The organism is Massilia rubra (assembly GCF_011682065.1).
GTDB lineage: Bacteria > Pseudomonadota > Gammaproteobacteria > Burkholderiales > Burkholderiaceae_D > Telluria_A > Telluria_A rubra.
On sequence record NZ_VUYU01000015.1, the window covers coordinates 57,672 to 169,494 of the forward strand.

105 protein-coding genes and 1 pseudogene (1 of these 106 running past the window's edge) are annotated in these 111,823 nt (G+C 63.9%); 47 read left to right on the forward strand and 59 right to left on the reverse strand.

What is annotated here, in order from left to right; genetic code table 11:
• Positions 1 to 187 carry the end of an aldehyde dehydrogenase family protein gene (locus F0185_RS20950; protein WP_167227746.1) on the forward strand. Its footprint begins 1,244 nt before the window's first position, so 187 of the gene's 1,431 nt are visible here — the last part of the coding sequence; its start codon lies beyond the left edge, outside the window; the stop codon is at positions 185 to 187.
• Between the two features lie 13 nt (positions 188 to 200).
• Here the strand turns inward: F0185_RS20950 and F0185_RS20955 are convergent, their stop codons facing one another.
• From F0185_RS20955 to ahpC, 3 genes are all read right to left on the reverse strand, one after another.
• Positions 201 to 566 (reverse strand): PEP-CTERM sorting domain-containing protein, encoded by a 366-nt coding sequence (locus F0185_RS20955; protein WP_167227747.1) that lies wholly within the window; start codon positions 564 to 566, stop codon positions 201 to 203.
• Positions 567 to 745: 179 nt separating this feature from the next.
• A complete protein-coding gene (ahpF, locus tag F0185_RS20960; RefSeq protein WP_167227749.1) occupies positions 746 to 2,347 on the reverse strand; it encodes an alkyl hydroperoxide reductase subunit F in 1,602 nt (533 codons plus the stop codon).
• A gap of 119 nt (positions 2,348 to 2,466) precedes the next feature.
• Positions 2,467 to 3,030, reverse strand: a complete 564-nt coding sequence (ahpC, locus tag F0185_RS20965) for an alkyl hydroperoxide reductase subunit C (protein WP_166897425.1) — start codon at positions 3,028 to 3,030, stop codon at positions 2,467 to 2,469.
• 230 nt (positions 3,031 to 3,260) lie between these two features.
• Here ahpC and F0185_RS35490 point away from each other — a divergent pair.
• The 5 genes and pseudogenes from F0185_RS35490 to F0185_RS20985 form a co-directional block, all read left to right on the forward strand.
• Positions 3,261 to 3,401 (forward strand): annotated as a pseudogene (locus tag F0185_RS35490) (nucleotidyltransferase); the annotation flags it as partial.
• Between the two features lie 49 nt (positions 3,402 to 3,450).
• Positions 3,451 to 3,702 carry a hypothetical protein gene (locus F0185_RS34920; protein ID WP_229477116.1) on the forward strand — a complete coding sequence of 84 codons (252 nt, stop codon included), beginning with the start codon at positions 3,451 to 3,453 and terminating at the stop codon, positions 3,700 to 3,702.
• A 3-nt stretch (positions 3,703 to 3,705) separates the two neighbouring features.
• Positions 3,706 to 4,146 carry a type II toxin-antitoxin system YafO family toxin gene (locus F0185_RS20975; protein WP_167227752.1) on the forward strand — a complete coding sequence of 147 codons (441 nt, stop codon included), beginning with the start codon at positions 3,706 to 3,708 and terminating at the stop codon, positions 4,144 to 4,146.
• Positions 4,147 to 4,452: 306 nt separating this feature from the next.
• Positions 4,453 to 7,131, forward strand: a complete 2,679-nt coding sequence (mutS, locus tag F0185_RS20980) for a DNA mismatch repair protein MutS (protein WP_167227753.1) — start codon at positions 4,453 to 4,455, stop codon at positions 7,129 to 7,131.
• The gene (locus tag F0185_RS20985; RefSeq protein ID WP_166897438.1) at positions 7,128 to 8,084 is read left to right on the forward strand and encodes a hypothetical protein; all 957 of its coding nucleotides are present in this window, start codon (positions 7,128 to 7,130) and stop codon (positions 8,082 to 8,084) included. The genes mutS and F0185_RS20985 overlap by 4 nt, the downstream gene beginning before the upstream one ends.
• Positions 8,085 to 8,193: 109 nt before the next feature.
• On the opposite strand, the gene F0185_RS20990 is transcribed toward F0185_RS20985, so the two are convergent.
• Positions 8,194 to 8,739, reverse strand: coding sequence for an FKBP-type peptidyl-prolyl cis-trans isomerase (locus tag F0185_RS20990; RefSeq protein ID WP_166897441.1), 546 nt, complete (start codon positions 8,737 to 8,739; stop codon positions 8,194 to 8,196).
• A 79-nt stretch (positions 8,740 to 8,818) separates the two neighbouring features.
• Here F0185_RS20990 and F0185_RS20995 point away from each other — a divergent pair, with 79 nt between their 5' ends.
• Positions 8,819 to 9,940 (forward strand): cupin domain-containing protein, encoded by a 1,122-nt coding sequence (locus tag F0185_RS20995; RefSeq protein WP_167227755.1) that lies wholly within the window; start codon positions 8,819 to 8,821, stop codon positions 9,938 to 9,940.
• Positions 9,941 to 9,971: 31 nt separating this feature from the next.
• Positions 9,972 to 10,451, forward strand: coding sequence for a DUF7931 domain-containing protein (locus F0185_RS21000; protein WP_167227756.1), 480 nt, complete (start codon positions 9,972 to 9,974; stop codon positions 10,449 to 10,451).
• Between the two features lie 483 nt (positions 10,452 to 10,934).
• Here F0185_RS21000 and F0185_RS21005 read toward each other — a convergent pair whose 3' ends face one another.
• The 10 genes from F0185_RS21005 to F0185_RS21050 form a co-directional block, all read right to left on the reverse strand.
• Complete coding sequence (locus F0185_RS21005; RefSeq protein WP_167227758.1) at positions 10,935 to 11,186, reverse strand: hypothetical protein; 252 nt, start codon at positions 11,184 to 11,186, stop codon at positions 10,935 to 10,937.
• 14 nt (positions 11,187 to 11,200) lie between these two features.
• Entirely contained in the window at positions 11,201 to 12,370 is a 1,170-nt protein-coding gene (gene bamC / locus F0185_RS21010) for an NlpB/DapX family lipoprotein (protein WP_229477117.1), read from the reverse strand.
• Positions 12,371 to 12,431: 61 nt separating this feature from the next.
• Complete coding sequence (dapA, locus tag F0185_RS21015) at positions 12,432 to 13,316, reverse strand: 4-hydroxy-tetrahydrodipicolinate synthase (RefSeq protein WP_167227760.1); 885 nt, start codon at positions 13,314 to 13,316, stop codon at positions 12,432 to 12,434.
• 71 nt (positions 13,317 to 13,387) lie between these two features.
• Entirely contained in the window at positions 13,388 to 13,975 is a 588-nt protein-coding gene (locus F0185_RS21020; protein WP_167227762.1) for a class I SAM-dependent methyltransferase, read from the reverse strand.
• Positions 13,976 to 14,014: 39 nt separating this feature from the next.
• Positions 14,015 to 14,791, reverse strand: coding sequence for a site-2 protease family protein (locus F0185_RS21025; RefSeq protein WP_187362603.1), 777 nt, complete (start codon positions 14,789 to 14,791; stop codon positions 14,015 to 14,017).
• Positions 14,792 to 14,849: 58 nt separating this feature from the next.
• Positions 14,850 to 15,485 carry an L-threonylcarbamoyladenylate synthase gene (locus F0185_RS21030; RefSeq protein WP_167227765.1) on the reverse strand — a complete coding sequence of 212 codons (636 nt, stop codon included), beginning with the start codon at positions 15,483 to 15,485 and terminating at the stop codon, positions 14,850 to 14,852.
• Positions 15,482 to 16,366 (reverse strand): protease HtpX, encoded by an 885-nt coding sequence (htpX, locus tag F0185_RS21035; RefSeq protein WP_167227767.1) that lies wholly within the window; start codon positions 16,364 to 16,366, stop codon positions 15,482 to 15,484. Before htpX ends, F0185_RS21030 begins: the two co-directional genes overlap by 4 nt.
• Before the next feature lie 251 nt (positions 16,367 to 16,617).
• Positions 16,618 to 17,451, reverse strand: coding sequence for a 3',5'-nucleoside bisphosphate phosphatase (locus F0185_RS21040; RefSeq protein WP_167227769.1), 834 nt, complete (start codon positions 17,449 to 17,451; stop codon positions 16,618 to 16,620).
• A 96-nt stretch (positions 17,452 to 17,547) separates the two neighbouring features.
• Entirely contained in the window at positions 17,548 to 18,423 is an 876-nt protein-coding gene (locus tag F0185_RS21045; protein WP_167227771.1) for an alpha/beta fold hydrolase, read from the reverse strand.
• 313 nt (positions 18,424 to 18,736) lie between these two features.
• Positions 18,737 to 18,988 carry an AbrB/MazE/SpoVT family DNA-binding domain-containing protein gene (locus F0185_RS21050; RefSeq protein WP_167227773.1) on the reverse strand — a complete coding sequence of 84 codons (252 nt, stop codon included), beginning with the start codon at positions 18,986 to 18,988 and terminating at the stop codon, positions 18,737 to 18,739.
• A 95-nt stretch (positions 18,989 to 19,083) separates the two neighbouring features.
• On the opposite strand from F0185_RS21050, the gene F0185_RS21055 reads away from it, so the two are divergent.
• Complete coding sequence (locus F0185_RS21055; protein WP_167227775.1) at positions 19,084 to 19,266, forward strand: hypothetical protein; 183 nt, start codon at positions 19,084 to 19,086, stop codon at positions 19,264 to 19,266.
• Here the strand turns inward: F0185_RS21055 and F0185_RS21060 are convergent.
• Positions 19,263 to 20,396, reverse strand: a complete 1,134-nt coding sequence (locus F0185_RS21060) for a hypothetical protein (RefSeq protein ID WP_167227777.1) — start codon at positions 20,394 to 20,396, stop codon at positions 19,263 to 19,265. The two genes, F0185_RS21055 and F0185_RS21060, sit on opposite strands and share 4 nt — an antisense overlap.
• 192 nt (positions 20,397 to 20,588) lie before the next feature.
• On the opposite strand from F0185_RS21060, the gene F0185_RS21065 reads away from it, so the two are divergent.
• Genes F0185_RS21065 through F0185_RS21080 form a run of 4 tightly spaced genes read left to right on the forward strand, consistent with a single transcriptional unit; the run spans position 20,589 to position 23,048 of the window.
• Positions 20,589 to 21,113, forward strand: coding sequence for a gamma carbonic anhydrase family protein (locus tag F0185_RS21065; RefSeq protein ID WP_167227779.1), 525 nt, complete (start codon positions 20,589 to 20,591; stop codon positions 21,111 to 21,113).
• 3 nt (positions 21,114 to 21,116) lie between these two features.
• A complete protein-coding gene (gene hslO / locus F0185_RS21070; RefSeq protein ID WP_167227781.1) occupies positions 21,117 to 22,073 on the forward strand; it encodes an Hsp33 family molecular chaperone HslO in 957 nt (318 codons plus the stop codon).
• A gap of 1 nt (position 22,074) precedes the next feature.
• Positions 22,075 to 22,518 (forward strand): acyl-CoA thioesterase, encoded by a 444-nt coding sequence (locus tag F0185_RS21075; protein ID WP_223164549.1) that lies wholly within the window; start codon positions 22,075 to 22,077, stop codon positions 22,516 to 22,518.
• Positions 22,515 to 23,048, forward strand: a complete 534-nt coding sequence (locus tag F0185_RS21080) for a GNAT family N-acetyltransferase (protein WP_229477118.1) — start codon at positions 22,515 to 22,517, stop codon at positions 23,046 to 23,048. Before F0185_RS21075 ends, F0185_RS21080 begins: the two co-directional genes overlap by 4 nt.
• 53 nt (positions 23,049 to 23,101) lie before the next feature.
• Here F0185_RS21080 and F0185_RS21085 read toward each other — a convergent pair whose 3' ends face one another.
• The gene (locus F0185_RS21085; RefSeq protein WP_167227783.1) at positions 23,102 to 24,100 is read right to left on the reverse strand and encodes an aldo/keto reductase; all 999 of its coding nucleotides are present in this window, start codon (positions 24,098 to 24,100) and stop codon (positions 23,102 to 23,104) included.
• 108 nt (positions 24,101 to 24,208) lie between these two features.
• Between F0185_RS21085 and F0185_RS21090 the strand changes: the two genes are divergently transcribed.
• Positions 24,209 to 25,087, forward strand: a complete 879-nt coding sequence (locus tag F0185_RS21090) for a LysR family transcriptional regulator (RefSeq protein ID WP_167227785.1) — start codon at positions 24,209 to 24,211, stop codon at positions 25,085 to 25,087.
• On the opposite strand, the gene F0185_RS21095 is transcribed toward F0185_RS21090, so the two are convergent.
• The gene (locus tag F0185_RS21095; RefSeq protein ID WP_167227787.1) at positions 25,084 to 25,560 is read right to left on the reverse strand and encodes a DUF3224 domain-containing protein; all 477 of its coding nucleotides are present in this window, start codon (positions 25,558 to 25,560) and stop codon (positions 25,084 to 25,086) included. The two genes, F0185_RS21090 and F0185_RS21095, sit on opposite strands and share 4 nt — an antisense overlap.
• Positions 25,561 to 25,653: 93 nt before the next feature.
• Here F0185_RS21095 and F0185_RS21100 point away from each other — a divergent pair, with 93 nt between their 5' ends.
• The gene (locus tag F0185_RS21100) at positions 25,654 to 26,499 is read left to right on the forward strand and encodes a helix-turn-helix domain-containing protein (protein ID WP_229477119.1); all 846 of its coding nucleotides are present in this window, start codon (positions 25,654 to 25,656) and stop codon (positions 26,497 to 26,499) included.
• Here F0185_RS21100 and F0185_RS21105 read toward each other — a convergent pair.
• From F0185_RS21105 to F0185_RS21115, 3 genes are all read right to left on the reverse strand, one after another.
• Entirely contained in the window at positions 26,411 to 27,049 is a 639-nt protein-coding gene (locus F0185_RS21105) for an RQC-minor-1 family DNA-binding protein (protein WP_167227789.1), read from the reverse strand. The genes F0185_RS21100 and F0185_RS21105 overlap by 89 nt on opposite strands.
• 81 nt (positions 27,050 to 27,130) lie before the next feature.
• The gene (locus F0185_RS21110) at positions 27,131 to 27,661 is read right to left on the reverse strand and encodes a MepB family protein (RefSeq protein WP_167227791.1); all 531 of its coding nucleotides are present in this window, start codon (positions 27,659 to 27,661) and stop codon (positions 27,131 to 27,133) included.
• Between the two features lie 62 nt (positions 27,662 to 27,723).
• Positions 27,724 to 28,152, reverse strand: a complete 429-nt coding sequence (locus tag F0185_RS21115; protein WP_167227793.1) for an RcnB family protein — start codon at positions 28,150 to 28,152, stop codon at positions 27,724 to 27,726.
• A 282-nt stretch (positions 28,153 to 28,434) separates the two neighbouring features.
• Between F0185_RS21115 and F0185_RS21120 the strand changes: the two genes are divergently transcribed.
• The 3 genes from F0185_RS21120 (at position 28,435) to F0185_RS21130 (ending at position 31,327) form a co-directional block, all read left to right on the forward strand.
• Complete coding sequence (locus F0185_RS21120; RefSeq protein ID WP_167227795.1) at positions 28,435 to 29,442, forward strand: formylglycine-generating enzyme family protein; 1,008 nt, start codon at positions 28,435 to 28,437, stop codon at positions 29,440 to 29,442.
• A gap of 83 nt (positions 29,443 to 29,525) precedes the next feature.
• Positions 29,526 to 30,620 (forward strand): sensor histidine kinase, encoded by a 1,095-nt coding sequence (locus tag F0185_RS21125; RefSeq protein WP_167227797.1) that lies wholly within the window; start codon positions 29,526 to 29,528, stop codon positions 30,618 to 30,620.
• Positions 30,617 to 31,327 carry a LytR/AlgR family response regulator transcription factor gene (locus F0185_RS21130; RefSeq protein ID WP_167227798.1) on the forward strand — a complete coding sequence of 237 codons (711 nt, stop codon included), beginning with the start codon at positions 30,617 to 30,619 and terminating at the stop codon, positions 31,325 to 31,327. The genes F0185_RS21125 and F0185_RS21130 overlap by 4 nt, the downstream gene beginning before the upstream one ends.
• Positions 31,328 to 31,488: 161 nt before the next feature.
• Here F0185_RS21130 and F0185_RS21135 read toward each other — a convergent pair whose 3' ends face one another.
• The 9 genes from F0185_RS21135 to pyrG all read right to left on the reverse strand — a co-directional run bounded on the left by F0185_RS21135 (position 31,489) and on the right by pyrG (position 39,854).
• Positions 31,489 to 32,934: a TIGR01777 family oxidoreductase gene (locus F0185_RS21135; protein ID WP_167227800.1), complete on the reverse strand. Its 1,446-nt coding sequence runs from the start codon at positions 32,932 to 32,934 to the stop codon at positions 31,489 to 31,491.
• Complete coding sequence (locus F0185_RS21140) at positions 32,931 to 33,548, reverse strand: DUF4166 domain-containing protein (protein WP_167227802.1); 618 nt, start codon at positions 33,546 to 33,548, stop codon at positions 32,931 to 32,933. The genes F0185_RS21135 and F0185_RS21140 overlap by 4 nt, the downstream gene beginning before the upstream one ends.
• A complete protein-coding gene (locus tag F0185_RS34930) occupies positions 33,545 to 33,997 on the reverse strand; it encodes a cell division protein (RefSeq protein ID WP_229477120.1) in 453 nt (150 codons plus the stop codon). Before F0185_RS34930 ends, F0185_RS21140 begins: the two co-directional genes overlap by 4 nt.
• Before the next feature lie 8 nt (positions 33,998 to 34,005).
• The gene (locus tag F0185_RS34935) at positions 34,006 to 34,425 is read right to left on the reverse strand and encodes a thiol-disulfide oxidoreductase DCC family protein (protein ID WP_229477121.1); all 420 of its coding nucleotides are present in this window, start codon (positions 34,423 to 34,425) and stop codon (positions 34,006 to 34,008) included.
• A complete protein-coding gene (locus F0185_RS21150) occupies positions 34,422 to 34,964 on the reverse strand; it encodes a GbsR/MarR family transcriptional regulator (protein ID WP_167227804.1) in 543 nt (180 codons plus the stop codon). Before F0185_RS21150 ends, F0185_RS34935 begins: the two co-directional genes overlap by 4 nt.
• Positions 34,965 to 35,549: 585 nt before the next feature.
• Positions 35,550 to 35,888, reverse strand: coding sequence for a cell division protein FtsB (ftsB, locus tag F0185_RS21155; RefSeq protein ID WP_166895064.1), 339 nt, complete (start codon positions 35,886 to 35,888; stop codon positions 35,550 to 35,552).
• Between the two features lie 48 nt (positions 35,889 to 35,936).
• Complete coding sequence (gene eno / locus F0185_RS21160) at positions 35,937 to 37,220, reverse strand: phosphopyruvate hydratase (protein WP_166895066.1); 1,284 nt, start codon at positions 37,218 to 37,220, stop codon at positions 35,937 to 35,939.
• Positions 37,221 to 37,323: 103 nt separating this feature from the next.
• A complete protein-coding gene (kdsA, locus tag F0185_RS21165) occupies positions 37,324 to 38,178 on the reverse strand; it encodes a 3-deoxy-8-phosphooctulonate synthase (protein WP_166895067.1) in 855 nt (284 codons plus the stop codon).
• Complete coding sequence (pyrG, locus tag F0185_RS21170) at positions 38,175 to 39,854, reverse strand: CTP synthase (protein ID WP_167227805.1); 1,680 nt, start codon at positions 39,852 to 39,854, stop codon at positions 38,175 to 38,177. The genes kdsA and pyrG overlap by 4 nt, the downstream gene beginning before the upstream one ends.
• Before the next feature lie 230 nt (positions 39,855 to 40,084).
• Between pyrG and F0185_RS21175 the strand changes: the two genes are divergently transcribed.
• Positions 40,085 to 40,486: a PRC-barrel domain-containing protein gene (locus F0185_RS21175; protein WP_167227807.1), complete on the forward strand. Its 402-nt coding sequence runs from the start codon at positions 40,085 to 40,087 to the stop codon at positions 40,484 to 40,486.
• A 286-nt stretch (positions 40,487 to 40,772) separates the two neighbouring features.
• Here F0185_RS21175 and F0185_RS21180 read toward each other — a convergent pair whose 3' ends face one another.
• Entirely contained in the window at positions 40,773 to 43,937 is a 3,165-nt protein-coding gene (locus tag F0185_RS21180; protein ID WP_167227808.1) for an error-prone DNA polymerase, read from the reverse strand.
• A gap of 91 nt (positions 43,938 to 44,028) precedes the next feature.
• Here F0185_RS21180 and F0185_RS21185 point away from each other — a divergent pair, with 91 nt between their 5' ends.
• From F0185_RS21185 to F0185_RS21195, 3 genes are all read left to right on the forward strand, one after another.
• Positions 44,029 to 44,841: a PhzF family phenazine biosynthesis protein gene (locus tag F0185_RS21185; RefSeq protein ID WP_167227809.1), complete on the forward strand. Its 813-nt coding sequence runs from the start codon at positions 44,029 to 44,031 to the stop codon at positions 44,839 to 44,841.
• Positions 44,842 to 44,934: 93 nt separating this feature from the next.
• Positions 44,935 to 47,319, forward strand: a complete 2,385-nt coding sequence (locus F0185_RS21190; RefSeq protein ID WP_167227811.1) for a TonB-dependent receptor plug domain-containing protein — start codon at positions 44,935 to 44,937, stop codon at positions 47,317 to 47,319.
• Between the two features lie 123 nt (positions 47,320 to 47,442).
• On the forward strand, positions 47,443 to 47,994 hold the full coding sequence (locus F0185_RS21195; RefSeq protein WP_167227812.1) for a hypothetical protein: 552 nt from the start codon (positions 47,443 to 47,445) through the stop codon (positions 47,992 to 47,994).
• A gap of 169 nt (positions 47,995 to 48,163) precedes the next feature.
• On the opposite strand, the gene F0185_RS21200 is transcribed toward F0185_RS21195, so the two are convergent.
• The 6 genes from F0185_RS21200 to F0185_RS21225 form a co-directional block, all read right to left on the reverse strand.
• Positions 48,164 to 49,504 carry an ATP-binding protein gene (locus F0185_RS21200; protein WP_167227814.1) on the reverse strand — a complete coding sequence of 447 codons (1,341 nt, stop codon included), beginning with the start codon at positions 49,502 to 49,504 and terminating at the stop codon, positions 48,164 to 48,166.
• A complete protein-coding gene (locus F0185_RS21205; protein ID WP_167227912.1) occupies positions 49,501 to 50,163 on the reverse strand; it encodes a response regulator in 663 nt (220 codons plus the stop codon). The genes F0185_RS21200 and F0185_RS21205 overlap by 4 nt, the downstream gene beginning before the upstream one ends.
• 41 nt (positions 50,164 to 50,204) lie before the next feature.
• On the reverse strand, positions 50,205 to 51,770 hold the full coding sequence (locus tag F0185_RS21210; RefSeq protein ID WP_167227815.1) for a DegQ family serine endoprotease: 1,566 nt from the start codon (positions 51,768 to 51,770) through the stop codon (positions 50,205 to 50,207).
• A gap of 291 nt (positions 51,771 to 52,061) precedes the next feature.
• Positions 52,062 to 52,517: an Hsp20 family protein gene (locus F0185_RS21215; RefSeq protein WP_166895085.1), complete on the reverse strand. Its 456-nt coding sequence runs from the start codon at positions 52,515 to 52,517 to the stop codon at positions 52,062 to 52,064.
• A 13-nt stretch (positions 52,518 to 52,530) separates the two neighbouring features.
• Positions 52,531 to 52,962 (reverse strand): hypothetical protein, encoded by a 432-nt coding sequence (locus F0185_RS21220; protein WP_167227817.1) that lies wholly within the window; start codon positions 52,960 to 52,962, stop codon positions 52,531 to 52,533.
• Positions 52,943 to 53,581 (reverse strand): hypothetical protein, encoded by a 639-nt coding sequence (locus F0185_RS21225; protein WP_223164550.1) that lies wholly within the window; start codon positions 53,579 to 53,581, stop codon positions 52,943 to 52,945. The genes F0185_RS21220 and F0185_RS21225 overlap by 20 nt, the downstream gene beginning before the upstream one ends.
• 411 nt (positions 53,582 to 53,992) lie before the next feature.
• On the opposite strand from F0185_RS21225, the gene F0185_RS21230 reads away from it, so the two are divergent.
• Complete coding sequence (locus F0185_RS21230; RefSeq protein WP_167227820.1) at positions 53,993 to 55,915, forward strand: M61 family metallopeptidase; 1,923 nt, start codon at positions 53,993 to 53,995, stop codon at positions 55,913 to 55,915.
• Positions 55,916 to 56,020: 105 nt separating this feature from the next.
• The gene (locus F0185_RS21235) at positions 56,021 to 56,371 is read left to right on the forward strand and encodes a hypothetical protein (RefSeq protein ID WP_166882241.1); all 351 of its coding nucleotides are present in this window, start codon (positions 56,021 to 56,023) and stop codon (positions 56,369 to 56,371) included.
• Between the two features lie 91 nt (positions 56,372 to 56,462).
• On the opposite strand, the gene F0185_RS21240 is transcribed toward F0185_RS21235, so the two are convergent.
• The 6 genes from F0185_RS21240 to F0185_RS35205 all read right to left on the reverse strand — a co-directional run bounded on the left by F0185_RS21240 (position 56,463) and on the right by F0185_RS35205 (position 61,284).
• A complete protein-coding gene (locus F0185_RS21240) occupies positions 56,463 to 57,224 on the reverse strand; it encodes an alpha/beta hydrolase family protein (protein ID WP_166895091.1) in 762 nt (253 codons plus the stop codon).
• A gap of 90 nt (positions 57,225 to 57,314) precedes the next feature.
• Entirely contained in the window at positions 57,315 to 58,778 is a 1,464-nt protein-coding gene (locus tag F0185_RS21245) for a Y-family DNA polymerase (protein ID WP_167227822.1), read from the reverse strand.
• Positions 58,708 to 59,415, reverse strand: coding sequence for a translesion DNA synthesis-associated protein ImuA (gene imuA, locus F0185_RS21250; RefSeq protein ID WP_167227824.1), 708 nt, complete (start codon positions 59,413 to 59,415; stop codon positions 58,708 to 58,710). Before imuA ends, F0185_RS21245 begins: the two co-directional genes overlap by 71 nt.
• A 120-nt stretch (positions 59,416 to 59,535) precedes the next feature.
• The gene (locus F0185_RS21255; RefSeq protein WP_167227826.1) at positions 59,536 to 59,958 is read right to left on the reverse strand and encodes a hypothetical protein; all 423 of its coding nucleotides are present in this window, start codon (positions 59,956 to 59,958) and stop codon (positions 59,536 to 59,538) included.
• 58 nt (positions 59,959 to 60,016) lie between these two features.
• Positions 60,017 to 61,159, reverse strand: coding sequence for an extracellular catalytic domain type 1 short-chain-length polyhydroxyalkanoate depolymerase (locus F0185_RS21260; protein WP_167227828.1), 1,143 nt, complete (start codon positions 61,157 to 61,159; stop codon positions 60,017 to 60,019).
• A complete protein-coding gene (locus F0185_RS35205; protein WP_267876018.1) occupies positions 61,153 to 61,284 on the reverse strand; it encodes a hypothetical protein in 132 nt (43 codons plus the stop codon). Before F0185_RS35205 ends, F0185_RS21260 begins: the two co-directional genes overlap by 7 nt.
• 223 nt (positions 61,285 to 61,507) lie before the next feature.
• Between F0185_RS35205 and F0185_RS21265 the strand changes: the two genes are divergently transcribed.
• Positions 61,508 to 62,056 carry a PRC-barrel domain-containing protein gene (locus F0185_RS21265; protein ID WP_167227830.1) on the forward strand — a complete coding sequence of 183 codons (549 nt, stop codon included), beginning with the start codon at positions 61,508 to 61,510 and terminating at the stop codon, positions 62,054 to 62,056.
• A gap of 160 nt (positions 62,057 to 62,216) precedes the next feature.
• On the opposite strand, the gene hrpA is transcribed toward F0185_RS21265, so the two are convergent.
• On the reverse strand, positions 62,217 to 66,524 hold the full coding sequence (gene hrpA / locus F0185_RS21270; RefSeq protein ID WP_167227832.1) for an ATP-dependent RNA helicase HrpA: 4,308 nt from the start codon (positions 66,522 to 66,524) through the stop codon (positions 62,217 to 62,219).
• A gap of 53 nt (positions 66,525 to 66,577) precedes the next feature.
• On the opposite strand from hrpA, the gene argA reads away from it, so the two are divergent.
• Together argA and F0185_RS21280 are read left to right on the forward strand one after the other, a co-directional pair.
• Entirely contained in the window at positions 66,578 to 67,888 is a 1,311-nt protein-coding gene (argA, locus tag F0185_RS21275; protein WP_166895112.1) for an amino-acid N-acetyltransferase, read from the forward strand.
• Between the two features lie 35 nt (positions 67,889 to 67,923).
• Complete coding sequence (locus F0185_RS21280; RefSeq protein ID WP_126074017.1) at positions 67,924 to 68,196, forward strand: oxidative damage protection protein; 273 nt, start codon at positions 67,924 to 67,926, stop codon at positions 68,194 to 68,196.
• A 114-nt stretch (positions 68,197 to 68,310) separates the two neighbouring features.
• Here F0185_RS21280 and F0185_RS21285 read toward each other — a convergent pair whose 3' ends face one another.
• Positions 68,311 to 68,652, reverse strand: a complete 342-nt coding sequence (locus F0185_RS21285) for a hypothetical protein (protein ID WP_167227834.1) — start codon at positions 68,650 to 68,652, stop codon at positions 68,311 to 68,313.
• Between the two features lie 72 nt (positions 68,653 to 68,724).
• Entirely contained in the window at positions 68,725 to 69,402 is a 678-nt protein-coding gene (rpiA, locus tag F0185_RS21290) for a ribose-5-phosphate isomerase RpiA (protein ID WP_166895114.1), read from the reverse strand.
• Between the two features lie 198 nt (positions 69,403 to 69,600).
• Between rpiA and F0185_RS21295 the strand changes: the two genes are divergently transcribed.
• From F0185_RS21295 to F0185_RS21305, 3 genes are read left to right on the forward strand one after another with little or no spacing between them, the layout of a single operon-like run.
• Positions 69,601 to 69,966, forward strand: coding sequence for a response regulator (locus F0185_RS21295; protein ID WP_167227836.1), 366 nt, complete (start codon positions 69,601 to 69,603; stop codon positions 69,964 to 69,966).
• 2 nt (positions 69,967 to 69,968) lie between these two features.
• On the forward strand, positions 69,969 to 70,589 hold the full coding sequence (locus tag F0185_RS21300; protein WP_167227838.1) for a chemotaxis protein CheC: 621 nt from the start codon (positions 69,969 to 69,971) through the stop codon (positions 70,587 to 70,589).
• A 1-nt stretch (position 70,590) separates the two neighbouring features.
• Positions 70,591 to 71,556 carry a sensor domain-containing diguanylate cyclase gene (locus F0185_RS21305; RefSeq protein ID WP_229477122.1) on the forward strand — a complete coding sequence of 322 codons (966 nt, stop codon included), beginning with the start codon at positions 70,591 to 70,593 and terminating at the stop codon, positions 71,554 to 71,556.
• A 202-nt stretch (positions 71,557 to 71,758) separates the two neighbouring features.
• On the opposite strand, the gene F0185_RS21310 is transcribed toward F0185_RS21305, so the two are convergent.
• Entirely contained in the window at positions 71,759 to 72,226 is a 468-nt protein-coding gene (locus tag F0185_RS21310; protein WP_167227840.1) for an Lrp/AsnC family transcriptional regulator, read from the reverse strand.
• Between the two features lie 128 nt (positions 72,227 to 72,354).
• Between F0185_RS21310 and F0185_RS21315 the strand changes: the two genes are divergently transcribed.
• Genes F0185_RS21315 through F0185_RS21335 form a run of 5 tightly spaced genes read left to right on the forward strand, consistent with a single transcriptional unit; the run spans position 72,355 to position 76,634 of the window.
• A complete protein-coding gene (locus tag F0185_RS21315) occupies positions 72,355 to 72,627 on the forward strand; it encodes a hypothetical protein (RefSeq protein ID WP_167227842.1) in 273 nt (90 codons plus the stop codon).
• Between the two features lie 58 nt (positions 72,628 to 72,685).
• On the forward strand, positions 72,686 to 73,894 hold the full coding sequence (locus tag F0185_RS21320; RefSeq protein WP_167227844.1) for an efflux RND transporter periplasmic adaptor subunit: 1,209 nt from the start codon (positions 72,686 to 72,688) through the stop codon (positions 73,892 to 73,894).
• Complete coding sequence (locus F0185_RS21325; protein WP_229477123.1) at positions 73,894 to 74,664, forward strand: ABC transporter ATP-binding protein; 771 nt, start codon at positions 73,894 to 73,896, stop codon at positions 74,662 to 74,664. The genes F0185_RS21320 and F0185_RS21325 overlap by 1 nt, the downstream gene beginning before the upstream one ends.
• A complete protein-coding gene (locus F0185_RS21330) occupies positions 74,661 to 75,884 on the forward strand; it encodes an ABC transporter permease (RefSeq protein WP_229477124.1) in 1,224 nt (407 codons plus the stop codon). The genes F0185_RS21325 and F0185_RS21330 overlap by 4 nt, the downstream gene beginning before the upstream one ends.
• Before the next feature lie 6 nt (positions 75,885 to 75,890).
• Positions 75,891 to 76,634: a hypothetical protein gene (locus F0185_RS21335; protein ID WP_167227846.1), complete on the forward strand. Its 744-nt coding sequence runs from the start codon at positions 75,891 to 75,893 to the stop codon at positions 76,632 to 76,634.
• A 73-nt stretch (positions 76,635 to 76,707) separates the two neighbouring features.
• Here the strand turns inward: F0185_RS21335 and F0185_RS21340 are convergent, their stop codons facing one another.
• The 8 genes from F0185_RS21340 to edd all read right to left on the reverse strand — a co-directional run bounded on the left by F0185_RS21340 (position 76,708) and on the right by edd (position 86,418).
• On the reverse strand, positions 76,708 to 77,088 hold the full coding sequence (locus F0185_RS21340) for a hypothetical protein (RefSeq protein WP_167227848.1): 381 nt from the start codon (positions 77,086 to 77,088) through the stop codon (positions 76,708 to 76,710).
• Positions 77,085 to 78,884 (reverse strand): hypothetical protein, encoded by a 1,800-nt coding sequence (locus tag F0185_RS21345; protein WP_167227850.1) that lies wholly within the window; start codon positions 78,882 to 78,884, stop codon positions 77,085 to 77,087. The genes F0185_RS21340 and F0185_RS21345 overlap by 4 nt, the downstream gene beginning before the upstream one ends.
• Positions 78,850 to 80,064 (reverse strand): DUF2169 family type VI secretion system accessory protein, encoded by a 1,215-nt coding sequence (locus F0185_RS21350; RefSeq protein WP_167227852.1) that lies wholly within the window; start codon positions 80,062 to 80,064, stop codon positions 78,850 to 78,852. The genes F0185_RS21345 and F0185_RS21350 overlap by 35 nt, the downstream gene beginning before the upstream one ends.
• Positions 80,061 to 82,361, reverse strand: a complete 2,301-nt coding sequence (locus tag F0185_RS21355) for a type VI secretion system Vgr family protein (protein ID WP_229477125.1) — start codon at positions 82,359 to 82,361, stop codon at positions 80,061 to 80,063. Before F0185_RS21355 ends, F0185_RS21350 begins: the two co-directional genes overlap by 4 nt.
• A gap of 216 nt (positions 82,362 to 82,577) precedes the next feature.
• A complete protein-coding gene (locus F0185_RS21360) occupies positions 82,578 to 83,078 on the reverse strand; it encodes a hypothetical protein (RefSeq protein WP_167227854.1) in 501 nt (166 codons plus the stop codon).
• 248 nt (positions 83,079 to 83,326) lie between these two features.
• Positions 83,327 to 83,833: a Rhs element Vgr protein gene (locus F0185_RS21365; protein ID WP_229477126.1), complete on the reverse strand. Its 507-nt coding sequence runs from the start codon at positions 83,831 to 83,833 to the stop codon at positions 83,327 to 83,329.
• Positions 83,834 to 83,881: 48 nt separating this feature from the next.
• The gene (gene eda, locus F0185_RS21370) at positions 83,882 to 84,505 is read right to left on the reverse strand and encodes a bifunctional 4-hydroxy-2-oxoglutarate aldolase/2-dehydro-3-deoxy-phosphogluconate aldolase (RefSeq protein WP_166895141.1); all 624 of its coding nucleotides are present in this window, start codon (positions 84,503 to 84,505) and stop codon (positions 83,882 to 83,884) included.
• Positions 84,502 to 86,418, reverse strand: coding sequence for a phosphogluconate dehydratase (edd, locus tag F0185_RS21375; protein WP_167227856.1), 1,917 nt, complete (start codon positions 86,416 to 86,418; stop codon positions 84,502 to 84,504). The genes eda and edd overlap by 4 nt, the downstream gene beginning before the upstream one ends.
• A gap of 276 nt (positions 86,419 to 86,694) precedes the next feature.
• Here edd and pgi point away from each other — a divergent pair, with 276 nt between their 5' ends.
• Together pgi and F0185_RS21385 are read left to right on the forward strand one after the other, a co-directional pair.
• Entirely contained in the window at positions 86,695 to 88,338 is a 1,644-nt protein-coding gene (gene pgi, locus F0185_RS21380) for a glucose-6-phosphate isomerase (protein ID WP_167227858.1), read from the forward strand.
• Entirely contained in the window at positions 88,338 to 89,246 is a 909-nt protein-coding gene (locus tag F0185_RS21385) for an SMP-30/gluconolactonase/LRE family protein (RefSeq protein WP_229477127.1), read from the forward strand. The genes pgi and F0185_RS21385 overlap by 1 nt, the downstream gene beginning before the upstream one ends.
• Before the next feature lie 91 nt (positions 89,247 to 89,337).
• On the opposite strand, the gene F0185_RS21390 is transcribed toward F0185_RS21385, so the two are convergent.
• A complete protein-coding gene (locus tag F0185_RS21390) occupies positions 89,338 to 90,081 on the reverse strand; it encodes a hypothetical protein (protein ID WP_167227860.1) in 744 nt (247 codons plus the stop codon).
• A gap of 192 nt (positions 90,082 to 90,273) precedes the next feature.
• Between F0185_RS21390 and F0185_RS21395 the strand changes: the two genes are divergently transcribed.
• Both F0185_RS21395 and F0185_RS21400 read left to right on the forward strand, forming a co-directional pair.
• Positions 90,274 to 91,830 carry an ATPase domain-containing protein gene (locus tag F0185_RS21395; RefSeq protein WP_167227862.1) on the forward strand — a complete coding sequence of 519 codons (1,557 nt, stop codon included), beginning with the start codon at positions 90,274 to 90,276 and terminating at the stop codon, positions 91,828 to 91,830.
• A complete protein-coding gene (locus F0185_RS21400; protein ID WP_167227879.1) occupies positions 91,827 to 93,050 on the forward strand; it encodes a sensor histidine kinase in 1,224 nt (407 codons plus the stop codon). Before F0185_RS21395 ends, F0185_RS21400 begins: the two co-directional genes overlap by 4 nt.
• 30 nt (positions 93,051 to 93,080) lie before the next feature.
• Here F0185_RS21400 and F0185_RS21405 read toward each other — a convergent pair whose 3' ends face one another.
• On the reverse strand, positions 93,081 to 93,341 hold the full coding sequence (locus F0185_RS21405) for a hypothetical protein (protein WP_167227881.1): 261 nt from the start codon (positions 93,339 to 93,341) through the stop codon (positions 93,081 to 93,083).
• 359 nt (positions 93,342 to 93,700) lie between these two features.
• Here F0185_RS21405 and zwf point away from each other — a divergent pair, with 359 nt between their 5' ends.
• Genes zwf through tal form a run of 3 tightly spaced genes read left to right on the forward strand, consistent with a single transcriptional unit; the run spans position 93,701 to position 97,027 of the window.
• A complete protein-coding gene (gene zwf, locus F0185_RS21410) occupies positions 93,701 to 95,167 on the forward strand; it encodes a glucose-6-phosphate dehydrogenase (protein WP_167227883.1) in 1,467 nt (488 codons plus the stop codon).
• 15 nt (positions 95,168 to 95,182) lie between these two features.
• Positions 95,183 to 96,037: an SIS domain-containing protein gene (locus F0185_RS21415; protein WP_099875690.1), complete on the forward strand. Its 855-nt coding sequence runs from the start codon at positions 95,183 to 95,185 to the stop codon at positions 96,035 to 96,037.
• Positions 96,038 to 96,094: 57 nt separating this feature from the next.
• On the forward strand, positions 96,095 to 97,027 hold the full coding sequence (gene tal / locus F0185_RS21420; RefSeq protein WP_166895157.1) for a transaldolase: 933 nt from the start codon (positions 96,095 to 96,097) through the stop codon (positions 97,025 to 97,027).
• 165 nt (positions 97,028 to 97,192) lie between these two features.
• Here the strand turns inward: tal and F0185_RS21425 are convergent, their stop codons facing one another.
• A complete protein-coding gene (locus tag F0185_RS21425) occupies positions 97,193 to 97,804 on the reverse strand; it encodes a TetR family transcriptional regulator (RefSeq protein WP_167227885.1) in 612 nt (203 codons plus the stop codon).
• A gap of 149 nt (positions 97,805 to 97,953) precedes the next feature.
• On the opposite strand from F0185_RS21425, the gene F0185_RS21430 reads away from it, so the two are divergent.
• From F0185_RS21430 to F0185_RS21450, 5 genes are all read left to right on the forward strand, one after another.
• Positions 97,954 to 99,237 carry an efflux RND transporter periplasmic adaptor subunit gene (locus tag F0185_RS21430; protein WP_167227887.1) on the forward strand — a complete coding sequence of 428 codons (1,284 nt, stop codon included), beginning with the start codon at positions 97,954 to 97,956 and terminating at the stop codon, positions 99,235 to 99,237.
• A gap of 20 nt (positions 99,238 to 99,257) precedes the next feature.
• Positions 99,258 to 102,419 (forward strand): efflux RND transporter permease subunit, encoded by a 3,162-nt coding sequence (locus F0185_RS21435; protein WP_167227889.1) that lies wholly within the window; start codon positions 99,258 to 99,260, stop codon positions 102,417 to 102,419.
• Positions 102,420 to 102,423: 4 nt separating this feature from the next.
• Positions 102,424 to 103,803, forward strand: coding sequence for an efflux transporter outer membrane subunit (locus F0185_RS21440; RefSeq protein ID WP_167227891.1), 1,380 nt, complete (start codon positions 102,424 to 102,426; stop codon positions 103,801 to 103,803).
• A gap of 170 nt (positions 103,804 to 103,973) precedes the next feature.
• Entirely contained in the window at positions 103,974 to 104,924 is a 951-nt protein-coding gene (locus F0185_RS21445; RefSeq protein WP_167227893.1) for a M28 family peptidase, read from the forward strand.
• A 103-nt stretch (positions 104,925 to 105,027) separates the two neighbouring features.
• Positions 105,028 to 105,822, forward strand: coding sequence for a type 2 periplasmic-binding domain-containing protein (locus F0185_RS21450; protein ID WP_167227895.1), 795 nt, complete (start codon positions 105,028 to 105,030; stop codon positions 105,820 to 105,822).
• Here F0185_RS21450 and F0185_RS21455 read toward each other — a convergent pair.
• Together F0185_RS21455 and F0185_RS21460 are read right to left on the reverse strand one after the other, a co-directional pair.
• Positions 105,812 to 108,364, reverse strand: coding sequence for a GGDEF/EAL domain-containing response regulator (locus F0185_RS21455; RefSeq protein ID WP_167227897.1), 2,553 nt, complete (start codon positions 108,362 to 108,364; stop codon positions 105,812 to 105,814). The genes F0185_RS21450 and F0185_RS21455 overlap by 11 nt on opposite strands.
• Entirely contained in the window at positions 108,361 to 111,462 is a 3,102-nt protein-coding gene (locus F0185_RS21460) for a response regulator (RefSeq protein WP_167227899.1), read from the reverse strand. Before F0185_RS21460 ends, F0185_RS21455 begins: the two co-directional genes overlap by 4 nt.
• Between the last annotated feature and the right edge of the window lie 361 nt (positions 111,463 to 111,823).

A 111,823-nucleotide genomic window follows, 5' to 3' on the forward strand; every position in this document is an offset into this window, starting at 1 on the left:
CAAGTATGCGACCCACTTCAAGCGCCACGCCGAAGCGGGCATGGTGATGGTCAATGTGCCGACGGCCGGGGTCGATTACCACGTGCCGTTCGGCGGGCGCAAAGGGTCGAGCTACGGATCGCGTGAACAGGGCACGTATGCGGCCGAGTTCTTTACGACCGTCAAGACTGCCTACTGCGGGGTGTAAGCAGTCCGCGTACTCAGTTATTGAAAGGAAGTTTGGCGCCGCCATGCCGTTCGCTGGAGGACACGGTGCGGTTGGCGCCCACGCTGACCGCACGGCGCGCGGCGGCGGCGACCATGCCAAGGCCGACCAGCATCAGCGCATACGTGTCGGGCTCAGGCACCGGACTGGGCGTGTCGATCCGCTCGGCATGACATTGCTGCCCGCATCGGTCCGGCGCGACCGGCAACCAGTCATCGACCATGACAGGCTCGCTGGCGGCCGTGGCATCGATGACGAGTTGAACTTCCGGCACGTCGCTGTTTGCTGCGGCCATGGCAAGTGCCGGCATGGTCAACGCGGCGACCAGGATGCGTCTGAACCAGTTCGTGGAAATGAACATGCCGGAGACTCTTTGCGGACAGGAATCGGTGCTGCGCGAGCAGTCCAGATCCCAGAGTATGCCACTCACCGCGCGCGGGTCTGCGCAATGTCAGGGAGCGCGGTCACAGCGGCGATTCTGTCTCGCCCAAAAAAATGCCCGGCATGATCCGGGCATTTTTGTTGGTCAACAGACTTGCATCAGGCAGCTTCCGCCACTTCCTCTTCCCTGGCGACATCACTGACCACTGGCTGGCGAATCAGGTAATCGAACGCGGACAATGCCGCTTTCGATCCTTCGCCGGCAGCAACGACGATCTGCTTGTACGGCACCGTGGTCACGTCGCCGGCGGCAAATACGCCAGGCAGGCTGGTGTGGCATTTGGCATCGACAACGATCTCGCCGTACTTGCTCAGCTCCAAAGTCCCTTTCAGGAATTCGGTATTCGGCACCAGGCCGATTTGCACGAACACGCCTTCCAGCGCCACGAAGTGATCGGCGCCGCTGGCGCGGTCCTTGTAGCCGAGGCCATTGACCTTTTGGCCGTCACCGGTGATCTCGGTCGTTTGCGCGTTGACGTGGATGGTCACGTTGGAGAGGCTCTTCAACTTGTTGACCAGCACCGCGTCGGCTTTCAGCGCATCGGCGAACTCAACCAAGGTGACGTGCTGGACGATGCCGGCCAGGTCGATCGCCGCTTCCACACCGGAGTTGCCGCCGCCAATCACGGCGACGCGCTTGCCTTTGAATAATGGGCCGTCGCAGTGCGGGCAATACGCCACGCCCTTGTTCTTGTACTCGGCTTCGCCGGGTACGTTGACGTTGCGCCAGCGCGCGCCGGTCGAGACGATCACGCTGCGCGCCTTAAGCACGCCGCCGTTTTCCATGTGCACTTCGATCAAGCCACCCGGCGTGGCGGCGGGAATGATCCGCTCGGCCCGCTGCAGGTTCATGATGTCGACTTCGTAGTGGCGCACCTGCGCCTCGAGGGCGGCGGCGAATGTGGGGCCGTCCGTTGCCAGCACCGAAATGTAGTTCTCGATGGCCATGGTGTCGTTGACCTGGCCGCCGAAGCGCTCCGCCGCCACGCCGACACGGATGCCTTTGCGCGCCGCGTACACCGCCGCCGCCGCGCCGGCCGGGCCGCCGCCGACGATCAGCATGTCGTAGGCCGACTTTTGATTGAGTTTCTTCGCTTCACGGTCAGCCGAACTCACATCGAGCTTGGCGACGAGTTCTTCCACGGTCATATGACCGGACGTAAACATGCTGTCATTCTTGAAGACCATCGGGACCGCCATGACCTGGCGCGCCTCGACTTCGGCCGGGTACATGCCGCCATCGATGATCACGGTGCGGATCTTGGGATTGAACACCGCCATCAGGGTCGCCGCCTGCACCACGTCGGGGCAATTGTGGCAGGACAGGGACATATAGACGTCGAAATCCATCGATTCGTCGAGCGCCTTGATGGCGTCGATGACGTCGGGTTCCACTTTGGGCGGATGGCCGCCGGTCCACAGCAAGGCCAGCACCAGCGAGGTGAATTCATGGCCGAGCGGAATCGCGGCGAAGCGCACGCCGTGGGTCTCGCCTTCGCGGGCGATGACGAACGAGGGGCTGCGGCTGTCGGCGCCCGACTCATCGACACTGACTTTATCGGACAGGCTGCTGATCTCGGCCAGCAGTTCACGCAGTTCGGCACTTTTGTCGCTGTCGTCGAGCGTGGCGATCAGGCGAATCGGCGCGCGCAGGTTTTGCAAATAGCCTTGCAGCTGAGTTTTTAAGGTGGCGTCAAGCATGTTGATATCCGTAAGAAAGTGCCTTGAATTAAATCCGGGAACCGTCGGGCTGGTTCCCGGCGCGGGGAAGGCAGCGCAAGGCGCCGCGCCTTCCCCGGGTAGTGCTATGACATTGCTATTTAGATCTTGCCGACCAGGTCCAGCGATGGGGTCAGGGTTTTTGCGCCTTCATTCCACTTGGCAGGGCACACCTGGCCTGGGTTGGCGGCGACGAACTGGGCAGCTTTCAGCTTGCGCAGGGTTTCCTTGACGTCGCGGGCGATGGCGTTGTCATGGATTTCCAGGGTCTTGATGACGCCTTCCGGATTGATGATGAAGGTGCCGCGCAGCGCCAGGCCTTCTTCTTCGATGTGCACGCCGAAGGCGCGGGTCAGCTTGTGGGTTGGATCGCCCACCAGCGGGAACTTAGCCTGGCCGACGGCTGGCGAGGTTTCGTGCCAGACTTTGTGCGAGAAATGGGTGTCGGTGGTGACGATATACACTTCGGCGTTGGCTTTCTGGAATTCAGCGTAGTTCTGCGCCGCATCTTCGACTTCGGTCGGGCAGTTGAAGGTGAACGCGGCAGGCATGAAAATGACGACCGACCACTTGCCCTTCATCGACTCGTTCGAGACTTCGACGAATTTGCCGTTGTGGAAGGCTTGGGTTTTAAACTCTGGAACTTGGGTATTGATCAGCGACATGGATATCCTCGTGCGTGGTTTTGTGGGTTAAGAAAAACTATCGAATGAGAAGCTCTCATTGGTTTCTATGATACGACAAGATAGGCCGGGCACCTCATTGTTTGTATTAATGAGGGTCATTGGGAATTTTGTTTGGCTTGGATTGGCGCGACGGCGAAAGTGACAGTTTTCCCCGCCGTTGAGGGTGCGCTTGGCTGCATGCACCTGCCCGGGCATGATAGTATCGACGTATGAAACCCTACCCGGCTCTCTCGCTTTACCGGGAAAAACTTCGCGCCCTCGGCTTGGGACGCGGCCTGGTAAGCGTGTGTGTGTTCGGTTTCACCGCACGAGGCGATGACCGGGAGGAGAGCGATCTTGACCTTCTGCTAACGGTCAATGCAGAGGATTTCCGACTAACAGTGTTTACAGGGAGATCTCATGGCAGCGAAACTTGGCGTGCAGACAAATTTGCCGGACCCTTCCTTGAATGGCGAAAAGAAGCAGAGCAATCGCAGTACGCGTGTCGGCGAGTCGAAAAACGCGAATATTGCTGGGACTGCCAATACACAGACCAAGCGCCGCAGCCCAGAGGCACGCGACGCTGCATTGCACGCGCTCCGAGAGAACAAGGATCTTTTCACCGCCGAGGCCGTGATCAGCAGATCAGAACGGCTGTTGAAGAAATCCTGAGCAATGAGCAATGCCGTCTTTGTGCTTGCTCAAACCTACTCTGCACTTCTGGAAAGAGGGTTCACAGAAGAAATCGTCGAAACTATTCGCGATGAATTTCAATACTATAAATCAGGTAATGAATTCGATCACGAATGGTTTTGCCACGATAGAGGCGCCGATCCGGGAAGCTACTTAAGTCACGTTCACCTCATACCAAGCAATCCAGAAGATGAAGCAACATGGCTGGCGGACTTCGAGAACAAGCACAAGAGAAGACATAGATCGAGCGACCGCTATGTTCTCTATGCAAGCGACCCAAGGCATGGCTATTTGATTATCGACATATTGGATGACCCGGGCGCTCATGAAGTTTGGAAGCAGCGGAGGACGAAGCTCGCTGGCTACGAGCTCGCGGCTACCGATTTTTGTACATTTGGTCCGAAGCCTGATCTTCACAGGTAGCCTCCCGCTGAGCGCGGCCAGAGGATACGCCAACTTGATCATCGAAGCGATTTCGGTGGACGGGATATCCGTTCACAGGCCAACTATTCATGTTGATGCCTGAAACAGCGCTGTTCTGACTAATTTTCCCCGCTCGAATTCGCCAATCGTCAATTCTCGGCCCGCGATTCGTCCTGAATCGGCGCGCATTGCTCCTGCACCCCAGCACGAAAGCGGTAAAATGGCGCCCTTTACGACAACGCAGCGCCGCGTCGCACCCTGGCGGGCAACTTACCAGACATGCCGGGCCTCAACGACAAAGAACACATGACCACTCCCCCGACCGAAATCAACGCCGCCGCCATCAAGAACGGCGCGACCGAAAAGCACACGCCGATGATGCAGCAATACCTGCGCATCAAGGCCGAATACCCGACCATGCTGGTTTTCTACCGCATGGGCGACTTCTATGAGCTGTTCCACGACGACGCCGAAAAGGCCGCGCGCATCCTCGGCATCACGCTGACCGCGCGCGGCGCCTCCAACGGCAACCCGATCAAGATGTGCGGCATCCCCTTCCACTCGCTCGACCCGTACCTGGCCAAGCTGGTCAAGCTGGGCGAGTCGTGCGCCATCTGCGAACAGATTGGCGACCCGGCCACCAGCAAAGGCCCGGTCGAGCGCAAGGTCATGCGCGTGGTCACCCCCGGCACCCTGACCGACGCCGACCTGCTGCCCGAAAAAGCCGAACGCCCCCTGCTGGCCGTGTGCATGATCAGCCAGCGCAAGGTCGTCACCACGGGCCTGGCGTGGTTGTCGCTGGCCAGCGGCGGCCTCAAATTGATGGAGTTTTCCGGCGACAGCCGCACCGTGGGCCTGCGCCTGCAACAGGAACTCGAACGCATCGCCCCGGCCGAAATCTTGCGCGGCGATGGCGCCGAACTGTTCGACGACGACGGCACCGCCCACACCCAGCGTGTGCCGGACTGGCACTTCGACGTCGTCGGCGGCCACAAGGCCCTGCTCGACCAACTGAACGTGGCCACCCTCACCGGCTTTGGCGCCGATGGCCTGGGCGCGGCATTCGGCGCGGCCGGCGCGCTGCTGCGCTACGCCCAGTCGACCCAGGGTCGCGGCTTGCAGCACGTGCGCAGCCTGTCGACCGAAACCGAGAACGAATTCATCGGCCTCGATGCGGCCACCCGGCGCAACCTGGAGCTGACCGAAACCATCCGCGGCCAGGAGTCCCCTACCCTGTTTTCGCTGCTCGACCACTGCCGCACGGCGATGGGTTCGCGCCTGCTGCGCCACTGGCTGCACCATGCGCGGCGCGAGCAGAACGTAGCGCGCGCCCGTCATGCGGCCATTGCCGCGCTGGCGCAAAGCGACGCCGCCGGCGCCCTCTCGGCCACCCTGGCCGAGGTGCCCGACATCGAACGCATCACCACCCGCATCGCCCTGCTCTCGGCCCGTCCGCGCGACCTGGCCAGCCTGCGCGACGGCCTGCGCCAGTTGCCAACCCTGCGCCGCTCGGTGCAGCAAGCCTTTATCGCCGGCGAAGAAAGCCTGCTGGCCACCATTCACGATGCGCTGGCCACGCCCGCCATCTGCCTCGACCTGCTGGAGCGCGCGGTGGCGCCGGAACCGGCGGCCATGGTGCGCGACGGCGGCGTGTTCGCGCGCGGCTTCGACGCCGAACTCGACGAACTGCGCGGCCTGTCCGAAAACGCCGGCCAGTTCCTGGTCGACCTGGAGACGCGCGAACGCGCCCGCACCGGCATCGCCAACCTGCGCGTCGAGTACAACAAGGTGCATGGCTTCTACATCGAAGTCACGCACGGCCAGACCGACAAGGTGCCGGACGATTACCGCCGCCGCCAGACCCTGAAAAACGCCGAGCGTTACATCACGCCCGAACTGAAGGTGTTCGAAGACAAGGCCTTGTCGGCGCAAGACAAGGCGCTGGTGCGCGAAAAGCTCCTCTACGACCAGCTGCTGGCCGACCTGGCGCCGCATATCGGCACCCTGCAAACCATCTCGCAGGCCCTGGCGCAGCTCGACACGCTCACCGCGCTCACCACCCACGCGCTGCAGCACAACTGGTGCGCGCCGCAACTGGTCGCCGAACCCTGCCTGGTGATCTGCGAGGGCCGCCACCCGGTGGTGGAAAACCAGATCGAGCGCTTCATCGCCAACGACTGCAAATTCAACGACGAACGCCGCCTGCTCTTGATCACGGGTCCGAACATGGGCGGTAAATCGACCTTCATGCGCCAGGTGGCCCTGATCACTTTGCTGGCCTACATCGGCAGCTACGTGCCGGCCACCAGCGCGACCATCGGCCCGATCGACCGCATCTTCACCCGCATCGGCGCCACCGACGACCTGGCCGGCGGACGCTCGACCTTCATGGTGGAGATGACCGAATCGGCCGCGATCCTCAACGGCGCCACCGCGCAGTCGCTGGTGCTGATGGATGAAGTCGGCCGTGGCACCTCGACCTTCGACGGCCTGGCGCTGGCCTGGGCCATCGCGCGCCACCTGATCGACGCGAGCCGCAGCTTCACCCTGTTCGCGACCCACTATTTCGAACTGACGCAACTGCCCGAAAGCCACCCGAGCGCGGCCAACGTGCACTTGTCGGCGGTCGAGCACAAGGACAGCATCGTGTTCCTGCACGCGGTGCAGCCAGGGCCCGCGTCGCAAAGCTATGGTTTACAGGTGGCGCAGCTGGCCGGCGTGCCGCAGGCGGTGATCAAGGCGGCGCGCAAGCACCTGGCGCGGCTCGAATCGCAGGCGCTCGACACCACGCCGCAGCTCGACCTGTTCGCGCTGCCGTGCGTGGAACCGGACGAGCCGGCCCAGGCGCCGCACGCGCACGACGCAGCGCAGGAAGACATGCACGATGCCCTGCTCGACGCGCTGGCCGCCATCGATCCCGATGCCTTGACCCCGCGCGAAGCGCTCGAGCAGTTGTACCAGCTCAAGCGCCTCGCCACGCCATGATGCGCGCCGCGCCACTGGCCGCGTTCCTGTGCGCGGCATGGCTGGCGGCGCCGCCGGCCGCCACCGCCGCGCAAGGCAAAACGGCTGCCGCCAAAGGACCGGCGCCCTACCAGTTCGCCATCATCGGCCATCGCTTTGCCGATGGCGGCGGCGAGCCGCAACTGGAACAAGCCATCGCCGCCAGCGACGATGGCGCGGTGGCCTTTATCGTCGCCACCGGCGTCAAGGCCGAGCGCGAGCCGTGCAGCGACGAGTTGTACACGCAGCGGCGCGACCTGTTCGCCGAGGCGCGCCGGCCGATGATCGTGGCGCCCGCCGCCAGCGACTGGAGCGGCTGCACCAACGGCGCCGGCAGCCAGGTGGCGGTCGATCGCCTGAACCGCATGCGCGAATTGTTTTATCCGGACGCCGATTCCCTCGGCAAGCGCAAGCTGCCCTTGCTGCGCCTGTCGACCAGTTCGCAGTTCCGCAGCTACGCCGAGAACGCGCACTGGATTGTCGGGAACGTGCTGTACGCGACCATGAACCTGTCGTCGGATAACAATCACTATCGTCCCGAGGCGGGCCGCAACAGCGAGTTCGAAGACCGCGCGGTGGCCAACCGGTTCTGGCTCAAGCGCCTGTTCGGCACGGCCCAGCGCAAGAAGCTCGATGCGGTGGTGTTGTTTACCGAAGGCGACATGAAGATCCACAGCGAAAAGCCAGGCCTGCTGTCCATGCTGGGACCGGGCGAGAACCGCAAGGATGGCTATGCGGCGGTGCGCCACCAGGTGTTGGCGTCGGCCCAAAAATTCGCGGGCAAGGTGCTGCTGGTCGATACCGCCCTGCCGGTGGGACCGGCGCCGGCGATTGCATGGCGCGCCAACCTGGGCCATGTGAGCGTGGGATCGGGTGTGCTGCGCATGCGCGTGGCGCCGGGCAGCGAGAAGATGTTCCTGCTTCAGAAGCCGTAAACACAGCCGTCAACGCAGCTGTAAACGCAGATGCGGCGCCGGAGAAGATCTCGGGCGCCGCATGGACCGGATGCGAGGCAGGCGCGAGCCCACCCCGGCATGCGGGGAATTAATGCACCGGGTGGCTGCGGAAGTGGTCGCCCTCTTCGCCGTCATCCTCGTCGTCATGGTCGTGATGACCATGCGCGCCGTGCACGTGGCCGTGCGCGATTTCAACGTCGAGCGCTTCGCGCACGTCGGTGACTTCCAGCTCGAAGCGCAGCGCGATGCCGGCCAGCGGGTGATTGCCGTCGAGGACAACCTTGTCGTCGGCGATGTCGGTGACGGTGAAGATCATGGTTTCTTCATCGCTGTCCGGGCCATCGGGCATGCCTTCGAACTGCATGCCGACTTCGAGCGGCTCCGGCAGGCGCTCGCGCGCTTCAACCTTGACCAGGGCCGAGTCGTAGTCGCCGAACGCGTCGTCCGGTTCGATCTGCAGGACGCAAGCGTAGCCGGTTTCCTTGCCATCGAGTTCTTCTTCGATTTTCGGCAGCGTATTTTCATAGCCGCCGTGAAGATAGACCATCGGCTGGCTGCCGTCTTCGATCAGATTGTTCTGCGCGTCGGACAATTTATACTTGACCGTTACGACCGTGTTTTTGGCAATCTTCATAGTGCTTCCTTTCAGTGTGTACTGGCGGATTATACCTCCCCGCCGCCTTGCCCTGTTTCGGACTTGGTTATAATGTCGCATGAAAAAATTAACGCTCTTGGGCGATATCACGCCCGCCCAGTTTTTACGCGATTACTGGCACAAGAAACCGCTCTTGATCCGCCAGGCAATTCCCGGCTTCAAGCCCTTGCTCAAGCTGGACGCGCTGGCCGCGCTTGCCAAACTGAACCATGTCGAATCGCGCCTGATCACCCAGGTCGACGGCGACTGGAGCATGCAGCACGGTCCGCTGACCGAATTGCCACCGCGCACGCAGCGTGAATGGACCATGCTGGTGCAAGGCGCCAACCTGGCCGACAAGGGCTGCGACGCGCTGCTGCGCCAGTTCCGATTCATCCCGGACGCGCGCCTGGACGACCTGATGATCAGCTACGCCACCGATGGCGGCGGGGTCGGTCCGCATTTCGATTCCTACGATGTGTTCCTGCTGCAAGCACACGGCAAGCGCCGCTGGCGCATCGGCGCGCAGAAGGACTTGTCGCTGGTCGAGGGCAAGCCGCTGAAAATCCTGAAAAACTTCAAGCCGCAAGAAGAATTCCTGCTCGAACCGGGCGACATGCTGTACCTGCCGCCCCACTACGCGCACGACGGCGTGGCCGAGGGCGACTGCATGACGTACTCGATCGGTTTCCGTTCGCCGTCCTACCAGGAACTGGGTGAAGCGTTTCTCCAGTTCATGGCCGACTCGATCGACCTGCCGGGCCGCTACGCCGATCCCGACCTGGAAGTGGCAAAAAATCCGGCCGAAATCCCGCGCAACATGCTCGCCGCCATCACCGAAGAAATGAACAAGGTGCGCTTCACCGAGGAAGACGTGACCATTTTCGTCGGCGAGCACATGTCCGAGCCGAAGCACAATGTGTTCTTCACGGGACCGGCCAAGCCGCTCACCATGGGACGCTTCGCCGAGGCCGTCGCCAAGCGCGGCGTGGCGCTCTCGCTCAAGTCGCAAATGCTGTATCGTGGCAAGCACGTGTTCATCAACGGCGAATCGTTTGCCGTCGGCCGCGCCGACAAGGCCGTGCTCGACGTGCTGGCCAACGAACGGACCATCGGCGGCGCGGCCCTGGACGGCGCCTCCGACGATGTGATGGAAGCGCTGTATACCTGGTACCAGGATGGATGGATCGAACTCGCTTGATATTGACGCATACGCTCTCAAGGACACTGCCATGACCGACGCCGCCGTTCATAAGTTCAACTCGCACGCCGAATTCGAGGCGCAGCTGCGCGACTGCCTGGGGCGCGCGCAGGTGACGCTGAAAATGTTCGATCCGGATTTTTCGGTGTTTCCTCTTGGAAGCAGCGAGACCGATGCCGCCCTGCGCCGTTTTCTCGCCGGCGGCGGCGCCATGCAGCTGGCCATGCATGACAGCGCCCATATCGAGCGCAACTGTCCGCGCTTCGTGCGCCTGTTGCGCGAGTTCAACCACAAGATCGAGGTAAGGGCGACGCCGCGCTCGCTGCATCACCTGACCGATTCCTTCTGCATCGCCGACGGCACGCACATCGTGCGCCGCTTTCACAGCGACCACATGCGCGGGGAAGCGGCTTTCGATGCGCCGGCGGCTACCGATCTCAGCCAAGAAAGATTCGGGGCAATCTGGATCGAGGCCGTTTCAACGTTACATCCGACCACGACTGGTTTGTAAGGGTTTGTAAGGCCCAAAACAGGCCGATCAGAATATAAATTGGAGATGCAGCAAATTAGCCGATGAAATGATCATAAAGATGACTTTTATCACAATATGAATGTTGCCACTTCGCAAAAAGCTTCCATAAAAGCATCATGGTGCTATTGCGAAGCACCAAATTTAGCTATAATATCGGGTTAGGAAGTTTCCGTTGTCTGTCAAGCACCATTATAGGTACGAAAGCTAACGAGAATTCCCTAACGAGCGATAATTACCGGTAATTATTCATCGCAATATACGTTGTCATCATTTAGTGCATTAACTAAGGAAAACCCATGAAAAAATCTTTGCTGATCGTCTCCCTGCTGGCTGTAGCCCTGGCTGCTTGCACCAAAAAAGAAGAAACCCCAGTTACTCCAGTGACCCCAGCTGTTGAAGCTCCTGCTACCGTTACCCCACCACCAGTAGTTGAAGCTCCAGCAACTCCAGCTGCTGACGCTGCTACTGCTGCTGCAGTTGCCGCTTCGGCCGCTTCGGTTGCTGCTGACGCTGCTGTTGCTGCTTCGGCTGCCGCATCGACCGCAGCTTCGGCTGCTGCATCGGCTGCGCACTAATCAGCACGATTTGAAAAAGACCGGCCTGCGGGCCGGTTTTTTTTCGTCTGGCGATTCGTGAAGTGGCAATTGGCCTCCGATCCGCATCGGAGACCAGCGCCAGCGACGTAAAAAAACCGGCCTCGGCCGGTTTTTTCATTCCTGCGTACACGATTACTTCAACTCGTCGCTCAGCAGTTTCAAGATCTTGGCGCCGGTTGGCGAGGTTTCAGGCTTGCCATCGTTGCTCTGCACCGTCACCTTGCTCACCGTCGCGCCCGCTTCTGTCTTGACCGCCACGCGGAAACGCTGCGCTTCCTTGGCCTTGTCGGACGAGGAGCCAAAGCTGAACAGCTTGCTCAGGAAACCATCTTTCTCGGCCAGGTCCGGATCGACATAGCGCACGAAATACACGCCCTGCACCCGGTCGCGGTCTTCCACCGTGAAGCCGACCCGGTCCAGCGCCAGGCCGACCCGGCGCCAGGCGCGGTCGAATCCTTCGGCCACTTCGACCGAATCGCCCAGCAGCTTGGCGTTTTGCGGCGCTTGCGGCGCCGCCGCCACGGCCGCTTCGGCCGGCTTGACATCGGCCACGCCGGTCAGCTTGGCCAGCAAACGGCTCAGGAATTGCGCTTCCAGGCCCGGATCGTTCGCACGCGTGGTCCAGGTGGTCGAATCCTTTTGCGAACCGACCAGCACTTCTTCCGCGCCGCGATGGCTGATGTAGATTTCGGTGCCGTTCGCGGTGCGCTCGAGGCGGGTGCGGAACTTGTCGCGCTCGCCGGTCGAGTACAGCGAATCGAAGACCTTGCCGATCGACTGGCGGATGAAGTCTTGCGGAATCTTCGAGCGGTTCTCGGCCCAGTCGGTTTCCATGGTGCCGGTGACGGCCGACTCATTGATGACGGTAAAGCCCGAATCGGCCCAGAATTGCTTGAGCTGCGGCCACAGTTGCTCCGGGGTCTGGTTGACCACCAGCCAGCGCTGGTTGCCGCTGCGCTCGACACGCACGGCGTCGGTGCCGTTCGCACCGATCGGCTGGCCGCCAGCCACCGGCGCCGCCGTCGTGCCCTTCGGCTGCTGGTAGGTCGAGGCCGACGCCACGCCGCGCGTTTCGGGAATGGCGTAGCGGTTGTCGCGCTCGAGCTGGGTCAGGTCGGGCGGCACGTCCAGCGACGCGGCCTTCTTGGCGCCACGGTAATCGAGCTTGTCCTGTTGAATCACGGAACTGATCATGCCGCAGCCGGACAGGCTGACCATCAGCGCCGACAGCACCAGGCCACGCGTCGCTGCAGGAGAAAATGCCGGGGCCTTGGCCATTGTTAATGTATTGCGAATAGTCATGTCGTTACTGAATGAGAAGCTGAAAGGCAGCTGGTGTCTGGGATGATCCGACCCTTGCGGGTCAGGGCTGTGGTAGGACGCCGGCGTCGCGCAGCGCGCCGCGGACCGCGTCGTGGCAGTCTTGCCCGAGCGGCGCCAGGGGCAGGCGTATGCCGGCAGGCATCAGGCCCATTTCCGCCAGGGCCCATTTGACCGGGACCGGATTTGGCTCGATAAACAGTTTCTGGTGCAACGGCATGACAGTGTTGTTGATCTCGACGGCGCGGGCGATGTCGCCGCCCATCGCGGCCGCGCACAGCTCGTGCATGGCGCGCGGGGCCACGTTGGCCGTGACCGAAATATTGCCGGCGCCGCCGCACAACATCAGCGCGATCGCGGTCGGATCGTCGCCCGAGTACACGGCGAACGATTTATCGACATTGCGCAGCAGTTCCAGGCCACGCCCGATATTGCCGGTAGCATCTTTAATGCCGACGATATTCGGGATGCTTGACAAGCGCACCACGGTGTCGTTGCTCATGTCGGCCACGGTACGGCCCGGCACGTTGTACAGGATGATCGGCAGGTCGACCGCTTCGGCGATGGCCTTGAAGTGGCGATACATGCCTTCCTGGGTCGGACGGTTGTAGTAGGGAACGACCACCAGCGCGGCATCGGCCCCGACTTTCTTGGCATAGTCGGTCAGCATGATCGCTTCCGAGGTCGAATTGCCACCGGTGCCGGCAATGATCGGAATGCGGCCACGGGTATGCTCGACGGCCAGTTTGACCAGTTCGCAGTGTTCCTCGACGCTGACGGTGGCCGATTCGCCCGTGGTGCCGACGATGACGATGCCATCGGTGCCCTCGGCGATGTGCCAGTCGATCAGCTTGCGCAGGCCCGGATGGTCCAGACTGCCGTCTGCATGCATCGGGGTGACGATTGCTACTATGCTGCCCTTGATCATATGTAGGTAACTATGCTGGTAAATAAAGTCCTGATTGTAGCGGATCGCCCGCCCGAATGGTTCATTGTTGACTAGAATCGCGCCTCGGTCACCGCCGCGCCCCCGTCAAGACGCGCGTCTTCGCGGGCAAAATCGGCCCCGCAAGCGCACAGGCGCTGCACCATGGCCGCCTTCGGCACGCTGGTAAAACCATCTTCGAACGCCAGCACGCGCAGGTGATGGGCCGCCGCCTGGCGCAGCAGCTCGCCTTCGTGCAGCAAGAACGCCGGGTTGCTCGGACGGCCGAAGGCTTCGTTTCCGCCCGCAAAGGTTTCATAGATCAGCAGGCCGCCCGGCGCCAGGCTGCGCACCAGCGCCGGAATCAAGGGCCGGTGCAGGTAATTGGTGACGACGATCACGGCAAAGCGCCCGTCCTCGAAAGGCCAGGGCGCGGTGCCGTCTTCCAGGTCGAATTCGAGGGTGGTGATGCTGGGGCCGGCGGCCGCGGCCAGCGCCTCCGGATCGCGGTCGAGCGCAATGACCGGGTGGCCGAGCGCGGCCAGCAGGCGCGCATGGCGGCCCGTGCCGCAGGCCAGGTCAAGCGCCTCGCCGCGCCGGGCCAGCGGGGCGAAACGGGCGATCCACGCGGAAGCGTCGGCGTTAGTCAGTGCGTCAGTCATGGGAAATTCCTTTATAGAGTAACAGGCAAGAGCAGGCGGCTATCCGCGTGCCATTGAGAGGAGCCAGGCAAGGGGCGCGGCGACCTTGGCGAAGGCGGCGCTGGCCACCGTCATGGCCTTGAACAGGAAGCTGTCGAGCACATGCAGGCGCATCAGCAGGATGAAGGCGGTGAAGATGAGCACGTCGAGCACGGCCACGTCATTGACCAGGCGCAGCGCGCGCTTGGGCAGGGCCGCCAGCAGGCCGGGCGGCAACAGGCTGGCCACCCTGCGCCCGCCGTCCGGCGGCACCGTCGGCAGCATGCGCAGCACGCGCTCGGGCAAGATGCTGGCCAACACGTGGCTGCCGTCGAGCGGCGGGATCGGCAGCAGGTTGAAGACCATCATCACGGCATTGACCGCCACGCCGGCGCGCACCATGTCGTAAAAGAAGCGCTCGGTGACGCCGCCGGCGACCAGCAGCACGCCGATGACGCTCCAGAGCACGCCCATGAGGAAATTGGCGGCCGGGCCGGCCAGCGCCACGAAGGCCATGTGCTTCTTGGGATTGCGCAGGCGGTCGTACTCGACCGGAACCGGCTTGGCATAGCCGAACGGCAACTGGATCAGCCAGTACAACATCAGCGGCAACAGCACGGTGCCGAAGGGATCGATGTGGCGCAGCGGATTGATGCTCAGGCGACCTTCGTCGGCGGCGGTGGTGTCGCCGAAGTAGTTGGCCACAAAGCCATGTCCCACTTCATGCAGGGAAATGGCGAACAGCACCGGAATCGCGAGCACGAGCAGCGCCAGCAGCGTGTGGTAAGAGCTGCTCATCGCCCGCTTCCGGCAGGGCGGGCGCGCGGGCCGGGCGCGGCGGCGCCGGCAGCCACAGTCAGAGTCCGAACGCGGCGGCGTCGCCGCGGCCCTGGCGCACCAGCACCACATCGTCGCCGGTCAGGTCGATCACGGTGGTCGGCTCCAGTGAGCAGGCGCCGCCGTCGATGATCAGGTCGACCTGCTTGTCGATGCGCTCGCGGATGGTGTCGGCGTCGGTCAGCAATTCATCGCCCTCGCCGTCCGGGTCGGGCAAGATCAGGGTGGTGCCCAGCAGCGGCTGGCCCAGTTCGGCCAAGAGGGCCTGGGCGATGGCGTTTTCGGGCACGCGCAGGCCGATGGTCTTGCGCGACGGGTGCGACAGGCGGCGCGGCACCACGCGGGTCGCTTCCAGGATCACCGTGTACGGCCCCGGCGTGGCCGCCTTGAGCAGGCGGAACTGGCGGTTGTCGACACGCGCGTAGACCGCGATTTCGGACAGGTCGCGGCACAGCAAGGTCAGGTGGTGCTTTTCGTCGATGCCGCGGATGCGGCGCAGCTTGTCCACGGCGCCCTTGTCGTCGAGGTGGCAGACCAGCGCGTAGCACGAGTCGGTCGGCAGCGCGACGATGCCGCCGGCATGAATGATCTGGGCGGCCTGCTTGATCAGGCGCGCCTGCGGATTATCGGGATGGATGGCGAAAAATTGGCTCATGCGGCAGGCAGGTTGTTGAGGGCGGCGATGCGTTCTTCCATCGGCGGGTGGGTCGAGAACAGCGCGCCCCAGCCCTTGCCGCTGGCCGAAATGCCGAAGGCCGACATTTGCGAGGGCAAGGCGCCGGGCGCCAGGCCGCCGAGGCGGGCCAGCGCTTGCTGCATCGGACGCGGGCTGCCCAGCAGCCTGGCCGAGCCGGCGTCGGCGCGGAATTCGCGCTGGCGCGAGAACCAGGCGACGATGATCGAGGCCACCAGGCCGAACACCAGTTCGCACACGAACACGGTGGCCATGTAGCCGATGCCGGGACCACGGTCGCTGTTACCGCGCAGCACGACCTTGTCCACAAAAAAGCCGACCACACGCGCCAGGAACACCACGAAGGTATTGACCACGCCCTGGATCAGGGTGAGGGTGACCATGTCGCCGTTGGCGACGTGGGCGATTTCGTGGCCCAGCACGGCTTCGACTTCGTCGCGGTCCATGCTTTCGAGCAGGCCGGTGGACACGGCCACCAGCGCGGAATTCTTAAAGGCGCCGGTGGCGAAAGCGTTCGGCGCGCCATCGTAGACGGCGACCTCGGGCATGCCGATGCCGGCCCGCTCGGCCAGCTTGCGCACGGTATTGACCAGCCACAGTTCACCTTCGCCGGACGGGTTCTGTAGCACGCGCGCGCCGGTCGACCATTTGGCCATCATTTTGCTCATCAACAAGGAGATGATGGAGCCAGTAAAGCCGACCACGGCCGAAAACACCAGCAACTGGCCGATATTGATGCCGGACGCACTGACCCCGCGCCCGATGCCCAACACGTTGAGCACGATGGTCAGGACCAGGATCACGGCAAGGTTAGTGGCAAGGAACAGCAAAATACGCTTCATGGCAAGCCTCCCGGCGTCGACATTGGTGAACAGGAGGGGCCTCGAAAAACCGTAGCGAGCGGCGCAAGTTTCGTCCGAGAAGCGCAGCCGTACGAAGGTACGGTGAGCATCGCAGGGCGAAAATTGCTCCGCGCAGTAGGTTTTTCGAGATCCCCGGAAGAATAAAGTAAGGCTGACGGTGCCAAATACAAGAGCCGCGCCGCCGCTGCCATGGCAAGAACGGCGCTCTTCAGAACCGCTTAAGCCGGCAACTAAAACCAGTCGTGCCAGACCGGCGTGACGCTGCGCGGCAACGGCGGCAAGGCCGCAAAATCGACGCGCGACTCGCCCGGCGCATGGAAATCGGTGCCGCGCGAGGCCAGGAAACCGTAACGCCGCGCTTCTTCGGCGTACAAGGGATACTGGTCCGGCGTATGGCTGCCGGTGACCACCTCGATCGCCGTGCCGCCAAGCTGCTTGAATTCATCGAACAGCGCGCCCTGCCCGACCAGGCCGAGCTTGTAACGGCCCGGATGGGCGATCACGGCAACGCCGCCGGCGCCCTGGATCCAGCCGACCGCCTGCGCCAGGGTGGCCCAGCGGTGCGGAACGAAGCCGGGTTTGCCTTCGACCAGGTATTTACGGAACACTTCCGGAATGTTCGCGCACACGCCCGACTCGACCAGGAAGCGCGCGAAGTGGGTGCGCGAGATCAGGTCGGGATTGTCGACGAACTTGAGCGCGCCCTCGTAGGCCCCGGCAATGCCGGCGCGGGCCAGTTGCGCGGCCATCTCGCGCCCGCGCGCATCGCGCCCGCTACGGGTGGCGGCCAGGCCCTGCACCAGGCCGGGATTGTTCTCGTCGATCTGCAGGCCGACGATGTGGACGGTGTGGTTGGCCCAGGTGATCGAGATTTCCACGCCGGACACGAAGCGCATGCCCAGCGCATCGGCCGCCGCGCGCGCCGCGGCCACGCCGCCGACTTCGTCGTGGTCGGTCAGCGCCCACGCGTTCACGCCCGCTTTATGCGCGTAGGCGGCGACGGCGGCGGGCGCCAGGACACCGTCGGACACGGTCGAGTGACAATGAAGATCTACATTCAGCATACGCAGGCAAGGCTCGGATCGGCAACAGGTTGGGTCAGGCTTTATTGTACGCTGACTGAGCGATTGACGCGGCGTCTGGCGGATAAGCCGGCCGATCTAGGCCAAAAACGCTTCCACCATCCTGGCCAGTTGCTCCGGCTGATCGTGATGCAGCATATGCCCCGCATTGGCCATCATGCGCGAGGTGACCGTCTTCAGATGCCCCAGGCGGCGGTCGACCTCGATGCGCGCTTCCTCGCGCGGTCCCATCCACTGCCACATATTGGTATCCTCGGCCTCGACCCACAGCACCGGCGCGGTAATGGCCGACCAGCACGCCATCACTTCTTCCACCTGGTAGCCGAGCGGGGTCGGCTTCTTGTGGTTCGGATCGCCCAAAATCTCCCATTCGCCGGCGGCGTTCTGCGCCGACCAGTGCTGCGCCAGGAACTGCGCGCGCGTATCAATCAGGCGCGGATTGGTCTTTTGCAGGCGCGCCGCCACCGCCGCCTGGCTCGGATAGGTGCGCAGCGCGGGTGGCGTGCGCATCTCGTCGAGCCACTTGGCATAGCGCCGCGGCGCCTTCTTCGGGTCGGACGCGGGCATCCCGAAGCCTTCCAGGTTGATCAGGCGGCGCACCCGGTCGGGCCGGGCGCCGGCGTAAATACCAACCACGTTGCCGCCCATGCTGTGGCCGAGCAGGTTGACCGCCTCGCCCGGCGCGTAATGGTCGAGCATGGCGTCGAGATCGGCCACGTAGTCGGGGAACCAGTACGTGTCCGAGTGGCTGCGCTCGGTCAGCCCGAAACCGCGCCAGTCGGGCGAGATCACGTGCCAGTCTTGCTCAAGGCACTCGACCACGAACTGGAACGAGGCCGACACATCCATCCAGCCATGCACCATGAACAGCTTGGGCGCGCCCTCCCTGCCCCAGTGGCGCACGTGGGTGCGCAAGCCGCGCACGGTCAAAAATTCGGAACGGGAAGGTTTCATGAGGGACTCGGCAATAAAAAAGAACGACCGTTCGAATTATACCGGAGAAGTTTTTATGCGTTGCCGTTGCCGTTACCAGGATCAGTCGGGGTTGATGGTGGGCGTCAGTCGGTGATCGCCCGCAGGCGCGCCAGGGCATCTTCAACAACACACTCCGGCGCTGTTTCGCCCCGTTTGGCGCCGTGCGCCTCAGATCGAGCATGCGCACCTGATGGCCGACAGCACAAGCGCAGGTCGCTTCCCTTTTTGATCATGGCCTTCGGTCGGTTGAGATTGACAATGACAACGCCGCCGCGCTCGAATTTGACGCGCCTTACCACATCTCGCGCCCTGCTGGCGTCATCTTGCCCCATGCGGCAAGATCGACCGGCTTGGGGGCGCAGGGGTGGCATTGCGCCACCAGGTCGGCCAAGGCATAGACCGGACGTTTCACTGTTAGCAACACACCATTGTCTTGCACTTTAACGATCAGCTTGTCACCCAGCGTGGCCTTGAGCATGCTCAGTAACTCGGTGGGCAAACGCACTGCCGCGCTATTGCCCCATTTTTGGACGGAAAGTTCCATCTTCGGCTCCCAAGTTGTATCTACATTGTAGATACCAAATTGGAATAGCCAAGGCCGACGCATGCGCGCATGCGCGCATGCAGCCAGCAAGAGCATTGAATATCCGATTCCCATTCGACATACTCGCCGTCATCGAACAAGCAGGAAAAACGCGGCTCGAACGCCGATCCGATGGCGCGGCCTGCGCCGCCCGTCCTCCCATGCCAAAGACAATTCATGGCCGCTATGTCAACGCCGTCGATCAGGATGAGCGCGCGGCCCGTTTCGTCGTCTCTTAGTTTGTCCAGTACAGATATCGCAAGAAGCCCATGCCCGTATCGGATTTCTGCGCCTGCTCGGCCATCTGCGGCAACGGCGACAGCGGGTGCGCCTTGTCGATGCGCTGGCAACTATTGGTCGGCAGCTTGGTATCGCGAAACGCGTACACCGTCCCGGCCGGCGGCGGCTTCAGATACAGGCTGGCCACATTCAGGCCGCTCCCCTCGGGACACAAGGGCGCCATCGCCGCCAACATGCCGCGCCCGCCCCGCGTGGCCGGCAACAAGGTGCGTCCCTGCCACAACGCCGACATTTCCTTGATCATCATCCCCCAACTGGCAAAATCGGCCGTGTCGAGCGGCACCGGGAACACGCTGTTGACCTGCCCTGGATGGCCGATCCACTCTTCGTCGTCATCGGTCTCGGCCAAGACTTCCTGGCGCATCTTGCCCGAAATCACAAAACCATTGGCGATCAGCTGGTGCGCCGCTTTCATCAAGGCTGGCCGCGCCAGGATCATGCCATCGAATTTGTCGCTCAACTCGAACGCGCGCACATTGGTCAGCAAGCCTTCGATGAAATGATGGTACGCGAGCGACCATAAAATATCGCTCTGGTCGACGTGGATCACGGCGCCCAGGTTGTATTCGCGCTCGTAATAGGCCAGGTCGTCGCTCGGGCCGCTGAAGCGGAACGCCTGGTGCCCGCGCTTGGGCAGGGCGAACAGGTATTTCTCCCACAGCTTGACGGCGCCGTCGCCGTCGATGTCGAGTTCCCATTGCGCGGGCGCGAGCCGCAGCGACTTGCGCTTGCCGAGCTTGACCTGGGCCAGCAGCTTGCGCGTGGCGCCGAGTTCGCCGATCACGTAGTCGATTTCCTTGCGCACCTCGACCACGACCGCCTCGCGCGGCATGCGTTGCGTCTCCATCCGCGCGAAGCCCTGCGTGCCCCAGGTGACGATCTGGCGCACCAGCGCCGTATCGCGGCAGATGACAGCCGCCACGCGCGCATCGTCGTCGCGCGGCACGGCGCTGCGCGCGGCTGTGCCGCATGCTTGGGCATAGCCGGCGGTCGTGGTGAAATCGGCCGCTCCCGCCGCCGGGACCACCAGGGCGCCGCACAGCGCCAGCGCAACAGGGAACAATCGCATGATACCTCCAAGATAATCGTGTCAGAAAATAAATCTATCCTACGCGAAACAAACGCGCTTGCGTCGTCCCGCCTTGTGATTAGAAGAAAACGCCCAACATCCTCTCCTCGATGCGGCCAGAAACGGCCGTGCCGCGTCGAAAGCGCGGGGGCGGCGTAAAATAGCGCCATTCCAACGCTTCCTGACACCAACATGGCTATCTACCAACTGGGCGAGCACGCGCCCGAGATTCACGAGTCCGCCTACGTCGCCGATTCGGCCAGCCTGATCGGCAAAGTGACGCTGGCGGCCAATACCTCGGTCTGGTCCGGCGTCACGCTTCGCGGCGACAACGAGCGCATCACGATCGGCGCCGACAGCAATGTGCAGGAAGGCACGGTCATGCACACCGACATGGGCTTTCCGCTCACCATCGGCAGCAAGGTGACCGTTGGCCACCAGGCCATGCTGCACGGCTGCACGGTGGGCGACGGCTCGCTGATCGGCATCCAGGCCGTGATCCTCAATGGCGCCAGGATCGGCAAGGGTTGCCTGGTCGGCGCCGGTGCACTGGTGACCGAAGGCAAGGAATTTCCGGATTACTCGCTCATCATCGGCGCCCCGGCCAAGGCCGTGCGCACTCTGAGTGAAGAAGACATCGCGCGCCTCGAAGGCAGCGCCGCCAGCTACGTGGCGCGCGCCCAACTGTTCAAGACGCAACTGAAAAAGATTGGATAAACAATGACTACAAACAATAACAACGACACCCTGCAAAAATTCATTTTCGACAACGCCGCCGTACGCGGCGAATTCGTCGAAATTTCGGCCACCTGGAGCGAGATCCTGCAGCGCCACAGCTACCCGCCGGCCGTCAAGACGGTGCTAGGCGAAATGGTCGCGGCGGCGGCCCTGCTGTCGGCCAACCTGAAGTTCAACGGCGCCATCATCATGCAGATCCACGGCGACGGGCCGGTGCGCCTGCTGGTGGTCGAATGCGATTCCGATCTGCGCATGCGCGCCACCGCCAAGGTGACCGAAGGCGCCACCGTGGCCGACGACGCCAGCCTGACCGAGCTGCTCAACCCGGGCGGCAAGGCGCGCTTCGTCATCACGCTCGACCCGGTCGACAAGATGCCGGGCCAGCAGCCCTACCAGGGCATCGTGCCGCTCGACGGCGACGACATGGCGACCGTCATCGAAAACTACATGCTGCGTTCCGAGCAGCTCGACACGCGCCTGTGGCTGGCGGCCGACGACACCGTCTCGCGCGGCCTGCTGCTGCAAAAGCTGCCGCGCCACAGCGGCAAGGAAGACCAGATCAAGCAAAGCAGCGAAGCCGACGAACTCGAAACCTGGAACCGCGCCGTCATGCTGGCCTCGACCCTGAAGCAGGAAGAACTGCTCTCGACCGACATCCAGACCCTGATGAACCGCCTGTTCTGGGAAGAGACGATCCGCGTGTTCGACCCGGCCCATCCCCAGTTCCATTGCGGCTGCACGCGCGAAAAAGTCGGCAACATGCTCAAGATGCTGGGACGCGAAGAAGTCGACGGCGCCCTTGAGGAACTCGGCCAGTTGGCGATCGACTGCGACTTCTGCGGCAAGCACTACTCGTTCGACAAGGTCGATTGCACGCAGCTGTTCGTCGGCGACACGCCGGTCGAAGTGCTCATACCCGCCAGCGACGTGAAGCACTGACATGCGCGACTCGCCCCGCTCCGCGTTCCCGCATTTTCTGGCGATTCCGACGCGCTGGATGGACAACGACGCCTACCGGCACGTCAACAACGTGGTCTACTACAGCTTCTTCGACACCGCCGTCAACGAGTTCCTGATCGCGCGCGGCGTGCTCGATATCCACGCCGACACCGTGGTCGCTCTGGTGGTCGACACGGGCTGCTCGTACTTTAGCTCGATCGCCTTTCCAGACACGGTGCATGTGGGCGTGCGCGTGACCAAGCTGGGCAACTCCAGCGTGCGCTACGAGCTGGCGCTGTACCGCAACGACGAAGCGCTGCCGGCTGCGGCGGGCCATTTCGTGCACGTCTACGTCGACCGTGAAACCAATCGTTCGGTGAGCGTGCCGGACCACGTGCGCGCCGTGCTGGCCACCATCGCCAGCGCACCGCCGGCATCGGCATGACAGGCGCCTCCGCCCACACCATGCGCATCCTCGCGCATGGCGACGCCGAGGCCCTGCTGACATTCGAACTGGCCAACCGCGCCTGGTTCGAACGCCATGTGGAAGCGCGCGAGCCGGCCTTCTATTCGCCCGGCGGCGTGGCGCGCCACATTGCGCAGTACCTGCAAGGCCATGCCAGCGGCGCTTGGCATCCGTGCGTGCTGCTCGATGGCGAAGGCCGCATCGTCGGCCGCGCCAACCTGAAGGGCATCGACCGCGCCGAAGGTTCGGCCGAAGTAGGCTACCGCATCGCGCGCGACCAGACCGGCAAGGGCCTGGCTACGTACGCCCTGCGCAATCTGATCGGCCTGGCGCGCACCACCTGGCAGCTCAAAGAACTGCGCGCCGAGATCACGCACGCCAACCAGGGCTCGGCGGCGGTGCTGCGCAAATGCGGCTTCGTCCACGCGCGCGACTTGCCGCAGCTTGCCATGGTCGACGGCGCGCAGATCGACGGCGCGCTGTACCTGCTCGACCTGGCGCCGGCCTGACGCCCTTGGGTGGTCGCCCGCCTGCAAGCATGCCGCAAGCCGGCGCGCCTTCCTTACAGCCCGACCATGCCCATTTCCTTCTCGTTGTAGCGGGCCCCGTGCACCGCGCCACGCGGCACGGCGGCGCCAATCGCCGCCACGTCGGCCGCGCTCAGCACCAGTTCCGCAGCCGCCACGTTTTGCTCCAGGTTGGCCAGCCGGCGCACGCCCGGAATCGGCACGATGTGATCACCCTGCGCCAGCAACCAGGCCAGCGCCAGCTGGGCCGCGCTGGCCCCGCGTGCGGCGGCCAGTTGTTCCAGGCGCGCCACCATCGCCGCGTTGGCGCGCAGCGCCGCGTCCTGGAAGCGCGGCAGGCCGCGCCGGTAATCGTCCGCCGCCAGCGCCTCGGTCGACCCCAGCTGCCCGGTAAGAAAGCCCCGTCCCAGCGGGCTGTATGGCACGAAGCCCACGCCCAGTTCACGGCAGGCCGGCAGCACCTCGTCCTCCACCTCGCGGCTCCACAGCGAATACTCCGACTGCAGCGCGGCGATCGGATGCACCGCGCAAGCGCGCCGCAAGGTGTCGGCCGACGCCTCCGACAAGCCCAGATGCAGCACCTTGCCCTCGCGCACCAGATCGGCCATCACGCCAACCACCTCCTCGATCGGCACCGCCGGATCGACCCGGTGCTGGTACAGCAGATCGATCGCCTCCACGCCGAGCCGCGCCAGCGAGCCCTCGACCGCTTCGCGCACATGTTCCGGGCGGCTGTCCACCCCCGTCACCCGCTCCATGCCCTGCCCCTGCGCGCCGATCCGGAAACCGAATTTGGTGGCGATCGTCACCCTGCCGCGCAGCTCGCGCAAGGCGCGCGCCAGCAGCTCCTCGTTGGCGTAAGGTCCGTAGACTTCCGCCGTATCGAACATGGTCACGCCCAGTTCCACGGCGCGGTGCAAGGTGCGGATCGATTCCGCCTCGTCGGCGCCGCCGTAGGCGAAGCTCATTCCCATGCAACCGATGCCGATGGCCGACACCGACAAACCGGTCGAACCCAATGTGCGCGTTTTCATCACAGCTAACTCCTCGTGTATTGAATGGAGCGGCCAGTATGCGCGGCCTCGTTTGATCGGATAAGATGCCTTATTGCGCATGCACTACTGAGAGAGATTCATCAATCCATGACCGACCTGCACGAACTCGACGCCTTTGCCGCCGTGGCCCGCCTGCGCAGCTTCCGCCAGGCCGCCGTCGAACGCGGCGTGTCCGCGTCGGCGCTGAGCCACAGCCTGCGCGCGCTGGAAGAGCGCCTTGGCGTGCGCCTGCTCAATCGCACCACGCGCAGCGTGACGCCGACCGAGGCCGGCGCGCGCCTGCTGGCCCGGCTGGCGCCCGCGCTCGGCGAAATCGCCGACGCCCTGGTCGAACTGGACAGCCTGCAGGACGTGCCGGCCGGCGCCCTGCGCATCAACCTGCCGCGCTCCGCCGCCCGCCTGCTGCTCGCCCCCATGCTGGGCCGCTTCGCCGCCGCTTACCCGCGCGTGCAGCTCGAGGCGGTCACCGACGACGGCCTGCTCGACATCGTCGGCGCCGGCTTCGACGCCGGCGTGCGCTTCGGCGAGCGGCTGGCGGCCGACATGATCGCCATTCCCTTCGGCCCACCGCAACGCTTCGTGGTCGTCGCCGCCCCCGCCTATCTGGCCGCGCATGGCATTCCGGGCACGCCGCGCGAGCTGGAACGGCACAACTGCATCGGCCGGCGCTTCCCCAGCGGCAGCCGCTACGCCTGGGAGTTCGCGCAGGGCGGGCGCAGCTTCTCGGTCGCCGTCACCGGCGCGCTGCTGTTCGACGATGACGAACTGATTATCCGCGCGGCCCTCGACGGCGCCGGCGTCGCCTATGCCTATCACGCCGATGCGGCGGCCCACATCGCCGCCGGCCGGCTGCAGGTGCTGCTGGCCGAGTGCGAGCCCGCGCCGTCCCAGTACTTCCTTTACTACCCCAGCCGCCGCCAGATGCCGCCCGCGCTGCGCGCCTTTGTCGACGCCGTGCGCGGCTAGTCGGGCAGCGCGTAGTCGAGCGCGTAAAAGTGCTTGCCGTCGACGACGGTGAGCGCCATGGCGCCGCTGATGCCAGTTAACTCCTCCGTGCCCGAATCGGGAACGATGGTGATCGTCGCCTGGCTCGTCCCAGCGCGCATCGTGCCCGCATGCTGGAGCACGAAACCGCCCTTGCGCCCCGCCAGCGTCCCGCTGACCCGCTCGATGGCGACGTAGGCCGCCGAGCCTTTGGTATCGCTCACCGCCGTGAGCATGGCGCCCTTGCCGCTGGCGGCCAGCGCGCCCGCGTAGCGCTTCTCGAGCGCCATGCGGGCGGTGGCGGTGCGGCCTTCCTTTTCGGGGGCGCCGGCGGGTATGATCGTGATCTCGAACGGTCCGCTGGCGCGCGCAATGACGGACGCCGCCTGGGCGCTGGCGGGTGGCAGGACGGCCAACAGGGACAGCGCGGCTGCGCTGGAGCGGAACAAGGACATGGCAAGCTTTCGGCTAGAGGATGGGCGGCGCCGCATGCAAACGCGTGCTCGCTCGCGGAAACCACCACAGTAAGCGCAAGGACGACAAACATCTTGGATAAATCCGACACCACCCCGGCAACGCCGAAAGGCATCGTCGATCCGCTCGGCATGGCGCGCCGCATTCGCCTGGCCACCTACCCTCCGGCGGCGCCGCTGGCGAACTTTGTCGACTACTACTGGATCGTCGAATGGAACATGGGCGAGCGCGCGCCCGAGATCCAGCGCGTGCTGCCGTATCCGAACGCGCACCTGGTGTTCGACCGGGGCCAGAGCGCCATCCACGGCGTGGTGCGCGGCGCGTTCGAGCGCAGCGTGGCCGGCGCCGGCCGCGTGCTCGGGGTGCGCTTCAGGCCGGGCGCGCTGCGTCCCTTCATCAGCCATCCGGTCTCGCGCCTGGCCGACCGCACCATGTCATTCGACGACGTCCTGCGCGTACCGACGATGGAGGCCGAACAGCGCGTGTTAGGGGGCGCCGGCGACGCCGACATGGTCGGCGCGGCCGAAGCGATGCTGCTCGCCGTGCTGCCGGCGCCCGACGCACGCGCGCTGATCGCCGAACAGGCGGTGGCCGCCGCCGCCGCCGTCGATGGCCCGGCCAGCGTGGCCGCCCTGTGTGCGCAAATGGGGATCGAAGAACGCGCGCTGCAAAGGCTGTTCAGTAATTATGTGGGCGTGTCGCCCAAATGGGTGATCCAGCGCTACCGGTTGCAGGAAGCGAGCTGGCGCCTGGCCAGGCCGGGGCCGGTGGACCTGGCGGGCCTGGCAAGTCAGCTGGGCTTTTTCGACCAGGCCCACTTCACGCGCGACTTCACGAAACTGGTGGGCACGTCGCCGCTGGAGTACTGGAAGTCGCAGCAGAATGGGACGCAGACGCCGACGCGCCCAGATGCCCGATGACGCGGGCGATCTCCTTGCGCACCTTGGCATAGTCGACCTGTGCCCACGCCTCGAGGATGGGCACATACTTCGGATCGGAACGTTCATGCAGGATCCCGAGCAGCAGCAATATCAGGTCACGGCTGCGGTCCTTCAGATACAGCATGTCATACGGCGGCGCGGACTGCGCCAGCAACTTGTCGAAGCCGTCTATCAGCTCGTTGGCGACAATCTCGCGTTCGATGCGCCATCCACGTTGGGAATAGAACAGCAGCGGCAAGTCACCGTCAAAATCGAGGCCCAGGTAATCGTTCAGGATCATCCAGTCGACCATGGCCAGGACCTCGGCCTCGCTGCGGCCCTGATAAGCGCCGTAGCAGGGATTGTCATCCATCCCGTGCTTGAGGACCTCCTGCGCGCGCGAACCCCGCAGGACTTTGATCAGCATGGCGCGTCCGGCAGTGGTGATCAGCGGGTCGGCAGCACGCAGGATGGTGCGGATATCCGGCTCCGGCAATGTACTCAGGGATGTATCAAAAACCAGCCTGGTTCGGTTTTGTCGGCGGCTCATGGCAGTGCACGTGAATGAAAATGGATGCGGTGCTTGGTAATGACAGATTGTGCACCCGATGGCAGGTACATGGCAAGCGTGTCACGCCTGGAGTGCGCCTGGTGACGCGGCCCGGCTGTACAGCGTGCCCATGCGGATGGCATCGGCGCCGGCGGCGACAAAAAACGGGAGCTGCCAGCGCTGCGTGGCCTGCGCCTGTTTGCTGGTCGTGACAACCCATGGCGGATACACGCGGATCGCACGCTTGCCGCCCTGCCCGCCGCGCGCCACCACATCGCGCGCGGCCAGCACCGCTGTCGGGAAGACGAACTGTCCGAACCGCTCGCCATCGCGGGTGCTGACCACGAACAGGTCGACCGCATCGGTGTCGTCGAACGGCTGGATCGGCCCGGCGCCGATGCGCTTCCACAGCGTGACGAACTGCCCCACCTTGGTCGGCGTGATTTTGGCGACGCGAAAACGCACCCGCAGGGCGTCGACCTCGAAGCTGGCGGCCGCATAGTCGGCGCTTTCCGCCTCATGCCGTGGCGCGCTCCATGCCAGGCCGTGCGTGTCGTACGCGCGCTGGAGCACGCGCAGGTCGGGATGAAACGTGTCGTGGTTCGGGGTCATGACGGGTCGGGCGGCGCAGCCGGGGCAAAAGCGGCATTGTAGCCGCCGCCCCGGCATGAGCGCTATTGATTCAACAGCACCTGCGTGATCAGTCCCGTGGCAATCGCCACCAGAAGATAGTCGCCGTTGGCCTGCACCCAGTGCGAACCGCGCGGCGGCGCGCTCAGGCGGCGGCTGCGCCAGTCGCTGACCACATAGCTGCTGCCGCGATGCTGGTGCTCCAGGTACGCGCCCCGGCGATAGTGCTGACGCTCCGACGAGCCACGATCGTGGCCCTGGTAGCCCCCACGCGGACCGTCGTAACGGTCGCCGCGGCGATGATCGTAACGGTCGTTGTCACGGCGGCCATCGCGGTCGCCGCGCTCGTAACGTTCATTGCGTTCGCTGCGCTGATCATGCTCGCCGCGGTAGTCGCGCGATTGCGCGAAGGCGGCGCTGCCGGTGCCCATGCAAACAGCCATGAGGGCGATGATGAGGGCTTTCTTATGCATATGAACTCCTGTCGTCAATACTACCTGCAGCAAATGGGTCGCCTGAAAATACCGTCTCTTCGGGGACCAGGGCGACTACTGCGTGTCGTCCATGCAGCCATTACACCGCGATTGGCTCCTTGCAACCAGCATGCACCGGTAAGAAGTGTTACCGGACGTGTCTGTCGAAGCGCATTGCCGCTCATCCCCGCATAGCGCCGGTCGGCACCTTTTTGCCAAAACGGCAGCGCGCTCGCCCAGAATGCCCTTCATTCTCACCACCCCACTTGATGAAGGCACGACATGCAAAACACCCTCCTGTTCTCACTGGCCCTGATGGCGTCAAACGGCGCGGCAGCCGCCGCCGGCAGTGGCGCCGGAAACGTCACCGAACCGCCGATGGCCGCCATCAAAGGCGGCACGTTCGCGATGGGCGGCCCGGTTCCGGGTCCGGACAAGAACTATCCGACCGACCAGCCGATACACGAGGTGCGCGTGCCCGCCTTCCAGATGGCGAAATATGAAGTGACCGTCGGCCAGTTCCGCCAGTTCGTCGAAGCGACCGGCCACAAGACAGAAAACCAATGCTGGAAGTTCTCCAGCGCCGAGTGGGGCATGGACATGGGACCGGGCGCCTGGAACACGCCCGCTTACGCGCCGGGCGACTACCATCCGGTCATGTGCGTCACCTGGCTCGACGCCACCGCCTACGCCGCATGGCTGTCGGCGCAAACCGGCAAGCCATACCGCCTGCCGTCCGAAGCCGAATGGGAATACGCCGCGCGCGCCGGCAGCAAGGGCGACTATTACTTCGGTAACGACGCCACCCAGGTGTGCCGCCATGCGAACATCCGCGATTTCACGGGCAGCAAGGCGATCGCCGCCATCATCGGGCGCAGCGGAAAACCCGCCACCTGCGAAGACGGCGCCGCGTTTACCACCGTGGTCGGCATGTACGAACCGAACGCTTTCGGCCTGTACGACATGATCGGCAATGTGGGTGAATACGTAGCCGATTGCGAACACCTGAACTACGACGGCGCGCCGGTGGACGGCTCGGCATGGACCACCAACTGCAGCAAGCGCCAGTCGCCGATGATGATGCACCGCGGCGGCAGCTTCTCGTCGCGCGACGTGCGCACGGTGGTGCGCGGCCATGCGGGGGACGATAACGCGAGCAGCATCGGCGAAGGCTTCCGCCTGGCGCTGGGCGGACCGGTTCAAGCGCAGGCTGCATCGGCGACGCGCTTCGAGGCGGAACTGGTGACGGCGCGCGCGGCCGAACGCGAACGGCGCAAAGCGGCCAAGTAAGCGGGCAACTAAGCAGCAACGAAGGCGCACCGGCCATCTTGTTAGAATGCGCTCTCCAATCATCCACTGGATACGCCGACCGCATGCCACTTCACTTCTTCCCGCGCGACCGCCACTTCTGGCTTTACCACTTCAGCGCGGTGGCGGTCGGCCTGATGGCCAGCATCGCCATCGCCGTCGTGTGGGGCTTCATGGTCAGGTTGCAGGTCTACACCAGCCTGGTGTGGATTCCGTTCTACACGCTGGCGGTGCTGGTGCTGCGCTGGCTGTACAAGCGGCGCGGCGGCGACGCCGTGCCGATTGCCCGGCTCATTGCCATCGTGGTCCTGTACAGCGCATTGGCCGGCATGGTGATCGGCGCCTGCGTCACCGCCGTGGTCGCGCCGATGTTCTTGAAAGCCATCAGCGCCAAATACAAAGCGCTCAAGATACCGGTGATCCCGTCCGAACTCATCATGAACAAATTCATGGACGAAGCGCCCAAGAGCCAGCTGTTCGTGGCGATATGGGGCTTCATCTACATCAGCGTGAGCAGCAGCCGGCGCATCAAGAACGCCGAACTGTTCAACCTGCGCCTGCAAAACAACCTCAAGGAAGCCCAATTGAGCAGCCTGTCGAACCAGCTCAATCCGCACTTCCTGTTCAACTCACTCAATAACATCCGCTTCATGATCCACGAAGATGCGCAGCGCGCCGACGCCATGATTACCTCGTTTTCCGACATCCTGCGTTATTCGCTCGAAAGCAGCCGGCACGAAAAAGTCCGCCTGCACCATGAAGTGGGCATCATTACCAAGTACCTCGCCATCGTCAAGACGCAGCTGGAAGAACGGCTCGATTTCTCCCTTCGCATCGCGCCCGGCCTCGATGACGCGCTGATGCCGCCGATGGTCTTGCAGATGCTGGTGGAGAACGCCATCAAGCATGGCCTCGACCAGCTCCAGGGCGGCGGCACCCTCAACGTCGAGGCGCGCCAGCTGGGCCAGTGCCTGCAACTGGAAGTGCGCAACGACGCCCCGGGCGCGCAGGTGGCGACACCCGGCTGCACAGGCATCGGCCTGCTCAATATCGAACAGCGCCTGCATCTGCTGTATGGCGAGCTGGCCACCCTGGACGCGGCGCACGCCGATGGCGTCTTCAAGGTCGCTATCACGCTGCCGCTGGAGCGCGCCGCATGAGGGTGATGGTCATTGAAGACTCGCGCCTGGCGCGCGAGGGCCTGGTGCGCATGCTCGGCCAGTTCGACGGGGTCGAGGTGATCGGCCAGGCGGACCATCCCGCAACGGCCGCGCCGCTGATCGCCGACCTGCGGCCGGACGTGCTGTTCCTCGACATCCACATGCCCGGCGCCAGCGGCTTCGACCTGCTGGAGATGCTCGACTACCTGCCGCGCATCGTCTTCACGACGGCGTACTCCGAATACGCGATCCGCTCGTTCGACTACAACACCGTCGACTACCTGCTCAAACCGGTCAGCCACGAACGGCTGGCCACCGCCATCGCCAAGCTGGCCGCCGAGGCAGCGCCGGCAGTGGTAGCAAGGCCGCCGCTCGACATCAACAGCAAAATCTTCGTCAAGGACGGCGAGCGCTGCCACCTGGTGAGCCTGGAGACGATCCGCTATATCGAGAGCTGCAAAAACTACGTGCGCATCTTTTTCGGCAGTGAAAAAGCCTACGTCAAAAAATCGTTGAACAGCATCGAGGAGCGCTTGCCGGTCAAGTTCTTCTTCCGCGCCAACCGCCAGTGCATCATCAACCTGCAGGAAATCCGCGCCATCGAAGAATCGATCTCGATGGGTTACGAGGTGACCATGAGCGACGGCAAAGTACTGGAAATCTCGCGCCGCAATGCCCAGGAATTGAAAGACCTGTTGAGTTTTTGAGGTACAGGATAGATGCGATATGCGCACCCGGCCTGCAAGCTGTTTAAGGTGAGCGGATCGGCCAGCGTTCCAGGCCCCGGGGGAATGATTGACTGCTGGTGCGCCAGGACAGCCCGGCGGCGAAGGCAAGGTCGCCGTCAAGATCGTGATCGACTGAGCCCTCAGGACAGGTTCGCCAACGCGCCGGCCAGGGTCGGATGGCGGAAGACGAAACCGCCGGCCTGCAACCTGGCCGGCGCCACGCGCTGGCCTTCGAGCAGCAAATCGGCCTGTTCGCCCAGCGCCAGGCGCATCGGCCAGCCGGGCGTCGGCAGCCAGTACGGGCGCTTCAACACCTTGGCCGCCACCTTGTTGAAGTCCGCCTGCGAAAGCACTTCGGGCGCGGTGAAGTTCAAGGCCCCGCCCTCGTCCCCGCTCCACAGGTGGGCCATGCCGGCGATCAGGTCGTCCACATGGATCCACGACAGCCACTGGCGCCCGCCCCCGAGCGGGCCGCCCATGCCCAGCTTGACCGGCAACAGCATCATCGGCAGTGCGCCCTGGGTGCCGAGCACCAGGCCGAAACGCATGCACGCCACGCGCACGCCATACGCCGCGGCGGCGCCGGCCGCTTCTTCCCACTCGCGGCACAGGTCCGACATGAACATCGGCTGCGGCCCATCGCGCTCGGTGAGCACCGTGTTGTCGCCCTGCGCCTGGATGCCGTAGTAACCGATGGCGGACGCCGACAGCATCAACGCCGGTTTGTGATGGGCCGCCGCGATCCAGGCCACCACCTTGCGCGTGGTGCCGATGCGGCTGGCGCGCAAGGCCGCGCGGCGCGCTTCGCTCCAGCGCCAGCCCAGGATGCGGGCGCCGGCCAGGTTGACCACCACGTCGATCCGGCGCGCCGGCGGCAAGGCTGCCATGTCGGCGATGCACTCCACGCGGGCGTCGAACATCCAGGCCGCGGCGCGCGGCTGGCGCGTGAGCAAGGTGACGCGATGGCCGTCGGCGAGCAGTGCGCGCACCAGTTTCTGGCCGATGAAGCCCGTGGCGCCGGTCACCAGCACCGCGCACTCACGCTCGCCGAAGCGCAAGGCGGGAGCGCGCTCCTGCGCCGCCTGGCGGGCAAGCGCGCGCGCCGCAAACGCATCGCGCAAGCCGGACAAGCCCACGCCCACGCCGCAGAGGAACAGGAAGGCGCTCAAGGCGCCGTGCGACTCCCACGCCAGCGCGGTCGGCTGCGCCAGCGCTTCGCCCGCGTTCAGGGCCAGCAAGGCGATGAAGGCGCCGCCGTTCATCGCCAGCACCGTATGCGTGACGCGTTCGGTGGCCGGCAGCAGGCGGGTCCGGTCCTCGACCACGAAGTCCCACAAGGTCAGTACGATTTCGACCGCGAACACCACCAGCAGCAGCACCGCCCACAATCCATTGAAACGCCAGTACGACAGGCCGATGAACATGGCGCTGTAAATGAGGGCGCGCACCGCGTGGATCGACAGTTCCAGCCTGGCGCTGGCGCGGCCGGGCAGCGCCTCGGTCAGTTCATGGTGATACAGGGTGTCAAAGGCGCCCAGGCAGCCCTGGCACGCCATCAACTGCAATGCCAATAAGTGGGTATTCATGGTCGTACCTCGCGAAACACGCCCGCCTGCGTGAAGGTTGTACCGAACAGCGCGTGGCGGATCTCGATACGGATATCGAACTGCGCGCTGTCGTTATTGCGGTGACACAGATAGGTCTTGCCCGGCGTGAGCCAGGCCGGCATCGGAATGCGCACACCCATCACTTGCCAGAAATAGCCATCGCTCTCGAAATGCAGGTTCCCGTCGCGCACCTCCAGCACCAGCTTCATCCCCATGCCCATGCCGACGTATTCGAGCACTTCGCCGCGCGCGCTCTCCAACATGTAGGACGTGAACTGCACCGGCTTGCGCCCGTTGAGGCGATAGATGCGCTGCTTGAAAATGGCCGCGCTGCCCTCCTTCGAATACACCTCGATATCGACCGGGAAGTCGGCATCGTTATACGGCATCAGCGCGCCCTGGATCAGCGGCATGGTCAGGTAGCCGAGCAAGCGCCCGACTTTCGAGCAAGTCAGCTCCGTCATTTGGCCCTGGTAGCGCAGCGGCTTGCCGGGCATGGGGTTATGGTCGAAGCGCGCCTGGATGTCGGGATGCAGGCCGCGCCACGCGGGACCGAGGATCTTTTTGAATAATTCGCCTTCGGACGCGATCATGTGTGCACCGTTTGCTTGCGGTCGACGCAGAACAGGTACACCAGCGGCGGCAGCATGGTCACCAGCGCGAAGGTATCGATCCAGATATTGTCCATGCAGCCGGCGCGCAGCGACACCAGCATGTCCTGCGGCGCCCACAACAGCATGCCGGCGATCAGCGCGCCCCAGGCAAAGGCGCTGCGCTGGCGCGCGCCAATATACGCCAGGGCGCCCATCCACAGCGCCGCGCTTTGCACGGTGGGGCCGAACAGCGAGATCCACCAGATCTGCTGCGCGTGGGCCTGGGCCGGCACGCTGGCGCCCCAGAAGGCGGTTTCGATACCGCGATGGTAATCGCGAAAAACAGCGGCGTCGGCGAACCATGGCAGCAGCATGCCGACCACCAGGTGCGTGACGATGGTGGCGAACATCCAGCGGATAGCCCACTGGCGCAGGGATGGTGAGTGCATACGCGCTTTCATTGTTTGAAGAAGGGATTGGGACGCTCGCACACGCCATCGGCGCAGCCCGGGGCGCGATAACCGAGCACGCGCGACATCATGTAGCGGTGACGCGCGAACAGGCGATACGACCAGCTGCACACGGCGCGCAGGCCGGGCACGCGCAGTGGCAGCACGCGCCAGGCCTGGCCGGCCAGGCTGTAGGAGCGCAGCAAGCTGTCCACGCCGACCAGCACGCGGCCGTCGCGCGCCTGGCTATGCAGCTCGCGGTTCAGGGCGGCCATGTCGACGCCCAGGTGGGCGGGATCGAAGCCGGGGGCGGCGATATCGACAAAGGCCAGGCGCCCGGCGCGGTCCCAGCGCGCCAGCTTGTCCATGCCGGCGCGGCAGAACGGGCATTTGCCGTCGAAGTAGAGAGTCAGTTCGGCGCCGCTCATGATGGGGCCTTGTCATCCGGTCCGAGGAAGCGCGCGACCTTGCCGCCCATTTTCAGGAAGCGCTGCAGGGTCGCCGGCGGCAGGTGCTTGTAGTCGTCATAGGTGGTGCCGAGCATGTCCAGGAAAGCGAGCACCTCGTTCATGCGCGCCAGCGAGGCTGGTTCCAGCGCGCTGTCGGTATTGCCCTCGATGGCGCATTCGCGCAGCACGGTCAGGGTCGGATCGATCTCGCGCCGTTTGCGTTCCTCGACGATGACGCGGAAGATCTCCCACACATCGTGGAGGGCGACGAAATGATCGCGGCGGTCGCCCATCAAGTGGGTGACGCGGATCAGGTTCCAGCTTTGCAGCTCCTTGAGGCTATTGCTCACGTTCGAGCGCGCGACCGACAAGGCCTCGGCGATATCCTCGGCGGCCAGCGGGCGGTTAGCCAGGAACAACAGCGCGTGAATCTGCGCCACGGTACGGTTCACGCCCCAGCGCGTGCCCATCTCGCCCCAATGCAGCACGAATTTCTGTTCGGTCGGTCCCAGCGCCATAATTTCTCCAATTTCATTCATTTCTGTCGTTACAGAAATTAAATACCGATTGCCGGTAGTTGTCAACGAAAATGATAGAAAAGGCAGAGGATTTTTCTGATGCTTAGGTATCACCACCGATAAGCTGACGAGCCGCCCACCTACAACCAGGGTCAGAGCTTTAATTAGCAATTTCGGCTTATCCGGCAACGCGAGTTGGTACTTACTGTAAAAACGAATGCAACCGGGGTCTGACCTCTGATTAGCAATTTTTTTCTCTCCGCCAACTCCAGTTGGCGCTTTCCGGACGACGCATGGCGCCTCGCGAAATACGCCCTATCAAGCACCCCCATAGTGGGAGCGACGATTTTATAGATCGATGGGGAGGAAACTTGTGCCTGGCGCACGCGCGATTTTGGCCCAAAACTTATTCAAGCGAAAACTGTTTCGAATCAGAGGTCAGACCCCGGTGCGAGGATTTTAAGAGAATAGTCTATCCAGAAGAAAACTATTTCAAGTTAAAGCTCTGACCCCGGTTGAGGGAAACCTTGCTAAGTCTCAATTAGTTTCGAAACAGAGGTCAGACCCCGGTGCTAGGAGTTTGCTTCAGGGGGTGGTCTTGGCGTCGGGCTTGGGCGGCGGGAGCGGGGTGGCCGATTCTTTGGGATGGCCGTTGGCATCCAGAATCTGGATGAAGATTTCGTTTTTCTTGATCATGCCGAGCTCGAAGCGCGCGCGCTCTTCCACCGCGCCCGTCCCGTTCGTCAGGTCGTGCACTTCGGAGTCGAGCTTGGCGTTGCGCGCTTTGAGTTCCACCGTCTTGCGCTGCGCAACCATCACCTGGTTTTCCAATTCGCCCACGCGTAGCCAGCCGCCCTTGCCCAGCCACAGCGGAAGTTGGATCAGGATCAGGAGGGTCGCAAGAACGAGCGTAATGAGGCGCATGAAAGGAGGGTGGCACCGGCCGGCGCGTGGCCGGCCGGTGCGGTCAGCTTACTTCAGGTTGTAAAAAGCGCTACGGCCAGGGTAGCTGGCAATGTCGCCCAGGTCTTCTTCGATGCGCAGCAGCTGGTTGTACTTGGCCATGCGGTCCGAACGCGACATCGAGCCGGTCTTGATCTGCAAGGCATTCGTGCCAACGGCGATGTCGGCGATCGTCGAGTCTTCGGTCTCGCCCGAACGGTGCGAGATGACGGCCGTGTAACCGGCGCGCTTGGCCATTTCGATCGCCGCGAACGTTTCGGTCAGGGTGCCGATCTGGTTGATCTTGATCAGGATCGAGTTGGCGATGCCTTTTTCGATGCCTTCTTTCAGGATCTTGGTGTTGGTGACGTACAGGTCGTCGCCCACCAGTTGTACCTTCTTGCCCAGCGCTTCGGTCAGGATCTTCCAGCCTTCCCAGTCGTTTTCCGCCATCGCGTCTTCGATCGAGATGATCGGGTACTTGTCGCACCAGGTCGCCAGCATGTTGGTGAACTCGGTGGCGGTGAGCTGCATGCCTTCGCCTTCAAGGTGGTATTTGCCATCCTTGTAGAATTCGGATGCGGCGCAGTCCAGGCCCAGGCAGATCTGCGTGCCCGGCTCGTAGCCAGCCTGCTCGATCGCTTGCATGATCAGCTTGATGGCTTCTTCGTGGTTGGCCACGTTCGGCGCGAAGCCGCCTTCGTCGCCGACCGAGGTGGCCAGCTTTTTCTCGTGCAGGATCTTTTTGAGCGTGTGGAAGATCTCGGCGCCGTAGCGGATCGCTTCCTTGAAGCTCGGTGCGCCCACCGGGATGATCATGAATTCCTGGATGTCCAGGTTGTTGTCGGCGTGCGCGCCACCGTTGATGACGTTCATCATCGGCACCGGCATTTGCATCGCGCCCGAACCGCCAAAATAGCGGTACAGCGGCAGGCCGGCTTCTTCGGCGGCGGCCTTGGCGACCGCCATCGAGACGGCCAGCATGGCGTTGGCGCCCAGGCGGCTCTTGTTTTCGGTGCCGTCGAGGTCGATCAGGGTGCGGTCGAGGAAGGCTTGTTCGTTCGCGTCCAGGCCCATGATGGCTTCGGAGATTTCGGTATTGATGTTTTCGCAGGCTTGCAGCACGCCTTTGCCGAAGTAACGCTTCATGTCGCCGTCGCGCAGTTCGATCGCTTCGCGCGAACCGGTCGACGCGCCCGACGGCACCGCCGCGCGGCCCATCACGCCCGACTCGAGCAGCACGTCGCATTCGACGGTCGGATTGCCGCGTGAATCGATAATTTCGCGGCCGATAATGTCAACGATAGCACTCATATTTCAATCTCCAAAGGGTAAGAAAAAGGTGGGCGGACCGTTGGCGGTCCGCCTGCATCTGTCAGGGCGATCGGGATGGCAGCAAGTGCCGCACTACACAAACTTACGCAAAGTGCGATTCGAGGAAGCCGGCTTTCTTGACCACGCGGTCGAGTTCGACGAGGGTCGTGAGCAGTTCCTTCATGCGGCCGAGCGGCACGGCGTTGGGGCCGTCCGACAGCGCCTGGGCGGGGTTCGGGTGCGTTTCCATGAACAGGCCGGCGATACCGGCCGCCACGGCTGCGCGCGAGAGCACGGGAATGTGCTCGCGCTGGCCACCGGATGAGGTGCCCTGTCCGCCCGGCAGTTGTACCGAGTGGGTCGCGTCGAACACGACCGGGCAGTTCGATTCGCGCATGATCGCCAGCGAGCGCATGTCGGAGACAAGGTTGTTGTAGCCGAACGAGGCGCCGCGTTCGCAGGCCATGAAGTTGTCTTCATTGAGGCCCGCTTCTTTGGCCGCAAGGCGCGCCTTGTCGATCACGTTCTTCATGTCGCCGGGCGCGAGGAACTGGCCCTTCTTGATGTTGACCGGTTTGCCCGACTGGGCGCAGGCGATGATGAAGTCGGTCTGGCGGCACAAAAAGGCTGGCGTTTGCAACACGTCGACCACGCTCGAGACGGCGGCGATTTCTTCGATCGTGTGGATGTCGGTGAGGACCGGCACGCCGATTTCGCGGCGCACGTCGGCCAGGATCTCGAGGCCCTTGTCCATGCCGGGACCACGGAACGAGGTGCCCGAGGAGCGGTTGGCCTTATCAAAAGAAGACTTGTAGATGAACGGGATGCCCAGCGCCGAGGTGATCTCTTTCAAGGTGCCGGCGGTGTCCATCGCCATCTGGCGCGATTCGATCACGCAGGTGCCGGCGATGAGAAAAATCGGGTGCTCGAGGCCGACGTCAAAACCGCAAAGCTTCATGCTGCTTCTCCTTTAGGGGCGACCGCCGCTGCCTGGCCGTTGGCCGCCTTGTGCGCCAGCGCGGCCTTGATGAACGACGTAAACAGCGGGTGGCCGGTACGCGGGGTCGACTTGAACTCGGGATGGTACTGCACGCCCATGTACCACGGGTGCGCATTTTCTCCGGTGCGCGGCAGTTCCATGATCTCGCACAAGTCTTCGGTCGGCGTGCGCGCCGAGACGATCATGCCGGCCGCTTCGACGCGCGCCAGGTAGTGATTGTTCGCCTCATAGCGGTGGCGGTGGCGCTCGGTGACGACGCTGCCGTAGATGTCGAACGCCAGGGTGCCCGGATTGACCGCGCAGGTTTGCGCGCCGAGGCGCATGGTGCCGCCCAGGTCGGATTTTTCGTCGCGCTTTTCGACCTTGCCGTCATGGTTTTGCCACTCGTTGATGAGGGCCACCACCGGCTGGTCGGTGTCGGTGTCGAATTCGGTCGAGTTGGCGTTGACCAGGCCAGCCTTGTGGCGCGCGTATTCGATCAGGGCCACTTGCATGCCGAGGCAGATGCCGAGGTAGGGAATCTGGTTTTCGCGGGCGTAGCGCGCCGCCATGATCTTGCCTTCCACGCCGCGCTTGCCGAAGCCGCCCGGCACCAGGATGGCGTCGTACTTGGCCAGGTGTTCACACCCCTTGGTCTCGATGTCTTCCGAGTCCAGGTATTCGATGTTGACCCGGCTCTCGGTGTGGATGCCGGCGTGGCGCAGCGCTTCGGTGAGCGACTTGTAGGACTCGGTCAGGTCGACGTATTTGCCGACCATGCCGATGGTGACGTCCGCTTTCGGGTTTTCCAGCGCGTGGATCAGTTTGGTCCACATCGACAGGTCGGCCGGCGGCGCTTCCAGGCCGAGCGCTTCGAGGATGATGGCGTCGAGGCCCTGGTCGTGCAGCATCTGCGGTACTTTGTAGATGGTGTCGGCGTCCCACACGGAGATGACGGCCTGCTCTTCGACGTTCGAGAACAGCGAGATCTTGGCGCGTTCGTCGTCGGGAATCGGGCGGTCGGCGCGGCACAGCAGCGCGGTCGGGGTGATGCCGATTTCACGCAGCTTTTGCACGCTGTGCTGGGTCGGTTTGGTTTTCAGCTCGCCCGCCGAAGCGATGTAGGGCACCAGGGTCAGGTGGACAAACGCGGCCGACTTGCGCCCGGCGCGCAGCGACAGCTGGCGCGCCGCTTCGAGGAAGGGCAGCGATTCGATGTCGCCCACGGTGCCGCCGATTTCGACCAGCGCCACGTCCACGCCTTCGGCGCCGCGGTAGATGTAATCCTGGATCTCGTTGGTGATGTGCGGGATCACTTGCACGGTCTTGCCGAGGTATTCGCCGCGGCGTTCCTTGCGGATCACCGATTCGTAGATCTGGCCGGTGGTGAAGTTGTTCACCTTGCGCATGCGGGTGCTGATGAAGCGCTCGTAGTGGCCCAGGTCGAGGTCGGTTTCGGCGCCGTCGTCGGTGACGAAGACTTCACCATGCTGCATCGGGCTCATCGTGCCAGGATCGACGTTGATGTACGGGTCGAGCTTGAGCATGGTGACTTTAAGGCCGCGCGATTCGAGGATCGCGGCGAGGGAGGCGGCGGCAATCCCTTTTCCAAGGGAAGACACAACGCCACCGGTGACGAAGACAAATTTGGTCATTGCAGATGGTGCCGAACGGCACGTGCGGGAAATTGAAATTATACCTTAAACCGGCCAATGCTTCCGCAAAACAAGGTAAAGAACAGCAACGACGGCCGAGCCGGCGGCTACGTCGGGGATGTCTTATTGATCAATTTGAAAGATTGCCGATTATTCATTTGGTGTGCGCCAGCGAACAGACGTGATCTTGCTCAAGCCTCAGGATTGAACTTTTACCACAGGAGGTCAAAATGTCCTACGAAGAACGCGATGCTTACGGCATGTATGTCGACAAGGGCTCGAAAGGCCCGGGTCCGGAACTGATGGGCGCCGATACGCTGATCGGCGACCATGTGCATAACCTGAAAAACGAGCACCTTGGTGAAATCAAGGAAATCATGCTGGACATGCGTACTGGCAAGATTGCGTATGCAGTCATGTCGAGCGGCGGCGTGCTGACGATTGGTGAGAAATTGTTTGCGGTGCCTTGGGCTGCCTTGACGCTCGACACCGCCAACAAGCGTTTCACGCTCGATATCGAGAAAGAGCGCATCGACAATGCGCCAGGTTTCGACACCGATCACTGGCCGGACATGGCCAACCAGCAATGGTCGAGCCAGATTCACAGCTATTACGGCACCAACACGCAGTAAGTTGCGCGGAAAAGGGGATGCTGGCTCTCGGCAGACGCTGCCCCTTTCGCTACCCTCGAGACCGTCATTCCCGCAAAGGCGGGAATCCAATTCTGTCGAGTCGTCTGTAACGGTGCGACATTGGATTCCCGCCTGCGCGGGAAGTCATTTCTGCCAATGGTAGGAATGACGGTTTTGAGGTTAACGGTCCTGCGTGTTCCCAGGCTTTAGTGGGACGTCGGAGCGTCGGGCTCTGCCTCCCCGTTAAGAAATGTTTCAAGTTAAAGCTCTGACCCCGGTTGCAGGACTAGCAAAAATCACGGCTGTTGGTGTCGAGCCGGCCCATCAGGTGGCTCATGTCGACCAGCCGCTTGGCCACCAGGTGCCGCACTTCCCCCTCCCGCTGCCACACCCCGTACACCCCCAGCAAACTCGCTCCCAGCACTTCGCGCCGCTGTTGTTCCACCAGGCTCGGCCAGACAATCACGTTCACATTGCCCGTCTCGTCTTCGATGGTGACGAACAGGACGCCCTTGGCCGTCGCCGGACGTTGCCGCACCGTGACGATGCCGCAGGCGCGCGCCAGTTGTCCCTGCTTGAACCCGTTCAGTTGCGACGCCGGTAAAAAACGCTGCGCGAGCAGGCGCGCGCGCAGCAGCGCCAGCGGGTGCCGTCCCAGGGTCAAGCCTTGCGCGCGGTAGTCGCCGACAATGTCTTCGCCTTCGCTCGGAGCGTCCAGCAGGGGGTCCTCTTCCTGCGGCGTGGTGGGGCGCAACAAGTCCTTGTCGGGCACCGCGCCCAGCGCTTGCCACAAGGCCTGGCGCCGGTTGCCGGACAAGCCGGCCAGCGCATTGGCGCCGGCCAGCACCTGCAGGTCATGCCGGTCCAGCGCGGCCCGGCGCGCGAGGTCGGCCACGCTCCCGAAGGCCTTGACGGCGCGCGCCTCTTCGATCCGCGCCGCCGCCTCGGGCCGCATGCCGCGCTGCAGCGACAAACCCAGCCGCACCGCGGGCTGGCTGCCCTCCCCCACCTCCAGGCTGCAATCCCAGCCGCTGATGGCCACGTCCACCGCGCGCACCTCGATGCCGTGGCGGCGCGCGTCCTGCACCAGTTGCGAGGGGCTGTAGAATCCCATCGGCTGGCTGTTGAGCAAGGCGCACAGGAAGGCGGCCGGTTCGTGGCACTTGAGCCAGGAACTGGCGTAGGCCAGCAGCGCGAAACTGGCGGCGTGCGATTCGGGAAAGCCGTATTCGCCGAATCCCTTGATCTGGTTAAAGATCGATTCGGCAAATTCCAGGGTGTAGCCCTTCCCCAGCATGCCCTCGACGATCTTGCCGTAGTATTTTTCCAGCCCGCCCTTGCGTTTCCAGGCGGCCATGGCGCGTCGCAGCTGGTCGGCCTCGCCCGCAGTAAAGCCGGCCGCGATCATGGCCACCTGCATCACCTGTTCCTGAAAGATCGGCACGCCCAGGGTGCGCGCCAGCGCTTCCTTCAATTCCTCCTTGGGGTAGTCGGGCTTTTCCAGCCCCTGGCGCCGGCGCAGGTAGGGATGGACCATGCCGCCCTGGATCGGCCCCGGCCGCACCACCGCCACTTCGATCACCAGATCGTAAAAGGTGCGCGGCAGCATGCGCGGGAGCATGCTCATCTGCGCGCGCGATTCGATCTGGAATACGCCCACCGTGTCGGCCGCGCAAATCATGTCGTAGGTCGCGCGGTCCTCGGGCGGGATGTCTTGCAGGGAAAACACCGTGCCGCGCAGCTCGCCCACCAGCTCGAGCGCGCGCCGCAGCGCCGTGAGCATGCCGAGCGCCAGCACATCGACTTTCAGCAAACCCAGTTCTTCCAGGTCGTCCTTGTCCCACTGGATCACGCTGCGGTCCGCCATGGCGGCGTTTTCGATCGGCACCAGGCGCGAAAGCTTGCCGGCGGCGATGACAAAACCGCCCGGGTGCTGCGACAGGTGGCGCGGAAAGCCAAGCAGGCGCTGGGCCAGGGTGGCCCATTGCTGGGCCAGCGGGGAATCCGGGTCGAGCCCGCATTCGGCCAGGCGCTGGACCAGGTCGTCCTTGCTGTCGAACCAATGGTGCGTCTTGGCGACTTTTTCGACGATGGCCAGGTCGACCCCGAGCGCTTTGCCGCTGTCGCGCAGGGCGCTCTTGGGGCGGTAGCTGATCACCACGGCGGCCAGGGCGGCGCGCGCACGCCCGTATTTGTTGTAGATGTACTGGATCACTTCTTCGCGCCGCTGGTGTTCGAAGTCGACGTCGATGTCGGGCGGCTCGTCGCGCTCCCTGGAAATGAAGCGTCCGAACAGCAGATTGCCGCGCGCGGGGTCGACTTCGGTAATCCCCAGGCAGTAGCACACGGCCGAATTGGCGGCCGAGCCGCGCCCCTGGCACAGGATGCCGATCGAGCGCGCATGGCGCACGATGTCGTACACGGTCAAAAAATAGGGTTCGTAGCGCAGTTCGCCGATCAGCCCGAGCTCGGTTTCGAGCTGTTCCTGCACCTTGGCCGGTATGCCGAGCGGAAAGCGGTGGTGCGCGCCGATGTAGGTTTCGGCGCGCAGGTAGCCCGCTGCCGTTTGTCCGGGCGGCACCAGTTCATCCGGGTATTCGTAGCGCAGCTGGTCGAGCGAAAACGTGCACAGGCGCGCGATGCGCAGCGTTTCGGCCAGCGCCTCGGGGCTGTACAGGTTGGCCAGGCGCAGGCGCGCGCGCAGGTGCTGTTCGGCGTTTTGCGCCAGTTCGTAACCGCACTCGGCCACGGGCGTGTTGAGGCGGATCGCGCACAGGGTGTCGTGCAACGGCTTGCGCGAGCGCACGTGCATGCAGACGTGGCCCAGCGCCACCACGGCCAGGCCGTGTTGCCAGGCCACTTCGTCGACCGTGGCGCGGTGCGCTTCGTCAAAGGCGCGGTGCAGCAGGTTCAGGCCCAGCCAGGCGCGCCCGGGAAAGGTGGCGGCGATCCAGGCGGCCTGGGTGTGCAGGCGGTCCAGGTCGTCCAGCTCGTGGCCGGGATAGGCGGGCAGCAGGATCGCCAGGCAGTCGGGCATGCCGGCCAGGTGGGCGTAGGCGGCGACGGGCGCGGCCAGGTCGGTGGGTGTGAGCAGATAGGTCCCCTTGGCGCTGCGCGTGCGCGCCAGGGTGATCAGCTCGGCCAGGTTACCGTAGCCATTGCGGTTCTGGGCCAGCAGGATCAGCGACAGGGCCGCGCCGCCATCCTCATGGCACAGGTGGAAATGGGCGCCAATGATCAGGGGCAGCGCCGCCTTCTTGGCTTCGGCATGGGCCCGCACCACCCCCGCCAGCGAACATTCGTCGGTAATCGCCAGCGCCGAGTACCCGAGCTGGACGGCGCGGGCCACCAGTTCTTCTGCGTGGGAAGCGCCGTGAAGGAAGGAAAAGTTGGTCAAACAATACAACTCGGCGTAATCGGGCAGGCTGGGGGCGGCGACGGCGGTACTCATGGAAAAAATATTACAATCAAATGTATGGAGGAAACTACTGTATGGAAACACAGTATACCTCCCTCCATTTTCTTACCAATTGGGAATAACTATGCAGACTCATCTGGTGCGCTGTTTTGGTGCATTGCCCGGTCACGGCAACATGGCGCTGGTGATCGAAGGCGGGCCGGCCACGCCCGCCGCACGCCAGGCGTTCGCGCGCGCGCAGCCGCATCCGGCCTGCGTGTTTCTCGACGCCGGCCCGGACCAGGGTGTCATCGCCGACTATTACTATCCGCATGCCAGGAGTCCCCTGTGCCTGCACGCCACCCTGGGCGCGGCGCAGGTGCTGTTCGGGCGCGCCGGGCAGGCGCTGCAGCCGCCGTCGGATATTGTGCTGAGCACGGCGATGCATGCGCAAGCCCTGCTGCTGAGGCGCGAGGGAGAGGACTATTTTGTCGCGCTGCAAGCCCAGCCTGTCCCAGCCGTCGCGGTCGCGATCGATACCGCGCTGGCCGCCTGGCTGCTGGGCCAGCCCGGTTTGACGCTGGCCAGCGCGCCGGTGCTGGCCTCGGTCGGCAGTCCCAAGCTGCTGATCGAGGTGCCTGAGCGCGCCACCCTGCACGCCCTGCGCCCGCCGCTGGAGCGCATCGTGGCGTGGGGCCGCGAACACGGCGTCAACGGCTGCTACGTGCTGTGGCGCAGCGGCGCGCACACGTACGAAGGGCGCAACTTCAACCATCTCGATCCAGCCATGGAAGACCGCGCCACCGGCGTGGCGGCGGGCGCGCTGGCGGCCCATCTGGGCTGCACCATCACGGTGCATCAGGGTGCTGCACTGGGGGCACCCTGCCTGATCCGCACCCGCTTCAAAGGAAATCTGATCCTGGTGGGCGGACGGGCCGAGGCCGTCAACGGGTATTGACAACGTTGTCATTGCGCCACACCGCGCTGGACGTAGGGCATGGAAATTACATTAGAATCAATCTCCTTCTAATAAAAACCCGGAGACCGTCGCGTGTTCACCACCACCCCTTTACGTAGGTCCATCTTGCTCGCTTTGTACGGCAGTGCCGCTCTCGCCGTGTACGCCCCCGCCAGCTTCGCCCAGTCGGCCCAGCCAGCCGCCAAGGAAGAAGTCATCCCCAGCGTCAGCGTGGTTGGTTCACGCCGCGTCTCGGCCAATTCCGCCACCGATACGGCGGTCCCGGTCGACCTGATTCCCATGACCCGCCTGGCCGAACAGGGCGGCCAGTTCGACCTGGCCCAGACCTTGACCTACATCTCGCCCTCGTTCAATTCCACACGCCAGAGCGGGGCCGACGGCGCCGACCTGGTCGACTCGGCCGCCCTGCGCGGCCTGGGCTCGGATCAAACCCTGGTGTTGATGAACGGCAAGCGCCGTCACAGCACTTCGCTGGTGAACATTTTCGGCGCGCGCAACCGCGGCAACACCGGCACCGACATGAATGCGATTCCGCTCTTGGCGGTGAAGAACATCCAGGTGCTGCGCGATGGCGCCGCCGCCCAGTACGGCTCGGATGCGATCGCCGGCGTGATCAATATCGACCTGAAAAAATCGCTCGGCTGCGAGAGCGTGCTCGGCGCGGGCCAGTATTCGGCCGGCGACGGCGAGAACTACCTGGCCTCGGCCTATTGCGGCGTGGCAGTGGCCGGCGGCGCGGTCGGCATCACCGCTGAATATCTGGACCGTGGCCGCTCGAACCGGGCCGACGCGGGCAGCCTGCGCACCATCGGCGACAGCAAGGTGAACAACCAGACCTTGTACCTGAATGGCGAGATCCCGATGGTCGACGGCAAGCTGTATTTCACGGCCGGCACCCAGAAGCGCGATGCTTCCTCGGCCGCGTTCGGCCGCGGTCCGGACCAGATTCCGGTACGCAATGCGCAAGCCATGTATCCGAACGGTTTTGCGCCGTACATCAATGCCGACATCGACGACCATTACGGCACGGTCGGCTATCGCGCCAAGCTGGGCGAGTGGAATGCGGACTTTTCGCAGACCTATGGCTACAACAAGATGCTTTACAACATCAGCAATACGCTCAATGCCTCGATCGCCAACGCCGACCTGCTCAAGGGCGGCAAGGGCGTGTCGGCCTCGCAATTCGACGCCGGCGGTTTTGCCGCCATGCAGCTGACCACGAATGCCGACGCCAGCCGTTTCTTTCCGAACATCTTAAGCGGCTTGAACCTGGCCTTCGGCGCCGAGTTCCGCAAGGAAAACTACGAAATCTTCGCCGGCGAAGCCGGTTCGTACAACGATGTCGATGGTCCCGGCTTCGGCGGCGACCCGGGCAGCCAGGGTTTCCCGGGCTTTCGCCCGGGCGACGCGACCGACAACAGCCGCCATAGCGTGGCGGCCTACATCGATGTCGAGACCGACGTCACCGAGCGCCTGAAAGTGCTGTCGGCCGTGCGTTACGAGAAGTTCAGCGACTTCGGCAACAGCGTGACCGGCAAGCTGGCCGCAGCCTACAAGATCAGCGATGCGATCCTGCTGCGCGGTTCGGCCAGCACGGGTTTCCGCGCGCCGTCGCTGCAGCAAGCGTTCTTTTCGTCGACCTTCACCGAGTTCGTCAACGGCAATCCGGTCGATTCGGTGTTCGCGCCGAACGGCGGCAACGTGGCCAATGCGATCGGGATTCCGAAGTTGAAGGAAGAAGAGTCGGTCAGCTTCACCCTGGGCGGCACCTGGACGCCGACCCCGACCACCTCGATCACGGCCGACCTGTACCGCATCGCGATCGACGACCGTATCGTGTTTTCGGGCCGTTTCGACGCCAATAACTACGCGCCGATCGTGCCGCTGCTGAGCACCCTGGGCGTGGGCGCGGCCCAGTTCTTCGTCAATTCCATCGATACCAAGACGCAGGGCCTGGACTTGACGGTGTCGAACCGCAGCGAGCTGGCCGGCGGCAAGCTCAACACCTTCCTGGCCATGAACATCAGCAAGACCGAAGTGACCGGGGTAAATGCGCCGGCCGCGTTCAAGGGCTATGAAGACGTGCTGCTGTCCCAGCGCGAGCGCCTGTTCCTGGAACAGGGTGGACCGCGGCGCAAGGCGACTTTGGGCTTCGAATACGCGCTGGGCAAGATCGGCACCGACTTCAAGGTGATCCACTTCGGCAAGCAAACCCTGGGTACCTGGTCCGGCGCGCCAACCCCGAACCAGGTGTACAAGCCAAAAACCTCGGCCGACCTGAGTTTTACGTATAATTTCAGCGACAAGACCAAGCTGACCGTGGGCGGCGCGAATATTTTCAATGTCAAGCCGACCGAGCAGGATCCGGACCAGACCGACAACGGCTTCAAGTATGAGTCGGTGCAGTTCGGCATGAACGGCGCATCGTATTTCGCCCGCCTGTGGCATAAGTTTTAAGCGCGGCGCGCGCTAGCTGGTAGGGGGCAGGCCGGGTCGCGTAGACCTGGCCTGCCCTTTTGCATTATTGTGTCGGCTGGCCCGGTAACGGGCAGCCCTGTGACTGTTGAAAAAGGATGAAGAATGAAACCAATTTACGCGCTGACAATGGCCGCACTGCTGGCCGGCGCGCCGTTGACGCAGGCAGCGCCGGCCGCCGCGCCCGCCGCCACGGTGGCGGCGTCCACCACGGTGGCCACGCCCGATGCCGCCCGGGTCCAGGCGGTGCAAGCCATGCTCGAAGCCATGCAGTCGGAAAAAATGATGCGCTCGGTGGCCGGTGCCAGCCGCTATGTGAATGACCAACAGCGCGACAGCGTGTTCGCCAAGCTCGACAAAGTGCCGCCGCAGGAAATCTACAAGCGCCTGGCGCTACCGGTGGCGCGCGTGATCGGGGTCGAGGCGGCCAATGAGCTGACCACGTTTTATGCGTCCGATTATGGCAAGCGCTTGTTGCAGCAGACTTATAACAGCCGGGCCAGCATGTTCCCGCCGGAACCGCCGGTGCCGAACGCGGCCGAGAAGAAGATGCTCAAGAAACCCGCGCTGGTGCAGGCACGTAAGGAACTGGCCGCCGCCGATGCCACGATCCGGCATGAGGCGTTTGCGCTGTTGCAGGCGATTATTAAGAAGTAGGCCGTTCTAGGCGCGGTAACACCGGGGTCAGACCCTATCGACTCCTATCGACTCCGGTCACACCGGGGTCAGACCCCCAACTGAAAAACCGGGGTCTGACCCCTACGACTTCTATCGACTTCGGTAACACCGGGGTCAGACCCCCAACTGAAAAACCGGGGTCTGACCCCTAGGCGTCGGCTTTGCTTGCAGCAGGGAAGTCGATGCGCACGCTTAAACCACCCAGCTTGGCCGATTCGCCCAGACTTAACTTGGCTCCGTGCCGCTCGGCGATCGCTTTGATGATCGCCAGCCCCAGTCCGCTGCCGCTGGCCTCGCTGCCGGCGATGCGGTAGAAACGGTTGAATACCCGCTCCCTTTCTTCCGCCGGTATGCCCGGCCCGCTATCTTCCACCACCAGCGCCGTACCCTTGCCTTCCCCGGTCACGCTCAGATCCACTGTGCCGCCGGCCGGGGTATATTTCAAGGCGTTGTCGATCAGGTTGCGCAGCATGATCATCAGGGCGTCCGGCTGGCCCGCCACCTGCACCGGATCGGCACGCGTGAGGCCCAGGTCGATGCCGCGCGCCTGCGCCGCGCCCGCCAGGTCGGCCAGCGCCCGCTTGGCCAGGTCGGCCAACTCGACCGGCTGGGTTTTTACTCCGCCCGCCGCGCTCGCTTCCTGGCGCGCCAGCACCAGCAATTGCTCCACCAGCCTGGTGGCGCGCTCGATGCCGGCCGTCAACCGGCCCACCGCCACCCCGCGCGCTTCCGGGCTGTCCGCCCGCTCCAGGCTCAGCACCTGCAGTTTCAGCGCTTGCAGCGGCGTGCGCAGTTCATGCGCGGCGTCGGCCACGAAATGCTGCTGGGCGTCGAAGGCGGTCTTCACCCTGCCGAACAAGAGATTCAATTCCTGCACCAGCGGCAATACTTCGTCCGGCAAGTCCGCTTCCGACACGGGCGAGAGGTCGTCGGCCTGGCGCGCCGCCACCTGGGTGCGCACGCGCGAGACCGGTTGCAGCGAACCGCTCACGACCCACCACACGACCAGCATCAGGATCGGCATCATCACCGCAATCGGACCGACCGTGCGCAAGGCCAGGTTGCCGGCCATATTGCGCCGCACCGCCATGTCCTGGGCGATCTGCAGGGTCTGGGTGCTGCTTTGCACCGAGAACACGCGGTAGGTGGTGTTGTTAGCCTTGATGTTGGAAAAGCCGAGCACCGCGTGCTGCGGCAGGGTGGTGCGCGAGACGGTGCGGAACACGCGCACCCCGTCCGGGGTCCAGACCTGCACCATCAACTCGTTGTTTTCGGCGTCCGCTTCCACGTTCGCGGCCGTTTCGGTATTCGACAGCGGCGCGCTGGAACGCAGCGACAGCGCCATTTGTTGCATGTGGTAATCGAAAATCTGGTCGGCGTCAGACAGCGCCGTGCGATAGGCGATCGACGCTTGCGCCACGGCGGCGATACTGATGGCCGCGAGCAAAAACCACAACAGACGGCCGCGCAGCGAGTGCGCCAGGTTCATAGTTTGGGCACCATGTAGCCGACCCCGCGCACGTTCTGGATCAGATCGCTGCCGAGTTTCTTGCGCAAGCCGTGGATATACACTTCCACCGCGTTGCTGCTCACTTCATCGCGCCAGCTGTAGAGCTTTTCTTCCAGCTGGGCGCGCGAGAGCACCACGCCGGGACGGGCGATCAAGGCTTCGAGCACGGCCCATTCGCGCGCCGACAGGGTGACCGGCACGCCGTCGACCTGCACTTCGCGGGTGGCCGGATTGATGCTGATGGCCTTGTATTCGAAGATCGGTTCGCCGCGCCCGGCGGCGCGCCGCAGCAAGGCGCGGATGCGCGCCAGCAGTTCGTCAAGGTCGTAGGGTTTGAGGACATAATCGTCGGCCCCGGCGTCGAGCCCGGCGATGCGCTGCTCGACCGCGTCGCGCGCGGTCGCCACCAGTACCGGGGTGCGGTCCTTGCGCGTGCGCATGGCGCGCAGCACTTCCAGGCCATCCTTGCGCGGCAAGCCCAGGTCGAGCAGGACCAGGTCGTAGCTTTGCGACTGGCGCAGGGCAGTATCGGCCATTTCGCCATCCTTGACCCAATCGACCGCGTAGTGCTCGGCCCTGAGCAGGTCGAGCACCACTTCGCCGATCATCGTATCGTCTTCCACCAGCAGCAAGCGCATCACATCCTACTTTCTCGTACCCTGCGGGCGGAAGGGCAGGATTACCCGATCCGCACCGGAATGAAGATTCTGTCATTACCGCGCTGAATCAGCAAGGCCACCGACTTGCTGGCCTTGCCCACCACATCGCGCACCTGCTCGACCGAATTGACAGGGCGGCCATTGACGGACAGTAAAACGTCACCCGGCTGGACCCCGGCCGTGGACGCCGCCCCGGCCGCATCTTCGATCACCAGGCCCGAGACGATTCCCGACTGGCGCTTTTCGTTGGGGTCGAGCGGACGCAGGGCCAGGCCCAGTTTCGCACCCTCGTCGGCGCCGGCGGCCGGTTCGCGCTCGTCCTGCGCCACCTTGTCGCTGGCGTTGGCCAGGCGCGCATCGATGCGCACGATCTTGCCGTCGCGCCAGACGTCGAGACTGACCTTGTCGCCCGGCTGGGCCACGCTGAGCATGGCCGGCAAGTCGCCCGAGGCCACGATCGGCTGGCCGTTCAGCTTGCGGATGACGTCGCCGGACTTGAGGCCCGCCTTGTCGGCCGCGCCGCCTTTTTCCACGTTCGACACCAGCGCGCCCTCGGGCGAGTCGAGCTTGAAGGAATCGGCGAAACCCTGGTTCACTTCCTGGATCGACACGCCCAGCTTGGCATGCTGCACCTTGCCGGTGGTCACAATCTGCTCCTTGATGCGGTAAGCCACATCGATCGGAATGGCGAACGACAAGCCCATGTAGCCGCCGGTCTGGCTGTAGATCTGCGAATTGATGCCGATCACTTCGCCCTTGGTATTGAACAGCGGGCCGCCCGAGTTGCCGGGATTGACCGCCACGTCGGTCTGGATGAACGGCACCTGGCTGTCGTCCTGCAGCGTGCGCCCCTTGGCGCTGACCACGCCGGCCGTGACCGTGCTTTCCAGTCCGAACGGCGAGCCGATCGCCAGCACCCATTCACCGACCTTGAGATCGTTAGATTTGCCGATTGGCACCACCGGCAGGTTCTTGGCGTCAATCTTGAGCACCGCCACATCGGTCTTGGGGTCGGAGCCGAGCACCTTGGCGCGGAACTCGCGCCGGTCGTTGAGCTTGACCGTGACTTCCTTGGCGTCGCGCACCACGTGCGCATTGGTCAGGATGACACCGTCCGGGCTGATAATGAACCCGGAACCGGCGCCAAAAACGGGCGTGTCGCGTTGTTGTCCACGGGGCATCTGCGGCCCCTGGAAGCGACGGAAAAATTCGAAAAACGGGTCGTCCTCGTCGAACTGCGGAGGCATGCCGCGGCCGCGCTGCGGGCCCATGGCCGTCTTGGTGCTGCCCATGACGCGGATATTGACCACGGCCGGGCCGTTGCGCGAGACGATCTGGGTAAAGTCGGGCAGCACCACGCCGGCCGCCAGCGGCGCGGGGGCGCCTGGATTGACGGGGGTGGCCGCCGGTGCGGACGATGGCGCGGCGGACGGTGTCTGCGCGGCGAGCGCAACAGGAGCGGAGGCGACTGCGTTGTTATGGTTGACCGCGATCGCACCAACCGCTCCGCCAATGGCGCCCGCGGCGGCAAGGGCTAGCGTGAGACGCTTAGCGGTGATGACAGTGATGGCACCTTCGTTATGCATGGACGTACTCCTGGTTTGAAAGGATATGTTCGGTAATGAACGCTTGTTATTGTTTGCTGTGTTGCTGTGCTTCTTGTTTGCTTCTTTGGTTTTGCAGCATCGTGACCACTTGACGCCTGGCCGATGGTGGAATGATGCGGCATCAGACTTAGGGTTGTCTTAATGGCCTTGCCGGCGCTAACGACAAGCCGGCCAGCACGTGGAACGGGGCGCCCCTTGCTGCGGGCGCCCCGGTGTTTAGCTCAGCTCGCTATCTCGGCTTGCTGCGGATCGCGTGCCGGCTGGTGCTGGTCAGGCAGCCTGGCGCTGCTCGAGCGCCTGCACGTTCTCGCCACCGTCGATGACGATGCGGCGCGGTTTGAGCGCCTCGGGCACTTCACGCACCAGTTCGATGGTCAGCATGCCGTTGTCGAACGAGGCCGTGGTGACCTTGACGTGGTTCGCCAGCTGGAAGCGCTGCTCGAAATCGCGTGCCGCGATGCCGCGGTGCAGGTAGGTGCGCTGGGTGTCCTCTTTCTGCTTGCGACCGGTGATGTGCAGGCTGTCGCGTTCGGTGATGATCTCGACTTCCGACCGGTCGAAGCCAGCCAGCGCCATCACGATGCGGTACTTGTCTTCGCTGACCAGTTCGATGTTATACGGTGGATAGCTGGGCTGCGCTTCAGTGCGCTGCGATTCCAGCAGATTGGCCAGGCGGTCGAAGCCGATAGCGGAACGATAGAGAGGAGCAAGGTCGAATGTACGCATGATAAGTATCCTTTTAGAAGTTAAGCGATAAGTTGACGGACCTCCGTGGAGCATCCGTTGAATCCAATCTAAAGGCGACACCAAGGGTTTTCAAGGCCTTGAAAAAGTCGATTTTTTGCCCAATGCACCGAAAAATATTTTGAAAAAATTGGCTGGAGCAAAGACAATTCAGCGACAGATCGATGCCGTGAAGCGGCGCAGGCGCGGTCGGCGAGCGGCGGGCGCAAGCTGCACTTGGCGAACGGCGGGAGGTGATCGACAAGTTGCGGGCGACAAGCGACAGGCGCAAGCTGCAATCGGCGAACGGCGAACGGCGAACGGCGGAAGGTGATCGACAAGTGCGGACGGCGCCCACACTTATCGCTGCGGCAAGCGCAAGCAACTGGCCGATGCGCTCGTCGCCGCCAGCCAGCGCGCCGGCAACATCATTCGAAGGCGCAATCATCACCCAGCTTATCGGTCTCGCGGCGGCAAGCTCCGCGCCGCCGCTCCTCGTGCTGCCGCGCCGTCTGCGCGTTGACGTGTTCCACAAGCACCATCGCGCTGCGCAAGGCATCGGACATGCAACGCGCGGCGGCGGCCATGCTGTCGGCGGGTGTCGTTGGCTGCGGCTGCGGCTGCGGCTGGCGGGCGGCGCGCTCGATGCGGCTGCGCAAGACCGACGCGCGCACCCAGCCTGCGTCCCCCGGGCGTCGAATCACCAGTTCGCGCCACGCGTTGCGCCCCTCGCCCGCGATGGCAAGCGTCATGCCACGCGGCGACACGCTGCGCCCTTGATACATGATGGCGTCGCCGACGACGCTGGCATACTCGGTGCGCCCGTCCACGGTCATGCGGATATGGGTCCCGTCCGGCAACAGCAGGCATTTCCACTGATAACCGTTCGCTTCACCGCCTGCAGCGCGCAAGGTGTCGGCGGCCAGCCAGGCATCGATGGCCATGCCCAGGGCGTCATCGATCGACAACTGGTCGCCGCGTGCATGCAAGTGGGCAACCAAACGCGCCAGTGTTGTACCTATTACCGGCGAGCCTCCTGCGGCAAAGTGTCTCGTTTGGGTGTCCATTTTTGTCTCGTTTTGTCTCATTCTGTCTCATTTGGACAGCGGTCCCGCGTCTTCGTTCAAACGAGACAAAATGAGACAAAATAAGACAAAACGAGACAGCGAAACAAGACACTTTGCCGCAGTAGGCTGGCCAGCAACACACACAACTCTCCCCGGTGTGCGTCATGACTTGCTGTTCACAGCTTGTCTGCGCAGCGGGGCTCTTGCAACGGATACACAATGCCGGCTTTCCAGCGCCCCGGGAAAGCCTCGGGCCCTTCACCGCTTTCGCGGCCGGGGCCGCAGGCGCCGGAACACGATTCCTTTCCAGGCAGACGCGCCAGGCCCGGGGTACGCAAGGCTTTTCGGTAGAATCGTGTTCCCCTGCGAATACCCGCAGACCTTGCTGATCTTTACCGTATTGACAATCCCATGCCCCTTCCGCTTCGCCGTCGCCCTCTTCCGTCCGCCTGCTCGTCCCTCTGCTCCCTGGCCCTGCTCGCCACGCTGGCCCTGCCCGCCCGCGCCGACGTACCCGCGCCGCGCGACCTGCCCTACCCCGGCACCATCGTGCTCAAGGTTGACGCCACCAACGTAGGACAGCAGATTTTCCGCGTCCGCGCCACCATCCCGGCCGCGCCAGGCCCGCTGACCCTGCTCTATCCGCAGTGGGTGCCTGGCAACCACGGCCCCAGCGGACCGCTGAACCAGCTGGCCGGCCTGCGCCTGTCGGCCGGCGGCAAGGCGCTGGCGTGGACGCGCGATCCGGTCCACGTGCATGCCTTCCACGTCACTGTGCCCGAGGGCGCCACCGCGGTCGAGGCCGAATACCAGTTCCTCTCCCCAGTCGAGCCCGCCCAGGGCCGCATCACGATGACCAGCGAAATTGTCGGCGTGCAATGGCAAGCGATGACCCTGTATCCGGCCGGCTACTTCAGCCGCCGCATCCCGGTCCAGGCCTCGCTCACCCTGCCCGATGGCTGGCAGTACGGCACCGCGCTGGAAACGGCCGCGCGCCAGGGCAACGACATCCGCTTCAAGCCGCTCGACCTGGAAACGCTGATCGATTCGCCCGTGTTCGCGGGCCGCCACTTCCGCCGCATCGACCTCGATCCCGGCGCCAAGGTGCCGGTGCACCTGAACATGGTGGCCGACAATCCGGAGAGCCTGGAAGCGAAGCCGGAACAGATCGCCCTGCACCGCGCGCTGGTGCAGCAGGCCGGCAAGCTGTTCGCCTCGCATCATTACAAGCATTACGATTTCCTGTTTTCGCTGTCGGACGAATTCGGCGGCATCGGGCGCGAACATCACCAGTCGAGCGAGAACGGCGTCAAGCCCGGTTACTTCACCGACTGGGCCAAGACCGAACTCGGGCGCGACCTGCTACCGCACGAATACACGCACTCGTGGAACGGCAAGTTCCGCCGCCCGGCCGACCAGGATGTGCCGAACTTCAACGTGCCGTTGCAGAACAGCCTGCTGTGGGTGTACGAAGGCCAGACCCAGTACTGGGGCAATGTGCTGGCGGCGCGTTCGGGACTGGTGTCGGCCGGCGGCATCCGCGACGCCATCGCCGCCTATGCCGCGCGCTACGACCACGTGCAGGGCCGCTCCTGGCGTGCCTTGCAGGACACGGTCAACGATCCGATCGTGCAAGCCCGCCGCGCGCTGGGCTGGAGCAACTGGCAGCGCAGCGAAGATTATTATGTCGAAGGCATGCTGATCTGGCTGGACGTCGATACCCGCATCCGCGAACTGTCCGGCGAGAAGCGTTCGCTCGATGATTTTGCGCGCACCTTTTATGGCGTCGACAATGGCAGCATCGGCCCGGTCTACTACCAGTTCGACGACGTGGTGCGCACCCTGGCATCGGTGCAGGCGTTCGACTGGGCGCCTTTCCTGCGTGCCAAGCTGGACGGCAATGCTCCCGGCGCACCGCTCGACGGCCTGGCGCGCGCCGGCTGGAAGCTGGTCTACACGGACACGCCGACCGAGGTGATCAAAAGCCAGGAAGAGCGCAACAAGATGAGCGACTTCAGTTATTCGCTTGGTTTTTCCGTCAAGAACGATGGCGCGATCGAGGCGATCGAATGGGATGGCATTGGCTTTCGCGCCGGCTTGTCTGGCAACAGCAGCATCGTGGCCGTCAACAACCGCGCCTACAAACCCGAGGTGCTGAAAGCGGCCGTGAAGGCGGCGCGCGACGGCAAGGCGCCGATCGAACTGCTGGTGCGCAAAGGCGGCAATTTCCGCACGGTGGCGCTCGATTACCATGGCGGCTTGCGCTATCCGCGCCTGGAACGCATTCCCGGCAGCAAGGACCGGCTCGACGCGATCCTGCAGCCGCGCCGCTGAGCAAGGCCCGTCGCCGGCGCCTGAGGCCAACGCCGGATGCCGGCGGCGCGTGACGATCCGCGGCGGCGCACTACCGGTTCACGCCGATGGTGCTATGCTGCGTTTATGACTACCGATACCGACATCCAACTGAGCGGCCCGTTCAAGGCCAGCGACAGCAGCAGCCGTTCCCACGACGTCAAGGCGATCCGCATTTTCGACGAGGGTTACGGGATTATTGACGTGTACGTGGACTTCGCCGCACCGATCGAGGGTGGGCTGTACAAGGACAAAGTCCTCGTCGGCAACATCATCGATCGCCTGCGCGCGCTGGGCTACGTAGGGCCGAATTTTTCGCACAGCGACCCTGGCCTGCAAGACCGCAAGCTGATCGTGCTCGAAGCGCCCGAGGAATTCAGCGCCTTCGCCAAGCTCAAGGGCTGGAAGAACCTGGCCGAAGAATTCGACGACGAATAAACCGCGTCCTTCCTTTCATGCAGCAACGTTTTACTGCCGCTTTTTAACAGCGGCAGCCTGCCTTCTCGTATCGCCTCCTCGTACCGCCTCCTCAAGCGCTCACATAGCGCGCGCTCCACGCCGCAATCATGCCGGCCACCCACACCGCATCTTCCCTGCGCGTGAGCAAATGATCCGCATCATCGAGCGACACAAAACTCTTCGGATGCTTGGCCGCCTGGAAAATATGCAGCGCATTATCGATCCCCACGGTGCGGTCGTGCGGCGAGTGCATGACCATCAAGGGACGCTTGAGCGCGGCCGTGCTGACGTTCAGGTTCTGCTCGGCGGCATCGAGCAAAAACTGGCGCTTGATGGTGAACGGCCGCCCGGCCAGTTGCACCAGCGCCTCGCCCTCGGCTTCGATCACGCCGAGCTGCTCGCCGAACAGGTTGTTGACATGCGATGGATCGCTCGGCGCGCCCACGGTCACGACCGCGCGCACCTCGTCAATGCCGGCGGCGGCGGCCAGCACGGCGGCCCCGCCCAGGCTGTGTCCGATCAGGATCTCGGGCGCCTTCAGCGAGGTGCGCATGAAGGCGGCGGCGGCCACCAGGTCCTGCACATTCGATGAAAAATTGGTGTTCGCAAAATCGCCTTCGCTCGCGCCCAGCCCCGTAAAATCGAAGCGCAGCACGGCGATGCCATGCTCGGTCAGGGCCTGGGCGATGCGGCTGGCGGCGAACACGTCTTTGCCACAGGTAAAACAATGGGCAAACAGCGCATACGCGCGCGCCGGCCCGTCGGGGGCATCGAGACGGGCCGCCAGCTTGTGGCCATCGGCGCCGGGAAACTCTTGTTTTTCGCTGTGCATCCCTGCTCCTGGTGAATAATGAATCCGAACATCTTAACCTGGGATGGACGCCGTTGCCGGACGCCACTACCGGGAGCCGCTGCCGATTCCCTAACCAAACAAGCCGTGCAAAAACCAGCGCGGCGCGCTATCGCCATCGGCCCCGGCGATGCGTTCGCGATAGACCCAGTAATGGGCATGGTCCTGTCCCTGTGCGATGAAGTAATCGCGGGTTTGCGACTGGCTCCACCAGCCGGCCTCGATCCGCTCGGGGGTGGACGCCATGCGCAGCGGCGAGCCGTAAAACGGCCGGTGATCGCGCATCAGCAGCGCCACCGGCTTGGCCAGCAGCCAGGCCGGGCGCGGCAAGCTGAGCACGTCCGGCGGCAACTGCATCTGCGCCTGCTGCACCGGCACCCAGCGGTTGGCCAGCTCGGGCCGGTAATCGGCGCGCGGGGCCGCCTGCAGCACATTGTCGGGACCGAGGCGCGCCACCAGCAGTTCGAGCATGCGCCACTGGTCTTGCTCGTTGCCGCCGGGCTCGGGAAACAGCGACTCGCTCGGCATGGCCATGGCCTGCACCTCGGGCGCTTCGAGCACCAGGCCGATCACGTGCGCCTCCAGCGTCAGGCTGCCTAGGCGCTCGCGCAGCAGGCGCACCAGATGCTCGTCGCGCCAGGTGGGCTCGGCCAGGATGATGTCGAGCACGGTGGGCGCGCGCGCCACCCGCCCGCGCTCGTGTTCGAGCAGCAGCACGATGCGCCCCACCGCCAGCTGGTGCGCACACAGCCAGCCCGTCATTTGCAGCAGCAGGCTGTGGGCGCCGGCCAGCAGGGCGTCGGCCTGTTCGACCCGGTCGAACAATTCCAGCCGGGCCTGGAAAGTGGTGGGCGCGGCGATCCAGTCGAACAGCTCGGCCGTCATGCCGTAGGCCGCGTCGAGCACGGCCAGCAAGGCGCCGCCGCAGCGGCGCTGCAAGCCCGGACGCGGCAGCCGCCGCAACTGGCCCAGCGACACGCAGCCAATGCCGTCGAGCCAGGTGGCAAACGGACGCGCCGGCAGCGGCAAGGCGGCCGGCAGGCGGTCGAGGCGGCGCTTGAGCGACGCCATGCCGAGCGCGTGCCCGGCCCCGCCGCGCGCCAGCAGCCAAGCGCCACGCGCGGTCGGCGCGCAGCTCAGCTGAGCCACGAAGCCGAGCGCGCGCAGGCTGGCGCGAATGCGCCGGCACAGTGCGCGCACCCCGCCGAACAGGCGCAGGCTGGCGCCCACGTCCATCAGCAAGGTCGCTTCTTCGGCCAGGGTGACCTGCGGCGTGTACTGCAACAGCGCCATGGCCACCGCCTGCAGGGCGGCGGCCTCGCGCGCCGGCGCGCGCTCGTGCAGGCGCGCGGCGGGCAGCAGCATCAGCACGCCGCCGCGGCGCATGCCCGCGCGCACCCCGCCCGCCAGCGCCAGCGCCGACGCGGCCAGCACGCGCTCGCTCTCGAGTACGACGCTGGCGGCCTCAGCCGACCAGTGCGGGCTGAACACGTCGAGCGCTAGCCGGGGCAAGTAGAGGCCGATCCAGAGTCGCATGGCGTTGAAGTAAACAAGGAGTCAGGGGAAGAAACAGGGGCGCGTCGCGCTGCGGCCCCCGGCGTTTGACGAAACCGATATCGAGCCCGCCGAGGGCCGGACGCAAGCTCAGGCGCAGCGGCGCGGGCGAGGCATCCTGGGCCGCCGCGAGCGGGCGCAGCAGGAAGAACAGGGCTTCGCCGCCCTGGGCCGCCAGATGCAGGCGGCGCAGGGACTCGGGCCGTGCATGGCTGGCCCAGAACAGCAGCGCGCCACAACTACCGCTGCGCAACACCTGTTCGGCCGCCCACAAGGCATCGGCATTGCGCGCGCTGCGCACCCAGATCAGCTGGGAGGGAGACAAGCCGAGCGCGGCCAACGCCAGCGCCTGCGGTGGATGGGGCGGCTGCAGCAGCACGATGCGGCGTTCGGCCACCTTGGCCAGGGCCGGGCGCAGCAGGCGCAATTCGCCGATGCCGCTTTGTTGCAGCAGCAACTCAACCAGGCAACCGCTGGGCCAGCCGCCGCCGGGCAACTGGGGCGAGAGCGTGGGATGGCCGCTGTCGACGCAGCGCGTACCCGCGTGGGCCAGCTGGGAAGCGCGCCACAAGGCGGGATGCAAAGTCTCGGGCGCGGCAAGGAAATCGGGGGAGTTCATGGTGGGGCCAACAAAGTACTGTATGTTTATACAGTACTCGCTGGCTGCCAATTTGGCAAGGCCTATCGTGCGCCGACCACCGGGGTCAGACCTCTGATTAGAAATTTTTCCAGTCAAGCATCATCTCTGCAGCAGCCACACCCGCAGGGCGCCGGGCAAGGCCATCAGGGCCATGCCTAATACAACAAAAGTACTTAAGCCAATGACAAATCCTGACTGATCAGGCACGATTTCCTTATTAGAAAAATTGTACAAGCCGTAATCGATTGCCATAAACAGGATGAACAACAGCAAGAAGCCCAAAGACAGCCACAACCAGTCGGTCCAGCTATCGATACCCAGCTCGACGGCGCCTTTTCCAATCCAGTAATACAGCGCTATCGGCACCGTCAGGGCGCAACAGAATACCGACGTCCCCACTATATGCTCGGGCTCGGGCAGGAACGTCAAAATCAAGGCAACAATCAGCCCGCAGAGCGTCACCAACCCGACGCCAGTGGCGAAAACATTTTTCTTGTCTAGATTTGCATACCAGTGGCGCATGGTCGGATTCCGGGAAGGGATGAACAAGCGCGCATCATTGCCCAGAAAGAAACGAACGTCAACGCCGGTGCTTGCTGAAAAAGTCGACCAGCATCTTGCTGGCATCCGGTCCCGCCGCCGAATTGAATGACAGGCGCGCGTCGCCCCCGCTCCAGGCATGTTGCAGCTGGGCGATCTGGGCCACCCGCAGGATCAGCTTGCGGCCCCGGTACACGTCATGCAGCTGGTACGGCAAGCCACTGCGTCCCCCGGCCTTCTGCGCCACTCGCACCGGCGTGGCCGGCGGCAAGTCATTGACCAGCATCGCCTGGCGCCGCAAGTGCGCCTGGTTGACCGGACGCACCACGCGATCGTCCTCGCCCTGGATCAGGATGGTCGGCATCGATGGAAACCCCGGATGCCGTTCGAGCACTTCGGCAATCGCGCTGTCGACCCGCGCACCGTTGCCATGTTGCATAACCCCAAGCGCCCCGACCGTGCTGTGCCCCGCTCCGTACAAGGGTCCCGAATGCAGCCCCAGCCCGGCGAACAGTTCAGGATGGTTAAGCGCGACGATATTGGCCATGCCCGCCCCGGCCGACATACCGCCGATAAACACCCGCGAGCGGTCGAGGCCGTAGGCGGCCAGCACCTGGCTGATCATGCCCACAATCACCGGCACATCGCCGCCGCCCTGCTGGGTGGCGCGGTCGTACCACTTCCAGCAACGATGTGGATGGGCGCTCAGCGATTGCTGCGGATACAGCACGGCATAGCCGGCCTTCTGCGCCGTCTGGTTCATGCGCGTGCCCTGGGCGAACTGGGTGGCGCTTTGCTCGCAACCGTGCAGCATGACGATCAGCGGCCAGCCCGAGGACGGCGCCGCGCCATCGGGCAGATACAGCCAGTAACTCATCTGTCGCAACATTGGCCCGGCCTGGCCGGCGTAGCGCGCGGTGAGCCATTTGCCAGGCGCCGGCGCATCCTTGGCCAAGCTGGCCGGTGCGGCGCGCGCTGCCGGCTTGGGTTTGGGTGCGGAAGCGGTTCGGGGTTTCGGCGCCGGCTTGGGCGTGGCCGTGGCCGCCGGTTTGGGCTTGGCGCGTACCTTGGGCGCCGGCTTGGGCGGCGCAAACAAGGCCGTGAGCAGGCGTGCCGCCGAACGTTGCTGCTTTTTGCCCACGCGCATCAAGCTGCGCAGCAAGGGGGCGCTCGACTTTACCATCGCAAGCGCACCATCACGCGCCGGTGCAGGCGGGCCCACAGGAACGCGCCGAACGAAGGCGTGGGAGGCGTGGGAAGCGGCTGGCCGAGCGGGCCGGCGGGGGTGCAGCGTGCGTTGAGATCCATGGCGAAAGTCTCCTTTCAACCAGCATAGCGTGCGCGCGCGGCGCCGCTCCGTGCGTTGCGCCGCTTAGCCGGCCCGATGAACAAAAAAGCAACATTGGCGGACGTGGCGCGCGCCCGGCACCATTGAGCCAGATCAAAGAACGGCTTGCGCGAAAACCTAGTCTGTTTGCATAAGGTCCGCAATCGGCGCGGTCCGCACACCCAACAACCCCAGGAGAACGACATGAACTACACAGAGCGCGACAAATACGGCATGTACAAAGGCAGCGCCGGCCCCGGCCCGGCCCTGATGGGCGCCGACACCCTGATCGGCGACAACGTGGTCAATTCCCAGCAGGACGACCTGGGAGAAATCAAGGAAATCATGCTCGACATGCGCAGCGGGCAAGTCGCCTACGCGGTGCTGGCCTTCGGCGGCATGCTGGGACTGGGCGAAAAACTGTTCGCGGTGCCGTGGCAGGCACTGCACCTCGATACGGTCAGCAAGCGTTTCGTGCTCAATGTGGAAAAAGAGCGCCTGAAAAACGCCCCTGGCTTCGACCCGGACGCCTGGCCGGACATGAGCGACATCGGCTGGGCCAACCAGGTGCATGGGTTCTACGGCACCGACGCCAGCGGCGGCATGGGCGCGGGGGCGCAAGCGGGCATGGGCGGCATGGGCGCGGGGGCGCAAGCGGGCATGGGCGGCAGCGGCGCAGCGACGAGCGGCATGGGTGGTGGCACTGCGGGAACAAGCGGCGCGGGCACGAGCGGCATGGGCGCCGGACTATGAAGCATGCTTGACGAGTAGCGCTGGAGGGCGCAGCGCCGGTGCAACTGACCAGTGCAACTGGCCTGCGCGCACCCGCGTCACGCGCACGAATAAGCCAAGGCGCTGGCAGGTGGCGCCCTTGGCTATCCGTGCGCGTGACGTCGGTGCGCCTGCGCCAGCATCAGCGCTGCATCGACTCCCACACCTTCTGCAGGCGCTTGGCCGAGACCGGCATTGGCGTGCGCAATTCCTGGGCATACAGCGACACGCGCAGTTCTTCGAGCATCCAGCGGAACTCCACCATCTTCGGATCGGTGTTCTTCCCCGCCAGGCGGTCGCGTGCGGCGCGCATGAAGTGGCTGGCGGACTGGGTCCACTCGGCCATCAGCTTGGCGTCGCGCGCGGGATCGGCACGCAGCTTCTCCAGCCGCACATTGATCGCCTTCAGGTAGCGCGGAAAATGCGCCAGCTGCGTGTAATCGTTGTCGATCAGGAAGCGCTTGTGCACCAGCCCCTGCAACTGCGACTGCATGTCGGCCGCGGCCTGCGCCTGCACGCCCTGCAGCTTCTTGGGCAAGCCATGGAACTCGGTCAGCACCTGCGACACCAGCCGTGCAATCTCGTTCACCAGCAAGGTCAGGCGTGATTTACCCTCATCCTTGCGCTTGTTGAACGAGGCCGCGTCGGTCGGCAGCGGATCTTGCAGGCAGGCGATGTCGATCGCCTTCTGGATGATCTGGTCGCGCAACTCTTCCTGCGAACCCATGGCCATGAACTGCATGCCCATCTGCTGCAATCCGGGAATATTCTTCTCGACAAACTTGATCTGCTCCTTGAACTGCAGCGCAAACAGGCGGCGCAGGCCGATCCGGTGAGTGGCCGTGGCCACGGTCGGGTCGTCGAACACTTCCAGGTCGCAGTGGGTCTGCTTGTCGACCAGCGCCGGAAAGCCGATCAGGGTCAGCTTGCCCTGCACGATCTCGAGCAGCTCCGGCAGTTCGCCGAAGGTCCACGAAGTCAGGCCGGTATGCTGGCTGACCTTGGGCGCGTTCGGCTGCGTGCCCGGGTCCGCGCTCTTCGATGACGCCGCCGAGCTCGTCGCCGTCGCCTGCACCTTGCCCGGCGCGGCCGGAATCGACACTTCCGCCAGCTTCTGGAAGCTCTGGCGCGCCTGCCCGCCGAATTCGGCCTGCAGGGTGGCCAGGTTGCGTCCCATGTCGAGCTGGCGTCCATGCTCGTCGATCACCTTGAAGTTCATGAAGTGATGCGCCGGCAAGGTTTCGGGCTTGAAGTCAGTGGTCAAGACCATCAGGCTCGTTTGCGAACGGATGTCGGCGATGATCGCGTCGATCAGGTCGCCACGCCCGAACTTGCCCGCCTCGTGCACGCGCTCGCAAAAGCGCGCCGCGAAATCGGGCAGCGGCACGCAATGGCGGCGCAACTTCTGCGGCAGCGATTTGAGAAGCAGATGCACTTTTTCCTTCAGCATGCCCGGCACCAGCCAGTCGGCGCGCTCGCGCGGCAACTGGTTGAGCGCGAACAGCGGCACCGCCAGGGTGACGCCATCGCGCAGGCTGCCCGGCTCGAAGTGGTAGGTCAGTTGCATCTCGATGCCGGTCACCGACATCGCCTTCGGGAACAACTCGGTGGTCACGCCGGCCGCCTCGTGCCGCATCAACTCGTCGCGGTTCAGGAACAACAGCTTCGGTTCCTTGAAGGTGGCGTCCTTGTGCCACTTCTCGAAACCGGCACCGTTGACCACATCCGTCGGAATGAGCTTGTCGTAGAAGGCGGCGATCAGGTGGTCGTCCACCAGCACGTCGAGACGGCGCGACTTGTGCTCGAGGTTTTCGATCTCTTTCACCAGCTTGTGGTTATGCGCGAAGAACGGCGCGCGTGTGTCGTAGTCGCCCGCCACCAGCGCATCGCGGATGAAAATCTCGCGCGCTTCGGCCGGGTTGAACTGGCCGTAGTTGATGCGGCGCTGGCTGTAGATCACCAACCCGTGCAAGGTCGCGCGTTCGGACGCGGTGACCTGCGCGGCGCGCTTTTCCCAGCGCGGCTCGCCCCAGGATTTTTTCAGCAGGTGGCTGCCCACCCGCTCGATCCACTCCGGCGCGATGTTGGCCACGCAGCGCGCGTACAGGCGCGTGGTCTCCACCAGTTCGGCCGCCATGATCCACTTGCCCGGTTTTTTGAGCAGCGAAGAACCCGGCCACACGTGATACTTGATGCCGCGCGCGCCCAGGTAGCCGGCGCCCGGTTCGTCCTCGGACTTGAAGCCGATGTTCCCCAACAGGCCAGTGAGCAGCGCCGTATGCAGGTTTTCGTACGTGGCCGGCAGCTCGTTCATGCGCCAGCCCTGCTCCTTGACGATGGTGAGCAACTGCGAATGCACGTCGCGCCATTCGCGCAGGCGCACCTGCGACAGGAAATTGGTGCGGCAGGTTTCCATCAACTGGCGGTTGGTTTTCTTGTGCTCGATGGCCGCCTCGAACCACGTCCAGATCTTGATATACGTGAGGAATTCGGACTTCTCGTCGGCGAACTTCTTGTGCGCCTCGTCGGCCGCCTGCTGGTGCTCCATCGGCCGGTCGCGCGGGTCCTGCACCGACAGCGCGGAAGCGATAATCAGCATCTCGGTCAGGCAGGCGTTTTCCAGCGCGGCCAGGATCATGCGCCCGACCCTCGGATCGAGCGGCAGCTTGGCCAGCTTGTGGCCCAACGGGGTCAGGTCGTTCGACTCGTCGACCGCGCCCACTTCCTGCAGCAGCTGGTAACCGTCGGCGATGGCGCGGCCCTGCGGCGGCTCGATGAACGGGAACGTCTCCACATCGGTCAGGTGCAGGGACTTCATGCGCAGGATGACCGCCGCCAGCGACGAGCGCAGGATTTCCGGCTCGGTGAACTTGGGGCGCTGCAGGTAATCGTTTTCTTCGTACAGGCGAATGCAGACGCCGTCGGCCACGCGGCCGCAGCGGCCGGCGCGCTGGTTGGCGGCCGACTGCGCGATCGGCTCGACCTGCAACTGCTCGACCTTGTTGCGGAAGCTGTAGCGCTTCACGCGCGCCAGGCCCGCGTCGACCACGTAGCGGATGCCAGGCACCGTCAGCGAGGTTTCGGCCACGTTGGTGGCCAACACGATGCGGCGCGCATTGGTGATCTTGAAGACCTTCTCCTGCTCTTCGACCGACAGGCGGGCGAACAGCGGCAGGATCTCGACGTGCGGCGGATGATGCTTGCGCAGGGCCTCGGCGCAATCGCGGATTTCGCGCTCGCCCGGCAGGAACACCAGCACGTCGCCCGAACCGAGGCGGCACAATTCGTCGACGCCGTCGACCACCGCATCCATCAGGTCGCGCTTGTCGCGCGCGGCCTGCGCCTTGGGCATCGGCTTGCCCGCCGCGGGGGGCGGCGTCGCCGTCACCGGATCGCGGTCGACCGGGCGATAGCGCACCTCCACCTTGTACAGGCGGCCCGAGACCTCGATCACCGGCGCGAGCTTGTCGCCGTTGGCGAAGTGGCGCGCGAAGCGGTCGGCGTCGATGGTGGCCGACGTGATGATCACTTTCAGGTCCGGACGGCGCGGCAGCAACTGCTTCAGGTAACCGAGCAGGAAATCGATGTTCAGGCTGCGCTCGTGCGCTTCATCGATGATGATGGTGTCGTAGTTTTTGAGCAGCGGATCGGTCTGGGTTTCGGCCAGCAGGATCCCGTCCGTCATCAGCTTGACCGAGGCGCCCGGTTGCAGGGTGTCGGTAAAGCGCACCTTGAAGCCCACGTGCACGCCCAGCGGCGTGCCCAGTTCCTGCGCGATGCGCTTGGCGGTGGACGAGGCGGCGATCCGGCGCGGCTGCGTGTGGCCGATCAGGCCTTTCTGGCCGCGTCCCAGCTCCAGGCAAATCTTGGGCAGCTGGGTAGTCTTGCCGGAGCCGGTTTCGCCGGAGACGATGATGACCTGGTTTTCCAGCAGCGCCTTGGCGATATCCTGGCGGCGCCCGGAAACCGGCAAATCCTCGGGAAAGGTAATCGGCGGCAGCGGCGTGCGCAACACCTCGCGCGGCGCGCGTGCGGCACGTTCGCCCGGGGCACGAACGCCCGGGGCACGAACGCCGGCTGGTTCACCTTCGCGCGGGGGACGGGGAGCGCGCGCCGGACGTTCGCCGGCTGGCTGCCCCTCACGCGGCGCACGTTCACCCGGGGCACGAACGCCGGCTGGCTGGCCTTCCCGTGGTGGACGCGGCGTGCGCGCCGGGTGTTCAGCGGCTGGCGGGCCTTCGCGCGGCGGACGTGGCGCGCGCGCCTGTCGTTCACCGGCCGGCTGCCCCTCGCGCGGGGCGCGAACGCCGTCCGCCTGCCCTTCCCGTGGCGGGCGCGGCGTGCGCGGTTGGTCCGCACGCGCGGCGGATGGACCCTCCTCGCTGGCATTGCGGGGCGTGGCGACGGGTGGCGACGGCGGTGTGGAAGGCTTGTTACTCTGTTCTGACATTGTTTTTACATGAATTTAGCGCGCAAGTCGCGCAGCGAATTATAATGCGCCAAATGGAAACTCCTAACCAATTCGTCCAATGGCTGCGCTCAGTCGCGCCGTACATCCACGCGTTCCGTGGCAAGACCTTCGTGGTCGCCTTTCCAGGTGAACTCGTCACCGCCGGCGCGCTGCCGGTGCTGGCCCAGGACCTGTCGCTGCTGGTCGCCCTCGATATCCGGGTGGTGATCGTGCACGGCTCGCGTCCCCAGGTCGCCGAGCAGCTCGCGCTGAGGAACGTGGAAGGCCGTTTTCACAACGGCATCCGCATCACCGACACCGCCGCCCTCGAATGCGCCAAAGAAGCGGCCGGCGAACTGCGGCTCGATATCGAAGCCGCCTTCAGCCAGGGTTTGCCCAACACGCCGATGGCGCACGCCGCCATCCGCATCATCTCAGGTAACTTCGTCACCGCGCGCCCGCTTGGCGTGATCGACGGCGTCGACCTCGAACTGACCGGCATGCCGCGCAAGATCGCCGCCGAGACCATCCACGCGATCCTGGCCACCGACAGCCCGGTGCTGCTCTCGCCGCTGGGTTTTTCGCCGACCGGCGAAGCGTTCAACCTGACCATGGAAGACGTGGCCGTGTCGGCCGCGATCGCCCTGCACGCCGACAAACTGGTGTTCATCACCGAAACGCCGATGATGCTGGATGAAGGCGGCGCCGAAATCCGCGAACTGTCGTCGCACCAGGCCGAAGCCGTGCTGCAAGCGGGCTTTTTGCCGGCCGACGCCGCGTTCTACCTGCAGCACGCCATCAAGGCCTGCAACAGCGGCGTGCCGCGCGCCCACATCGTGCCGTTCGAGATGGACGGCTCGGCCCTGCTCGAACTGTTCACCCACGATGGCGTGGGCACCATGATCAGTCACGAGAACCTGGAAAGCCTGCGCCGCGCCACCATCGAAGACGTGGGCGGCATCATCAAGCTGATCGAGCCCCTGGAAGCGGACGGCACCCTGGTCAAGCGCGGGCGCGAACTGATCGAACGCGAAATCGACCAGTTCTCGGTCATCGAGCACGATGGCGTGATCTTCGGCTGCGCCGCCCTGTACCCGTTCCCGGAATCGAAAATGGGCGAGATGGCCTGCCTGACGGTCAACCCGGACGTGCAAACCCAGGGCGACGGCGAGCGCATTCTCAAGCACGTGGAAAACCGCGCCCGCGCGGCTGGCCTCAAGCAACTGTTCGTGCTCACCACGCGCACCTCGCACTGGTTCCAGAAGCGCGGCTTCAAGCCGGCCACGGTCGATGCGCTGCCCAAGGACCGCCAGCATATGTATAACTGGCAGCGCAAATCCCAAGTGCTGATTAAGTCTCTATAATCACGCCTTTACACATATCCGCTTGAGGAGTACACATGGCCCGCACCGTCCATTGCGTCAAATTGAACAAGGAAGCCGAAGGACTCGACTTTCCACCTTACCCGGGCGAGCTGGGCAAGAAAATCTGGGAAACGGTCTCGAAAGAAGCCTGGGCCGCCTGGCTCAAGCACCAGACCATGCTGGTCAATGAAAACCGCCTGAACCTGGCCGACCAGCGCGCGCGCAAATACCTGGCCACGCAGATGGAAAAACACTTCTTCGGCGACGGCGCCGACGCAGCCCAAGGCTACGTGCCACCGGCTGACTGACACCCCAACCGGCCCAACCGGTGCCAGGTCTGACATTCGGACACGGGCTCATCCGCCTTGCGGATGAGCCCGTGTCCGAATGTCAGACCTGGCACCGGTGTTTACCCCCCGCGTTTAAATCGCTCTACACTGACGCAATTCGCACTTGGCCTGGTAAATGGTGCGGTTATCGCACACCATGCGGTACACCTCGACCGGACCCGGCGGCGTCATCAGGCCGGCCCCAACGCCGCCCGTGCAACCTTGTTTCTTGGCCATATTTTCCACCGTCACCGATGAAATGCCCGGACGGAACGCGACATGCGCGATCGGCTGGCCCTTGGCGTCAAGCGCCGGCGCTTGCACCGTGGCGACTTTCACCGGCGCTTGCCGCACCGCGACTTTTTTCTTCCCGACCGACGAACAGCCACCCAGCACCACCGCCACACACGTCACCGCCAAAAGCAATCGCTTCATGTTATCCCCATCGTTGAACTTCTTTAAATGCATGTTTGATCGATGTCTTGCCGCATCGATGTCGTGTAACGATTAAAACGTCAGCGTCTTCACGCCTTCGCTTGTTCCCAGCAGGCACACATCGGCCCCGCGCTGGGCAAACAGGCCGACGGCGATCACGCCAACGATCTGGTTGATTTCTTGCTCCAGCGCCAGCGGAGCGGTGATCGACAGCCCCGCCACGTCGATAATCTCGCCGCCGTTATCGGTGATGAACGCTTGCTCGCTGCCCGCCTTGAGGCGCAGGCGCGGCTGGCCGCCCAGGGCCGCCAGGCGCCGCATCACGGCCGCGCGCGCCATCGGCAGCACTTCGACCGGCAGCGCAAAGGCGCCCATGGTCTGCACCAGCTTGGAGCCGTCGGCGATGCAGACGAACTGGCGCGAGACGGAGGCGACGATTTTCTCGCGCGTCAGGGCCGCCCCGCCGCCCTTGATCATGGCGCCGCTGGCGGTGATTTCGTCGGCGCCGTCGATGTAGACGGCAATCTCGGTCACGTCGTTCAGGTCGTACACGGCAATGCCGTGCCCGCGCAGGCGCGCCGCGGTCGCTTCGGACGAGGCCACGGTCCCCTTGATGCGGTCCTTGATGGTGGCCAGCTCATCGATGAAGAAATTGGCGGTGGAGCCCGTGCCGACGCCGATGATGGCGCCGTCAACCACGTAGGCAATCGCGGCGCGCGCCACGGCTTGTTTCAATTCGTCTTGAGTCATGTCAAAAATTAGGGGAGAAAATGGAAGAATGCCCTTATTTTAACGGATCACACCCCGCCAATACACCTTTCCTGCCCCTTTTTGTTGCCATGTCGCATGAACGTCACCCCGTCGGTGGCACGGCTGCCCCGTTTTACCTATACGGCGTGGGAAACTATGCGAAAATGCCTCGATGCATAGATTCTCTGGGAAAGTGACATGAACGAAACGAAAACGGTCCTCGTCATCGATGACAGTCGGGTATCGCGGCTGATGGCCCGCCAATTCATCCTCAGCAAGCAGCCCGGCTGGCAGGTGGAAGAGGCCGGCACCGGCGAAGAAGGCATCGAGAAGGTCAAGACGCTCACGCCCGTGCTGATCCTGATCGACGTGAACATGCCCGGCATGGGCGGCCTGGCCGCCGCCGAGCACCTGCGTGCGGCTTGCCCGGACGCCCATATTTCCCTGTGTACCGCCAATGTCCAGAACGCCACCCGCAACCGCGCCAACGAACTGGGCATCGGTTTCCTGGAAAAGCCCATCACCGAAGCGCGCATCCATGCCCTGATCGGCGCCCTGGAGTGAACATGTTCAATCTCAGCGAACTGCAGCACGATGCGCTGGTCGAAATCTTCAACATCGGCGTCGGCCACGCGGCCAAGTCGATGAGCGAGATCGTCAATGAAGAAGTGACGATGTCGGTGCCGTCGATCAGCTTCCTGAACCGTGCGGACGCCGCTGAGATGCTTGGCAACAAGGAAAGCGCCCGTGTGTGCGGCGTGAGCCAGCATTACGAAGGCGCGTTCAAGACCGAAGCGATCCTCATGTTCCCCGAGGACAAAAGCCTCGACATCGTGCGCCTGATGGTGGGCGAGTCGGTGCCGCTCAAGGAATTGACGGAGATGGAGCAGGAAGCGCTGAGCGAAATCGGCAATATCATCCTCAATTCCTGCGTCGGCACCCTGGCCAATATTTTCGCGCAGGAACTGAGCGGCTCCCTGCCCGAATACCATGTCGGCACCAGCGAAGAGATCCTGAGCGCCACCGGCGGCCAGGGCGACACCGTGGTGCTGATGCTGCATATCGATTTCATCCTCGAAAAACACCAGATCCACGGCTATGTGGCCTTCATCCTCGACCTGACCGCGCTGCAAGACCTGCAAGACCAGGTCGACCTCTACCTTGCCAAGATCATGGGTCCGGCCTGACATGGCCCACGCCGCGGCACCCGGCCAGGGCATGCTCGAAAGCGTGCTGGGCGCGATCAATCTCGGCACCATCGTGCTCGACCACGCGGGCCGGGTGGTGGTGTGGAACCGCTGGATGAGCCAGTATTCCGACTTGCCAGCCGACAGCGTGGTGGGGCAGGATTTTTTCCTGCTGTTCCCCGAGCTCACCGGCAAGCGCATCGACAGCGCGGTGCGCCAGGCCTTGCGCGACAATTTTCCATCGGTGTTGTCGCAGACCTTGCACAAGGCGCCATTCGGGCTGTACGTCAATGCCGCCGCGCGCGCCACGGGCGAGCGCATGCAGCAAGCGGTGGCCGTCACGCCGCTCGACGTGCCGGGGCTGGCGCGCCATTGCCTGATCCAGATTACCGATGTGAGCGTGGCGGTTCACCGCGAACGCTTGCTGCGCGACCAGGCGCTCGAGTTGCGCTCGCAAACCTTTTCGGATGGCTTGACCGGGATTGCCAACCGCCGCCATTTCGATGTGGCAATGGAAAAGGAAATGCGCCGCGCCAAGCGTTCGGGCACGCCGCTGTCCTTGTTGATGATCGATATCGATTCGTTCAAGCCCTACAACGACCATTACGGCCACCAGCAGGGGGATGACACCTTGATCAAGGTGGCGCACGCGCTGGCGGCCATGCTGCAGCGCCCGGCGGACCTGATCGCGCGCTATGGCGGGGAAGAGTTTGCCGTGATCTTGCCCGAGATGACGCCCGAACACAGCCAGGTGCTGGCCGAGAAGATGCGTGAGCGCATTGCCGACTTGGGGATTCCGCATGCCAAGGCCGAGCTGACCGGGTATGTCACGGTGAGCATTGGCCTGGCGACGCACGCGCTCGAGCATCCGAGCGATATTGCCGTGTTGCTGGGCGAAGCCGACCGGGCGCTGTACATGGCCAAAGGCGCCGGACGGAATCGGGTGGTGAGGTTTAGTGCGGTGTAGGCATCAAGATCTCGTCGTTCCCGCCGCTGACTCCGTCGTTCCCGCCGCTGACTCCGTCGTTCCCGCCGCTGACTCCGTCGTTCCCGCCGCTGACTCCGTCGTTCCCGCGCAGGCGGGAACCCAAGTTCGTGCAGCAGCCACTGGCAGCTCAAAAAACTTGGGTTCCCGCCAAGGGGGCCGCCGAGGCCGGGAACGACGAGCTCTACGGCTCCGGCGAATGACTGCGCTTTAACACCCGCAACACAAACGTCGACCTGCTGTGCCGCAAGCCCGGCAGTTTGTACAACCTGCGCCGTAAAAACTCTTCATACCCCGCCGTCCCCGCCACCGCCACCTTGATCAGGTAATCGTACTCCCCGGTCAATAAATACGCCTCCAGCACCTCCGGCATGTCGGCCAGCGCCTGCCCGAAGCGTTCGAAGGTATCGTCGTCATGCCGGTCCAGGGTCACCTCGATCATCACCGTATCGGGCACGCCCAGCGCCTGCTGGTTCAGCAGCACCGTATAGCCCTCGATCACCCCGGCCTCCTCCATCTGGCGCACCCGGTTCCAGCACGGCGAGGCCGACAGCCCGATGCGCTCGGCCAACTGGGTATTCGAGATGCGCCCGTCGCGGCGCAGCTCGCGCAAGATTTTGCGGTCAATCTCGTCAAGTTCGGCAGCATTCATGGCTTTTCACCCCTTCAAGGAAGAATTTCCACGATACCACATCTTTAGCAGAAGATTCTTCCACCAACATCGAAACCAGCGCCCACTTCGAAAGCCTATTCCGCCGCCCCCGGGATATCCTTTCAGGCATGAACGATAGCCACCTGCCCCTCCACTTTTCCGTCCCCAAGGCGGCCACCCTGGACACCCTCGAAGCGGTGCTGGCCATCGCCCGCCGGGGCGGCCTGCACCTGGCCGCGCTCGAACTCGACAGCAGCGCCGCCGACGACGTCGTCTTCCTCCAGCTGCGCGCCATCGACCCCGGCCTGCTCGACCTGTTCATGACGCGCCTGCGCAACGTGATCGAGATCATCGATATTTTCCCCGTCCACGAAAAAGTTGCACGTATGCATGTTGCTTAATTAGCATAAATGGCGGACACTACAACGTCGCGCAGCCGCGCCAGCCTTGTCGAAGCCCATGTCCCTATTCACCCGGAAACGCGTAGCCATCCTGATCGCCGTGATCGCCGCCGGCGTCGCCGGCGCCGCCTGGCTGCAATCGAAAAAACCGCCCGTGATCCCGGAGTCGCGCTACCGCTCGGCGCTGGTCGACACCGGCACCATCACCCAGACCGTCACGGCCACCGGCACCATCAACCCGGTGGCGCTGATCAATGTCGGCTCGCAAGTGTCGGGCACCGTGGTCGAGCTCAAGGCCGACTTCAACGACCACGTGAAAAAGGGCCAGGTGCTATTGAAACTCGACCCGACCATCTTCAACGCCCAGATCCGCCAGGTCGAAGCCGGCCTCGCCTCGGCCGAAGCGTCGATGCGCCTGGCGCAAGCGAACTTCGAGCGCAACGAACAGCTGGTGGCGCAAAATTACGTGTCCAGCCTGACCCTGGACCAGGCGCGCCGCGAGCTCGACGTGGCCAAGGCCAATATCAAGCTGTCCCAGGCGCAACTGGCGCGCGCCCAGGCCGACCTTGACAACAGCGTGATCCGCGCCCCCATCGACGGCGTGATCATCAAGCGCACCATCGACCTGGGCCAGACCGTGGCGGCCTCCTTCACCACGCCGAATTTGTTCCAGATCGCCAAGGACCTGACCAAGATGCAGATCGACACCAGCGTCTCGGAAGCCGACGTGGGCGCGCTGAAAGATGGCCAGCCGGCCCACTTTGTCGTCGACGCCTACCCCGACCGCGAATTCGCGGCCAGCATGCGCCAGTTCCGGCTGGCGGCGAACGTGGTGCAGAACGTGGTCACCTACAACGTCGTGCTCGACGTCGAAAACAAGGAAGAATTGCTCAAACCGGGCATGACGGCCCAGGTGCGCCTGGTGGTCGGCAACCGTCCCAACGTGCTGCGCATTCCCACCGCCGCCCTGCGCTTTCGCCTCAGCGACGAGGAAGTGGAAAAGGAACAGAAAAAACAAAAGGCCAGCGGCAAAACCCCGGCTGCGGTGCCGCCACCCGCCGAGGAAGACGACATCGCCTTTCGCAGCAAGAGCGAAACGGCGCGCATCTTCAAGGTCTACAAGCTCGACGAGAAGAACGAGGCCAGGCCGGTCGACATCAAGATCGGCCTGTCCAACTTCCGCTACACCGAAGTGCTGTCGGGCGGCCTGAAACAGGGCGATAAGGTCATTACGCGCGCCAACGCCGCCGCCAAGAGCGACTTCTGATGCCGGCGCCAGGGACAGCGACGCCGCTGATCGATATCCGCCAGGTCACGAAAAGCTATTTTTCGGGCAGCATGGAAACCCAAGTGCTGTTCGGCATCGACCTGTTGGTGCCGCGCGGCGACTTCCTGGCCGTGATGGGGCAATCCGGCTCGGGCAAGTCGACCCTGATGAATATTTTCGGCTGCCTGGACCAAGCTACCGGCGGCACCTACCTGCTCAACGGCATCGACACGCTCACCCTGTCGCGCGCCGAACTGGCGACCGTGCGCAACCGGACCATCGGCTTCGTGTTCCAGAGCTTTAACCTGATCAAGCGCATGAGCGTGGCCGAAAACGTGGCCTTGCCGCTGATCTACGCCGGGGTGGCGCGCGCCAAAGCCCATGCCAAGGCCCTGGTCGAACTGGAACGGGTGGGCCTGGCCGATTACGCCAAACGCACGCCGAATCAATTGTCCGGCGGCCAGCAACAACGGGTGGCGATCGCCCGCGCCCTGGTGGGCGACCCGCCGCTGATCCTGGCCGACGAGCCGACCGGCAACCTCGATACGCAGACCAGCGTCGAGATCATGCGTTCCTTCCAGCAACTCAACAGCGAACGCGGCATCACGATCCTGCTGGTCACGCACGAGAGCGACATCGCCGCCTACAGCAAGCGCTTGATGCGCCTGAAAGACGGGCGCGTGCTGTACGACGGCCCCGCCGCCGAGGGCTTGCGCGAACTGGCGCTGAGCCACGAGCAGCAGGCGCTGGCGCACGGAGACGCCGCATGAACTTCTTCCAGGTCGTGATCGAAGCGTTCCGTTCGATGAGCGCGAACCGCCTGCGCACCGCGCTGACCATGCTCGGCATCATCATCGGGATCACTTCGGTGGTGCTGCTGCTGGCCCTGGGCGACAGCATGCAGCGCTTCATCGGCAAGGAACTCGAAGCGCTGGGCACCAACATGCTGTTCATTTCGCCGGGCGGCAACCGCGCTGCGGCCCAGCGCATGCGCACCGGCGCCGCTCCCGCCCTGACCCTGGCCGATGCGGCCGCCCTGAATACCCTACCGAGCCTGGCCGGCGCCGCACCGGCCTTGCAAGGCGGCTTCAAGCTTGCAGTCGGCAACGAAACCTCGTCCAGCAGCGTGAGCGGCGTGACGCCTGCGATGTTCAAGATCCGCAACTGGAAGATGGAGCTCGGCAGCGTGTTCAGCGAAGCCGACGTGCGCGCCGCCTCGCGCAGCGTGATCATCGGACACAAGGTGGCCGACCAGTTCTTCTACAAAATGGACCCGCTGGGCAAATATATCCGCATCGAAAACGTCGCCTTCCAGGTCGTTGGCGTGCTGCACGGCGAAGGCAAGCAGATCGACGGGCCGGATTTGTCGGAACTGGTGCTGGTGCCGATCACCGCCGCCCGCGCCCACCTGATCCGCAACCCCTTCCCCGACAATGTGCATTACGTCGTGGCGCAGGGCAAGTCGGACGGCAACTTGCAGGATGCCATCGAAGACATCAATGAAACCTTGCGCGACCGCCATCACATCAAGTTCGAAGAGCCGGACGACTTCCGCATCGACAACCTGGCCTCGTTTGCCGAGACCGCCGGCAAGATCAGCGCCGGCATTGCCGCCCTGCTCGGCCTGATCGGCGCGATCTCGCTGGTGGTGGGCGGGATCGGCATCATGAACATCATGCTGGTGTCGGTGACCGAGCGCACGCGCGAGATCGGCATCCGCATGGCCATCGGCGCCAAGCCGCGCGATGTGCTGCTGCAATTCCTGACCGAAGCCGTGGTGATTTGCCTTGCCGGCGGCGTGCTCGGCATTGCCATTGCCATGGGCCTGGCGGCGGCGATCACGGCCACCGGCAAGTTCGATGTCGTCATCAGCCTGTCGGCGGTGATCGTGGCCTGCGGCTTTTCCAGCCTGGTGGGTGTGTTCTTCGGTTTTTACCCGGCGCGGCGCGCCTCGCGCCTGTTGCCGGTCGATTGTTTACGTTACGAATAGACTTTGATGACATTGCCATTACTGATTGCCATGCTGCTGGCCGCCGGCGCCGCTTCCGCCCAGGAAGCCGGGGCGGCCAAGGAAGCCGACGCGGCGAAGGAGGTCGGGACGGTGCAGGTCAACGCCCTGCGCGACCCGGATTTCAAGACTTACCGCGCGTTTGTTGCCGGGCTCGACGCGTTCGATGCGAAGCACACGCTGGCGCCGGCAGCGGCCCTGCGCTTCCTGCTACGCCCGAGCACGCCGAACGCCAGCATCGAGGGCGTGACCATCCGTATCGCCGGCAACGAGACCAATATGGCGGTGCCGCTGGCTGCCGACGGCACGTTTGCCATGCCGCGCAACCAGGCGGCGCTGGACGAGGAAGCCGAAGTGCTCCTCAACCGCAAGAAAGGCAGCTTCCGCTGGCGCCCTTCCGTGCATACGCCCGAGGTGCCGGCCAACGCGCGCCGGCTGGGCGACCTGCGGCTCGAATGCGAGGTGCGCTGGGCGGTGGACCGCAAGGACATGGGCTTCGCCAAGCGCACCATCATCAGCGCGTTCGGGGGGCCGTGCCGGACGGCGCGCGTGCATGTCTTGCAACTGGCGCCGCGCGCGCTGGCCGGGTATCGCATGGTGGCGGGGGAACGCAGCGAAACGGCGCCGGCCGACGCGGTGAGGGAGGACCGGACGACGTATATGGTGCCGCTGCATGATGCAAGCTGGCCGGATGAGGCGCTGGTGGAGTTTGAGTTCGTCGACCAGAAATAGTTTCTGGAGGGATTAGGTAGAGCGGCAGCCTTCGACCCCGCGCACATGTAAACAATACCAGTAGATTCTGTGTTCACTCCTCAAAATCTGCATACATGTGCGGAACACCATCGATGACGATTTTCTCTGACATAGTCAAAGCCATCCCGGACGCAGTCACTCTGAATTCAGAAAAAATTTCCTGAAAATCCAAGGGCAGGAGTCCTTCGCGCATGGGATAACTAAGCGGCAAGTCCACGTAGGGCACAGGCAGCTGAATCGAACCATCAAGAACTGCTTTACACATCGGAACCACCCATTTCAATATGCCATACTCATCATTATTCGGGTCAATATTGGTCTGTATATAGCTCAGGAGATTCTTTGCAATACGTCTAAGTTTCACCACATCCACTTCGGCATAGAAACCAGTATTCCCCACCAATCTGACAAGCCTTTTTTTCGTCACATTCATGGCAATTTTCCAATTAGAACAGGGGACGTAAACGCGCTCCGATCGGTGATCAGCGTCTGAACCCCACCTCCCGGTTGAAGATATCCGTTTTGCGAAGTTCTGGCAATCGTCGATTCAAACACCGTAATTTTCCTGTTTGCTACGACTTCGTGAACGTCAAAGCGTACAGTTTGTTGGCTTTCCAAAGGGATTCCAAGACGATCGGAAATTTGATCGTAGCTCATGCCTTTCAAGGATGACATTTCGTCCTTCGTCGCAAAAAAGGCTGAATATTTTCCAGGAATATCGCCTTCTGGGACTAATTTATAGAGAGATTGGCCAGGTGCTAAGTCAACTGCTTTTGGCAGAGTTGATCCACTCGCCATCAAATTGCTCGCTTTATCTGCTGCCTCCGCTGGCGTGAAACCTTGAGATGTATACGACTCCACGAGTCTTCGTCCTTCGGGGCTATTGGCAGGACTATCAACAATCCCATGAGTCTTATATGCATTTGGCCCCGTATATCCGTTTGCTGGCGGCCGTGCTCGCTTTGGGACACGTGCGACGTAGACGCCCCCACGTGACAAGGCGGCGCTAGTGCCAGGCGTTGCGGTAGCGCTCACCGCCGGTGTGCCGACAGCCGCAGTGGCGCGGACGGCAGGCGCGCCTACAGCAGCAGTCGAGCTGATAGCGGGCGAACCGACAGCAGCGGTAGCTGTCTTTTTGGCAGCACTACTAGCGCTCCCAGCTACACTGCTTCCGGTTGCGACGGTAGCACCACCAGTCGTGCTGGAGAGAGAGGCAGCGCTCGCAGCAGCGGCTGCATCCTTGGCCTTCGCCAGATCCGACAGTTTTTTTGCTTGCGCGGCACGTAGCGCTTTAATCGGCGTAATCACGAGAGTGAATAGTTCAATCCCGCCTCGCGTCCCCGCTTCAACGTACTGTCCCTTCATCCATGGATCGGTCACAGGCTTGACCAGTGCCTTGGCCATGCCCACCACATCCTTCGTGATGCTGGGGGCTTCGATATTTCCCAGGCTGATTTCCTCGGCAAGTATCTGGCGGTCCAGACTAGCAAGCACACTTCCCGTCGGTGTCATCTCGCGAGCCAACTTGGGCACGCCTTTAACCGCTTCATACGCAAGTTCGCCTATGCCCATGACGAAGTCCTTCGTAGCGCCAAGTGCCCCCCGTTCCAGCTGCGCATACCAATCGCTGACGGTTCCTGGAGTTCCTTGCCGGTCGCTAATCCAACCGTTCAACACCGCATTTGCACGATCGAAATCGAAGATGCCGTCAAACGCATCCAGGTTCAGACGCCCTTCCCTCAATGCGTCCCGCAGCGCTTTCAATTGAAGAAGTTTTTTGCTGACACGCGCCCCAGCACCTGGCGGCGCGCCGGCTGGTTTCGCCACCGCAGCCGCAACGGTTTTGGTCATCGTCACGATCCGCCCTCGCGCACCGCCCATGCCGGTGCTGTCGCAATTGATACGGCAGGCGCTGTCATGGCGCGCCACAGGTATTGCGTTGACCTTGACGTTGGAGTGGCCCTCCAGTATCTGGAGATAGCCAGTATTCAGCGATGTCCCGGAAACAATATGCGCACCCGCATTCGCTTGCGTATTCTTGAAAAGATCGCCGACGCGGTACACCGGCGTCCCCCGCGCCTTCACATCCGGCGATGCCGCATACTGGTGATCGAGCCGCGCGAAGCTGTTAAACGCGACGATGCACTTGCCCACCTTGCACAGGTCGGACTCCGTTGCGACAGCCAGCCAACCCTCAGCGTGCGCGATATGTCGGGTCTGCCCCATCATCCACCCCGCTCAATGGTTGCACTTCCGGCTGAGCTGGCGCGGCTGCGTTCCCGGAGGAAGTAGCCGCGATCGCAATGTCCACCACAGGATCGTCGTCGTAGAAATGCGTGCGCCAGACCATTGACACCTGGCGTCGGTCCAGATCGAAACGCAGGGTGTCGAGCAGCGGGATGCTGATCACATTGCCTCCGCTGGCAAGCCGGGCAACAACAATGAGCATCCATCCGGGCAAAACCATGTCCGTTTTATCAGGAAGCAGGCCTGTCATCGTCACGGTTTCGTCACCGCGCAAATGCGGGGTAATGACCATGTCGGCGGGAGCATTTTGGAAATAGCGCGAATCGAAATTTTCTGGCAGCAGTGGATACCGCTTGGCGCGCCAGAGCGCGTCAAAGTCGCCCTGGTAATCCACGCGCGGCGTACACCAGCGTACGATCGCGCTCAATCCCTGCGGCGGCAAGCGCGAGAAAGGATGGGTGACGGGATCGAGCGGCGCCTCGATCTGGGGAGCGGCGAGCATCTTTTGTTCAGCCACCCAGCGCGCGACGAATGTGCGCCCAGCCCGGCCCAGATGCTTGTAATCGCCCGGCGCAGGTAACCAGCCAATGCCCGCCGGATTGGCGCTGTGCCTGATCGTGTCCGCCTCGCCGTCGCTGGTGAATGCAGCCGCAACGTCAACGCAGCCACCGTACGCCAACCGGTAGTCCAGGCATACGGATTCGACAGGTGAAGCCGTCCCCAGGCGCCAGCCAAACGCCTGCTTGCGGAACTGGCGCGGACCATGCAAACGTACCAGCTTCTTGAGCGTGCCAACGCGTATCCCGGCGACCCACTGGGCGCATGCCAGTCCGCCCGGGGCCAGTGCGTGGCCGCTGACAAGAATGTCGGTGCCGGGTTTATACGGCACCAGATCGCCATCTTCCTGTATCACGGAGCGCAGCGGATCGCTCGATACCGGCCCGGCATACGTATCGCCAGCAACGACAGGATGTTGTTCTTGCGCGAGCGTAATGGTCTCGCCATGCGCCGCAAAATCGAACGTGGCGCGTACCACAAGCACATCGAGGCACTCACCTTCCGGGCCTGTCTGTTGAAACCAGAAATGCGGCATACCCGTGTGGTTGACGATGGTGGCGTTGCTCGCGGCGCGCCCGTGGTCCGCAGGAAGCGGGGCGGTCATTTGGCCTTCTCCCCGTCGCTTCCCGGAGCACTTTCCGCACTTCCGGAATTGAGAAGCACATCGGCAGGCCCGTCGACATGAACCTTCGCGCTCGCCTTGATATGGATGTCTTTGCTTTCCAGGTAAATCGCGTCCGGCGTCATCACGAACTTCGATCCGCCGCACACCAGTTCGATCGTCTCGCCGGCCGATACCGACACAACCTTGCCGACCTTGGTCGTCTGGCTGCGTCCCACCACCGTCGCCATGATCATGCCCACGTTCAAGTTGTAGGCCATGCCCACCGTGTCGATCCGGCCCATGCCGACGTTCTGCATGGATGCCATGCCGATCGTCTCGGTCTTCATGCGGGCGACATTGATCGACCAGTTTTTACCGATCCTGTCTTTCTCGTTTTTAGCAACCGTTTTACTGCGGTTCACGCCAACGCTGATCGTTTCGTTCTTGCCCACGGTCTCGGTGCGGTTGGCGCCGATGGAGATCGTTTCATTGACGCCGACATCTTCGCTGCGGTTGCCGCCGATACTGATACGTTCATCATGGTCGACCCGTTCGGTACGATCGTGATGCACCGTGATCGTTTCATCCCGGTCCACCGTTTCGGTCCGGTCGCGCTTGATATGGCTGGTTTCGTCACGGTCCACCGTCTTGCGCCGGTCGTTGCCGACCCATTTGTCTTCGTCGTGCTCGACTTCGGTCAGTTGATCCTTCTCCGCATGCAGCCACAACTGCTCCTGCCCCTTCTTGTCTTCGAAGCGCAGTGCGTTCGCGTTGTCGTACTGACCGCCGGGCGTCGAACGCGACAGGATCCCGCTCTGGGTTTTGTTGGCCGGAAGCGCCCACGGCGGCAGGGTATTCGCATTCGGCACCATGCCGGTGATGATCGGCCGGTCCGGATTGCCATCCATGAACTGCACCAGCACCTCCGTCCCGATGCGCGGAATTGATACCATGCCGAAATTTTCACCCGCCCACGGCGTCGCCACCCTGATCCATGCCGAACTCTTTTCGTCGTTGGCCCCAGCGCGGTCCCAATGAAACTGCACTCGTACACGGCCATACATGTCCGTATGAATTTCTTCACCGGTGGGACCGACGACAGTGGCTGTCTGGATGCCGTGGATCTTTGTCTCGCTGCTGTGATGACTGCGCGGTGCACGCCATGGCACAATTTTTCGCACACAGACCAGCGTATTGCCGTAGTGGGAGGGCGCCGTCGAACTCACATGGTAGTTATTGCTCGCACTGTGAATCACCTCGACGATGAGGAACTCCCTGGCCTGCTCGTCATGCTCCGTCGCCCCTCGGTCGAAGTGACCGGTAAGCCGGAACCAGCGCCCCGGCATGACATAGCGACTGTTACCCGCGCCTTTGAAGTGCTTGCCGCTCGCTTCCAGCCCCTCCATGCGGGTCTGGGCCAGCGAACGCGCATCGCCGCCATCCTTGAACCCGAAAGCGCCCGTGTATTCATAGGACTCCACATGCAATACCTGGCCTTGCTGATGAACAGTCGGCAGGGAGGTGAGAGCCGGCTGTGGCGCCTTGAAGTCGTAGGAAACCAGGGCAATGCTGCCCTCCGTGATCTGGCGCCCCGGCGACCATTCGGCAATGCCATCTTCCTCGACTGCGCCGCCATGGCGCTGGAACGGTATCTCCGGATCGCTTCCGTCGATTGCAGGGGCGGCGCTCGAATCGTCCGACAACACCAGTTTGTGACCAGTGGCGCTGTGTTCAAACCAATAGAAAATGCCGGCGGCAGCCCAGCGCCGTTCCAGAAAATTGCTGTCGGTCTCGTCGAACTGGCAGCAATCGGTCATTACGCCGCTTGCCCCTTGTACCCGCCAATCCCAATCGGCCAGATTGGCGTAATCCCCGAAGATGCTCCTGGCCTGCTCGTACAGGGAGGTGTAGTGAAACAGGTAGTTGTCCTTGCGCAGGCTCAAATACTTGAACCAGGGCGCCAGCCGGGCTTCGTAAAACGACAAGCCACCATCGACGCGTTTCAAAGAAAAACTAAATACGTGGCCGGAAAAATGACGCAGGCTGCCATCCTTGCGCACCAGCTCGATGCACATGAGCTTTCCCTGAACTTCTTTCAGTGGAATGCCTGGATCGCCCGACAACAGTTCGACGACAAATTCGAACGGCTTCGATAATCCTTCCGAGGCGTGCAACTGGTTGACGAGCAACTGAGCAAAGGGACCGTCATCGTGCGGAAATGACAAGCGCAAGAGGCGATCATGCTGGCGCTCGCCGACCAGGTCCTGCAAACATTCAGAAGAGGAAATAGTCGCCATGTTCAGCCCACTTTTGTCGGTTTAAGATGTTTCCGATTGGAATCTTTAACTGACAGTAGAGGAACGAAAGCGACGCCGGGTTGCGCGAACGCAGAAACATCACGACGCGTGACAACAATGCAGAAAAGATGTTGCGGAGAAAGCTAAATTTCCTTCAGCTACGTCAAAATCGCTACACCGACAAGACGTTTGCTGCTCAATGCATGCATTAAATGCCTAGCCACTGCAGCCGGCACGCCCCTTGCCTTCGAACGCCGCGCCGCTGAGCGTGTGAAGTTGCACCGTCCCACCCGCCTTTGCGCTCAGGCAAAACCTGGCACGATAAGCCCGTGGCGCGCTGGACAGCATCGGCGGCGTGATCTCGATCAGCGTCTCATAGACCTTGCCCGGCTGAAGTGGCAACGCTGTCGTTTTCGGCAAGACGGGTAAGCGCCCCGCATACGGAATACACAGGCGAAACGTAACCAGAAATGGCCGTTGCGGGGGAATCGACATGGCCCACATCAGCGCCTTCCCCGCTGGCGTCACCTCACTCACGCTGATCGAACGAAATTCCGGCGCCCCGAAACGGCGCTCATCTTTCTGAAAGACCGTAAAGCACGGCGTGCCGCCGCTGCCCATCCGCACATCGAGCTCGCCAACAGGCGGCGCCGCACCAGCGTTCACGCACCACGTGGCGGCAACGACAGCACACAAGATGAGCAGATTGGGCCGCATGAAAGATTCCCCCATGAAAGATTCTGTAAGTAAATACCAAGAATAGAGAGGTGGCTCAGCGCAGTGTTGACTGCGCACATGCGCAAACGTTATGTCGGACTTGACGCAGAATCAGGAAACTTGTCCGACCCGACGCGCAGCGCGTCACGATGGATGCATTGAAGACAATAAAGCTGGTTCGGGAGACGAACGCGATTGCAGCGCAAAGCAGGAGATCGGAACTGCCTGTCGCCAGGCAAAGGCGCACGCTAGCGGCGCGCGCCCGGCAGATGATTGCGGCCCGCCGGATCGTGCCGGAAGCCGGCGAGAACCGTCTCGAACAGCCCCAGGCTGCGCGCGTAGCGCTGCTGCTCCATCGCCGTGGAGGAGCGCAGGAACTTGAGCACATAATAGTCGGCCAGCAGGTCGCCCTGCGCTTCCATGTTGAAGTCGGCCAGCGTCTTGTGCGCTGCCAGCTCGTACACATAGCTCAAGCCGATGCGCACCCCGCCGCGCCACCACACCGGGTAACCCAGCTGGTGTTGCCACACATGCACCATCTCGTGCATGAACCAGTGGCGCGCGTGTTCGCTGCCGGCCGAAAAATCGGGCAGGCAGCGGGAGTGATGAAAGTAGATGGTGCCGTTGGGCGTCATGGCGCAGTTTTTCGGCTGCAGCCCAAACGGCAGGTAACGCCGCGCGTGCACCTCGACCCGCGCGTAATCGATGGACTCGCCGAACAGCCTGGAGGCCATCTTGATTTCACCAGGCGTCATGGGACGCCCAGGTTGGCCGCGCCAGAAAGGTCGCACTGCCATCAAGCCTTAGCGCAGTGCAGACGCCGCCCTGGCCAGCTCGGTGATGCGGGCCCAGTCGCCGGCCAGGATCGCGTCCTTCGGCGTGAGCCACGAACCGCCCACACAGGCCACGTTCTTACACGCCAAAAACTGCGGCGCGGTCTCGATCGAAATGCCGCCGGTCGGGCAGAACGTCACATCCGGCAGCGGTCCGCCGATCGCATTGAGCATGCCCACGCCGCCCGCCGGCACCGCCGGGAACAGCTTGAGTTGACGAAAGCCCGCTTCGCGCGCGGCCATCACTTCGGACGGCGTCATCACGCCCGGCAGCAGCGGCAAGCCGCTTTTGCGCGCCGCCTCGATCAAGGAGGCGGTCAGGCCCGGCGAAACGCCGAACACCGCGCCCGCGTCGCGCGCCGCCGCAAATTCATCTGCCTGCGTCAGCGTGCCGACGCCGACAATGGCGCCTTCCACCTGCGCCATCGCGCGGATCGCGCCCAGGCCGTGCGCGGTGCGCAAGGTCACTTCGAGCACGCGGATGCCGCCCGCAACGAGCGCCTTTGCCAGCGGCACCGCATGGTCTGGATCGTCGATGGCGATCACGGGAATCACGCTCGCCGAGCGCATGATGTCGAGTAGGGTCATGGTCATTTTGGGTTCTTGATCAAAAAGTCTTCGTCGGAGCCGGGCACGGTATCGCCAATGTCGGCGGTGTCGTGCAGCGACACGGTGGTGGGAATCGGCGACGGCAGCGGGAAGGTGGTGGCGCCCTTCTCCGCTTCGCTGATCGCATTGCGGAACATCGTAAACAGTTCACGGCCCATGCCGATATGGCTGGACGACAGGTCGGCCGTGGCCTGCGAGCGCGCGGCCCACACGGCGGCCGGCACCAGCGCCTCCAGGGTGCCGGTGGTGGCGTCGAGACGGATGATGTCGCCGTCGCGCACCAGTCCGAGCGGGCCGCCCGCCAGGATCTCGGGCGAGACGTGGATCGCGGCCGGCACCTTGCCCGACGCGCCGGACATGCGCCCGTCGGTCACCAGCGCCACGTGGCGGCCGGCATCCTGCAGATTGGCCAGCGCCGGCGTGAGCGCGTGCAGTTCCGGCATGCCGTTGGCGCGCGGACCCTGGAAGCGCAGCACCGCCACGAAATCGCGATCGAGCTTGCCCGCCGTGTAGGCGTGCATGAAGTCTTCCTGCGAATTGAAAGTCAGCGCCGGCGCTTCGACAATGCGGTGTTCTTCCTTGACCGCCGAGATTTTCATCACTGCGCGGCCCAGGTTACCGGCCACCAGGATCATGCCGCCGTCGCGCGCGAACGGCGCCGCCGCCGGACGCAGCACGCTGTCGTCGCCGCTCAAGGCCGGCAGCTCCTTCCAGATCGCTTTTTCGCCATCGAGGAATGGCTCGGCGCAGTGCGCGCGCAAGCCCTTGCCGAGGATGGTGGTCACGTCGTCGTGCAGCAGGCCCGCGTCGAGCAGTTCGCGGATTACGAAACCGGGGCCGCCGGCGGCCTGGAAGTGGTTCACGTCGGCGTCGCCGTTCGGGTAGATCCGGGTGAGCATCGGTATGATCGCCGACAGCTCGTTGAAGTCGTTCCAGTCGATCACGATGCCGGCCGCCTTGGCGATCGCCACCAGGTGCAAGGTGTGGTTGGTCGAGCCGCCGGTAGCGAGCAGGCCGATCACCGCGTTGACGATGCACTTTTCATCGACGATCTGGCCGACCGGCGTGTAGCTGCCGCCCTGCTGCGAAATGGCGACCGCGCGCTGCGCCGCGGCGCGCGTGAGGCCGTCGCGCAGCGCCGTGCCCGGGGTGATGAAAGCGGCGCCCGGCATGTGCAGGCCCATGATCTCCATCAGCATCTGGTTGCTGTTGGCGGTGCCGTAGAAGGTGCAGGTGCCGGCCCCGTGATACGACTGAGACTCGCATTCGAGCAGCTCGTCGCGCGTGGCCTTGCCCTGCGCGTACAGCTGGCGGATGCGCGCCTTTTCCTTGTTCGACATCCCGGTCGTCATCGGCCCGGCCGGCACGAACACCGCCGGCAGGTGGCCGAAGTGCAGCGCGCCGATCAACAGGCCCGGCACGATCTTGTCGCACACGCCCAGGTACACCGCCGAATCGAACATATTGTGCGACAGCGCGATGGCGGTGGCCATGGCAATCGCGTCGCGCGAAAACAGCGACAATTCCATGCCCGGCTGGCCCTGCGTGACGCCATCGCACATGGCGGGCACGCCGCCGGCGAACTGCGCCACGGCGCCCACCTCGCGCACCGCATCCTTGATAATGGCCGGGAAGTGCTCGAACGGCTGATGCGCCGACAGCATGTCGTTGTAGGCCGAGACGATCGCCACCGATGGCTTCTTCACCTGCTTGAGCATCAGCTTGTCGTTGGCCGGGAAGGCGGCAAAGCCGTGCGCCAGGTTGGTACACGACAGGGCGCCGCGTTGCGGGCCGTCGACGCGCGCCGCGTCGAGGTGCGCCAGGTACGCGCCGCGCGATGGGCGGCTGCGTTCGATGATGCGTTTGGTGACCGATTCAACTACGGGATGCAACGCCATGGTCGTTCCTTATGAATTTATTTCGTGAAATTTTACTACAAAATTCGCCAGTACCGTACATCCCGGTCGCCAGGCTTGCTCACTTTAGTCATCCGTTGCCAAGCAACAGTCGATGAAGATGACTGGCAACATCTATAAAGGCTGGCGCTCGACTACTTGAGGCCGCCAGTTTTTTGTAGTGAATTTACGTGAATTTCTGTATCATTCGATAATCTTCTGCGATGCGCTGGCCGCGCGGCCGGCACCCGATTTTAACCAACCGAACAGCGAGTACCAATGCGCCAGCCTGCCCTTACCTCCACCGCCAGCTTCCAGGCCCTCGAAACGCACGCGATCGAGGCCGAAGACTGGCAATTGCGCGGCCTGTTTGCCGCCGACCCGCAACGCTTCCCGAAACTGACCGTCGATGCGGCGGGTTTGTTCCTAGACTATTCAAAAAACCGGCTTGACGGGCGCACGCTTGAACTGCTGGTCGAGCTGGCGCAGGAGCGCGGCGTCGAAAACCAGCGCGACGCCATGTTCGCCGGCGAGCGCATCAACCTCACCGAACGGCGCGCCGTGCTGCACACCGCCCTGCGCGCGCCGCGCGGCACGCCACTGGTGGTCGATGGCCAGGACGTCAACGCCGACGTCCACGAAGTGCTCGACCGGGTGCGCATCTTCACCGACGCCGTGCGCGCCGGCACCTGGCTTGGCCACGGCGGCAAACCGATCACCGACATCGTCAACATCGGCATCGGCGGCTCCGACCTGGGACCGAAGATGATCTGCCTGGCGCTGCGTCAATACGCGCACCCGCGCCTGGCCATGCACTTCGTCTCCAACGTCGACGGCCACGACATGGATGCTGCGCTCGGCAAGGTCAATCCCGACACCACGCTGTTCATCATCGCCTCGAAAACCTTCACCACCACCGAAACCATGATGAACGCGCAGACCGCGCGCGCCTGGTTCCTGCAACACGCGCCGCAAGACGCGCTGGCGCGTCATTTCGTCGCCGTCTCCACCAACACCGAAGCGATCAAGGCCTTCGGCATCGACCCGGCCAATATGTTCCCGTTCTGGGACTGGGTCGGCGGACGCTATTCGGTGTGGTCGGCGATCGGGCTGCCGGTCGCGCTGTGCGTCGGTTTCGGCCACTTCAGCGACCTGCTGGCCGGCGCGCACGCGATGGACCAGCACTTCCGGGAAGCGCCGCTCGAAGCGAACATGCCGGTGCTGCTTGCGCTGGTGGGCTTCTGGAACCGCCAGTTCCTCGCTTGCGGCTCGGTCTCGATCGCGCCCTACCACCAGGACCTGAACCGCTTCCCGGCCTACCTGCAGCAGCTCGACATGGAAAGCAACGGCAAGCGCGTGACCAAGGGCGGCCAGCCGGTCGACACCCCGACCTGCCCGGTGATCTGGGGCGATTGCGGCACCAACGGCCAGCACGCCTACTTCCAGCTGCTGCACCAGGGTACCGACATCACGCCGATCGACTTCATCGCCGCGCTGCGCCCCGGCCACGAACTGGAAAACCACCACGCCGCGCTGCTGGCAAACTGCTTCGCCCAGTCGGAAGCCTTCATGCGCGGCAAAACCATCGACGAAGTGCGGATCGATTTGCAGGCGCAAGGCTTGTCGCTGGCCGAAATCGAAGCGCTGGCGCCGCACAAGACCTTCCCCGGCAACCGTCCGAGCAATACGATCCTGATGGAGTACCTCAAGCCCTACACGCTCGGCGCCCTGGTCGCGCTGTACGAGCACAAGACCTTCGTGCAGGGCGTGATCTGGGATGTGAACAGTTTCGATCAGTGGGGCGTTGAACTGGGCAAGGTGCTGGCCAAGAAGATCGAGGCCGAACTGACCGGCGAGCCGCAGCCCGATCTGCACGACAGCTCCACCAATGGCCTGATCGCCATGGCCAAGGCGGCGGTGTAATGGGTACCGACGCCATCGCAGCGGCCATCACGCTCGCCTACGACACCCCGATGCTGGTGGGCGAATGCCCGCTCTGGCACGCCGCCGAACAGACCTTGTACTGGGTCGACATCGGCGGCTTTACGGTGCACGCGCTGCACCCGGCCAGCGGCGCGCACCGCCACTGGAGCATGGCGACCGAACCGGCGGCGCTGGCCATCCACGCCGGCGGCGGCCTGGTGGTGGCCACGCGCGCCGGCTTCGTGCACCTCGACACCGCCAGCGGCGCGATAACCGACATCGCCGCCGCGCCGTACGACACCGCCACCACGCGCTTTAACGATGGCCGGGTGGACGCGGCCGGGCGCTTCTGGGTCGGCACCATTTACGAGCCGCGCGACCAGCAGGCGGCGCAGATGTTCTGCCTGGAGAAAGGCGTTATCAGCCTCAAATGGTCGGGCGGGATGATGAATTCGAACGGACTCGGTTTTACGCCGGACGGGCAAGCGATGTATCACGCCGACACCGCCGCGCACCGGATCGACCGCTATCGCTTCGACGTCGCAAGCGCAGAAGCGAAGGCGCGCGAGACGTTCCAGCTGTTTTCGGCCGATAAAAAGGCGGACGACTACGGCGGGCGGCCCGATGGCGCCGCCGTCGACAGCGAAGGCGCGTACTGGTGCGCGATGTTCGAAGGCGCGCGCCTGCTGCGCTTTGCGGCATCGGGCGAACTGCTGCGCGAAGTGAAGCTGCCGGTCAAGTGCCCGACCATGATCGCGTTCGGCGGCGACGACTTGCGCACCTTGTATGTAACCAGCGCCAGCCACGGGCGACCGGAGGCGGAGCGCGCGAGCTATCCCTTGAATGGCTGCGTACTGTCGCTGAGGGTGGATGTGGCGGGGCGGGAGGAAAACAAGTACCAGCCGTAGCCCCATCGTATTTCGCCAGCCTTCAAACCGTCGGTCCTGCCAGTTGAAGTGGCAGGAACGACGGTGTTGACGCCAGCGATATGCGCAACAGCTACAACTTCGGCGTCATCGTATACAAATTCTTGAACTCATTCTCCGTCCCCGGCCCCTTCTCTTTGCCCTGCATCTCGCGCTTGAGCACCACCAGCCGGTTATTCACCACCCCGAAGGTGAACTCTTCCTTCGTGGTCTTCTCATACGACATGAACACCATCAGCTTGGCCTTGATCGTGTGCGTCGTCACCGCCCCCAGCGGCACCCCGTCCGGCCCGAGCCAGAAACGCGCTTCAATCGTATTGTCCTTGATGCTGACGTTCTGGTTCACCTCTTCCTGCGGCGTCATCATCAGCTCCACCAGCCTGGCCGGCTTGCCCTGATACGTATCGGCGCGCTCCGCCTTGAACTGGCTGATCGCCAGCATCTGCAGCAAGCGCGGCGCGTAATTCATCGCCATCGCCAGGCGCGGCGCGGAACTCGACGACACCAGTTGCGACAAAGCCTGCTTGCGCTTGGCTCCCTTCGCCACGCTCGACTCGTCCGCCGCGCGCTTGAGCAGCCCGCGGTCCCAGCGGATCACCAACCCGGCCGGATCGTCCTCCACCTGCGCCGCCGCCATCGCCGTTTCCGGCCCCTTGAGCGGCTTGGCGTCGAACTCCGTGTGCGTCTCGCGCACCTCGTATGCCGCCCGCAGCGTGCCCTGGCCCTGCAACAGCCCCAGCGCCGCTTTCATGTCGTCCAGGCCGTTCGCGCACGCCGGACCGGCGGCCAGCAGCGCCGCTATTACCAAGTATTTCATATCCATCCTATCGAGTTAATCGCTACCAGGGCGATCGAGGGTTGTGGGATTGCCATCGATTCCGCTGAGTAATATACCTGCTAACAACGGTGCACGGCAAAATGGCAGTTGTACTGAAACGATTGGATGCCCGGTGATAAACTAGCGTGCAATTAAGAATGCATAAAACACATTGAAGGAAGTCATTTGAACATGCTGGTCAAAACAGGCATCACCGGACTGGACGAAGTTCTGCTGGGGGGCATCCCACGTGGCAACAACCTGATCGTGGAAGGCGCGCCCGGCACCGGCAAGACCACGCTCGGCCTGGGATTCATCTACGCCGGCGCGGCCCTGTACGACGAACCCGGCGCCATCGTCTCGTTCGAACTCGATACGGCCAAGCTGCTGCGCGACGCGGCGGGCTTCAACTGGGACCTGCAAGGCTTGATTGACGCCGGCAAGATCAAGGTGATCCAGACCAGTCCGGCCGTGCTGCTCGGCGAGTTCCGCAATGCCGACGGCGCCTTTGCCGACGCCCTCAAGTCGATCGGCGCCAAGCGCCTGCTGATCGACGGCCTGACCCCGATGCGCCTGTACGCCGAAGTGCACGACAAGCCGTTCCGCGAAGACGTGCACCTGCTCATCGAAGGCCTGGCGCGCATGGGCGTGACCACCATGGTCACGGCCGAACGCGACGAGAGCCTCGGTTCGGTGCCGTCGCACGAGCGCTTCGTGTTCGACACCATCATCTCGCTGGCGCGCGAAGAGCACCGCCGCCGCGTGCACCGGCGCCTGACGGTACTCAAGTCGCGCGGCCAGGATTTCATCGCCGGCAGCCACACCATGCGCATCGAAGGCGGGCGCGGGGTCCACGTCTACCGCCGCGCGCAGTCGCGCCCGATCAGCCTGAACGACCAGCAAACCTCCGACCAGCGCATCTCGACCGGCTCGAAGGCCATCGACGAGATGATGGACGGCGGCCTGTATGCCGGTTCGGTCACCATGGTCAGCGGCATCTCGGGCACCGGCAAGACGGTGTTCAGCGTGCAGTTCCTCACCGCGGCCATCAGCACCGGCCACAAGACGCTACTGGTGAGCCTGGACGAACACCCGCGCCAGTTGATCCGCAACGCCGCCACCCTCGGGTTCGACCTGGCCGGCCTGATGGACAAGGGAGAACTGTTCATCCACTACGAGTCCCCGCTCGAACTCGAACTCGATATCCACTTCGACCGCATCATCAAGCTGGTCGAGGAAAAGGGCATCGACTGCGTGGTCTTCGACTCGTGCGCGGTGTACGAGATGACCAGCCCGACCGAGGTGGCCGACTACCTGTACGCGCTGGCCACCTTCTTCAAGAACCGGCTGGCGACCATCCTCTTCAATTACGAGAGCCCCGAGCTGCTCGGCATTTCGCAGATCAGCGAAGAGCTCAAGGGCTCGCACCTGGTCGACAACATCATCCTGCTCAATTATGTCGAAATCTCCACCGTGCTGCGGCGCGCGATCGCCGTGCCCAAGGTGCGCGGCAGCCGCAATCGCCAGATCACGCGCGAATACGTGATTGCCGAAGGCGGCTTGCAGCTGCTCGACGAAGAAGGCGCTTACGCCGATCCGGCCGGCGTGGTGCCGCAGTTGCCGTTTTCCTCGTATTACGGCCTGCTTTCGCGCTCGCCGTCGCGCCAGAGTCCTCTCATCGAAGACGCCGTGGCGCGCGGCGCGCCCCTGCCCGACTCGGTCGAACTGCCGACCGATAATCCGACATGATCAACCTGGCCGTCGCCAGCGATGCCGGCATCGACTGGGATGAATGGATCACGCCGCTGACCCAGTTTTCGCAGGCCAGCGGCCTGACGGTGTCGCTGTACGACGTGCGCGGTTGGCGCCAGGTGGGGCCGCTGGTGGCCTCCTCCACCGCGCGCGTGCTCGCCACATCGGCCTTGTGGCGCGACGACGGCCCCGGCACGGCCCTGGAGAAGCGCATCGCCGCGCGCGTGTTCGCCGGCCAGAGCGCCGAAGAAAGCAGTTTTCATGGCATGCGCGTGTGCAGCCTGGCGCTGACCCAGTTCGGCCAGGTGTACGGGGTGCTGGTGTACGGCTGGCGCTTCAACGATTTCAGTTCGCCGATGGCGTGCGAGAGCATCGGCGCGCAAGTGGGCGTGTCGGGCCATGCGCTGTGGAGCGAGGTGCGGCTCGAGTCGCCGGTGTCCGAAGCGCGCCTGGCTACCTATGGCGCGCTGCTGCAAACGCTGGCCGGCTCGATCGACCGCCAGCGCGAAACCATCGAAGAACTCAATCGCGTCAACCGCGCGCGCGACCTGTTTCTGGCGACCGTGTCGCACGAGATGCGCACGCCGCTGTCGGCGCTGTCGATGCGCATCGAGGTGCTGCTCAAAACCGTGAGCGACCTGCCGCCGAAGGTGGAAAGCGGCTTGATGGCGATGCGCGTGCACATCGGCCAGGAAGCGGCCATGATCGACGACCTGATCGACGCCGCGCGCACCCTGACCGGGCAAATGTCGATCACGCGCACCGCCGTGACGCTGGGACAGGTGCTGCGCGACGCCTTGTCGACGGTGGAAGGCAGCGCCAGCGAAAAGGAGATCATGCTGGCGGTCACGCCGGTCGATTACGGCGACCGGGTGCGCTTGGAAGCGGACGGGCGGCGCTTGCAGCAGGTGCTGTGGAACCTGCTGTTCAACGCGATCAAGTTCACGCCGCGCGGCGGCACCATCCGCGTGGCGATCAGCGAGGGCGCCGAGCAGGTGGAAATCGCCGTGGCCGATTCGGGCCAGGGCATCGCGGCGCACGATCTGCCGCACGTGTTCGGAGCCTTCAACCTGCAGCGCCACGCCAATGCGGCCGGACTGGGACTCGGTTTGTACATCGCGCGCCACCTGGTGGAGCTGCACGGCGGCTCGCTGTCGGTGGCCAGCGCGGGCAGGGACAAGGGGACCACGTTTACGATCCGCTTGCCGGTAAAGTGAGTGGGCAATACCCGCAAGCGGCCAATGTCCTTACTTCTGCTGCGCACAGAACGCCGGCACCTGGCCGAGTTCACCCAGCCAGGCGCACATGGTACCCCTGGCAAACGGAAAGGCGGGATGCGGGTCTTGCGGATCGACGTTCGGTGTCGGCATGCTGCTTTCCAGCGGCGGCGACCCCGGCGCAAGATCGGGATGCGCATGGGCAAAGGTGCCGCAGCGATTCAACTCGTAGATCCAGGCATGCAGCATGTGGAATTGCGGCGTCCACTTGACATCGGGGGCGACCGGCAAGCCTTTCGCAACGGCACTCGCCGGCAGGCACTGTTTCGGGCTCAGCCCCTGCCGGAACAAAGGCTGTGCTCCGGGCACGAAGCAGGCAGGCCGTACGGCCGCCCGTAACGCGTCCGTTCCAGCCAAGGTTATCAGCGCGGCGAGCGCCGACCTTGCGGCATCCTGATGTTTTCGGGCAGGCGGATCGAATCGGCTTGATCTGGAAATACGTAGTAAAATTTCTTGCGAACCACATATATATGTAGTAAATTTACACAAACAGCTTCGCTACCCTTTCTGCTTGTGCTCCCTTGCGTGCGCCAGCCGGCGGCAACTAGCGGCATCATCATCCGGCCCCCTACTTTCTGCGATCACATACTATGGCTCTTACCGATTTTGACCTCGTTCTTTTTGGCGGCAGCGGCGATCTGTCGATGCGCAAGCTGCTTCCGGCGATGTACGCGCGCGATGTCGCCAACGACCTGCCGCAGACCGCGCGCATCATCTGCGTCGGCCGCAACGACATCTCGCAAGAAGAATTCCTGCAAACGGTCGACAGCACCTCCAAGCCGCACGTGAAAAAGCTGGTCGAGGAAGGCTGGGCCAAGTTCGTCAAGCGCATCGTCTACGTGTCGCTCAACGCCACCGATGCGGCCACCTACCCCGCCCTGGTCGAAGCCCTGCGCAACGACGACAAGATCACCCGCGTCTACTACCTGGCCACGCCGCCGCACCTGTTTGCGCAAATCTGCGACAACCTGGCCGCCGCCGGTCTTGCCACCGCCAACTCGCGCGTGGTGCTCGAAAAGCCGCTCGGGCGCGACCTGGAATCGGCCAAGCAGATCAACTTTGAAGTCGGCAAGGTCTTCGCCGAATCGCAGATCTACCGGATCGACCACTACCTCGGCAAAGAGACGGTCCAGAACCTGCTGGCCCTGCGCTTCGGGAACATCCTGTTCGAGCCGCTGTGGCGCCGCGAATGGATCTCGGACGTGCAGATCACCATCGCCGAAAAAATCGGCGTGGGCAACCGCATGGGTTATTACGATACCTCCGGCGCCCTGCGCGACATGCTGCAAAACCACCTGCTGCAACTGCTTTGCATCGTCGCCATGGAACCACCCACCTCGATCGCTCCCGACGCCGTGCGCGACGCCAAGCTGCAAGTGCTGCGCTCACTCAAGCGCTTCACCCCGACCACGCTGGCGCAGAACATCGTGCGCGGCCAGTACCGCGCCGGCCATGTCGATGGCAAGGCCGTGCCGAGCTACCGCGACGAACCGGATGCGCCGCAGCAGTCGCGCACCGAGACGTTCGTGGCCATGAAAGCCGAAATCGATACCTGGCGCTGGGCCGGCGTGCCGTTCTACCTGCGCACCGGCAAGCGCATGGCCGGCGGCCTGGCCGAAATCGTGGTGCGCTTCAAGCAGATTCCGCACTCGATCTTCAACCAGCCGACCAGCAGCTTCCAGCCAAACAGCCTGGTGATCCGCCTGCAACCGGACGAAGGCCTGTCGCTGAACCTGATGGCCAAGACGCCGGGCGACAGCATGCGCCTGAAACAAGCCGAACTCGAACTCGATTTCCGCGAGCAGTTCAAGACCCCGCGCATGGACGCCTACGAGCGCCTGCTGCTGGACGTGCTGCGCGGCCAACTGACCCTGTTCATGCGCGGCGACGAGCTGGAAGCGGCGTGGGAATGGGTCGAACCGATCCTCGATCACTGGGACCAGGAAGACAGCGTGCCGATTCCGTACAGCGCCGGCACCTGGGGTCCTGCCGCAGCCAGCGCGTTGATAGGACGCGATGGCTTGCAATGGCGTGAAGAAGCTTTACCTGAAGATTAAGAGAAGACTAACCCCGTGCTTTTAGACTCCATCCGCACCCAGCTCGACTCGCTCTCCAAATCGGAGAAAAAAGTCGCGCTGGCCGTGCTCGAACAGCCGTCGGCCACGGTCAGCCAGAACATCACGGCGCTGGCCAAGAGCGCCCAGGTGTCCGAGCCGACCGTGGTGCGCTTTTGCCGCACCTTGGGTTACGACGGCTGGCACGAATTCAAGCTCAAACTGGCGCAGGGCCTGGCCCTGGCCCTGCCCGGCGCCAACGAGCAGCCGACCCAGGACGACCTGGCGGCGGACTTGGTCAACAAGATCTGCAGCCGCTCGATCAACACCCTGCTCGACCTGCGCAATAACCTCAATCCCGAAGCGATCCAGCGCGCGCTCGATATTTTGTCGCGCGCGAAAAAGATCGAGTTCTACGGCCAGGGCACGTCCGGCATCGTCGCCACCGACGCCCAGCACAAATTCTTCCGCTCGGGCGTACCGACGGTGGCCTATGCCGACCCGGCCATCCACAGCATCGCCGCCTCGCTGCTGCACGCCGGTGACGCTGTGGTGGCCATTTCCCAGCGCGGCAATAACTCGGCGCTGGTGCGCTCGGCCAAGCTGGCGCGCCGTGGCGGGGCCGATGTGATCGTGCTGGCGCCCTCGGGCACTCCGCTGGCCGACATGGCCACGGTGCTGATCCCGATCGACCTGGTGTTCAATATCGACCCGTACACGCCGATTTCGGCGCGCCTGGCCTACCTGGTGGTGATCGACGTGCTGGCGGTGGGGCTGGCCCTGCAGCGCGGGCCGGAGTTCAGGAAGAAGATGCAGAACGCGCAGAAAGCGTTGCAGGAATTCGACATGCAATTCGATTCCTTTATCGGATAGACAAGCCGGTACATGGTTGTACAATAAGGCTCTGATCTCTCACCAGTTAGCGCAACCATGAACCAACTCGAACAACTCAAGCAATTTACCAAGGTCGTTGCCGACACCGGCGATTTTCAGTCGATCAAACAGTACACGCCGCGCGACGCCACCACCAATCCGTCGCTGATCTTAAAAGCGGTGCAAAAGCCCGAATACAAACCCCTGCTCGAAAAAGCCGTGCGCGACTTCCCCGACCTGTCCACCGGCGACGTGATCGACCGCGTGCTGGTCGACTTCGGCATGGAAATCCTCAAGATCATTCCGGGGCGCGTCTCCACCGAGATCGATGCGCGCCTGTCGTTCGATACCGAAGCGACCGTCGCCAAGGGCCGCGAGCTGATCGCCCTGTACGAAGAAGCCGGCGCCGGCCGCGAGCGCGTCCTGATCAAGATCGCCTCGACCTGGGAAGGCATCCGCGCCGCCGAAATCTTGCAGAAAGAAGGCATCCGCTGCAATATGACCCTGCTGTTTTCGCTGGCCCAGGCCATCGCCTGCGCCGAAGCGGGCGCGCAGCTCATTTCGCCGTTCGTCGGCCGCATCTACGACTGGTTCAAGAAAGCCAACGACCTTGAGTATACCGGCGCGGAAGATCCGGGCGTGCAGTCGGTCAAGCGCATCTATAACTACTACCGCAAGTTCGGCTACACCACCGAAGTGATGGGCGCGAGCTTTCGCAACACGTCGCAGATCCTGGAGCTGGCCGGCTGCGATTTGCTGACCATCAGCCCGGAACTGCTGCAAAAACTGGCCGACAGCAATGAGCCGGTCGAGCGCAAGCTCGTTGCCAATGCGTCGGCGGTGGCGATCGAGAAGGTGGCGATCGACGAAAAGACCTTCCGCTTCATGATGAACGAAGATGCGATGGCGACCGAGAAGCTGGCCGAAGGTATTCGCGCGTTCTGTGCGGATTCGGGGAAACTCAAGCAGATTATTACGGGTATGCGCTAGATCCTGAAGCGCTGACATCCCACCGCTACGTCGTTCCCGCGCAGGCGGGAACCTAAGTTTAACGATTCGCCTGTGGCCACGGAGTGAACTTGGGTTCCCGCCTGCGCGGGAACGACGGACTTACGGATAGCGGCTTGTCCATTACAGCGCGGAACGACGACCTAATCAAGCGCGGAGAGAATCAAGATGCGTATCGACGATTTCCGCACCGAGCTGCTCCAGATTAAAATCCGGCATGATCAGCCAGCCGCGCACCAGTCCCTCGATCAGGATGAACAAGCCCAGCGCCGCCGCTTGCGGCTTGACCGTGTCTTTTAACCGGCCATGCGCAATCCCTTCCTTCACGATCCGTTCGGCACTGGCCAGGAAATGCTCGCGATGCTGCATCCGGCGCTCGCGAATCGCCGACAGTTCGCCCACGTACTCCAGCTTGAGCGTGGCAATCTCGAACACCCGGCGCGCCTTCGGATCGTTGATCGTCAAGTCGAACACGCACAGCGCATAGCTGCGCAAATGCCCCAGCGGGTCCTCGCCCGCCGCCCCGGCCAGGGTCTGCATCGCCGACTCGAGCGGCATGGTGGCGCGCTCCATCATGGCGTTGAACAGCGCGCCCTTGTCTTCGAAATGCCAATAAATCGCACCGCGCGTCACCCCGGCCGCACTCGCAATATGCTGCAAGCTCGTTCCCGACACACCCCGTTCGATGAACAACTGCTCGGCCGCATCCATGATGCTGTCGCGCGTTGCCAGCGCATCTTCCTTTGTCCTGCGGACCATGCAACTACTCCCTTTCAGGGGCTGTCAAACATTAAACATACAGTCATGTTAGTATATTCCAAAATCAAGAAGCCCGCGATGAACTTTGTAATTACACCCTCCTGCGCGTGTAAGGACAGCTCGTCGCCTACTTAAAGGATGCACACGTAATGCGCCACACCCTCCTCCCTTCCCCGTCCGCGTCCCCGTCGCTGCGCCGGATCGCCGCCTGCACCCTCGCTGCGCTGGCTTTGTTATCGGCCTGCGGCGACAAGAAAGACGCAGCGCCAGGCGCCGGCGCCCAGCGCCCGCCGCCGGAAGTGGGGGTTATCACGGCCAGGTTCGAGCCGGTCGCCCTGCAAACCGAGCTGCCGGGCCGGGTCGAGCCGATCCGCGTGGCCCAGGTGCGCGCGCGCGTGAACGGCGTGGTGCTCAAGCGCTTGTTTACAGAGGGTAGCGAAGTCAAGGCCGGCCAGGAACTGTTCCAGATCGATCCAGCCTCGTACGCCGCCTCGCTCCTCTCCGCCCAGGCCACCCTCGGCAAGGCCCAGGCCAACCTGACCCAGGCCGCCGCCCAGGCCGCGCGCTACAAGCCGCTGGTGGAAGCGAACGCCGTCAGCAAGCAGGAATACATCAACGTCGTCGCCACCCAGAAGCAGGCCGAGGCCGACGTCGCAGCCGCAAGGGCGGCGGTGCAGATCGCCCAGATCAACAACGGCTACACCAAGGTCACCGCGCCCATCGCCGGTCGCATCGGCCGCGCGCTGGTCACGGAAGGCGCGCTGGTGAGCGCCACCGAAGCGACCCAGCTGGCCCTGATCCAGCAAACCAATAACGTCTACGTCAACTTCACCCAATCGGCCACCGACCTGCAACGCCTGCGCAAGTCGGCCAACCTGAAGGTGCGCAACGCCGAATCGCTGCCGGTGTCGATCATCATGGAAGACGGCTCCGAACTGCCTAACAAGGGCAAGCTGCTGTTTTCCGACGTGAGCGTCGACCCGACCTCGGGCCAGGTCACCCTGCGCGCCGAAGTGGGCAACCAGGATGGCATGCTGCTGCCGGGCCAGTACGTGCGCGTGCGCCTGTCGCAGGCCGAACTGCCGGCCGGGATGCTCATTCCCCAGCAAGCCGTCACGCGCGGCAGCCAGGGCGACACGGTCATCATCATCGGCCCGGACGGCAAGCCCGGCCCGCGTCCGGTCAAGGTGGCGTCGCAGCAGAACGGCAACTGGATCGTCCTGGAAGGCATCAAGCCGGGCGAACAGGTCGTCGTCGACGGCTTCCAGAAAATGCAGGCGCCCGGCATGACGGTCAAGCCGGTGCCGTGGACGCGCAACGCCGCGCCGGCCGCAGGTGGCGCTCCCGCCGCCTCGTCTCCCGCCGCCGCCGCTCCAGCCGCCAGTGCCGCCGCCGCGCCCGCGGCCAGTGCCGCGCCGGCCGCCGGACGTTAAACATATAACAGGACTACTTCATGGCTCGTTTCTTTATTGACCGCCCCATTTTTGCGTGGGTGATCGCATTATTCATCATGGTTGTCGGCGCGGTGGCGATCACCCAGCTGCCGATCGCCCAGTACCCGACCGTCGCTCCGCCGGCGATCGTGGTCACCACCAGCTACCCTGGCGCCTCGGCCCAGACCCTGGAGGACAGCGTCATCAGCGTGATCGAACGCGAGATGAACGGTTCGCCCGGCCTGATTTACATGGAATCGAACAGCCAGGCCAACGGCACCGGCACCATCACGCTCAGCTTCGAGACCGGCACCAATGCCGACCTGGCCCAGGTCGACGTGCAGAACCGCCTTGGCCGCGCCACCCCGCGCCTGCCGCAGGCGGTGGTGCAGCAGGGCGTGCGCGTCGATAAAGCGCGTTCGAACTTCCTGCTGTTTACCATCCTCTCGTCGGACGATCCGAAATGGGACCCGATCGCGCTGGGCGACTACGCCTCGCGCACCGTGCTGCCTGAAATCCAGCGTATCCGCGGCGTCGGCCAGGCCCAGTTGTTCGGTACCGAAAAAGCCATGCGCATCTGGATCGATCCGGCCAAGCTGGTCGGCTTTAACCTGTCGCCGGCCGATGTGAACAACGCCATCCGCACCCAGAACGCGCAAGTGGCCTCGGGCACCATCGGCGACCTGCCGAACATCGGCGGACAAGCCATTACCGCCACCGTGGTGGTCACCGGCCAGCTGGCCAACGTCGAACAATTCGGCAATATCATCCTGCGCGCCAATCCGGACGGCTCCACCGTGCGCCTGAAGGAAGTGGCCCGCATCGAAATCGGCGGCCAGAGCTACTCCACGTCGGCGCGCCTGAACGGCAAGCCGTCGACCGGTATCGGCATCCAGCTCGCCCCGAGCGGCAATGCGCTGGAAACGGCCAAGCTGGTACGTGCGCGCATGACCGAACTGTCCAAGTATTTCCCGCCCGGGATGAAATACGCGGTGCCGTTCGACAGCTCGGCCTTCGTCGAGATCTCCATCAAGCAAGTGCTCGAAACGCTGGTCGAAGCGGTGGTGCTGGTGTTCCTGGTGATGTACCTGTTCCTGCAAAACTTCCGCTACACCCTCATTCCCACCATCGTGGTGCCTGTGGCCCTGCTTGGGTCGCTCGCCTGCCTGCTGGCGATGGGCTTTTCGATCAACGTGCTCACCATGTTCGGCATGGTGCTGGTGATCGGTATCGTGGTCGATGACGCCATCGTGGTGGTCGAAAACGTCGAGCGCATCATGAGCGAAGAAGGCTTGCCGCCGCTCGAAGCGACGCGCAAGGCGATGGGCCAGATTTCAGGCGCCATCATCGGCGTGACCGTGGTGCTGGTGTCGGTGTTCGTGCCGCTGGCCTTCTTTGCCGGCGCGGTCGGCAACATCTACCGCCAGTTCTCGGCGGTGATGGTCACCTCCATCATTTTCTCGGCCTTCATGGCGCTCTCGCTCACGCCGGCCATGTGCGCCCACTTCCTGAAACCGGTGGAAGCCGGCCACCATCATGCCAAGACCGGTTTCTTCGGCTGGTTCAACCGTGGCTTTACGCGCACCGCCAAGAAGTACGAAGGCTGGGTCGCCACCACTTTGCGCCACACCGGCCGCTCGATGATCGTGTTCGTCGCGCTGGTCGCCGTGGTGGGCCTGCTGTTCGTGCGCCTGCCGAACTCCTTCCTGCCGAACGAAGACCAGGGCTACATCATCGCCAACTTCCAGCTGCCGCCTGGCGCCACGCTGGAACGCACCGGCAAGGCGCTGCGCGAGGCCGAAGACTTCATCCTCGCGCAGCCGGAAGTGGCCAGTATGGTCGGCGTGCAGGGTTTCAGCTTCTCGGGTTCGGGCCAGAACATGGCGCTCGGCTTCATCACGCTCAAGAACTGGAAAGAGCGCACCGGCGCGGGCCACAGCGCCGGCGACGTGGCCGGCCGCATCTCGGGCCGCATGAGCAAGGTACGCGACGCCTTCATCTTCGCCATCAGCCCGCCGCCGATTCCTGAACTGGGCAGCAGCACCGGCTTCTCGTTCCGCCTGCAGGACCGTGGCGGACTGGGACGCGAAGCGCTGCTGGCGGCGCGCGGCCAGGTGCTCGGCGCGGCCAGCAAGAGCCCGATTCTTGCCGGCGTGCGTCCGGAAGGCCTGGAAGACGCGCCGCAGGTGCAGCTCGAAATCGACCGCGACAAAGCCAATGCGCAGGGCGTGACCTTTGACGCCATCAACACCGCGATTTCGACCTCGCTCGGCTCGTCCTATGTGAACGACTTCCCGAACGCCGGGCGCCTGCAGCGCGTGGTGGTGCAAGCCGACGCCAAGGACCGCATGCAGCCGGAAGACCTCTTGAAGCTGAACGCGGTCAACAACAAGGGCCAGCAAGTGCCGCTGTCGTCGTTCGCCACGACGCGCTGGATCACAGGTCCAATGCAGACGGTGCGCTACAACGGCTACCCGACCATGCGCATCGCCGGCGACGCCGCGCCGGGCCGCAGCACCGGTGAAGCGCTGGCCGAAATGGAACGCATCGCTTCCGAACTGCCGCCGGGCTTCGGCTTCGAATGGACCGGCCAGTCGCGCGAAGAACAACTGTCCGGTTCGACCGTGTTCATCCTGCTCGGCTTCGCCCTGCTGGCGGTGTTCCTGGCGCTGGCCGCGCTGTACGAAAGCTGGTCGATTCCGGTGTCGGTGCTGCTGGTGGTGCCGCTCGGCGTGCTGGGCGCGCTGCTGGCCGCAGGCAGCCGAGGCTTCCCGAACGACGTCTACTTCAAGGTCGGGCTGATCACCATCATTGGCCTGGGCGCGAAGAATGCGGTGCTGATCATCGAATTCGCCAAAGACCTGCAAGCGCAGGGCAAGGGCGTGGTCGAAGCGGCGATCGAAGCGTGCCACCTGCGCTTCCGCCCGATTCTGATGACGTCGTTCGCATTCATCCTCGGCGTCATGCCGCTGGTGATCGCCAGCGGCGCCGGTTCGGCCAGCCAGCGCGCCATCGGCACCGGCGTGGCCGGCGGCATGATCACCGCGACCGCACTCGGGGTGTTCTTCATCCCGGTGTTCTTCGTGGTGGTGCGCAAACTATTCAAGGGCAGCGAGCGCCAGCGCAAGAAATACGCGCATGAAGATGGCGCCGCGCCGATCGCAGAGGTAAAACATGACTGATCTGATGACAAGACTGACTCCCCTGGCGCTGGCGCTGGCCCTGGCCGGCTGCGCGTCGATGGCGCCGAAGTACGAGCGTCCGGCCGCGCCGGTGGCCCCCGCTTTTCCGCTGCAAGCCGTCGGCGGCGCCAGTACCGAAGCCGCATCGGGCATCGCCTGGCAGCGCTTCTTTGCCGATGCGCGCCTGAAGCAATTGATCGAACTGGCGCTGAACAACAATCGCGACCTGCGCGTGGCGATCCTGAACATCGAACAGGCGCGCGCGCAGTACCAGATCCGCCGCGGCGACCGCCTGCCCTCGCTCAACCTGAGCGTGGCCGGCAACCGCTCGCCGGGGCCGGACGACAGCATCACCAGCTTGTACACGGCCGGGATTGGCGTCAGCTCGTTCGAACTGGACCTGTTCGGCCGCGTGCGCAGCCTGAGCGACGCCGGCCTGGCGCAGTACCTGGCCAGCGAAGAAGCGCGCAAGAGCACGCATATCAGCCTGGTGGCGTCGGTGGCGAACGCGTATTTGAGCCTGCTGGCCGATGAAGAACTGCTGGGCCTGACGCAAAAAACCTTGTCCGCGCGGGAGGAATCGCTCAAGCTGATCCAGCTCAAGTACGACAATGGCGTGGTCTCCAAGCTCGACCTGCAACAAGGATTGTCGCTGCTCGACAGCGCGCGCGTGGTGCTGGCGCAGCAACAGCGCCAACGCGCGCAGGATCTGAATCTGCTGACCCTGCTGGTCGGCCAGAGCTTGCCGGCCGGGCCGGACACCAGCACCACCCTGGCAGCGATGTCGCTGAGCGAACTGCCGGCCGGGCTGCCATCGGACCTGCTGACGGTGCGTCCGGACATCCTCGCCGCCGAGCAGCAGTTGATCGCCGCCAACGCCAACATTGGCGCTGCGCGCGCGGCCTTTTTCCCGCGCATAACGCTCACCGGCAATGCCGGCAGCGCCAGCAGCGAGTTGAGCGGCTTGTTCAAAGGCGGCTCGTACGGTTGGACCTTTGCGCCGCAGATGGTGCTGCCGATCTTCGACTACGGCCGCAACAGCGCCAACCTGGGTAGCGCGAAGGCCGGGCGCGACATCGCCGTGGCGCAGTACGAAAAATCGGTGCAGACGGCCTTCCGCGAAGTATCGGATGCGCTGGCGGGCCAGGCGACCTTCGGCGAGCAGTTGCGTGCGCAGCGCGCGGTGGCCGAAGCCGAGGCCGAGCGCTTCAAGCTGTCGGACCTGCGCTATCGCAACGGCGCGTCGAGCTACCTCGACTTGCTCGATGCCCAGCGCTCGCTGTTTTCCGCCGAACAGGCGGCGGTGCAGGCGAATTTGCAGCGCTTGCAAAACCAGGTCACGCTCTACCGCGTGCTCGGCGGCGGCTGGACCGCGCCGCAATAAACTCCCCCGCCCCCCGCCGGTGTCAGGTCTGACATTCAGACACGAGCCCAGCCGCTGCACCACCCCGCCGGTGTCAGGTCTGACATTCGGACACGAGCCCAGCCGCTGCACAGCTGAAGCCGTGTCCGAATGTCAGACCTGACACCGGGGTGGGGTTTCATGGAAACCATATGAGCACGCTATTTAATACAACCGTCATCGCCGCCGCCTGCATGCTCTCCGCCAGCGCGGGCGCCGCGCAGCAAGCCGACTTGCCGGCACGCCTGGCCACCCACGTGCGCGCCATCGCTTCCACCGAGCACAACACCGGCACGCCCGCCGAACTCGAAAAAGCCGCCCTGTATATCGAAGCGACCCTCGCCGCCCAGGGCTACACGGTGCGCCGCGACGAGTATGTTTTCGATGGCCACAAGGTGCGCAACCTGGAGGTGTCGATATCGAACACCGCGCCCGGCAAGCAGCCGGAGCGCATCTATATCGTCGGCGCCCACTACGATTCCGCACCCGGCACGCCGGGCGCCAACGATAACGGCAGCGGCACCGCCGCCGTGCTGGAACTGGCACGCTTGCTCAAGGGCCTGGCGCCGGCTCCCGGCAAGGAACTCAAATTCGTCCTGTTCGTGAACGAAGAGCCGCCCTACTACAACGGCCCGGGCATGGGCAGCCGCCGCCATGCGCGCGCACTCAAGGCGCGCGGGGCGAACGTGGAAGCGGCGCTTATCCTGGAAACCATCGGTTACTATTCCAACGCCAGCAACAGCCAGCGTTACCCGCCCGGCATCGGCGCGTTTTATCCCGACCAGGGCAATTTCATCGGCTTCGTCAGCACCCTCGGCTCGATGGGACTGGTGCGCAGGACCGTGTCGGCCTTCCGCGATGCCTCGTCCTTTCCCGCCCAGGCGCTGGCGGCGCCGTCGTTCGTGCGCGGCGTCACCTGGTCCGATCACACCTCCTATAACCTCGAGGGCTACAGCGCGATCATGATCACCGATACCGCTACCATGCGCTACCCGCACTACCACACCAGCGCCGATACGCCCGATAAACTCGATTACGCCAGCATGTCCAGGGTGGTCGAGGGCATGTCGAGCGTGATCGGGGCGATGCTGCAAGACCGCTGATGCCCCGGCGCGGCCTGCACGCCGCACGCCGTACGCAGCACCTTGGATGAACGCCGGTTTCGCGGTATGCTATGCGTCAAGATCCTCCTTTAGCGGGTACACGGTGAGCCACTTTCGAACGCTGCTGACGTCTTCCCTGCTGGCCTTGTGCATGGCGCTGTGCACGGCCAATGCACAGGCGCGCATCAAGGTGGTCGTCGCCACCGATTCGTGGGCCCAGCTGATGTACCTGGACAGCCGCAACGTGCCCGCGGGCGACCTGGCCGATTTCATCAACCGCATGAACGAGGTGCAGGATACCTTCCAGTTCGACCTGGTCATCTACCCGCGCCTGCGCGTCGACCGCGTCTTCATCGACAAGGAGGCCGACGTGTATCCTTTGCGTACCACCTTGTGGACCCGGCCGGAACTCGGCCTGCTGCCCACCAAAACCATCTTCACCAGCGGCGATATCTATTTCGCGCGCCGCGCCAACCGTTTCGGCGGCCACAAGGTGTTCGACGACCTGGCGACGAAAACCGTGGCCGGCGTGCGCGGCTACCATTACCAGCTATTTAACAATAACACCGACGAATCGTATATCTGGAAACACTTCAACGCCTATCTGTTCAGCTCCAACGAAGGGGTGATCCGCTTCGTGCAGGCTGGCCGGGCCGATGTCGGCATCGTTCCCGAAGTGATCATGGCGAAGTACATGAACGACCCCAACGTGCGCCAGCAACTGATCGTCGCCGAGCGCTACGATTCGCAAGTCGCGCTGTCGAACCTGGTCAGGAAAGACGGCCCCATCTCGGTGGAGCAAATGAACGCCATCGTCGACCTGCTGGTCAAATCGGGCGATGTGCAGAAACTCAAGGCCAGGTTGAGCATTCAACCGGTGCGGCCGGCTAAAAAGTGAGCGTGCGCTTGCCGGCGTCGGCAAGGAAGGCGGTGGCGTCGTCGCCGGTCAGCGGCCGGCTGAACAGGTAGCCCTGCATCACGTCGCAGCCCAGTTCGCGCAAGTGGCGTGCCTGCGCGGCTTGTTCGACGCCTTCGGCGATCACTTCCAGTCCCAGGCTGTGTCCGAGCGCGATCACGGCCCGCACGATGGCCGCATTGCCGCTGTTGTTCATCATGTCGCGCACGAAGGACATGTCGATCTTGAGCTTGTGGACCTTCAGTTGCTGCAGATAGGCGAGCGAAGAATAACCGGTGCCGAAATCGTCGATCGACAGGCGCACCCCGAGCGCGCGCAGGTCGGCCAGCGACTGGAACGACAGTTCGCGTTCGAGCATGACGAAGCTTTCGGTGATTTCGAGTTCCAGCTGTTCGGGCGCGATGCCGGCTTCGTCGAGCGCGCGCCTGACCGAGTCGAGCAGGCGCCCCCGGCTCAGCTGCACCGCCGAGATATTCACCGCCGTGTGACGCGGCGCCAGCCCGGCGTCGCTCCAGCGGCGGATCTGGCGGCAGGCGGTGCGGAGGACCCAGTCGCCCAGCTCGACGATCAGGCCGCATTCCTCGGCCAGCGGGATGAAGGCGGCCGGCGCCACGTTCCCGCGCACCGGATGGGTCCAGCGGATCAGCGCTTCCAGGCCGGCCAGCTCGCCGCTGCGCAAGTCCATCTGGGGCTGGTAGTGCAGCGAGAATTCGCGCCGTTCGAGCGCGCCGCGCAGGTCCGCCTCCAGCGCCAGCCGCTCCCTGGCGCGCCCGCTCATCTCCGGCGAGAAAAAGCGCAAGCTCCCCGGCCCCTTGGCCTTGGCCTGGTGCAGGGCCACGGCGGCGTTGCTTTGCAAGGTCTCCAGATCGACGCCGTCGGCCGGATACAGCGCGATGCCGATGCTGGCGCCGACGTAGGCGCTGGTGCCGTCCAGCTGGTACGGTAGCGACAGGGCGTCGATGATGCGCTGGGCCAGCAGGTCGGCGCCGGGCGCGTTCGCTTCGCGCTCGAGCACGATATTGAATTCGTCGCCGCCCACGCGCGCGATCGCGTCCACCCCGGGCAACAGCGCGCGCAGGCGCGCGGCCACCTCGACCAGCAAGCGGTCGCCGGCGCTGTGCCCCAGGCTTTCGTTGATCGTCATGAAGTTGTCGAGGTTGATGAACAGCAGGGCGAACTCCGATTGCGCATGCCCGGCCTGCTTGACGGCGTGCGCCAGCAATTCGCCGAACAAGGCGCGGTTCGACAGGCCGGTCAGGGCGTCGCGGTGGATGGCGATATCGAGCTGCTGTTCGGCCTGGCGCCGCTGCGTGATGTTGGCGTACGAACCACGCCAGCCGCGCGCCTGGCCGGTGGCGTCGCGCACCCGCCTGGCCACATGCTCGACCCAGCGCTCGCTGCCGTCGGCGGCGCGGATGCGGCACGCGAACGGGGCGCTTTCGGCCTGGCCGCCGTCCGGCCCGCACTCTTTCCAGGCCGCCCGGTCGGCCGGCTCGACGATTTTTTCCATCAAGCCGGGATCGGCGAAAAAGTCGGCCGGCGCATACCCGGACACGGCGCTGCAGGCCGGCGAGACGTACAGGTAGCTGCCGTCCTCGGCCAGCCAGTATTCCCAGTTCGGCGAGTATTCGGCCAGGATGCGGTATTTTTCTTCGCTTTTCTGGAGCAAGGCGGTGCGCTGGGCCACCTGCCGTTCGAGGTGGCGCCGCAGCCGGCTCAGTTCGAGGTGGGTGCGCATGCGCGCGCGCACTTCCTCGATATCGAACGGCTTGGTGATGTAATCGGCCGCGCCCAGCGCGAAGCCTTTGAGCTTGTCTTGCGCCTGGTCGGCCACGGTGACGAAAATGATCGGAATGCGGTGGTGCTCCGGCAAGGACTTGAGGTACTGGCATACCTCGTGGCCACCCATGCCGGGCATCCTGATGTCGAGCAAGATCAGGTCGGGCGGCGCCGCGCCCTGCACCAGCTCAATGGCCCTGGCGCCGGAATCGGCCAGCATGATGCGGTACTCGTCGCGCAAGCCTTCCAGCAGGCCGTGCAGGTTTTGCTGCACGTCGTCGACCAGCAGCACGCTCGGCACGGCGGCCGGCTCGGCGCCGGGCGCCTCCTCGAACTGGGCCGCATCGGCGCGGTAGCGTTGCAAGGCCAGTTGGGTATTGACGCGCAAGAGCAGCAATTCCGGGTCGACCGGCTTGGTGATGTAGTCCGCCACGCCCAGTTCGAGGCCGCCCGCCACATCGGCCGCGTCGTCCAGCGCGGAGACGAAAATCACCGGGATATGGCTGGTGGCGGGGTCCGATTTCAGGCTTGACAGGACCGTGTAGCCATCCATGCCCGGCATCCTGATGTCGAGCAGGATCAATTCCGGCTGCGGCGTGCGGCGCGCCAGTTCCAGCGCCTTCTGGCCCGAGGTGGCGGCCGTCATGGTGTGGGTCGCACCGAGGATATTCATCAGCAGGTGCAGGTTGTCGTGGACATCGTCGACGATCAGGATGCGTGGGCGATGTTGGCTGAAGCGATTCATGGAGAAGTTCCGGATGACAGCTGGAAGGGCGCCGCGGCGGCGTGCGGCGGCATGGGATCGGGCTGGCCGGCCTGGCTCAGTTGCAGGCGCAGGGCGCGGGTCAGGGCCACGGCTTGTTCAATGTCGAAGGCGTCGGCGCAGTCCGCGATCGCGGCAATCGCGGCGGCGGCGCCGGTGCCGGCCGCACTGGCGCGCAATTGCGCCAGCAAGAAGACGGCCCGCCCCAGGTCGTAATCGAGTGCGCCGCTCAACTGGTCGAGCAGGTCAAGCAGGGGCGCGCCCGCCATGGCCGGCCCGCCGGCGGCGGCGGCGGGCGCCAGGCTGTCGATGTCGGCCAGCAGCGCGGCATGCAGTTCGTGCAGCGACGCCAGCGCGGCCGCGTCGGGGGACGTATCGTGCTTGAGATTGGCGCTGATGGCGGCCAGCCGGGCAAACAGGGCGCCCGCGCCCAGATTGCCGGTCACGCCGAGCAGGGTATGGCAATACGCGTCGGCGCTGTCATGGTCCGGCGCGGCCAGCATGGCCGCCAGGCGCGCGGCGGCGTCGCCGTAGTGCTCGCGAAAGCGCAGCAGCTGGCGGCGGTAGGCGGCGGCCTTGCCGCCGATGCGGCGGATGCCTTCGCGCGCGTCCAGGCTGGCCAGCGCCAGCAAGTCGGCGGGGATGTCGGACGCGGCCGGCGCCGGCGGCGCAAGCGGGGTCGCCGACGGGGTCGCCGACGGCGCGCTCCGTATCCAGCGGCCCAGGGTGGCCAGCAGGCGCTCGGGCGCGATCGGCTTGGTCACATGGTCGTTCATGCCGGCCGCGCGGCTCTGTTCGGCGTCATGGGCCATCGCCAGTGCGGTCATGGCGATGATCGGCAGCGCGGCGAAGCGCGCACCGTCGGCGCCGGCGGCCATGGCGCGGATCCGGCGTGCCGCCTCGAGCCCGTCCATCACCGGCATCTGGACGTCCATCAGCACCCCGTCGTAGCTGACGCTGCGGACCATCTCGACGGCTTGCCGGCCATTGGCCGCCTCGTCCACCAGGATGCCTTCGCTTCGCAACAGTTCGCTTGCGAACTCGCGGTTGATGTCGTTATCCTCGACCAGCAACAGGCGTACGCCGGACAAGCCCGATGCGAGCGGGCGCAAGGCCGGCGGGCGGCGCCCGGGGTTGTCCAGGAGTCGTTTGCGGCCCAGCACCGACAACATCGCATCGAGCAGGGTCGAGGGCGAGACCGGCTTGATGAGAAAACCATCCACGCCCGCTTGCTGCGCCAGCCGGAACACATCTTCGCGGCCATAAGCGGTCAGCATGACCACCTTGGGCGAGGCCACGATACGCGGATCGGCGCGCAGCAGGCGGGTCACTTCGTCGCCGTTCATGTCGGGCATGCGCCAATCCATCAAGACCAGGTCGAACGGTTGCGCGCTGGCGGCGGCCAGCGCGGCCAGCGCCTCGGCGCCGTTGGCGGCCACGGCCACGTCGAGCTGCAGGAAGCGCAGCATGTCGGCCATGATCTCGCGTGCGGACTGGCTGTCGTCGACCACCATGACCCGTATCCCCTTGAGCAAGGGGCCGACCGGATCGACCAGCAGCGCCGGCGCCGGCGCCGGCGCCGCGGGCCCCGGGCGCGCCAGGGTCAGTTCGAAGCACAGGGTGCTGCCCTGCCCCGGCGCCGAGTGAGCAATCCAGATGCGCCCACCCATCAGTTCGACCAGTTCCTTGCTGATCGCCAAGCCCAGTCCGGTACCGCCGAAGCGGCGCGTGGTGCTCTGGTCGGCCTGGGTAAACTTGGTGAACAATGCGCCCTGCACCTGCGCCGACATGCCGATGCCGGTGTCGCGCACCGCCATGTCGATGGTGATCTCGCTGTCACTGCTGGCCACGGCGCGAAAACTCAGTTCGACTTCGCCCTGCTCGGTAAACTTGATCGCATTGCCGCACAGGTTGAGCAGGATCTGGCCCAGGCGCAAGGGGTCGCCCAGCAGGACCGAGGGGACCGCCGGATCGTAGCGGATCAGGAACTCGACCCCTTTCTGCCCGGCCTGGTATGCAAGCGTGTCAGTCAGTTGTTGCAGCACATCGTCGAGGCTGAACGGGATGATGTCGATGTCGAGTTTGCCGGCTTCGATCTTGGCGAAGTCGAGAATGTCGTTGATGATGCCAAGCAACGACAGCGCCGCGCTTTGCGCCTTGCCCAGGTAATTCCGGAGCGCCGGGGCCGGCTCGGTTTTCAGCGCCAGGTAGAGCATGCCCAGGATCGCGTTCATCGGCGTGCGGATTTCATGGCTCATATTGGCCAGGAATTGCCCCTTGGCCAGATTGGCGGCTTCGGCGGCGTCCTTGGCCTGCTGCAATTCGCAGGTGCGTTCGGCCACCAGATGCTCGAGGTTCTGGTTGACGCCCTTGAGCTCCTGCACCAGTTCGAACAGCTGCGCCTGGCTGTCGTTGAGGGCGCCGACCAGCTGGCCCAGTTCGTCCTGGTAGGGGTAGGCGATGTTGTCCGCCCTGCGCCCGCCGTGCGCGGCGCGCCACTGCGCCACCCCGCGCGCGACCTCGGTCACGCTGCGCGAGAGGCGATAGCTGATGGTCCAGGACACGATCAGCCACAACAGCGTACTGCCGAGCACGGAATTGAACAGCACCACGAAGAAGCTGTACTTGGTGCGATCCCACAACACGTCGCCATTGGCATACAGTTCGAGATGACCGATCAGGCGCTGCTTGTTATCGCGCTCCGTGTAGCGCAAGGCCACCGTTTCCTGCTGGTAGCCGGGCAATGCCGAACTGCCCGCGCCGGAGCGCACAGCGGGACGATCGCCGTCGCCAACGAGCTCCTGGCCGTCGATATTCCTGATCCGCACCCCGGTGACAATCGCATTCTGGCGCACGCCGCGCACCACGGCCCGCAGGCGGGCGGTATCGAGCTCCCACAACGCTTGCGCCGCGCCCGGTTCCACAGTGCGGCCGAGCGAGGCCAGGTCGCCGGCGATGGCGCGGCTGACCGAGAAATACTGGATGCCGAGTTGCAGCACCGTCATGCTCACCGACAGCAGCAGGTACCACGGCAGCATGGTGTAGAGAAGGCGGCTGGCAAGCGTTTGCGTGCTGAACATCAACCCTCCGGTCAAGGGACATCCCCGGCTCGCAGGCTGTGCATGCGCCCGCAATGTCCTTGATCTGGCGCAGTAGCTTGCCCGACGCGCCATGTTAGCGCCCAGTGATTCATTCTAGTCGGATGGGATGCCAGCGTGCAAGCGTCAGGTGCCGCCGGGTTGGGAAAATGAATGACTTGCCAAAAATCACAACAAAAGCGGCGCTGAATACAATCAACACGGCAAAGCTGAGCTTGTCTTTCTGGAAAATCGACTGATCGTTTCGTGGCGCCAAGCCCCCGGCTGGCAGGCATGCCGGCCTTGTTACGGTTCAACAACAATCGAACCCATGCATATTGAATATTTTCCAGATACCAACGAA

What these genes read in the sequence shown, in the direction of transcription:
- F0185_RS20955 (WP_167227747.1), bottom strand. Translation starts at nt 566, where the DNA reads ATGTTCATTTCCACGAACTGGTTCAGACGCATCCTGGTCGCCGCGTTG.
- ahpF (WP_167227749.1), bottom strand. Translation starts at nt 2,347, where the DNA reads ATGCTTGACGCCACCTTAAAAACTCAGCTGCAAGGCTATTTGCAAAAC.
- ahpC (WP_166897425.1), bottom strand. Translation starts at nt 3,030, where the DNA reads ATGTCGCTGATCAATACCCAAGTTCCAGAGTTTAAAACCCAAGCCTTC.
- F0185_RS34920 (WP_229477116.1), top strand. Translation starts at nt 3,451, where the DNA reads ATGGCAGCGAAACTTGGCGTGCAGACAAATTTGCCGGACCCTTCCTTG.
- F0185_RS20975 (WP_167227752.1), top strand. Translation starts at nt 3,706, where the DNA reads ATGAGCAATGCCGTCTTTGTGCTTGCTCAAACCTACTCTGCACTTCTG.
- mutS (WP_167227753.1), top strand. Translation starts at nt 4,453, where the DNA reads ATGACCACTCCCCCGACCGAAATCAACGCCGCCGCCATCAAGAACGGC.
- F0185_RS20985 (WP_166897438.1), top strand. Translation starts at nt 7,128, where the DNA reads ATGATGCGCGCCGCGCCACTGGCCGCGTTCCTGTGCGCGGCATGGCTG.
- F0185_RS20990 (WP_166897441.1), bottom strand. Translation starts at nt 8,739, where the DNA reads ATGAAGATTGCCAAAAACACGGTCGTAACGGTCAAGTATAAATTGTCC.
- F0185_RS20995 (WP_167227755.1), top strand. Translation starts at nt 8,819, where the DNA reads ATGAAAAAATTAACGCTCTTGGGCGATATCACGCCCGCCCAGTTTTTA.
- F0185_RS21000 (WP_167227756.1), top strand. Translation starts at nt 9,972, where the DNA reads ATGACCGACGCCGCCGTTCATAAGTTCAACTCGCACGCCGAATTCGAG.
- F0185_RS21005 (WP_167227758.1), bottom strand. Translation starts at nt 11,186, where the DNA reads ATGAAAAAACCGGCCGAGGCCGGTTTTTTTACGTCGCTGGCGCTGGTC.
- bamC (WP_229477117.1), bottom strand. Translation starts at nt 12,370, where the DNA reads ATGACTATTCGCAATACATTAACAATGGCCAAGGCCCCGGCATTTTCT.
- dapA (WP_167227760.1), bottom strand. Translation starts at nt 13,316, where the DNA reads ATGATCAAGGGCAGCATAGTAGCAATCGTCACCCCGATGCATGCAGAC.
- F0185_RS21020 (WP_167227762.1), bottom strand. Translation starts at nt 13,975, where the DNA reads ATGACTGACGCACTGACTAACGCCGACGCTTCCGCGTGGATCGCCCGT.
- F0185_RS21025 (WP_187362603.1), bottom strand. Translation starts at nt 14,791, where the DNA reads ATGAGCAGCTCTTACCACACGCTGCTGGCGCTGCTCGTGCTCGCGATT.
- F0185_RS21030 (WP_167227765.1), bottom strand. Translation starts at nt 15,485, where the DNA reads ATGAGCCAATTTTTCGCCATCCATCCCGATAATCCGCAGGCGCGCCTG.
- htpX (WP_167227767.1), bottom strand. Translation starts at nt 16,366, where the DNA reads ATGAAGCGTATTTTGCTGTTCCTTGCCACTAACCTTGCCGTGATCCTG.
- F0185_RS21040 (WP_167227769.1), bottom strand. Translation starts at nt 17,451, where the DNA reads ATGCTGAATGTAGATCTTCATTGTCACTCGACCGTGTCCGACGGTGTC.
- F0185_RS21045 (WP_167227771.1), bottom strand. Translation starts at nt 18,423, where the DNA reads ATGAAACCTTCCCGTTCCGAATTTTTGACCGTGCGCGGCTTGCGCACC.
- F0185_RS21050 (WP_167227773.1), bottom strand. Translation starts at nt 18,988, where the DNA reads ATGGAACTTTCCGTCCAAAAATGGGGCAATAGCGCGGCAGTGCGTTTG.
- F0185_RS21060 (WP_167227777.1), bottom strand. Translation starts at nt 20,396, where the DNA reads ATGCGATTGTTCCCTGTTGCGCTGGCGCTGTGCGGCGCCCTGGTGGTC.
- F0185_RS21065 (WP_167227779.1), top strand. Translation starts at nt 20,589, where the DNA reads ATGGCTATCTACCAACTGGGCGAGCACGCGCCCGAGATTCACGAGTCC.
- hslO (WP_167227781.1), top strand. Translation starts at nt 21,117, where the DNA reads ATGACTACAAACAATAACAACGACACCCTGCAAAAATTCATTTTCGAC.
- F0185_RS21075 (WP_223164549.1), top strand. Translation starts at nt 22,075, where the DNA reads ATGCGCGACTCGCCCCGCTCCGCGTTCCCGCATTTTCTGGCGATTCCG.
- F0185_RS21080 (WP_229477118.1), top strand. Translation starts at nt 22,515, where the DNA reads ATGACAGGCGCCTCCGCCCACACCATGCGCATCCTCGCGCATGGCGAC.
- F0185_RS21085 (WP_167227783.1), bottom strand. Translation starts at nt 24,100, where the DNA reads ATGAAAACGCGCACATTGGGTTCGACCGGTTTGTCGGTGTCGGCCATC.
- F0185_RS21090 (WP_167227785.1), top strand. Translation starts at nt 24,209, where the DNA reads ATGACCGACCTGCACGAACTCGACGCCTTTGCCGCCGTGGCCCGCCTG.
- F0185_RS21095 (WP_167227787.1), bottom strand. Translation starts at nt 25,560, where the DNA reads ATGTCCTTGTTCCGCTCCAGCGCAGCCGCGCTGTCCCTGTTGGCCGTC.
- F0185_RS21105 (WP_167227789.1), bottom strand. Translation starts at nt 27,049, where the DNA reads ATGAGCCGCCGACAAAACCGAACCAGGCTGGTTTTTGATACATCCCTG.
- F0185_RS21110 (WP_167227791.1), bottom strand. Translation starts at nt 27,661, where the DNA reads ATGACCCCGAACCACGACACGTTTCATCCCGACCTGCGCGTGCTCCAG.
- F0185_RS21115 (WP_167227793.1), bottom strand. Translation starts at nt 28,152, where the DNA reads ATGCATAAGAAAGCCCTCATCATCGCCCTCATGGCTGTTTGCATGGGC.
- F0185_RS21120 (WP_167227795.1), top strand. Translation starts at nt 28,435, where the DNA reads ATGCAAAACACCCTCCTGTTCTCACTGGCCCTGATGGCGTCAAACGGC.
- F0185_RS21125 (WP_167227797.1), top strand. Translation starts at nt 29,526, where the DNA reads ATGCCACTTCACTTCTTCCCGCGCGACCGCCACTTCTGGCTTTACCAC.
- F0185_RS21130 (WP_167227798.1), top strand. Translation starts at nt 30,617, where the DNA reads ATGAGGGTGATGGTCATTGAAGACTCGCGCCTGGCGCGCGAGGGCCTG.
- F0185_RS21135 (WP_167227800.1), bottom strand. Translation starts at nt 32,934, where the DNA reads ATGAATACCCACTTATTGGCATTGCAGTTGATGGCGTGCCAGGGCTGC.
- F0185_RS21140 (WP_167227802.1), bottom strand. Translation starts at nt 33,548, where the DNA reads ATGATCGCGTCCGAAGGCGAATTATTCAAAAAGATCCTCGGTCCCGCG.
- F0185_RS34930 (WP_229477120.1), bottom strand. Translation starts at nt 33,997, where the DNA reads ATGCACTCACCATCCCTGCGCCAGTGGGCTATCCGCTGGATGTTCGCC.
- F0185_RS34935 (WP_229477121.1), bottom strand. Translation starts at nt 34,425, where the DNA reads ATGAGCGGCGCCGAACTGACTCTCTACTTCGACGGCAAATGCCCGTTC.
- F0185_RS21150 (WP_167227804.1), bottom strand. Translation starts at nt 34,964, where the DNA reads ATGGCGCTGGGACCGACCGAACAGAAATTCGTGCTGCATTGGGGCGAG.
- ftsB (WP_166895064.1), bottom strand. Translation starts at nt 35,888, where the DNA reads ATGCGCCTCATTACGCTCGTTCTTGCGACCCTCCTGATCCTGATCCAA.
- eno (WP_166895066.1), bottom strand. Translation starts at nt 37,220, where the DNA reads ATGAGTGCTATCGTTGACATTATCGGCCGCGAAATTATCGATTCACGC.
- kdsA (WP_166895067.1), bottom strand. Translation starts at nt 38,178, where the DNA reads ATGAAGCTTTGCGGTTTTGACGTCGGCCTCGAGCACCCGATTTTTCTC.
- pyrG (WP_167227805.1), bottom strand. Translation starts at nt 39,854, where the DNA reads ATGACCAAATTTGTCTTCGTCACCGGTGGCGTTGTGTCTTCCCTTGGA.
- F0185_RS21175 (WP_167227807.1), top strand. Translation starts at nt 40,085, where the DNA reads ATGTCCTACGAAGAACGCGATGCTTACGGCATGTATGTCGACAAGGGC.
- F0185_RS21180 (WP_167227808.1), bottom strand. Translation starts at nt 43,937, where the DNA reads ATGAGTACCGCCGTCGCCGCCCCCAGCCTGCCCGATTACGCCGAGTTG.
- F0185_RS21185 (WP_167227809.1), top strand. Translation starts at nt 44,029, where the DNA reads ATGCAGACTCATCTGGTGCGCTGTTTTGGTGCATTGCCCGGTCACGGC.
- F0185_RS21195 (WP_167227812.1), top strand. Translation starts at nt 47,443, where the DNA reads ATGAAACCAATTTACGCGCTGACAATGGCCGCACTGCTGGCCGGCGCG.
- F0185_RS21200 (WP_167227814.1), bottom strand. Translation starts at nt 49,504, where the DNA reads ATGAACCTGGCGCACTCGCTGCGCGGCCGTCTGTTGTGGTTTTTGCTC.
- F0185_RS21205 (WP_167227912.1), bottom strand. Translation starts at nt 50,163, where the DNA reads ATGCGCTTGCTGCTGGTGGAAGACGATACGATGATCGGCGAAGTGGTG.
- F0185_RS21210 (WP_167227815.1), bottom strand. Translation starts at nt 51,770, where the DNA reads ATGCATAACGAAGGTGCCATCACTGTCATCACCGCTAAGCGTCTCACG.
- F0185_RS21215 (WP_166895085.1), bottom strand. Translation starts at nt 52,517, where the DNA reads ATGCGTACATTCGACCTTGCTCCTCTCTATCGTTCCGCTATCGGCTTC.
- F0185_RS21220 (WP_167227817.1), bottom strand. Translation starts at nt 52,962, where the DNA reads ATGATTGCGCCTTCGAATGATGTTGCCGGCGCGCTGGCTGGCGGCGAC.
- F0185_RS21225 (WP_223164550.1), bottom strand. Translation starts at nt 53,581, where the DNA reads ATGGACACCCAAACGAGACACTTTGCCGCAGGAGGCTCGCCGGTAATA.
- F0185_RS21230 (WP_167227820.1), top strand. Translation starts at nt 53,993, where the DNA reads ATGCCCCTTCCGCTTCGCCGTCGCCCTCTTCCGTCCGCCTGCTCGTCC.
- F0185_RS21235 (WP_166882241.1), top strand. Translation starts at nt 56,021, where the DNA reads ATGACTACCGATACCGACATCCAACTGAGCGGCCCGTTCAAGGCCAGC.
- F0185_RS21240 (WP_166895091.1), bottom strand. Translation starts at nt 57,224, where the DNA reads ATGCACAGCGAAAAACAAGAGTTTCCCGGCGCCGATGGCCACAAGCTG.
- F0185_RS21245 (WP_167227822.1), bottom strand. Translation starts at nt 58,778, where the DNA reads ATGCGACTCTGGATCGGCCTCTACTTGCCCCGGCTAGCGCTCGACGTG.
- imuA (WP_167227824.1), bottom strand. Translation starts at nt 59,415, where the DNA reads ATGAACTCCCCCGATTTCCTTGCCGCGCCCGAGACTTTGCATCCCGCC.
- F0185_RS21255 (WP_167227826.1), bottom strand. Translation starts at nt 59,958, where the DNA reads ATGCGCCACTGGTATGCAAATCTAGACAAGAAAAATGTTTTCGCCACT.
- F0185_RS21260 (WP_167227828.1), bottom strand. Translation starts at nt 61,159, where the DNA reads ATGGTAAAGTCGAGCGCCCCCTTGCTGCGCAGCTTGATGCGCGTGGGC.
- F0185_RS35205 (WP_267876018.1), bottom strand. Translation starts at nt 61,284, where the DNA reads ATGGATCTCAACGCACGCTGCACCCCCGCCGGCCCGCTCGGCCAGCCG.
- F0185_RS21265 (WP_167227830.1), top strand. Translation starts at nt 61,508, where the DNA reads ATGAACTACACAGAGCGCGACAAATACGGCATGTACAAAGGCAGCGCC.
- hrpA (WP_167227832.1), bottom strand. Translation starts at nt 66,524, where the DNA reads ATGTCAGAACAGAGTAACAAGCCTTCCACACCGCCGTCGCCACCCGTC.
- argA (WP_166895112.1), top strand. Translation starts at nt 66,578, where the DNA reads ATGGAAACTCCTAACCAATTCGTCCAATGGCTGCGCTCAGTCGCGCCG.
- F0185_RS21280 (WP_126074017.1), top strand. Translation starts at nt 67,924, where the DNA reads ATGGCCCGCACCGTCCATTGCGTCAAATTGAACAAGGAAGCCGAAGGA.
- F0185_RS21285 (WP_167227834.1), bottom strand. Translation starts at nt 68,652, where the DNA reads ATGAAGCGATTGCTTTTGGCGGTGACGTGTGTGGCGGTGGTGCTGGGT.
- rpiA (WP_166895114.1), bottom strand. Translation starts at nt 69,402, where the DNA reads ATGACTCAAGACGAATTGAAACAAGCCGTGGCGCGCGCCGCGATTGCC.
- F0185_RS21295 (WP_167227836.1), top strand. Translation starts at nt 69,601, where the DNA reads ATGAACGAAACGAAAACGGTCCTCGTCATCGATGACAGTCGGGTATCG.
- F0185_RS21300 (WP_167227838.1), top strand. Translation starts at nt 69,969, where the DNA reads ATGTTCAATCTCAGCGAACTGCAGCACGATGCGCTGGTCGAAATCTTC.
- F0185_RS21305 (WP_229477122.1), top strand. Translation starts at nt 70,591, where the DNA reads ATGGCCCACGCCGCGGCACCCGGCCAGGGCATGCTCGAAAGCGTGCTG.
- F0185_RS21310 (WP_167227840.1), bottom strand. Translation starts at nt 72,226, where the DNA reads ATGAATGCTGCCGAACTTGACGAGATTGACCGCAAAATCTTGCGCGAG.
- F0185_RS21315 (WP_167227842.1), top strand. Translation starts at nt 72,355, where the DNA reads ATGAACGATAGCCACCTGCCCCTCCACTTTTCCGTCCCCAAGGCGGCC.
- F0185_RS21320 (WP_167227844.1), top strand. Translation starts at nt 72,686, where the DNA reads ATGTCCCTATTCACCCGGAAACGCGTAGCCATCCTGATCGCCGTGATC.
- F0185_RS21325 (WP_229477123.1), top strand. Translation starts at nt 73,894, where the DNA reads ATGCCGGCGCCAGGGACAGCGACGCCGCTGATCGATATCCGCCAGGTC.
- F0185_RS21330 (WP_229477124.1), top strand. Translation starts at nt 74,661, where the DNA reads ATGAACTTCTTCCAGGTCGTGATCGAAGCGTTCCGTTCGATGAGCGCG.
- F0185_RS21335 (WP_167227846.1), top strand. Translation starts at nt 75,891, where the DNA reads ATGACATTGCCATTACTGATTGCCATGCTGCTGGCCGCCGGCGCCGCT.
- F0185_RS21340 (WP_167227848.1), bottom strand. Translation starts at nt 77,088, where the DNA reads ATGAATGTGACGAAAAAAAGGCTTGTCAGATTGGTGGGGAATACTGGT.
- F0185_RS21345 (WP_167227850.1), bottom strand. Translation starts at nt 78,884, where the DNA reads ATGATGGGGCAGACCCGACATATCGCGCACGCTGAGGGTTGGCTGGCT.
- F0185_RS21350 (WP_167227852.1), bottom strand. Translation starts at nt 80,064, where the DNA reads ATGACCGCCCCGCTTCCTGCGGACCACGGGCGCGCCGCGAGCAACGCC.
- F0185_RS21355 (WP_229477125.1), bottom strand. Translation starts at nt 82,361, where the DNA reads ATGGCGACTATTTCCTCTTCTGAATGTTTGCAGGACCTGGTCGGCGAG.
- F0185_RS21360 (WP_167227854.1), bottom strand. Translation starts at nt 83,078, where the DNA reads ATGCGGCCCAATCTGCTCATCTTGTGTGCTGTCGTTGCCGCCACGTGG.
- F0185_RS21365 (WP_229477126.1), bottom strand. Translation starts at nt 83,833, where the DNA reads ATGACGCCTGGTGAAATCAAGATGGCCTCCAGGCTGTTCGGCGAGTCC.
- eda (WP_166895141.1), bottom strand. Translation starts at nt 84,505, where the DNA reads ATGACCATGACCCTACTCGACATCATGCGCTCGGCGAGCGTGATTCCC.
- edd (WP_167227856.1), bottom strand. Translation starts at nt 86,418, where the DNA reads ATGGCGTTGCATCCCGTAGTTGAATCGGTCACCAAACGCATCATCGAA.
- pgi (WP_167227858.1), top strand. Translation starts at nt 86,695, where the DNA reads ATGCGCCAGCCTGCCCTTACCTCCACCGCCAGCTTCCAGGCCCTCGAA.
- F0185_RS21385 (WP_229477127.1), top strand. Translation starts at nt 88,338, where the DNA reads ATGGGTACCGACGCCATCGCAGCGGCCATCACGCTCGCCTACGACACC.
- F0185_RS21390 (WP_167227860.1), bottom strand. Translation starts at nt 90,081, where the DNA reads ATGAAATACTTGGTAATAGCGGCGCTGCTGGCCGCCGGTCCGGCGTGC.
- F0185_RS21395 (WP_167227862.1), top strand. Translation starts at nt 90,274, where the DNA reads ATGCTGGTCAAAACAGGCATCACCGGACTGGACGAAGTTCTGCTGGGG.
- F0185_RS21400 (WP_167227879.1), top strand. Translation starts at nt 91,827, where the DNA reads ATGATCAACCTGGCCGTCGCCAGCGATGCCGGCATCGACTGGGATGAA.
- zwf (WP_167227883.1), top strand. Translation starts at nt 93,701, where the DNA reads ATGGCTCTTACCGATTTTGACCTCGTTCTTTTTGGCGGCAGCGGCGAT.
- tal (WP_166895157.1), top strand. Translation starts at nt 96,095, where the DNA reads ATGAACCAACTCGAACAACTCAAGCAATTTACCAAGGTCGTTGCCGAC.
- F0185_RS21425 (WP_167227885.1), bottom strand. Translation starts at nt 97,804, where the DNA reads ATGGTCCGCAGGACAAAGGAAGATGCGCTGGCAACGCGCGACAGCATC.
- F0185_RS21430 (WP_167227887.1), top strand. Translation starts at nt 97,954, where the DNA reads ATGCGCCACACCCTCCTCCCTTCCCCGTCCGCGTCCCCGTCGCTGCGC.
- F0185_RS21435 (WP_167227889.1), top strand. Translation starts at nt 99,258, where the DNA reads ATGGCTCGTTTCTTTATTGACCGCCCCATTTTTGCGTGGGTGATCGCA.
- F0185_RS21440 (WP_167227891.1), top strand. Translation starts at nt 102,424, where the DNA reads ATGACAAGACTGACTCCCCTGGCGCTGGCGCTGGCCCTGGCCGGCTGC.
- F0185_RS21445 (WP_167227893.1), top strand. Translation starts at nt 103,974, where the DNA reads ATGAGCACGCTATTTAATACAACCGTCATCGCCGCCGCCTGCATGCTC.
- F0185_RS21455 (WP_167227897.1), bottom strand. Translation starts at nt 108,364, where the DNA reads ATGAATCGCTTCAGCCAACATCGCCCACGCATCCTGATCGTCGACGAT.
- F0185_RS21460 (WP_167227899.1), bottom strand. Translation starts at nt 111,462, where the DNA reads ATGTTCAGCACGCAAACGCTTGCCAGCCGCCTTCTCTACACCATGCTG.